The following is a 115,343-nucleotide window of genomic DNA, read 5'->3' on the forward strand; positions in this document are numbered from 1 at the left end:
CTCCCTTCTCCGGGCCGGCGCGGCACCACCCCGGCCGGGAGCAGGGGCCGCTCCCACCGCGCACCCGGCCGGGACTCACCCCACCCGGAACGTCCGCGATGTTCCGGTGAAGGCCGTGATCGCACCGGTCACGGCCTTGGCGGCGCCGTGGTGCACGATGCGGTACTCGCCCGCGACGGCCTCCGGCGGGATCGTCCAGGTGACGGTGGCGGTGGAGGCCGCCACCCCGCGACGTGCCCAGTGGAACCGGGTCGACCAGTCACCGTCGTCGGCCACGGTCACCCAGCCGTCGGCCGAGCGGCGCTGCACCAGCAGGTAGCTGCCGTCGCGGTGCAGGTCGTTGTTGGGGTGTGCCGAGACGAACACCACCCGCGCCGTCCCGTCGCGCCGGTAGTGCCCCTCGGGTTGCTCCAGCACCTCGCCGAACTCCCGGCCCACGGGCGGGGAGTCGAACACCACGCCCGGCTGCAGCCGCACCCTGCCCCCTTCGGGGTTGCCAGCGGGGGAGGGGCCCGGTTCGCTCTCCCGACCGGCCGCCATGTCGGCCGCGATCCTGGCGAACTCCTGCTGGTAGGCGGGCAGCGACCATCTCCCGAACATGGTGTGGCCACCCTCGTACGCCTGCTGGTCGTACTCCTCCGGGGTGGTCAGGTAACCGGCGTAGTCGTTGGCGTAGCCCGCGATCACGACATCGGTCGACTCCACACCGAGTTCGGCGGCCACCGTGCGACGCAGCCGCAGCCCGCCGACGATGCTGACCTCCTGCGGAATCCCGACCAGGTACAGCGTTCCGATCCGCACCAGCTGGATCGGCAGTATTCGCGGTACCCACCCCATCGAGCCCACCGGCAACAGGATCTCTTTCGGTGCCTGCCGGTTTCGCAGTCGCGGTGATGCCCGGTACAGCGCCCGACTGATCGTTCCCAGGAACGGGTTGTTGCCCGCCCCTTCCTCGAAGAAGGACGGTCCCGGCCCGTCCTCGGCACCCGCCGCGAACGACGCCCCCAGCGCGGCCGCGCAGGTCCGGTGCCGTTCTCCGTCGCCGGTGAACTCCGGCCCGACCGTCGTATCCGACATGTCCACGTAGGACATTCGGTGGTCGATGCCGCCGTCCACGGCGGTGGTGGCCTCCCGCAGCAGCCGGGCCGCCGCGTCGTACTGTCGATCGCCGATGATCCGGGTGTTGGTGAACTCGTCGTCCGTGGGACCGGTGCCGGGGCGCAGCTCCAGGTTCGGTGACATGTCGGCGGCGTTGGACTGCGCGAACGCGGCGACGAAGCCGGGATCGTCCGCGCGGTAGTCCACGCCCTCGGCCTCGCGTTCCCACCGGTAGGCGGCGTATCCCTTGTTGTCGCCGCTGATGAGCGTGTTGTCCGGGCTGAGGCTGGTGGCGTGGGTGGCGAACCAGTTGATCGCGCCCACGGCTCGCCCGTCGCGTTCGAAGCGCAGCAGTACCGTGGCCGGGTCCGTGGCCTCGGGGAAGTGCTCCCGGTCCGCCGCCGGGTTGCGCTCGAACGCAGCGCGGGAGCGGTTCACGCTGGCGCCGGTCAGCTCGCCGCGTGCGATGTGGAGCTCGCCGGGGGCGAGGTCGGCGTCGGCGCGTTCGATCGATTCGGTGATGCCCGCCACCAGCGCGTCGAAGGTGCCGGGCTGAAAGCCCAGCGTGGTGACGTTGTAGAGGGCGTGGCAGGAGAAGCCGCCCGGTCCGGCGTGGGTGTGGGTGGCCGTCAGCAGCACGTTGTGCTCGCCGTAGCGCGTGCCGTACTCCCGGGTCAGGCGTTCGAGCACGGCGCGGCGCACGGCGCCGAAGATCATCCCCACGTCCACCGTCACCACCGCCACTCTTCGTTCGGGCGCGGTTCGTTCGGCGACGACGAAGGCGCGGGCGCGTTGCCGTTGGTGGATTCCGGTGGTGCGTTGTTCCAGCCGGGCGTAGCCCATCATGCCGTTCTCGGCGGGCTGGCCGGTCACGTCGCCGATGCCTCGGCCGAGCAGGTAACGCTCCCGTTCGGACTCGGTGGCCGCCGCGACTGGCCCCGCCGCGGCGGCAGTCAGCGCCGCGGCCAGGCCGCCCCGTAGCACCGGGCGTCTGCCGAGCGTGTTTCCGCTCTCCATTGCCTACCTCCGCGCCGGGGATGACGTGCGTCACGTTAGCGCGGCGATCACCAGGAAATGAATCTTTCTCGCTTAATGTCCCCCAAAGGGAGGATGTTAAGAAAATCTTTCTCTGTATTTGGAGTTGCGACGGAAAATATTGCTTATTGTTCGCGATTTGAGGTATGAATTCCTCAAGGTGAGGTAGTCACGGCCCCAGGAGGCTGCACATGACCGCACAGCGACTCGCACCGGTCGAGCACGACGCCGCTCCGGAGATGCCTACTCCGAACGTCGTCGACGAACTCCGCTCGCGGGTGACCGGTGATCTACTCGACGTGGTCGTCGATCTCGACTCCGGCGAGGGATGCCGCCTCAGCGACCTGCGGGACGGCACCCGGTATCTCGACATGACGATGTACTTCAGCTCCGCGCCGCTCGGCCACGGTCACCCGGGTCTGCGCACCCCCGAGTTCGAGGCGGCCCTGGTGCGGGCGGGCAGGGTCAAACCGGCCAACCCGGACTTCGCCACGATGGAGCAGGCCCGGTTCGTCGAGACCCTGCGGCGTGTGTTCGGAGATCCCGAGCTGCCGTGGTTGTTCTTCATCGAGGGCGGCGGGCCCGCGGTGGAGAACGCCCTCAAGGTCGCCTTCGACTGGAAGACCAAGCACAACGCACGGCGCGGCGTGCCGATGCGCGGCAGTCGCGCGATGCACCTGCGGTGGGCCTTCCACGGGCGGACCGGTTACACGATGTCGCTGACCAACACCGACCCCAGGAAGGTACGCGACTACCCCGCCTTCGACTGGCCCAGGATCCCGAGCCCCGCCGTGGAACCGGGACCCCGGTGGGACACGGCCGAACTACTACCCGCCGAACGGGAGGCACTGGACGCGGCGGAGGCCGCGCTGACCCGCTACGGCAACGAGATCGCCTGCTTCGTCTACGAGCCGATCCAGGGGGAGGGCGGCGATCGGCACCTTCGCCCTGCCTTCCTGCGCGAGATGCAGCGGCTGTGCCGGGAGCACCACGTGCTCACCGTCGCGGACGAAGTGCAGAGCGGTGGAGGCATCACCGGCCACCCCTGGGCACACCAGGCCCTGGGCCTCGAACCCGATCTGGTGGCCTTCGGCAAGCGGCTACAGGTGTGCGGCGTCATGGGCGGCAGGCGAGTGAACGACATCGAGGACCACGCCTTCCGCGAGCCCAGCAGGATCAGCTCCACCTGGGGCGGTTCCCTGGTGGACATGGTGCGCGCCACCAGGATCCTCGAAGTGATCGAGTCGGAGAACCTGCTGGATCACGCGGCGCGGATGGGAGAGCTGCTGCTCTCCGAGCTGCGTGAGCTGGCCGCGGAGTACCCGAACCTGGTCACCGCTCCCCGAGGTCGTGGTCTGATGGCCGCACTGGACTTCCCGGACGGCACGGTGCGGGACCGGGCGACGGCCCTGGCCAGGCAACGTCATCACACCGTCTTCCTGCCCTCCGGGCCGCGTTCGTTGCGCTGGCGGCCCGCGTTGTCGGTGCGCCCGGACGAGCTCACCGACGCCGTGGCGGCGCTGCGAGCGACACTGCGGGAGCTCTCCTCGGAGTGAACGTCCACAGCGGAACCCGTTCGTGGCGGAGGCTCAGATCCAACCCTCCTCCCACGCCCGGCGAGCCGCTTCGTGCCTGGTCTCGGCACCCAGCTTGCTCATCGCGGCCGACAGGTAGTTGCGGACCGTTCCAGGGGCCAGGTGCACCCGCTCGGCGATGGTGTTGACCGAGGCACCGTGCTGGGTGTGCCGCAGCAACTCGATCTCGCGCTCACCGAGTGGGCAGTCCCCCTCGGTGAGCGCGCTGGCCGCGATCTCGGAGTCGACGTAGCGCCCGCCGTTGTGGACGTCGCGGAGAATGGCGGCGAGTTTGGTAGCCGGTGTCGTCTTCGGCACGAAGCCGCGCACGCCCGCGCTCAGTGCGCGCTTGAGCACCCCTGGCCTGGCGTGCCTGGTAACCAGCACCACCCGGGTCGTCGTGGCTCGCGTGATCTCGGCCGTTACCTCGACACCGTCCAGTTCGGGCATCTCCAGATCCAGCACGGCCACGTCCGGGCGCTCGCGCGAGACGGCTTCGAGCGCCTCGGTTCCGTTGCTGACCTGCGCGAGGACCTCGATGTCGCTTTCCAGCCCGAGCAGTGCCGCCATGGCGCCACGGATCAGGTCCTCGTCGTCGGCCAGCACGACGCCGATCATGTCTCATTGCCTCCCGGGCTCCGGTGCGTGACCGGCCAGTTCGAACCATTCGCCACGTCGTTCGGCCGTGAGGCTGCCGTGCATCGGATCGAAGCGATCCCGCAGTCCGGCGATACCCGACCCGGCGTCGTGGTTCGTTCCGTCCCCGGCCCCATCGTTGCACAGTGTCACCGATATGCCGTCGGTGTCGTCGATACGCAACTCGCACCGCCGGGCGCCACTGTGCCGGAGGATGTTGGTGGTGCCCTCCCGGACCATGGCGGCGAACAGCGGCTGCAGCGGCGGCGGCACCGAAGCGCTGCTGCCCTCGACGGTCGTCTCGATACTCGCCGCTCGCAGGATCCGCACCGCGTTGTTCAGCTCGGTGGGCAGGTCGCTGCGCCGGTAACCGTGCACCACCTCGCGGGTCTCCCGCAGCGCCCTACGGGCCGTCTCGGCGATCTCGGCCGCCTGATCGCGCGCGGCGGTAGCATCGCTGTCGATCATGCGCTCGGTCAGTTCGCCCTTCAGTGCGATCACCTGCAGGTGATGCCCCTGAACGTCGTGCAGTTCGCTGGCGAACCTGAGCCGTTCCCGCGCCACGGCCAGTTCCGCTTCCGTACCCCGAGCCCGGTCCAGTTCGCACACCACGTCCCAGATCCAGCCCTGCACCAGCAGCATGAACACCGTCATCGCCACCAGGAACGTCGCGTAACCGGCCGCGACCGGGACGAACTCCTCGTTGCCCGTCACGACCACGCTCGCGCTCGCCACCCCGGCCGTCAGCACCGTACAGCCGCAGCCCATCCACCAGCGGCGTTCACGCCGTGAACCCGCCACGATCGCCGCGGCGAACAGGGCCGGCAGCAGCGCGAACACCAGGAAGGCCGGGATCTCCCGCGTGGTCACGTAGCCCAGCACGATCAGCGACGCGGTGAAGTCCAGGGCGATCCGAACGGGCTCCGGAACGCCGGCGCCCATCCCGCGCATGATCATTCCGCACGCCCGGGTTCCCTCCACCGCGATGACCAGCACCACCGCCAACAGCACCGCCAGTTCGACGTTGTTGTAGAGACCCGCCGCCCGGCCGTGCGCCAGATTGACCACCGCGAGCAGACAGTAGATCGGGGCGGTCGGCATCACCATCCACCAGGTGTAGCGGTGCACCCGGCGTACCCGTGCGGCGCTGTTCTCGGAAGCACTGGAGTTCACTCCGGCAGCATCCCCGATCCGGGCCGAGCCACACACACCGCGGGGGCGATTCCATCGCGGTTGTCACTCGCCTCGATGACGGATGTCATCACCTCGGCGACCCCGGTCACGAACACCGGTGATCGCTGTTCCTACCGCTTCCGCACCCGGGGCAGCAGGCTCGTGGACATGTTCGAAGAAGTCGTCAATGTCGACCGGGTGCGCTGCTCCTACGGTTCCTTCGAGGCCGTGCGCGGCGTGCGGTTCGACATCCGCGCCGGTGAGCTGTTCGCGTTGCTCGGCACCAACGGTGCGGGCAAGACCACACTGCTGGAAACCGTCGAAGGGCTCCGCCCGGCCACGGACGGCCGAGTGAGGGTGTTCGGCAAGGATCCGTGGCAGCAACGGTCCGAGGTGCGCCCCCGCACCGGGATCATGCTGCAGCAGAGCGGATTCGCCGGGGAACTCACCGTGCTGGAGACGGTTCGCCTGTGGCGGGCCATGGTTCCGAACGCGAAGGACCCGAGTGCCGCCCTGGAAACGGTCGGGCTGCGGCACCGCGAGCGAGTGCGCGTCAAGCTGCTCTCCGGTGGTGAACGCCGTCGGCTGGATCTGGCGCTGGCCACACTGGCCCGTCCCGAACTGCTGTTCCTCGACGAACCCACCACCGGGCTCGATCCGGAGTCGCGGCGGGCCAGTTGGGAACTGGTCGCAGGGCTGCTGGCCGAGGGAACCACCGTGCTGCTGACCACCCACTACCTGGAGGAGGCCGAACGGCTGGCCCACCGGCTGGCGATCATGCACCGCGGTGGGATCGCCCTGTCCGGAACGCTGTCAGAGGTGCTGGCCGCGGAGAGCGCCCGCATCCGGTTCTCCGTATCCGCACGAGCTCCCGGGCTTCCGGAACTGGCCGGCGAGGTGGAGCGGGACGGCACGGGTCGGGTGGACATCCGCACCGAGTCGTTGCAGCCCGACCTGCACCGGGTGCTCGACTGGTCGCGGGAACACGGGATCCACCTGAGTGGCCTGCGCGCCAGGCAGGCCTCGCTGGAGGACGTCTTCCACGCGGTCCGCGAGAGCGACGGTCGGCCCGGTCGGGGAACACAACAGGAGGTGAAGTTCCGATGAGTACACCACTGCGGACATCCCCGGGGACGCCGCGTACCGCCGTACCGGCGCTGCTGCGTGCCGAACTCAACCTGTTGCTGCGCAACCGCACGGTGGTGGTGACGGCCACGCTGCTGCCCGTGCTGCTGGGGCTGCTGCTGACCAGGACCTCCGGGCCCTCGACGGCGGTGCCCGCGCTGGCGATGCAGGTCCTGACGATCCTCGGGTTCACCGTGTATTTGACCGTGACCACGACGCTGACCAGCAGGCGCCAGGAGCACTACCTCAAGCGACTCTGCTGTGCCGCACCCTCCCCGGCGACCGTGCTCCACTCGCTGGTGCTCGTACCCGCGCTGCTTGCCGTGGCGCAGCTCGCGGTGGTGCTCGCGATCGGACTGCGACTGCTCGCCCCGCTGCGGGTGGAGGTGCTGTTCCTGCTGTTGGCGGTGCTGGCGGGCACGATCTGCTGCGCCCTCGTGGGGGTGGCCACCACCGGTTACACCTCGAGCGCCGAACACGCCCAGATCACGACACTGCCGTTCCTGCTGTTGTTGTTCGGTGGTGGCGCGGGTTCGGCCATGGCGAGCCAGGCCGCGCAGCCGCTGCGCTTCACCCCCGGCGGGGCCGTCACCGATCTGGTGCGGTGTGCCGTGGACCCGGGTGACGGTGTGTTCATCGCGGCGCTGACTGATCTGGGGGTGCTGGCCGCGTGGACAATGCTGGCCCTGCTGGTGGCGCGGCGCACCTTCCGGTGGGAGCCGCGTAGTTGATCGCACTCGCGGCCGGGCCGCTCAACGCCACGAGGGGAGCCAGAGCTCGGCAGCCCAGCGGGCCTCGGTGATCGGGAAACCGTTCAGAATCGGCCACAGCCACACGAAGTTGGCCACCACCAGCCCGACGTAAAGCGCGATCACCAGCAAACCGGTCTTGCGGCGTTCGGCGCTCGCGTTCGAACGCCCCATGATCTCGCCGAGCACCAGCACGATCCCCAACACCAGGAACGGTGCCAGCGGTGTGGCGTAGAAGTAGTACATCTGCCTGTCGAGGTTGACGAACCAGGGCAGGTAACCGGCGCAGTAGCCGACCAGCACCGCGGCGTAGCGCCAGTCCAGCCGCCCGACGGCACGCCACACCGCCCAACCGGCGACCGGCAGCGCCAACCACCACAGCGCCGGGGTCCCCAGCAGCATCGTGGCCTGCACGCAGTTGTCCTGGCCGCAGCCGGGCATCCCGGACTCGTAGTAGTAGAGCATCGGCCGCATGCCCATCGGCCAGGCCCACGGCTTCGACTCCCACGGGTGCGGATCGTCGCCGGTGACCAGGTGAGTGTGGAACTCCAGCACGTTGAAGTGGTAGTACAGCAGCGACCGCGCCATGTCGGGCAGGAAGCCGAAGCCGACGTCCTCGGCGATGGCCGCCGCGTGTCGGTCGGTGGCAGTCTCGCTCGCGTACCAGGCGGCCCAGGTGGCGAAGTAGACCACCAACGGCAGCACGAACAGCGAGGCGAACGCGGGCAGGGCGTCCCGCAGCAACGCGCCGCGCCAGGGGCGGGCCACCCCCGCACTCCGCCGGGCCAGCGCGTCCCAGACCAGGCTGAGCAGGCTCAGGGCCAGCACGAAGTAGATGCCGCTCCACTTCACACCGCACGCCAGCCCCAACAGCACGCCCGCGCCGAACCGCCACCAGCGGAATCCCAGCCTGGGGCCCAGTTCCGAGTCCCCGATCCGCTGTTCGGTGACGACCAGGGCCAGGCGGGCGCGCATTCGGTCGCGATCCACCAGCAGACAGGCGAACGCGGCGAGCACCAGTACGGCGTGGAAGATGTCCAGCATGCCCACGCGCGCCTGCACGTGGCTGAGCCCGTCGCAGATCAGCAGGATTCCCGCCAGCGCGCCCAGCATGGTGGAACGGGTCATGCGGCGTGTGATGCGCACCAGCAGCAGCACCATCAACGTGCCCGCGACCGCGGCGCTGAACCGCCAGCCCAGCGGGGTGTAGCCGAACAGCCACTCGCCGACCGCTATCAGGTGTTTGCCCATCGGCGGATGGGCCACCAGCTCGTAGCCGGGATTGTCCTCGAAACCACCGTTGCGCAGCATCTGCCACGCCTGCGGAACGTAGTGCTTCTCGTCGAAGACGGGGGTGCCCTCGTCGGTCGCCTGCCCCAGTCGCCAGAAACGGATCACACCCGCCAACAGCGTGACCACCAGGGTCACGATCCATCCGCGCAGGCGATCCGTCGGTTCCCTCGGCCACAACAGTTTCGCCCGGTCGTGTTCGCCGGGGTACCGGACCGGCGGTGTTTCGCCGTCGCGAACGGCTTCGTCACGGGCGCTGCTGCCACCGGAGCTCGGCACGAGGACGTTCACACTGAAATCGTATGGTGGTTCTCGTGACTGGCGAATCCGGATCGGGCACATTGTTGCTGGCGGCTACTCCACTCGGCGACGCGCGCGACGCGTCCCCCAGGCTGACCGAGGCGTTGGCCACGGCCGACGTCGTCGCCGCCGAGGACACCAGGCGGGTCCGTGCGCTGGCCGGTTCGCTGCGAGTGGCTCCCACCGGGCGGGTGCTGAGCTATTACGACGCGGTGGAGGAGAGCAGGCAGCCCACGCTGCTGGAGGCGCTGCGCGGTGGTTCCACCGTGTTGTTGGTCACGGACGCGGGGATGCCCAGTGTCTCCGACCCCGGTTACCGCCTGGTGGCGGCGTGTGCCTCCGAGGGCCTGCCCGTGACCTGTCTGCCCGGCCCCAGCGCGGTGACCACCGCCTTGGCGCTGTCCGGGCTTCCCAGCGATCGGTTCTGCTTCGAGGGATTTCCGCCGCGCAAGTCCGGGCCGCGCAGACGCTGGCTGGCCGGACTGGTGGCCGAACAGCGCACCGCCGTGTTCTTCGAGGCGCCGCATCGCATAGCCGACACGCTCGACGACGCGGTGACCGTGCTCGGCTCGCGGCGACGTGCCGCGGTGTGCCGGGAGCTGACCAAGACCTACGAACAGGTTCGTCGTGGTGGACTGGGCGAACTCGCCGAGTGGGCACGGGACGGCGTGCGCGGCGAGATCACCGTGGTGCTGGCCGGGGCCGAAACCGCCGCGCCGGAGGACCCCGCCGAACTCGTGGCCCAGGTCGAGCAGCGTGCGGCCACCGGGATGCGGCTCAAGGACGCGGTCGCCGAGATAGCCGAGATGGGCGGGGTGCGCAAGAAGGACCTCTACGACGCGGTGCTGGCGGCCCGCGGCTGACACTATCCCGTCGAGGGCGAGCAGCGAACTCCGACGGACTTGCCGATACCGTGGCGGTCATGGATGTGCGGGTCATCGATCACCCACTGACACAGGCGCGACTGTCCACCATGCGTGACGCGCGGACCGACAACGCGGCCTTCCGCGCCGCGCTGCAGGAACTCACCCTGATGCTGCTCTACGAGGCGATCAGGGATGCCGAGGTGGCCGAGGAGTCCATCCACACCCCCGTGGCCCGCACCACCGGGTACCGACTGGCGAACCCGCCGCTGCTGGTGCCGGTGCTGCGAGCCGGGCTCGGTATGGCCGACCAGGCCCACCGGCTGATCCCGGAGGCACAGATGGGATTCGTCGGACTGGCCAGGGACGAGGAGACTCTGCGCCCCACGCCCTACATGGAGTCGTTGCCGGACGATCTCTCGCGGCGTCCGGTGATCGTGCTCGATCCGATGCTTGCCACCGGCGGGTCGATGGTCCACACGATCGGACTGCTGCACCAGCGAGGCGCGAGTGACGTCACCGCGATCTGCACGCTGGCGGCCCCGGAAGGGATCGATCGGTTGTCCGAGTCGGGGCTTCCGGTTCGCGTGGTCACGGCGAGTGTGGACGAACGACTCAACGAGTCCGGGTTCATCGTCCCCGGCCTGGGAGATGCCGGAGACCGCGAGTACGGACCTCGATAGCAGGACTTCGCTGCCTCGGTTTTCTTGGCTGGTTCCGTGGTGAAACCTCTCGCACGGCTGTGCCGGCCGCGGGAGCGGTAGGAGTGCGGCTTGTGAGGGTGGTGGGGTTCGGCCTGTGTCGAAGTGGCGCGGCGATTTCGTGGGAAATTGACGCCCACCCGTGCCGCACAGCCCTGTCTTCCCGGCAATTTCTTGGGAAATTGACGCCGAGCAGGGGCACCGCTCCACCGCCACCGGCTGTGGAAGTATCGGTCCAGTGTGGAATCGAGGATCGTTCTCACTGGTGAGGGATATTCGCGGCTTCACGGGGCCAAATTCGGGCCTGCGGCCGAACGGGTGAAAGATTGGTCCATACCTTGACCAATCCTGGTCTAGACCACACGGTGTTGGTCATCCCGTACCGACCCACCGGGAGTGATCGATGTCTCTGAGTTCACATTCGGCGTGGCGATTATCAGCCCTGGCCGCCGGAGCCGCGATGTTCACGGGACTGCTGGCCGCACCGGCCACTGCCACCAGCGCTGACGGTTCCACCGAGCAGGGCGCGGATCGCGCGGCCACGGCCACCGAGACGACCGCCCAAAGTGGATCCCGCAAGGTCGGCTACTTCACACAGTGGTCGATCTACGACCGACAGTTCTACATCAACGATCTGGTCACCTCGGGCACCGCCGAGAAACTGACCCACATCAACTACGCGTTCGGAAACCTGGACTCCTCCGGGCAGTGCTTCACCGGGAACCAGGCAGGTGAGTCCGACGCGTGGGCCGACTACCAGAAGCGATTCTCCGCGGCCAACTCCGTCGACGGCGTCGCCGACACCTGGGACCAGCCGTTGGCGGGCAACCTCAACCAGCTGGCCGAGCTCAAGGAGATGTATCCCCACCTCAAGGTCTACATCTCGCTGGGTGGCTGGTCGTGGTCGGACAACTTCCACACCGCCGCCGCGACACAGCAGTCCCGCGCGCAGCACGTGAAGTCCTGCATCGACATGTGGCTGCGGGGCAACCTACCGAAGCTCGGTGGTTCGCCGCAGGGCGGTGAGGGCGTCGCCGCGGGCATCTTCGACGGCGTCGACATCGACTGGGAGTGGCCCGCCTCCGAGGGCGGCCCCGGCACCGTCGTGGATCCGGCCGACAAACAGAACTACACCGCCCTGCTGCGGGAGTGGCGCAGCCAGCTCGACGGCCTGGAGGCAGAAACCGGCGAGAGCTACGATCTGACCGCGTTCCTGCCCGCCTCGCCGGAGAAGATCGACGCGGGCTTCGAGGTGAACAAGATCTTCGACTCGCTGAGCTTCGCCACCGTGCAGGGCTACGACCTGCACGGCGCCTATGAAGAGACCACCAACCACCAGTCCGCGCTGTACAGCCCGGCCGGTGACCCCTCGGCCGAGAAGTTCAGCGTCGACAAGGCGATCGACACCTACCTGGCCCGAGGGGCTCCGGCGAACGAGCTGGTGCTCGGAGTCCCGTTCTACGGCCGAGGATGGACCGGGGTGCCGAATCAGAACAACGGCCTGTTCCAGACCTCCACCGGCCCCGCACCCGCCACTTACGAAGCGGGCTACGAGGACTACAAGGTGCTCAAGGACAAGGTCGGCCAGTACACGCTCCACCGCGACGAGCAGGCGGGCTTCGCCTGGTTGTACGACGGCAACACGTTCTGGACCTTCGACGATCCCGTGGAGATCGCAAGGAAGATGGACTACGTCAACAGCAACGCCCTGGGCGGCGCCATGATCTGGTCGCTGGACGGCGACACCGCCGACGGTGAGCTGATGACCGCCATCGACGAGAACCTGAACTGATTTCTTCCCAAGCATGGGCCACGTGGCGGGCCCATGGTCCGCCCCGGCGATCCCCGTCGCCGGGGCGGATTTCCGCGGGTTCCTGCCGGAAAATGTGTTGGCTCGATTCGCCTGGCGGTGCGGGTGGCGGAACCTCTCGCACGGCTCTCGCTGCGGATCCGGCGACATCGGGTAGGTACTACCCAACGTCTCCGGCGTCCTCGCGAGAGCCGCACGGGAGAACTCGCGGCGGTGCATGCCGCGAGGGCGGTGGAAGTTCGGCCCGCGTCGAAGCGGGGCGGCGATTTCGTGGGAAGTTGACGCCGGCTTGGGGCCGCACCGCCGTCACTGCCGCCACCGCCGCACTGGAGCGGCGAGCGGCGTTGACTACCGGCTGTGAGCGCGTGTCCGGCCGATCAGGCCGTCCGAACATCGCTAACCCGACGTACGCACGTTGTTGACGTGCGGTTCGCACTGCCGGTGGGGGTCTTTTCCGGGAACGCATGGCAAGCTGTGCGTGTGGTATCACGACATAACGCTGTCCGAGGCGCTCTGCTGGCCGCGACGGTGGGCGGGACCGTGTATCGCAGCCTGCGCACCCTTCGGAAGGCGCGAGCCATTCTCCCGTTGGAGCGGCAACCGGCGAGTACCGTCCTGCCGCCAACCGTGACCGTGGTGGTTCCCGCTCGTAACGAGGAGGACGTGCTGGACAACTGTCTGCGCGGCATCCGCGAGCAGACCTACGGCTCCGCACGGGGCCAGAACGACGAGGCACCGGCCCTTCGGGTTGTGGTGGTCGACGACGGCTCCACCGACGGTACCAGCGAGATCGCCGCCCGCCACGCGGCCGAGGACCCCCGAGTGCGGGTCGTACGCAGCGAGGGACCGCCTGCGGGGTGGACCGGCAAGGTGCACGCGATGCACGTCGGTGTCGAAGCCGCAGGCGAGCCCGAAGCGGGCGAGTGGCTGATGTTCGTCGACGCCGACACCGTGCTCGCCCCCGAACTGCTGGCGAAGCTGTTGTCGACCGCGGAACACGCGGACGCCGATCTGGTTTCCACACCGGGTGGTCCGCCCGAGAATCACTCGGCGAGCTGGCCGATACTCATGCCCGCCGGGCTGCAGATGATCGGCGAGAACGCCGATCCGGTCGGCAAGGGAAGCAAGGCGTTCGCCATCGGCCACTGCATTCTGCTGCGCCGCTCGCACTACGAGAAGATCGGCGGCTGGGCCGCACTGTCCGGACGTCGCAACGAGGACATCGCCATCGCCACCACCGTTCGCGATCACGGCGGGGTCACCAGGGTGGTCGAGGGGCTCTCGTACGCGACCACCAGCGGTATGGATCCCTTCCGGCAGGGGTGGGACTCCTTCCGCAAGAGCTTCGTGGCGGGCACCAACGGTTCGCTTCCGCTGCTGCTCGGCATCGGGCTCGGTCAGATCTCGCTGTCACTGGCCTCCCCTGGGATCCTCGCGGCGGGGGTGCGTGCCCGGAATCCGGCGTTGATAGCCCTCGGCTCGCTCGGCTGGGCCGCGCAGAGCGCGACGCACGCGCGTACCGCGCGGGTCATGCACGCGGGACCCTGGTTGGCACCGGCCGCGCCGTTCACCAACGCCGTCTTCGGCGGCATCATGCTGCACGGGGCCCTCGAGGTGGCGCGGGGAGTGACCAGCTGGAAGGGGCGAGCCGCGAAGTTCTGAGCCGTCGATTTCACGCGAAATCCACAGGGCGCTCGTTCCGTTCCGGAACGGGCGAAAAGGTAACTCAGCCCATCAGGTTCGCCGCCACGGTGGCGCCGAGTTCCCAGCACGCGTCCAAGCCCGTCGAGTCGGGTTGTCCGGTCAGGTCGACCGGTTCGGCGACCTGCTGCCATCCCAGGCCGGTGGTGATCGAACGAGCGGCTCGTAGGGCACCTTCGGTGCCCTCGTTGCCGTGGACGTAGATCCCGAACGGCCTGCCGCCGGTGGAGTCCAGACACGGGTAGTAGATCTGGTCGAAGAAGTGCTTGAGCGCGCCGGACATGTAGCCGAGGTTGGCCGGGGTTCCCAGCAGGTACCCGTCGGCCGCGAGTACGTCGGCGGCCGTGGCGGACAGTGCGGCCCTGCGCACCACCTCGACGTCTTCGATCTCGTCGGTGCTCGCCCCCTCGACGACCTTCTCGAACATCGCCTGCATCCCCGGTGAAGGAGTGTGGTGCACGATCAGCAGTCGGGCCATGCCGTCAGTCTAGGAGTCCGGTGTCTACCCGGGGGCGAGGCGGCTGGGGCGGGGTTCCGCTGAACCGGATACGCCGGTACTCACCGAGCGCCCCGCTCCTCGAATGCTTTTCCTCCGGTCCGTTCGCACGGCGTGGTGGCAGCCCATCCTCGGAGACTGCGAGGCATCACCGGAGACTTCGAGCGGGGAGCTCGCCGGTTTCGCGACCACGGCACCGCTGTCTTTGCCATGATCGGAAACCGTGGCACGTTCCCAGCGAACCCCGGAAGTTCCCCGGGTGCTCAGCAACAGGGCGATCACGATCGGAGCCGTCGTGGTCGTCGGGATCACGCTGCTCTCGACGACCCTGCTGGTGGTGGTGTTGCGGAACGCGCCGCCCAAGGTGATCCTGGAAGCCGTACGCACCTCGGCGAGTATCGGGGTGGGCACGGGCGGAGCCGCGGCTCTCTGGCTGGCGGCTCGTCGGCAGCGCAGCACCGAGGTCAGCATTCTGCGGCGGGACCACGACGCCACCGAGACCCGGGTGACCGAACTCTATGGCAGAGCCGCCGAGCAACTCAGCGCCGACAAAGCACCCGTGCGGCTGGCCGGGATCTTCGCCCTGGAACGGCTGGGGCAGACCTACCCGACGCACCGGCAGACGATCGTCGACCTCATCTGCGCCTACCTCCGTATGCCGCCGGACACATCCGAGGGGCAGCAGCACTCCGATCACGGCGGTCCGCAGGAGTTCGAGGTTCGGCAGGCCGCCCAGCAGGTGCTGGTGACCCATCTGCGTCCGGCGGAGGACCCGACCGAGGACTCCCGGTTCTGGCCGGACATCGCGCTGAACCTCTCCGGTGCCGTGCTGCACACCTTCACCTTCTCCCGGTGCCGCGTGCGTTCCGCCACCTTCGCCGATGCCAGTTTCCACGGTCCGGCCGTGTTCCGGGGGACGTTGTTCGAGCAGCACGCCGATTTCCGGGGAGTGCGATTCAGTGGCCTCGGGGATTTCCGGCGCGTCGGATTCGAGGGGGAGGGGGTCACCTTCCGCGGTGCCTCCTTCGAGGGTGAAGTGGATTTCGGTACCCACACCACGGCCGTGCTCTCCGGCGCGATGACCCGGCTCGACAACGGCACACGGCGCAAATGGCCCGAGGACTGGGCAGAGCGCCCCTCGTCCGAGCGAACCGGCTGGGCCGAGCTGGTGGCACGAAGAGGTTGAGCGACTCCTGTGACGGCGATTCGATTGGTCCGATCGGGGAACCGAACACCTCTCCGCCGCGTCCCATCGGTGATGGCCCCGCAGGGTACGTGGCCATAGGTTCGATACCGCTCGGATCGAAGAGAGTGATCGGCAGGGGAGTGAAGAAGGATGTCCTATCCGGATAGATCCGAACTGATGGTGCGTTTCCCGGAACACGTTCCGGAGCGAGTGGCGTGCGGGCATCCCGGTGCCGTCGCGGTCGGACGGTCGGAAGGCGTGGCTTGGGGGTCACGTGACGCGGCTTGGTGGTCGCGTGGGACCGTCACGGCGGTCGCGGCTAACCACGGCGAGCACGACATTCGCACGGAACCATCCGTTCGCGTGCGTCCTGACCGGTACGTGAGCCTTCCGGCGGACATCCCCGCACGGCTTGGTGGTCGCGCGGCCCCGCCATAGGTGACCCGATCCCGGTTCCCGCGCACGATTCGGGAGAGTTGCCGACTCTTCCTGCCGAGGGGACGAGCCTCGATCCCCGCACGGCGTTTCCCCGGATCTCAGGGTTCGAGCAGCGAACGGACTTCCGAGGTGAGTGTGGCCAGCAGTTCCCGCGCGCCTTCCCGCGCGGCTGTCAGCCCCGCCGTCTCGTCCGCACCGACCACCGGGGCCACCACCTGTAGGTAGCACTTGAGCTTGGGTTCCGTCCCGGAAGGACGGATCACCACCCGCTTGCCGACACCGTCCCGTGTCGAGCCCCGCAGGATCAACACGTCCGATTCGGGTAGCAGGTCCCGTGGCTCCACCCTTGTTCCCGCCAGCTCGCCCGGCGGGTGTTCCCGCAGCCGTCGCATCGTCGCCGCGATCGCGGCGGGCTCCGTCATCCGCACCGACAGTTGCCCGGTTTCGTGTACTCCGTGTTCGATCTCCAGCTCGGCCAGCCGTCCCGGCAGGGTCGTGCCGGCACGTGCCAGCGTGGCCGCGAGATCGCAGGCCACCACCGCCGTGGCTATGCCGTCCTTGTCCCGCACGTGATCCGGGTCGACACAGTGCCCGAGCGCTTCCTCGTAGGCGTATATCAGCCCGCCGCCGCTGCCGTCGCCCGCGCGCATCAGCCACTTGAAGCCGGTCAGCGTCTCGTCGTAACGCGCCCCGTGCGCCTGTGCCACCGACTCCAGCATGGACGAGGAGACGATCGTGGTCGCCACCAGCGGATCCGGGCGGTTTCTCCAGTCGATGGTGGCCAGTATGTGGTCACCGAGCAGCACTCCGGTCTCGTCGCCCCGCAGCATCCGCCACCCGCCCTCCGAGGTGGGAACGCCCAGTGCGCACCTGTCCGCGTCCGGATCCAGCGCCACGGCGAGGTCCGCCTCGATGTCACGGGCCAGTTCGAGTACCGCGTCGGTGGCGCCCGGCTCCTCCGGATTGGGGAACTCCACGGTCGGGAAGTCGGGGTCGGGCTCCCGCTGCGCCACGACGAAGTGCGTGTCGGTGAAACCGGCATCCCGCAACGCCCGTTCCAGCGGTGCGGCCCCCACACCGTGCAGCGCCGTCGCCGCCACCCGCAGTCCCCCGGCGTCCTCCCCGGCTAGCTCGGCCACTCGTTCGAGGTATTCGGGCAGCGCACGCTCGTAGTGATGCCAGCCGCGCTCCCCAGGCACGGTCTCGGCGGCCCCCACCTCCGATATCGCCTGTTCGATCTCGGCGTCGTGCGGTGCGACCAGTGGCTCACCACCAGCCAGGTAGACCTTGTAGCCGTTGTCGGTGGGCGGGTTGTGCGAGGCGGTCAGCTGTACTCCCGCGACGGCTTCCAGCGCCCGGGCCGCCCGGGCCAGCACCGGGGTGGGTAGCGGTTCCGGCAGTACCCGCACGTCGAAACCCGCCGCGCACAGCACGTCGGCCGCGTCCACCGCGAACTGTCGGGAACCGTGCCTGGCGTCGTGGCCGACGACCACGGTGCCGCCTACCTCCCGCTCGGCGAGCCATGCCGCCAGACCGGCGGTCGTGCGGATCACCACGGCGCGGTTCATCCCGTTCGGCCCGGCTCGCAGCGGCGCCCGAATTCCGGCCGTTCCGAAGGTGGGCGGACCCGCCACGCGGTCCGCCAGTTCGGCCGCGGCGTCCGCGTTCCCGGCCTCCGCGCGCCGCGTCAGTTCGGTCAGCTCCGCCCGATCGGCCTCGTCTACCTCGCCCGCCAGCCACTCCCGCGCGGTTTCCCGATCTCGTTGTTCCCGGGACATCACGATCACCTCCGGCGACGTGCGCCGATCGAGCCGGAGAGCACGCTCAAGCGCGCTCGGCCAGCGAGCGCAACAGCTTGCCCATCCTGCCCGCCGCTGCCCTACCGGCCTCCAGCACTTCCTGGTGGTTCAGCGGTTCCCCGGTCATGCCCGCCGCGAGGTTGGTGACCAGCGACAGCCCGAAAACCTCGGCGCCTCCGGCGCGGGCGGCGATCGCTTCCTGCACTGTGGACATACCCACTAGCTCGGCACCCAGGGTGCGCAGCATCCGGATCTCGGCGGGCGTCTCGAAGTGCGGTCCCGGCATGCACGCGTAGACCCCTTCGGCCAGCGAGGGATCGATCGAGGTCGCGATCTCGCGCAGCCGCGTCGCGTACAGGTCGGTGAGGTCGACGAACCTGGCCCCCACCAGTGGGGAACGGGCCGTCATGTTCAGGTGGTCGCTGATGAGCACCGGCTGTCCCACGCTCATGTCCTCGCGCAGACCGCCCGCGGCGTTGGTCAGCACCACCGTGCGGCAGCCCGCCGCCACGGCGGTCCGCACCCCGTGGACGACCTTTTCCACCCCACGGCCCTCGTAGAGATGTGTTCTGCCGAGCAGCACCAGAACCCGTTTGTTCCCGATCCGCACCGAGCGGACCTTGCCGGTGTGTCCTACCGCCGCCGGGGCGTCGAAACCGGGGAGTTCGGACATCTCAAGTTCGCTGTCGGGCGAGCCCAGCTCCTCGGCCGCGGGCTGCCACCCCGAACCGAGTACGACCGCCAGGTCGTGCCCGGCGACTCCGGTCAGCTCGGCAAGGGTGGCCGCCGCGTTGCTCGCCACGGCCGCGGGATCGGGCGACTCCGATGTGGTGGAAGACGTCACAATCGGTCAGCCTAACCAACGAACCCGTCACGAGTCTCCCGCCCGTGCCGGAGGTAGCTCGGGGTGCTCGGCCCACGCGGGCCGAGCGATCAACTTTCGTTGCGGGTGCTGCGAGTCGGGCTGTTCGATGAGGGTTCAGTTCCGGGTCTCGAACCGGTTCGCGGTTCGTTGCAGCAGCTGTTCCGCTTCTCGGATCGATTCGGAAGTGGTCACTCGCACGATCCACAGATCACCGTCGATCCGCATCACCCGAGCCGCCACGTGCCGCAGCAGTGGATCCCGCTCCGCCGAGCTCTCCTGGTACGAGTTGATGATCACGTTGTAGCGTAGCCGCAGCTCTCTCGTTCCGGGTGACGAGTTGCCCGGGGTGTAGCTCCTGGACCGCATCTCGAAGGTGTTGTTCGCGCCGCGCTGTCTCTCCTTGAGGGCGGTTATGTAGCCCTTCGTGGTGTAGCCGCGCTCGTAGTAGCGCCCGAACCGCTGCACCGCCAGCTCCGTCTTTCCGCCGGGGGAGACGAAACGAGCGGTCAGGCTTCGGGTTGGTGTCTCACTGGTGTATTCCTGATAGCGGGTCCAACCTCTGGGTACGGGCATGGAGTAGTAGCCGCCGCCACCGTCGTTGGGATGTCCGAGCGTTCCGCTGTTCGCCGCCAGCTCCACGAGCTCCTTCCCTCGGAGCGTCTGGGGTCCCGGGTCCTCGTAGTGGGGGATCACCTGTTCCCCCGCGAGTATCCGGGTTCCCACGAATGATGCTCCCGCCGCCGGGACGAACAGCAGTATCGCCGCCAGCGTCAACAGCAACACACCCAGTGGTGAGCGACTTCTCCGCTGTGGTGGCGGCTCGCTGGGGGTGAACGGCAGTGGTCCCGGATCAGCGGCCAGCGGAGCCGAGCCCGGCTCGTTCGGTGGGCCGTCCGATGAGGCGAGACCGCCGGAGAGCCCGCTGCCGTGCCGTGGAGCACTGTCGGAGGTTTCCCGTGTGCCCCAGCCGGAGCCCGATACCGGTTCCGCGGGCCACGAGGACTCGGACTGGCCGCCCCCTCCTGAATCGGAACTCTCCGGCAGCGGCGTCCGCACCGTCGCCGACTCCTCGGGGACGAGTCCCGCGAACGGCTCCGTTCCGGGGTCCGGCAACAGCGGTTGCACCAGACCGCGCACCTCGCGCAGCGACATGCGTCGTCGCGGCTCCTTGACCAGCAGGGCGGTGATGACCTCACCGATCGGGCCGGGTCTGGCGGTGCTGGGTACAGGACCGTTGACCACCGAGTTGATGGTGGAGACCGGATTGTCGTCGGTGTCGTACGGCGGCACGCCCTCCGCGGCCGCGAACAGGGCCGCCCCCAGCCCCCAGAGGTCGGCCGCCGCGGTGACGGTCTCACCGGCCGCCACCTCCGGAGCGATGAACGCCGGAGTGCCCAGCATGATCCCGGTGCGGGTGAGCGTGGGTTCGGCCACGTTGCGGGAGATGCCGAAGTCGCTGAGTTTGATCCGCCCGTCCGCGGCCAGCAGGATGTTGCCCGGCTTCACGTCCCGGTGCACCACACCGGCCTGGTGCGCGGTCTCCAACGCGGAGGCGACCGAGTCGATCACGACGGCGAGTTGGCTGTCGTCGAGCGGGCCGTGGTCGGCGATGATGCTCGCCAGGCTGTGCGAGGGCACCAGCTCCATCACCACGAACGGTTCATCGCCCTCGCGGGCGACGTCGTAGAGGGTGACCACGTTGGGATGGACCACCACCGCCGTGGCGCGTGCCTCTCGCAGCGTGCGTTCGCGGATCTCCGCGGCTTCGGCTTCCGGGATGCCCGGTGGTAGCCGCACGGCCTTGATGGCGACCGGCCTGCGCAGCAGTTCGTCCATGCCGGACCAAACCGAGCCCATCGCGCCGCCGCCGATCCTGGCGCGCATTCGGTACCGGTCGGCGATCAGTCGACCGATACTGCTTTCTTCCGGTTCCTCCTTGGGCACGCCCCGATTGTCCAACAGTCCGCCACAACCGCTCCACACGGTGTTGGGGCGAGTTCACCGGCGTGGTCGGGTGAAGCGGTCCGGTGCCGCTGTGCCGGACGACTCGCGGGAGTGAGCGTACAAGGCCGCCGAAATACCCCTGGCCGTGTTCCCGGCGTGTTACGCACAGTGAAGTTTCCCACGTGATCGGCTTTTCCGAAAACCGCTCGCGCGGCCGGTTCGTCGCCGTAACCGGCGGAAACGTTCCGGTGGGACGCGAAACACCCTGGTCCGCGAGCCGGAACGATCGGGTGTTTCGGGCGATCGTGGGCTAAGTTTGACGGTGATCGGGCCATCGTGGCTGGTCCGGACAGCACAGACGCGGTGTCGCTCGGGGTTCGTAACCGGCCCGCCACCACGGCGGCAAGCGGCGGCGGAAGCACCGGTGCACGGCTCGTGTCGCGGTGCCGACGGCCCGTAACGCCACGGTAGATCCGAAACGCCACGGCAGGGGAGGGATTCGTGCTCGCGCTGGTGATCTCGCACCTGCTGGTGGCGCTCCTGCTGCCTCCGGTCGCGATGCGCCGCGCCCGCGCCGCCTACCTCGTGGCCGCGCTGCCGCCGGCCGCGGCGCTGTGCTGGGCGCTGGCGCAGTCGGAGGCGGTGCTGGCCGGTGACCAGCCCGTCGCCCGGGTGACCTGGTCGGCAACGCTGGGGCTGGAGTTCGTGTTCCGGCTGGACACCCTGGCGCTGGTGATGACACTGCTGGTGTCGGGGATCGGCGTGCTCGTCCTGCTGTACTCCAGGTGGTACTTCGAGACTCCGAGCGGCGACGCGAAACGTTCCGCCCCGCTGCTGCTGGCCTTCGCGGGGGCCATGCTCGGACTGGTCCTGGCCGATCACCTGCTCACCCTCTACATCTTCTGGGAACTGACCACGATCTGCTCGTTCCTGCTCGTCGGCCAGTCCGGGGTGAGCAGGGAATCCCGCAGGGCATCACTGCAGGCACTGCTGGTGACGACGCTGGGCGGTCTGGTGATGCTGCTGGGATTCATCGTGCTCGGCGAGGCGAGCGGCACCTACCGGATCTCGGAACTGGCGGCCGAACCACCCACCGGCTCAGCGGCCGCCATCGCCACCGGGCTGATCCTGGTGGGGGCCTTCACCAAGTCGGCACAGGTCCCGTTCCACAACTGGCTGCCCGCCGCGATGGTCGCGCCCACCCCGATCAGCGCCTATCTGCACGCCGCCTCCATGGTCAAAGCGGGAGTCTTCCTGGTCGGAAGGCTCACGCCGGTATTGTCCGAAGTGTCCTATCTGCCCATGGTGACCGCGGTCTTCGGGTTGGTCACCATGTTCGTCGGCGGTTGGCGTGCGCTACGGGAGTACGACCTCAAGCTGCTGCTGGCCTACGGCACGGTCAGCCAGCTGGGCTTCCTGATGGTGCTGGCGGGTTCGGGGAGCTACACCGGAGAGCTGGCACTGGCGGGCATGCTGCTGGCCCACGGCGCCTTCAAGGCCACGCTGTTCCTGGTCATCGGTATCGTCGATCACCAGACCGGCACCAGAGACATCCGCGAACTCTCCGGGGTCGGTCGCCGTCTTCCCTGGCTGGCCACGGTGGCGGTGCTGGCCGCCATGTCCATGGCCGGGGTGCCTCCGATGATCGGCTTCGTGGCCAAGGAAGCCGCGTTCGAGGCCTATCTCGGCGGCGGGCCCGCCCTCGTGGTCGAGGCCGGGCTCGTACTGGGCTCCGTGCTCACGGTTGCCTACACCGCCAGGCTGCTGGTCGGCGGTTTCGCCTCCAAACGCGGCACGATGCCCACCGAGGTTCCCCCCACACCCCTCGGGATGCTGCTCCCACCCGCCATCACCGCGCTGCTGTGCCTGGCGCTCGGAGTCGGCTACCCGCTGACCGACGAACTCGCCGCCACCTACGCCGAACGGGCGGTGGGCAGCTCCGGTGAGTACCACCTGGGGCTCTGGCACGGCTTCAACCTCCCGCTGGTGTTCTCCCTCGTCACACTGCTCGGTGGCCTGGCGCTGGCCGCTCGCAACCCCGAGCTGAACCGGCTGCGTGACCGGTTGCCGAGCCCGTTCGACGCCCAGCGCGGCTACGAACGCGTCATGGGCACGCTGGAACGGCTCGCCGTCGGGGTCACCGGTCGGTTGCAGGTCGGTTCGCTACCCACCTACCTCGGGATCATCCTGCTCACGGTGCTGGTCGTTCCCGGCTCGGTGCTGTTGATCAGGTCCACCCCGATCGAACAACTGCGCTGGTGGGACAACGTGCTGCAACTGCCGCTGGCGCTGGTCATCCTGATCGCCGCGGCGGGCGTGGTCCGCGCGACCCGACGGATCACGGCGGTGCTGCTAGTGGGAGTGATCGGCTACGCCATCGGTGGGATGTTCATCGTCGGCGGTGGCCCGGACCTCGCACTGACCCAGTTCCTGGTGGAGACGCTGACGCTGATCGCGTTCGTGCTGGTGCTGCGCCGGTTGCCCGCCCGGTTCACCCAGACGCCGTCCTCGCGGCGGGTGCGGTTGCCGAAGGTGCTGATCTCGCTGGCGGGCGGGGTGTTCGTCGGCTTCGCCGCGCTGATCTTCAGCTCGGCGCGCGACACACCCTCGGCGGTGAGCAGGGAGTACCTGGAACACGCGGAGGAGGGCGCCTCCGCCACGAATGTGGTCAACGCGATCATCATCGACTTCCGCGCCTTCGACACCGTGGGCGAACTGTCGGTACTCGCGGTCGCAGCCACCGGAGTGGCCAGCTTGGTGCTCAGTGCCCGGTCCGGACGTCGCAGGAAACACGCCAGATCCCACTGGGAATCCCTGTCCACCGCCGGGCGGGCCCCCGGCGAACGCGGCGGAAAGGGGCGAACATGACCGATCCCCGAGCATCCGACGGGCGGGAGGAAACGGCCACGGGTGCCTGGTTCCACTCCGACGCTCCGGCCGAGCGCTGGCTGCTCTCCGGTTACAGCCGGGATCCCCGGGAACGAACCATCCTGCTGGAGCTCGTCGCGCGCGTGGTGTTCCCGACAGTGATCGTCTTCTCGGTGTACCTGCTGTTCGCCGGGCACTACCGTTCCGGTGGCGGATTCAGCGGCGGTCTGGTGGCGGGGCAGGCGTTCGTGCTGCGCTACCTCGCGGGCGGCCGACTGGACGACAGCTCCACGGTGTCCATGCGTCCACCGGTGCTGATCGGGATCGGACTGACGATCGCCGTGATCACCGGTCTGGTGCCGGTGCTGTTCGGTGGTGTGGTGCTGGAGAGCGCGAGCTTCACCTTCGCCGTTCCGCTGCTCGGCAAGATCAAGCTGGTCAGCAGCCTGTTCCTCGACATCGGCGTCTATCTGCTGATCCTCGGAGTGGTGCTCGACCTGCTGCGCACACTCGGATCCGGAATCGAGGCCGACATCGCCGAGCCGGGAGGTGACTCGCGATGAACACCGTGAACCTCACGATGGCGATCGTGCTCGGCGGGCTCTACGCCACCGGCTTCTACCTGCTGCTGCAGCGTTCCCTGATGCGTGTGCTGCTGGGCATCGTGATCCTCGGGCACGGCGCCAACCTGCTGTTGCAACTGGCGGGCGGCAGTCAGGCCGGACGCCCCCCGATGCTGGGCGACGCCCCGATCGAACGGATGGCCGATCCGCTGCCGCAGGCCATGGCTCTTACCGCCATCGTCATCACCTTCGCGCTGACCACGTTCCTGCTCGCCCTCGCCTACCGCGCCTGGCAGTTGCTCGGGCACGACGAGGTGCAGGACGACGTGGAGGACCGCAGGATCCGCAGGTTGGAGGCCGAGTTGGCCGAAGCGGACGAGGAGACCGAGCGGGAACTGGATTCGGAGGCCACCCGGTGAGCGAACTGGTAGCCGTCCCGGTGTTGCTTCCGCTGGCGGCGGCCGGACTGTCCATGGCTTTCGGACGGTTCGCCGACGTGCAACGCTTGCTCGGGCTGTTGGTGCTCGGCGTGATCGTCGTGGACGCGGCGGTACTGCTGTACTTCGCCGACGTGCACGGCCCGCTGGTGTTGCATCTCGGCGGCTGGGCCGCTCCGGTGGGGATCGCCCTCGTGGCCGACCGGCTGGCCGCGCTGCTGCTGCTGATCAGCGTGGTCGTGATGTTCGCGGTGCTGCTGTACTCGATCGGCCAGCGCATCACCGACTACGGGCGCGGAGCCGCCAGCACCACCTTCCACCCCATCTACCTGGTGCTGTGCGCGGGAGTCTCACTGGCCTATTTGACCGGTGACCTGTTCAACCTGTTCGTGGCGTTCGAGATCATGCTCGCCTCCTCCTACGTGCTGATCAACCGGCGCACCACCGCGAGCCGGGTGCGGGCGGGGATGACCTACACGATCGTCAGCCTGTCCTCCTCGGTGCTGTTCCTGACCATGATCGGGCTGGTCTACGCCGCCACCGGCACGGTGAACCTGGCCGACCTCGCCCTGCAGATGGGGCAACTGCCGCCCGCGCCGGTGCGCGCACTCGCACTGCTGATGGTCATCGTGTTCGGGGTCAAGTCGGCCATGGTTCCGCTGCACTTCTGGCTGCCGGACAGCTATCCCAACGCGCCCGCGCCGATCACCGCCATCCTCGCCGCGTTGCTGACCAAGGTCGGCATCTACGCCATGATCCGCACCCAGATCCTGGTCTTCGAACGCGAACCGAGCTGGCCGCTGATGCTCACACTGGCCATGGCGACGATGATCATCGGTGCGCTCGGCGCGCTCGCGCAGAACGACCTAAACCGGATGCTGTCGTTCCTGCTCGTGAGCCACATCGGGTTCATGCTGTTCGGACTCGGCGTCTACGACATCGCCGGACTGACCGGGGTGATCCTCTACATCGTGCACCACATCACGGTGCAGGCGACGCTGTTCCTGGTCAGCGGTCTCATAACCCGCTACACCGGAACGGTCGCGCTGAGCAGGATGGGTGGCCTGGCCAAGATATCCCCACTGGTGGCCGTGCTGTTCGCCGTGCCCGCGTTGAGCCTGGCCGGGGTGCCACCGTTCTCCGGTTTCGTCGCCAAGCTCGCGTTGCTGCGGTCCGGGATCGGGGTCGGCACCGTGTGGGGCTACGTGGCCACCGGTGTCGTGGTACTGACCAGCCTGCTCACGCTCTACGCCGTGGCCAGGGTGTGGAGTCGGGCCTTCTGGGGGCAGGTGCGCGAGCCGGAGGGCGATCCCGACCCCACCGACGAACTCGTGGTCGGTACCGGAGACACCTCCCCGGGGATGGTGCAGGCCACCGGGGTGCTGGTCTTGTCCACAGTGCTCGTCGCGGCACTCGCCGGGCCGCTGGCCGAGGTCAGCCAACGTGCCGCCACCGACCTGATCACCGGGGAGGCTTACCGAACGGCGGTACTGGGAGGTGGTTCCGGTGGCTGATCCCGAACCCCGCCACCGCCACCGGCGTACCAGCAGGGGGGAGCACGTGGTCAGTAGACGGCACCCGATCGGGAGAGCCGTCCGAAGGTTGCCACTGCTGCTCTGGCTGGTGCTGGTCTGGCTGCTGCTCTGGGGCACCTACGATCCCGGCACGGTCTTCTTCGGGATCGTGGTGGGAATGTTCGTCATCGGGTTCTTCCCCGCACCGCCGATCGCCACCGACATTCGGCTGCGTCCGCTACGCGCCGGTCAACTCGTGCTCTTACTGGCGTGGGATCTGGTGGTTTCCACCGGGCGAGTGGCTTTCGAAGCGATCGTGCGGGGACCGCGAGTGCGGGCGTCGATCGTTGCGGTGACGCTGGTCACCGACTCGGACCATCTGATGGCGATGGTGGCCAACGCGGTCTCGCTCGCCCCCGGCAATTTCGTGTTGCAGATCGATCGAGCCAACCGGATCTGTTACGTCTACGCGCTCGGTGCCGGTGAGCACGCCACCGAACGGGTGCGGCGAGAAGTACTCGGCTGGGAACGCCGGGTGGTTCACGCGGTGGGAACCGGCGAGCAGGTACGGATGGTGGATCGGAATCATCGGTCGGAGGTCGGATGATGGGCGTGGTGTTCGCTATCACATTCGGTTTGTTGTGTCTGGCCGGATTGCTTTCTCTGGTGCGTTTGCTGCTCGGACGGGGCACGTTGGATCGCATAGTGGCATTGGACGTGTTCATCACGTTGATCGTCGCGGCCACATGTGTGGGGATGGGTAGGAACGAGGACGGATCGAATGTCGCGCTGGCGGCGGCATTCGCCCTGCTGGCGTTTATCGGTTCGGTCAGTGCCGCGCGTCTCGTCGAGAAGAAGGAGTCACATCGATGAGCTGGCTGGATCTGTTCTCGGCGGTATGTCTGATAGCCGGTGCCGTGTCCTGTCTGTTCGGTGCGATAGGATTGCTGACTTTTCCCGATGTCGCCGCCCGACTGCAGGCGGCGACCAAGCCGCAAACCCTCGGTCTCGTGTTGATACTGCTCGGCAGTGCGGTGCATCTGGAAGTGCGATACGCCTCAGGGCTTATTCTGGTCGGGTTGTTCCAGGCCATCACCGCGCCGGTGTTGGCCCAGCTCGTCGGCCGTGCCGCCTACCGGGCGGGCAGTGTTCGCCGTGAAACCCTCGACACCGACCACCTTGCGCGACGGATCGAGCACGAACGCGGTCGTACTTTGTGACCGGCGACATTTTTCGTGTTTCAACTGCATATCGTTTGGCGCTGGAGTTTCACATTCGGCGGAACAGTCTTTACCGTGGTTCGCTGTGATATGCGGTCCGCGCTGGGGAAGCCACCACAGTGGCCGAACGCGTCCGTTGCGATCTTTGGTTGCTTACGGCGCAGATGGCAATTGTGTCGATATGCGCTGGAAAGGTGACGTACAGTAATGAAACAGCATCTGAAAGAACACACCAATCCCCCGGTGTTCATCACCTCGGGGATCCTGGTGATCGCTTTCGTGCTTTGGGGCGTGCTCGCACCGGCGAATCTGAACACCGTCTCAAGCAATGTGAATAGCTTCATCACCACCAACTTCGAGTGGCTCTACATCCTCTCGGCCACGTTCTTCGTGGTCTTCGTGTTGGCGATCATGGTCAGTCGATTCGGCACGATCCGGATCGGCCCACCGGATTCTCGGCCCGAGTACAGCAATCTCGCGTGGTTCGCGATGCTGTTCACCGCCGGTATGGGGATCGGCCTGGTCTTCTACGCCGTGGCCGAGCCGGTCTGGCACTTCGGGAACCCGCCGGTCGGTGAGCCGGGAACCCAGGCCGCCGCGCAACGTGCGATGAACTTCACGTTCTTCCACTGGGGCCTGCACCCGTGGGCGATCTACATCGTACTCGGCCTCGCGCTGGGCTACTTCGCCTTCCGCAAGGGCCTGCCGCTGCGTCCTGCCGCCGCCTTCTACCCGCTGATCGGCAACTGGATCTACCGCTGGCCGGGCCACATCGTCGACGTGCTCGCGGTGTTCGGCACGCTGTTCGGGCTGGCCACCTCACTGGGGCTTGGCGGTAACCAGGTCGGTGCCGGTCTCAACGCGGTGTTCGGCATCGAGAACACCACGATGCTGCAGGTCATCGTCATCCTGGCGATCACCGCCGTGGCCGTGGTCTCGGTCATGTTCGGCATCGACAAGGGCATCCGGAACCTCTCGCTGATCAACCTGTGGTTGGCGTTCATCCTGATGCTGTTCGTGTTCTTCTTCGGTCCCACGCTGGACCTGCTGAACATGCTGGCCAGCAACGTCGGCTACTACTTCCAGCACCTGCCGGAGCTGAGCTTCCAGACCTTCCCGAACAACGGCAACGGCAACGCCCAGGAATGGCAGGCCGGCTGGACGCTGTTCTACTGGGGCTGGTGGATCGCCTGGTCGCCGTTCGTGGGCATGTTCATCGCCCGGATCTCCTACGGCCGGACGATCCGCAACTTCATCGGCGGCGCCATGTTCGCCCCGGTCGGTGCCTCCTTCGTGTGGCTGAGCATCTTCGGCAACTCCGGTCTGCGCAGTGTGCTCTCCGGTAGCGAGGACGGTCAGGCACTCGTCGACGCCGGGTTCAACAAGGCGATGTTCGTGCTGCTGGACCAGCTTCCGGTCGCCGACATCGTCTCGATCCTCGCCTCCGTGCTCGCGGTGGTCGTGGTCGTGCTGTTCTTCGCCACCTCCTCGGACTCCGGCTCGCTGGTGGTCGACATCCTCACCAACGGCGGCGACCCGAACCCGAAGTGGCAGCAGCGACTGTTCTGGGCGATCGCGGAAGGTGTCATCGCCTGCGTGCTGCTCGCCGCCGGGGCGGCCAGCGGCGCCGACGCCCTGAGTGCGTTGCAGACCGCCTCGATCGTGACCGGGCTGCCGTTCTGCATCGTGCTGCTGCTGATGTGCCTGGGTATCGCCAAGGCGCTCAGCCAGGAGCGGCCCAACCTGGCCGTGCAGCGTGAGCCCAGCCCGATTGAGGGCATCCGGAGCAGTGCTGCCAGGACGCGCGCGGGCGCGACCACCGGTAGCGGTTCCGGCTCGGGCGACTCCGTCAAGAAGGACTCCGACTCCTGAGTCGAGCTCGTTAGCTGAAACAACGGGGCTTCCCGGCACTACACAGCCGGGGAGCCCCTTTTTCATGTTTGGCACGGCTTGCTTTGGTGGGTCGGTTAGCCGTCACGTGAGTCGGCGCCTTGCCGCGTTGGGCCGGCTCTTGAGTAGCGACCTACGCGGCGAGCGGCCCGGCCTCGCAATGCATCCGACTCACGCACCGGGGTCCCTTGCGCTGCTTCGCTCACGGTCGCTTCCCGACGGGTGGTGCGGGGTGAAAATTTCGTGGGAAATCGACGTCGCTCCGAAGTCGGGCGACGGAACCTCTCGCACGGCTCTCGCTGCGGGGCCGGCGACATCGGGTAGCGGCCTACACAACGTCTCCGGCGTCCTCGCGAGAGCCGCACGGGAGAACCCGCGGCGGTGCCGACCGCGAGGGTGGTCGGGGTTCACCCTGCGGGAGTGGTGGGAGTGCGGCTATTCGTCGGGGCTGGTGGCGCGGCGATTTCGCGAGAAATTGACGGCGCTCGGAGTGCGGTGAGCCGAGCGATGTAGCTGGGGAACCGTGTGGCGGTGTTCACAGGGGGTTTCCCGTCCGGTCGGCTTCCGCCTCGGCTGCACGTTCGAAGCTTTACACGTTCGAGTGACTGTTAGTGGTTGCTCTGCTCCGATCTGGGTGATTTTTCGCTGAGAAGTCACTCATGGTGCCCAGTATGGTGCAATAGTCACACTGACGAGTGGCCACGGTTGGAGGTTCGGTTGTCTGTTGCGTGTGCTGTCCGAAGGCGACCCACGGTGGCAGGCGATCGTGTGGCCCGAGGCACGCGGCGTCGCTCGACTTCGGTGCGTCTGTTCCTCTCGTTGTTGTTCGGTTTTGCGCTCCTCCTGGCGGGGAATTCCGGAGTCGCCGTGGCTGCCGAACTCCGGGCCGCTCCGATGGGGGTCGAGTCCAGCGCGTCCGGAACTCCGAGCCGCTCCCCGGTCGAGATCGTGTCGAGTGAGGACAGTCACATTCGGGCGCAGTCCGAGGGGGATTCGCCTTCCGACAACTCCGAGGGTGGGCAGGATCGCAGAACCGTGATCGGTGCGCTCGGTGTCGTTCTCGTCGTCGGGGTGTTGCTGCTCCGCCGCAAGCGCGGCAAGCAGTCGCTCGTGGTTCGGTGGCGCAAACGCAGCTGAACCCCCGCTTAACGGAACTCACGGTCTGTTTTGCGTGAATTTTCCGTCACTTGGACTAGACCTGAGCGAAATCCTGTGGGAGTTTCACAGTCGACGGATCGCGTGGCGAACCGACGACACTGTGACGTTGTCGGAATTCGCCTCTCGACTTCGGGCGTTCGCCCGGAGAAGTGGGTCGGCGCCGGGAAGCCCCCCGACCGGTGCCGATCCACCCGACACCCGTCTCACAGCGCGCATCCCCGGTGGTGCCGCTCGTTCACCGAGGGCCGTCTAACTGTTTCGTCCGGTCTTCGGTCCCACTGAACTCCTTCACCCGTTCGGCGCGTCGAAGTGACCGGTGAGCTATCCGGGGCGCGTCCGAGGCGGCCACGAGTGCTCGTATCCTGCACTATGGGTCGCAAATGAGTACCGAATCCCCGCACAACAGTGGTCACGACACGGTTCGTCCGGCGAGGGACCCGGGTTCCGCCGAGCCGGAACCGTCCACGGGTGACCCGGGCGCCGTTTCGGTGTGGCGTGCGGCGGTGGACGAGTACCGAGCCGAGCTGCTGGACCTGTCACACGGGCTCCACGCCGACCCTGAGGTCAGTTTCGCCGAGTATCGCGCCGCCGAAACCGTCGCCGGGACACTCGCCGCACACGGTTTTCGCGTCCAGCGACCGGTGGCCGGGCTCGACACCGCTTTCACCGCCGATTACGGCTCCGGGGAGTTCGTCGTCGGGCTTTGCGCCGAGTACGACGCGTTGCCCGAGGTCGGCCACGCCTGTGGGCACAACATCATCGCGGCCGCCGCCGTCGGTGCCGCGTTGACACTGGCCGAGCACGCCGAACGACTCGGAATAACCGTGCGCGTGCTCGGTACACCCGCCGAGGAGCTCGGTGGGGGCAAGATCACGATGCTGGAGGCGGGGCTGTTCGATCAGCTGGCGGCCGCTCTGATGATCCACCCCAGTCCGGCGGAGGTGTGTGCGCCGCGCTCGCTGGCCATCACCGATCTGCGGGTCAGCTACACCGGGCGGGCGGCTCACGCGGCCGCGGCCCCGGAACTGGGGCTCAACGCCGCCGACGCGCTCACGGTGACCCAGGTGGCCGTCGGGCTGCTGCGGCAGCACATGGAAGCCGGTCAGATGGTGCACGGCATAGTGACCTCCGGAGGGGCGGCACCGAACATCGTGCCCGAACGGGCCGCGGCCGAGTACAACCTGCGAGCGCCCGATCCGGAATCGTTGGCGCGGCTGGAAGACCGGATACGTGCCTGTTTCGAGGCGGGGGGCACCGCCACCGGCTGTTCGACGGAAGTGGTGCGTGTCTCGCCCGTCTACACCCAGCTGTGCTCCGACGAGTGGCTCGCCGAGGCTTACCGTCGCGCCGTGGTCGAGCTCGGTCGTGATCCGGTCGCCCGTGCGGTGGAACGCGACGGCGTGATCGGCAGTACCGACATGGGCAACGTGAGCCTTCGGGTGCCGACCGTGCATCCGATGCTCGCGCTGGAGTGTGGGGATGCGGTCAATCACCAGGCCGAGTTCGCGGCGGCGTGTGCCTCGCCCTCGGCCGACCGAGCCGTCCTCGACGGTGCCGCCGCACTCGCGCGCACCGCGGCGGCTGCCGCTCTCGACGGAGACCAGCGAGAACGCTTGCTGGCCGCCGTCCGTAATCGAACCGCTTCCGGGTTTCGACGGTTGTCGAACCGATTCTTCGCGTCGGGAGGCGTGACGTGACCGCGTTGAATTCGCTAGGTCCCAACACCCACGGTGGTAACTCCGTGGTCGACCACCCACCCGCGGATCCGCTCGCCGAGGAGGACGCCGCGCGGGCCCCCGGTGGCTCCGGGGACAGCTCCCTCCGGTCGGACTCCACGCCCGCGGTCGTGTCCAGCGGGCCGGAAGTCACCACGAGCGGGACCATCGGTCCCGTGCGATCCGGGGTTGCGGATCCGGGACAAGGGCGCGGACCCGCCTGGCTGGACGAGTGGTTGGCCGACAATTCCGATCTCGTCGTGGCCTGGCGAAGGGAGTTGCACTCCCACCCCGAGCTCTCGCGCGCCGAGCACCGCACCACGAGGTTGCTGGCCGAGCAGCTCGAAGCGCTCGGTCTCCGCCCTCGCAGACTGCCGGTCGGGACGGGACTGATCTGCGACATCGGGCAGGAGACACACGTCGCCCGCACGGTCGCGCTGCGTGCCGACATCGACGCGCTACCGCTCACCGAATCCACCGGTCTGCCGTTCGCCTCCACCACGGAGGGCGCGGCGCACTGCTGCGGCCATGACGCGCACACCGCCGTGCTGCTGGGGACCGCGATGGCACTGGCCTCGGCCCCTGACACGCTGCCCGGTCGGGTGCGGTTGATCTTCCAACCCGCCGAGGAGGTCATGCCCGGTGGTGCGCTGGACGTGCTCGCCGCTGGTGGGCTCGACGGTGTGGACCGGATCTTCGGGTTGCACTGCGACCCGCGGCTGCCCGCGGGCACGGTCGGAACTCGTATCGGAGCCCTCACTTCGGCAAGCGATCCGCTGGAGGTGCGGCTGACCTCGCCGGGCGGTCACACTTCCCGGCCGCATCTGACCGCCGACCTGGTGCACGCACTGGGGACGTTGATAACCGGGCTGCCGACGTTGCTCTCGCGCAGGGTGGATCCGCGCAGCGGGACCGTGCTTGCCTGGGGCGCGGTGCGTTCCGGCGAGGCCCTCAACGCGATCCCGCAGGAGGGAACCCTGCGTGGCACGCTGCGCACCGCCGACCGTGACACCTGGGCCGAGCTCGGGCCGCTGGTGCAGGAGTTGGTCCAAGGGCTGCTGGCGCCGCTCGGGGTCGGTTACGACCTGCAGCACCGTCGCGGTGTACCGCCGGTGGTCAACGATGCGGGGAGCACTCGGCTGATGCGATCGGCCATCGGTGAGGCGCTCGGGGAGCAGGCGCAGAGTGGTACGCCGCAGTCCTCCGGCGGCGAGGACTTCGGGTGGTACCTGGAGCACGTGCCCGGATCGTTCGCGCGCCTGGGGGTGGCAGGCGATGGGATGAGCCCCAACGACCTGCACCAGCCGAATTTCGTGTTGGACGAGCGCGCGCTGCTGGTGGGGGTTAGGACGATGGTCCACACCGCGTTGACCGCGTTGCGGGAATAGCCCTCCCCGGCCCGGTTAGCGGGCCGGGCCGGATTCCCCGGTGCCCGAAGTGCCGCACGCGAGGTAACCGGCGCGAGAGCCCGTCCTATCGCCTGTCGCCGGGAGGAAGCGTGGTCTCACTCGTTCGGGGTGTATCACCGCGCGCCGTTCGCTCCTCTTGTCGGTATGAGCGAACGAATGGAACGAATCCTGTCGCGACAGCAATGCGATTCCGACCTGCTCGGAGCCGTGCGGGCTGCCGGGGCGTTGCCCCGGGGGCGACTACGTGCCCGGTTCGGGCAGCGGCGGCTGAGCGCCGCGTTGGCCCAGGGAGCGGTGGCCGCACAGTGGCCGGGAGTCCTGGTGCCCGCCGAGTCGCTGCATCAGCCGCGCACCCGTGCGCTGGCCGCGCTGTTGTGGGGAGCGCCCGGGGCGGTGCTGTCGGGGCCGACCGCGCTCGCGGTGCACGGCTGTACTCCCGTCCCCATCCCCGCCGCGACACACCTAACCGTTGTCCACGACAGACGGCCGCCGAGGGGAAGCGGGCTCGTGGTCCGGCAGAGCCGGGTTCGCGAGTCCGAGGTGGTGGAGCTGGACGGTCTGCGCACCCAGGTGCTCGACGTCGCGCTGACCGAGGTGCTGTGCACGGCCGGCGACGAGACGTTTGCCACTGCATGCCTGCGGCGGACGTTGTCGGTGGTTACACCCGTCGCGGCTCGCGAGCTCGTCGAGTTGGTGCGGCGGCGTATCGCCACCAGGGACGACCGGCGCGGCACGCGTCGTGCGTTGGCGCTGCTCGCGGCCTGTCACCCCGTCGGCGACCGGACAGCGAGCGAGCGGGCCCGCGGTGAAGAGACCGTCGAGGAGACGGAGCGCTCAGCGAGCCGGGCCGGTGTTGCTGCAGGGCAGGGTGCGCAGTTTGGTCACGTAGTCGTTCGGCGCTCCGGCCCGCTCGGCGGCCTCGGCGATCAGCCCCAGGTAACGCGCGGAGGGCAGGCCGCCCTCGTAGGCGTCGAGCACGTACAGCCAGGCGAGTGTCGGACCGTCCAGGGTGTGGATCCGTAGCCGCAGTTTCTTGTGCAGCCCCAGGTCCGAGCCCTCCCAGCGGTCGAGTTCCTGCTCGTCCTCGGGACTGACGTCGTAGAGCACGGTGAACACCTGCGCGTCCGATTCCTCGACGATCGTCGCGAGTGCCCCTTCCCACCCCACATCCTCACCGCCGAAAGTGAGCCGCCAGTCCATCAACCACCCTGTTCCCGTCATGGGCGAGTGGGGAGCGCGTTGCAGCATCTGGGTCGGATCCATGTTGGATCCGTAAGCGGCGTATAGCGGCACGGCTCACAGGATAACCACGCCTCGATCCGTTGTCCCCTCTTGCTGAACGTACTCGGTTCACTACTTCGTGTGCTCGTGTGACACGCGATTCCCGGCGGGTACCGGTGGGCCGCGCGACCGGGGTGGCGGCGTACCGTTGGACCGGCGGTTACGAGCCCGGGGCGAGGGGTGCGAAATGATCTCTACCAATTCCGGGCGAGGGCGGTTCCCTCCCGTACGGCTCCCGCTCGCACGGCCGCGAGCGCACTCGAGTGCCGTGGCCGTCGCGTGGTGCCGGAAGACGGTTCGAAGCGCGAGCAGCGCGGAACCGAGAACACGATCCTGTGAACGTGCCTACTCGATGTCGATCCTCCCGGAACGAGAACCGGTGGGAGGTTCCGCCAAGCAAGCACCCCGGCCAACCCGGGGTGACAGAGTCCTACGAGGAGGTAGAGCGAAGTGTCCCGCATCGTAATCATGGGAGGCGGGCCCGCGGGTTACGAGGCCGCCCTCGTGGCCGCCCAGAACGGGGCCGACGTGACGCTGGTCGAGGCCGAGGGGCTGGGCGGCGCCTGTGTGCTCTACGACTGCGTGCCGTCGAAGACCTTCATAGCCTCCGGGGGCGCTCGCTCTTCCATTCGTGATGTGCAGGAACTCGGCATCAGGGTCAAGGAGGGTGCCGCGGACGTGGACACGGCCGTGGTGCACGGCAGGGTCAAAGGACTCGCGCTGGCGCAGTCGGCCGACATCCGCTCCCGGGTCCACCGGGAGGGGGTTCGGATTCTGGGAGGCCGTGCGCGGTTCGTCGACGAGACACCGGGACTGGCACAGCACCGTATTCGGGTCGACCTCAGCGACGGCGGGCAGGAGGAACTCGTCGCCGACTCCGTCCTGATCTCCACCGGCGCGACACCGCGCGTGCTGCCGGGGGCCCAGCCCGACGGCGAGCGCATCCTGACCTGGCGACAGCTCTACGACCTGCCCGAACTCCCCGAACACCTCGCGGTGGTCGGTTCCGGCGTCACCGGCGTCGAGTTCGCCTCCGCCTACGCCGAGATGGGCGTGAAGGTGACGCTGGTCTCCAGCCGCGACCGGGTGCTGCCACACGAGGACGCCGATGCCGCCGCTGTGCTGGAGGAGGTGTTCTCCGAGCGGGGAGCCAGCGTGGTCAAGCACGCCCGCGCCGATCGCATCGACCGCACCGAGTCCGGGGTGCTGATCCACCTCAACGATGGTCGTCGGATCGAGGCCAGTCACGCGTTGATGACCGTGGGATCGGTGCCCAACACCGCCGACATCGGGCTGGACCGCATCGGTATCGAACCCGACCGCGCGGGCTACATCCCGGTGGATCGCGTGTCCCGAACCAGTGCGACCGGTGTCTACGCGGCCGGGGACTGCACCGGCGTGCTGCTGTTGGCCTCGGTGGCCGCTATGCAGGGGCGGATCGCGATGTGGCACGCACTGGGAGAGGGGGTCACCCCGATCAAGCTCAAGACGGTGGCCGCCAACGTCTTCACCCATCCCGAGATCGCGACCGTCGGAATCAGTCAGCAGGCGATCGAGTCCGGTGAGGTTCCCGCCCGGAGCGTCGTGCTGCCGCTCTCCGGCAATCCCCGCGCCAAGATGGAGGGGGTCCGGCGCGGCTTCCTCAAGGTCTTCTGCCGTCCGGCGACCGGTGTGGTCGTCGGCGGTGTGGTCGTGGCCCCCAACGCCAGTGAACTGATCCTGCCGTTGGCGCTGTCGGTGCAGAACCAGGTCACCGTGGAGGACCTGGCCAACACCTTCTCGGTGTATCCGGCGCTTTCCGGGTCGTTGACCGAGGCGGGGAGACAGCTCATGCGCCACGACGATCTGGACTAGTGAGAGTCGGTGCCGTGCTCTGCGTAGCTGGTTGCGTGGCGGAACCTCACGGCCGTCTCGCTGCGGGAGCCTCGACATCGGGTAGTTACACACAACGTCGAGGCTGTCCTCACGAGACGACCCGTGAGAACCCGCGGCGGTGCGTGCTACTTGGGAAGTTCGTGGTGGGGTGAGCTGCGTCGGTGGCCGTTCGGCGCTGCGCGCCGAAACGAGGTCGTGGTATCGGGTTCGGGCCAGGAGCGCCGCTGTCGGCTTCCGGGGATCAGCGAGGCTTCCGGGTATCGGTGTGCGGGATGGCGGCGGCTTGCGGGACATTGGTGTCGTGACTGAGCTTCCCGCGCTTATCTACGACGGTGATTGTGGGTTCTGCACCCGCAGCGTGCGCCTGGCCGACCGGCTTCCGGTTCGGGTTAGTTCCGTGCCCTGGCAGGAGGCGAACCTGGAGTGGCTGGGGGTGCCCGAACAGCGGGCGCGGCAGGAGGTCGTGTTCGTCGACGAGTACCACCGACTCCAGGGCGGGGCCGCCGCGGTGGCGGCTCTGCTGCGGCACTGCCGGGGACCGTGGCGGCTGGCCGGATCCGTGCTCGCCGCGCCGGTGATCCGTTCGGTGGCGGATGTGGTTTACCGCCTCGTGGCGGACAACCGGCACCGGTTGCCGGGTGAGACTCCTGCCTGTCAGCTGCCGCCCGAGCGTCGCCCCGGCAACCCGGACCGAAGTTCCGGCAGCTGAAGCCCGCCGCTCGTCGGAGGCGGTTGTTCGCCGGAATCGGTCGATTGCGGATTTTCTTCGCGTAACGGTTCGACATCCACTCCTGATCCCGTCGCGGTGTTCTGAACGATTTCGTGCCCGGTCACCACCGGTTGCAGTGCCGAAACTCCCCGGCTGCGCGCGCCGAAAACCGCCAGTCCGTTGTCACCCTTTCGTGGATAATCATTCGGGATTGTCGCTGCCGAGTGTCCCGCGGGCAGGCGGGTAGGAGAGAGTGAAGGTGTTTCGGAGAAGACATGGCGGCGCGGTCCCCGACCCGGAGGAGGACGAGCGGCAGACGGGCAACTCGCCGTTGGCGATCTTCGGTGTGCTCGGTGTGGTGTTCCTGATCGTGCTGCTGGCCGTGGTGGCCGAGCCGGGAAAGCTGCTGGCCGGTGGTGGTGACGACTCGGAGGCCACCGAGGTTCCCCAGATGCGCGACGGCGTGCCGCAGCCCGGATTCGAGCCCGTAGCCCTGTTGGAGCACAACCCGCTCAACTCGGAAACCGCCTCGTTGCAGCCCGCAGACTGTCGCCTGCCGGAACTCGCCGAGTCCGAGACCCGAATGCGGTCCTACTACGAGGCCGCCGTTCGCTGTCTGAACACTCTCTGGCGTCCCGTTGTCGTCCGGGCGGACCTGAGCTGGGCACCACCCGAGGTGAGCCTGGGGTCCCGAACGAGCGAATGCAGCGAGACCGAGGGCACGAGCCGCCCCACCGCCTTCTACTGCCACGGCACCATCCACATGCCACGCCAGTGGGTGCTCTCCGACATCGGCACCCGGGAGCCCGCCCACCTGATACTGCTGGCGCACGAGTACGGCCACCACGTGCAGCAGCGCGCCGGAATGCTGCGCGCTTCCACCACTCGTCAGGAGGGGGTCGAGGTACGAAGTCCGGAGTGGCTCCGGATCTCGCGCCGTCTCGAACTGCAGGCCGACTGCTATTCCGGAATGTTCATGGCTGCCGCCGCCGAAGGGGGCACGTTGCGGGACCGCGTCGCGGAGCGATTCGTCTCGGCAGCGGGAAGCACCGAGCTCGGCGACACCCACGGTTCCCCGGGCCACCAGCGGGACTGGAAGCTGACGGGTTTTCGGGAACGCACCACCGCGGCCTGCGACACGTGGAACGTCTCCGCCGAGCGGGTGAGCTGATGCCGCCACTCCGTTCCCGCTGGTCTCGGCTGTCCGGCGTTCGTTCCGGAGTTCGGTTACGCTTTGTCCGTCCGTTCGCACGGAGCGTGTGAGCACCGCTTCGGTAGTGACGGAGCTGGGGATCCGGACAGGGGGGATCTCGGGCAGGGGGATTCCGGGCAGACACCACACGGCCCTCCGGGCGAGGAGGATCGATGGCCGAGAACGCTGCGCACGCACGAAAACACTGGCGTTACCGCCGAGGACTCGGGGGCGAGATGCTCGCCGAGGTACTGGGAACCTTCATCCTGTTGCTGCTCGGTTGTGGCGCCGTCGCGGTCGCCGTGGCAGCGTTGCCCGAATCGGGGCGACAGGTGACCGACTTCGGCCCGGCCAACTGGCTGATCATCATCTGGGGCTGGGGCTTCGGCGTGGCCTTCGGCGTCTACGCGGCGGGTGGAGTCAGCGGGGCGCACATCAATCCCGCCGTGACCCTCGCGTTCGCCGTACGCAGGGCCTTTCCCTGGTACAAGGTGGTGCCCTACTGGTTCGCCCAGGTCGTGGGTGCGTTTCTGGCGGCGGCGCTGGTCTACGCGGTCTACGCGCCCGCCATCAACTCCCTCAACGCATCAGAGGGGCTGGCTCGCTCCGAGTCGCTGGACACCTTCGCCATCTTCGCCACCTTCCCCGCCGAGTACTTCGGCGGTAGCTGGTGGGGGCCATTTTTGGACCAAGTGGTCGGCACCGGGATTCTGGTGTGCCTGATCTGCGCGTTGATCGACACGCGCAACATGGCGCCCTCCTCCAACATGGGGCCGTTCCTGATCGGGATGGTCGTCACCGTGATCGGGCTGACCTTCGGGCCTGGCGCGGGCTACGCCATCAACCCGGCGCGTGACTTCGGGCCGCGGCTGTGGACCTTCATCGCGGGCTGGGACGGGATCGCCTTCCCAGGAAGTTACGAGTGGTTCTCGTGGTACTTCTGGATACCGATAGTGGGACCACTCGTCGGCGGCGTGATCGGTGCGGTGGTCTACGACCTGTTCGTCGGCCACGTGCTCACGGAGCGGGCGAAACCCGAGGTGGGCCGCGTCCCCGAGTGACCACCCCGGCCGGGAAACCTACTCGCCCGGCCGTTCCAGCAGCGAGAGCAGCGGTGCCGCCTTCGTCAGGCACTCCTGCCACTCCGCCTCCGCCTCCGAATCGGCGGTGATCCCGCCGCCGACCCCGAAGGCGATCTCACCGGCCGAGTACTCCAGTGTCCGGATAGCCACGTTGAGCTCGGTGCCGCCCACGGGGGAGGACATCCCCACCGCACCGCAGTAGACCTCCCGGGGATCGGACTCCAGCTCGGAGATGATCTCCAGCGCACGCACCTTGGGAGCCCCGGTGACCGAGGCGGGCGGAAAGGCGGCCCGCAGCAGCTCGGCGTCGCCGATTTCCGGGGGCAACTCCGCCCGCACCTCGGAAACCAGGTGCCACACCCCGGGGTGCGCCTCGACACGCAGCAGTTTCGGCGTTGTCACGGTGCCGGTCCGGGCGACCCGCCCCAGATCGTTGCGGGACATGTCCACGATCATCACGTTCTCGGCGATGTCCTTGCGCGAACCGCGCAGCACATCGGCATTGTGATCGTCCTCGGGGCCGCGTCGCGGCGTGGTTCCCTTGATCGGGCTGCTGCGCACCACCCTGTCGTGCCGGGCCAGGAACAGTTCCGGCGACAGCGAGGCCACCGCGCCCCACTCCCCGGCCACGTAGGCGGCTCTGGCCGGGTCGAACCGTGCGCTGCCGGTGGCGAACAGCTCCAGCGGGCTGCCGGTGAACGGGACCGCGAACCGGCTGCAGATGTTCGCCTGGAAGATCTCGCCGTCCGCGATCTCCTCCACGCAGCGCCGCACGGACTTGCGGTGCCGATCGGCATCGGGCACGACGACCGTGCCCGCTCCCGCGGTGTTACCGGCCTTCCGGACCGCTGCTTCCGCGACGAGCGCGGCGAGTTCCTCGGCCCGCGCGTGCGGTTCCCCTTCGGCGATGGTCTCGAACCACCAACGCCCCCACCGGTCGCGCCGCAACACGTCATCCGTCCAGCCCCACGCCGCCACCGGTAGGCGTCGTCTGTCGGAGCGCGCTCCGGACGGATCGGTCAGCTCGTATCCCAGATACCCGATCCAGCCCCCGCCGACGGCGTCCTCCGGGACCCCGGGTTCGCGGGTCACCTCCGGCTGCCGGTCGAGCACGTCGAACGCGGTGTCCGGCTCGACCGGACGTACCCGGACCGAGGGCGCCAGCACGGTGCTCCCGCCGAACCAGTTGCCCGTCAGCGCGGCGGGGGGTGGCAGCCCGCGATCACTGGCACGCTGTTCGAGAGCACGCAGCACGTCGGTGGCTGCCGCAGCACCCTCGAGAGGCCGGACGAGTAATCGCACACCGCCAGTATGCAACCGTGCCGAGCAGTCGTCCCAGCCTCACCCGAATCGGGTAATTTCGGTCACCGCTGTCGGCGAGCCGCTCACCTCGGTCGCAGGTCACCGGTTCGCCAGGGCCACCGCGGCGAACCGCTCGACGGTTTGCGACTACAGTCCTCGGTGTGCGTTTGGTACTGGCTTCCGCGTCGCCCGCCCGCCTGTCCGTGCTCCGCGCCGCGGGGGTGGAGCCGGTGGTGCGGGTCTCCGGGGTGGACGAGCACGCGGTGACCGCCTCGCTGTCCGATCCCTCGCCCGCCGAGGTCGTCACCGCCCTCGCCCGCGCGAAGGCTTCGGCCGTGGTGGATCAGGTGGCGGCCGAGTTCCCGGACGCCGTGATCGTGGGCTGCGACTCGATGCTGTGGACCCCCGGCGAGCACGCGGACGAACTCGTGGGCAAACCCGAGACCCCGGAGCTGGCCGCCGAGCGCTGGGAGCGGATGGCCGGGGGTACCGGCAGTCTGTTGACCGGCCACGCGGTGCTGCGGCTACGGGACGGCACGACGGTGGCCGAACACGGCGATCACCTCGCCACCACTGTCCGGTTCGGTCGGCCCTCCCGGGACGAACTGGACAGCTACATCGCCACCGGTGAGCCCATGAAGGTGGCGGGCGGCTTCACCCTGGACGGATTCGGCGGCTGGTTCGTCACCGGAGTGGACGGTGACCCCGCCAGTGTGCTCGGCATCAGTCTCTCGTTGACCAGGTCGCTGCTGGCCGAGGTCGGAGTCAGTGTGGTTTCACTGTGGAACGCGCCGATCGCCGAGCGTGACGGGGCCGCCGTTCCGGAGTGACGCCGGCTACATCCGGGGTCTTCGCGGAACAAACCACGATCGCCGGACCGTTCACCCCTACCGGCATGACACCGCAACGAGTCCGCCGCGATGCGCGGTACCTCACCAAACGCCTGCACGTCGATCTGCGACGGCAGGCCAGTTGTGTTTGTCGCCCGTGATTCCTCCGGGCGGAGTCCTTTCCCGCCGACGGCGGTGATCGCTGCCTCCGAACGCGCGATCCCGTTCGACTCCTCCCGCGCCGATTCCGTTCTCGTGCCCGTTCCTCGGCCGCCCCGTTCCCGGCGGCCGAATCCGTGAGTCTCCGGGAGACAACAGTGTCCGACGTCGAATCCCCGCGGCCCGCTCGTTTCCGGTTACGTTTCAATCCCAAGCTGTTCGCGCTGGCGGTGCTCGCCTCGCTGGTACTCGGAGCCCTGCTCGGTTGGGTCGCCGACTCGACCGGAGCGGACTGGCTCGTCACGACGCTGGACACCATCGGGTCCACTTTCACCAAGCTGCTGACCTTCACGGTGTTGCCGCTGATCTTCACCGCGATCGTGCTCGGCATCACGAGTCTTCGTTCCGTGGGCGGCGGCCGAACCGCCGCCCGACTCGGCGGCAAGACCGCCGTGTGGTTCGCCGCCACCTCGTTGATCGCGGTGCTGATCGGCATCGGAGTGGCCAATCTGCTGCGTCCCGGACAGGGACTCGACATCTCGCCGGACCAGCAGCGTGTCGAAGAGGTCAACGACATGGCCGGCGGTTCGTGGCTGGATCTCGTGACCGGGCTCGTGCCCGAACACCTGGTCGGTGCCTTCGCCAACGGCGAGACGCTGCAGGTCGTTTTCGTCTCGCTGCTCGTGGGGGCGGCGGCCTACAGCCTGGGGGACAAGGCCGGTCCCTTCGTGGAGTTCAACCGCGCCGTGTTCGAGATCATCCAGCGTGTGCTGGGGTGGATCATCCGGCTCGCCCCACTCGGAACCCTCGGGCTGATCGGCAACGCGGTGGCCAGCTACGGCAACGAGTTCTTCGTTCCGCTGCTCAAGCTAACGGGAGCCACCTACCTGGGTTGCGCGTTGGTGCTGTTCGCCCTCTACCCGTTGTTGCTGTGGTTCGTGGCCAGGGTCAGTCCCACGAAGTTCTTCGGCAAGGCGTGGACGGTGCTCCAGTTCGCCTTCGTCTCCCGCTCCTCCGGTGCGAGCCTGCCGCTGAGCCGGCAGACCGCGATCAACCTCGGTGTGGAACGCTCCTACGCCAGTTTCGCGGTGCCGCTTGCCACCACCACGAAAATGGACGGCTGCGCCGCGGTGTACCCGGCGGTGGGCTCCATCTTCATCGCCAACCTGTTCGGTTTCCAGATGGGGCCGGTCCAGTACCTGACCATCGTGGCCGTCGCGGTGTTCGGCGCGATCGCGACCGCCGGGGTGACCGGTTGGTTCACCATGCTGACGCTGACCGTGGGAGCGCTGGACTTCCCGCCCGCCATGATCGCCACCGGAATCGCCATTGCCTACGCGGTGGACCCGATCATGGACATGATGCGCACGATGACCAATGTGGCCGGTCAGATCACCGTGCCCACGGTGGTCGCGCGTACCGAGGGGCTCCTGGACGACGAGGTGCTGCGTGCACCCAGCGCCCCGCCGCTGCTCAACGGCCCGGAGGAGTCGGAGCCTACCGACTCGCGGGGCTCCGGTGCGGGTGAGCCCGTTCCGGCGAGGGCCTGAGGTGTCCGTCGTGTTCCCGCTCCCCGGCCGAGTGTGTAGCGTAACTCTCCGAGAGCACGCTTGACCGGGAACATCTCGTCGAAGGGTGCCGTGGTCGGCTCGGAACGGTTTCCGAGGTCAGCCGCTCCCGCCGTGCCGTGTGGGAGCGGGCGGCGGAACCCCCTGCCCGGCTCGCCCGGTGGTGTCCGGGCGTGCTTCGACGGGCACCTACCCAGGTGAGGTGTCGAGCTCTTAGACTCTTGAGCGGTCCACGCTGTCGTGACAGGAGGTACGAGGTGCCCGAGCAGGACTCGACCACGCGTAATCGGATACGCAAGGTGCTGGTCGCGAATCGGGGTGAGATCGCGGTCCGCGTGGTGCGGGCGTGTGCAGATGCGGGCATCGGTAGCGTGGCGGTCTACGCGGAGCCCGACTCGGAGGCGCCGTTCGTCCGGCTCGCGGACGAGGCGTTCGCACTGGGGGGAACCACGGCGGCCGAGAGCTACCTCGACATCGCCAAGGTCATCGAAGCCGCCCGGCGCGGCGGCGCCGACGCGGTGCATCCCGGCTACGGTTTCCTGTCGGAGAACGCCGATTTCGCGCAGGCGGTACTGGACGCGGGGCTGACCTGGATCGGCCCCTCGCCGCGCGCGATCCGGGACCTGGGGGACAAGGTCACCGCTCGCCACATCGCCACCAAGGCGGGCGCGCCGCTGGTGCCGGGAACGCAGGACCCGGTCTCCGGCTCCGACGAGGTCGTCGAGTTCGCCAAGGAGAACGGCCTGCCGGTGGCGGTCAAGGCCGCGTTCGGCGGCGGTGGTCGTGGCCTCAAGGTGGCCCGCACCATCGAGGAGATTCCCGAGTTGTACGACTCGGCGGTTCGGGAGGCGGAAGGGGCCTTCGGCCGCGGTGAGTGCTTCGTGGAGCGCTACCTCGATCGGCCGCGCCACGTGGAGGCGCAGGTGGTGGCCGACCAGCACGGCAACGTGATCGTGGTGGGCACGAGGGACTGCTCGCTGCAGCGCAGGCACCAGAAGCTGGTGGAGGAGGCCCCCGCCCCGTTCCTGACCGACGAGCAGCGGGAACGCATCCACTCCGCCGCCAAGGCGATCTGCTCCGAGGCGGGCTACCACGGTGCGGGAACCGTGGAGTTCCTGGTCGGCGAGGACGGCACGATCTCGTTCCTGGAGGTCAATACCAGGCTGCAGGTCGAGCACCCCGTCTCCGAGGAGACCACCGGCATCGACCTGGTGCGACAGCAGTTCCGGATCGCCGAGGGCGAGCCGCTGGAGTTCACCGCGGACCCACCCGCACGGGGCCACTCCATCGAGTTCCGCATCAACGGTGAGGACGCGGGCAGGAACTTCCTGCCCACCCCGGGCACGGTCACCGGGTTCGTGCCGCCGGCGGGCCCGGGGGTTCGCGTGGACGCGGGTGTGGAGACCGACAGCGTCATCGGTGGCCAGTTCGACTCGCTGCTGGCCAAGGTGATCGTCACCGGTGCCGACCGCGCCGAGGCGTTGCAGCGTTCCCGCCGCGCGTTGGACGAGATGGTCGTGGGGGGCATCGCAACGGTGCTGCCGTTCCACCGGGTGGTGCTGCGCGACCCCGCCTTCACCGGTGTCGACGGGTTCACCGTGCACACCCGCTGGATCGAGACGGAGTTCGACAACACCATCGAACCCCACACGAGCGGCACCGACGCGGGGGAGAGCGAGCAGCGGCAGCGCATCACCGTCGAGGTCGGTGGCAGGCGGTTGGAGGTCTCGCTGCCCGCAGGTCTGGGTGCGAGCGTGGGCGGTGCCGAGCCCGCGCCGGCCGCCAAACCCCGTAAACGTCGTTCCGCCGCCGCGGGAGCCGCCCCTTCGGGTGACGCCGTGACCGCCCCCATGCAGGGCACGGTGGTCACCGTCGCCGTCGAGGACGGGCAGCACGTCGAGGCGGGCGATAAGCTGGTGGTGCTGGAGGCCATGAAGATGGAGAATCCGGTCACCGCGCACAAGAGCGGAACGGTCACCGGTCTCAAGGCGCAGCCCGGTGACTCCATCAGCCAGGAGACGACGCTCTGCGAGATCAAGGACTGACCGATGTCTTCCGAACGGGGCGGGAGCGGTAGCGGTCCGCGGGCCGCTCCGCCTATCCTCCCTCCGGGAGGGCCGTCGTCGTGCGGGAGCCGCGCGGGCTCGGTCCTTCCTCGCGAGAGCACGGGGCGGGAGACCCCGCGGCTTCGCCGACCGCGCGGACCACGGGTTGGCACTGCCGTGGCGGGAACACCACTACCCCGGGGTGACAACACGAACGGAAAAGCTGGGTGAGCACCGTTGGCCGAGCGGGGCGATGGGGTTCGTATCGGTGATCAGGACCGCGATCGGGTGATCGCCCTGCTCGGCGAGCACTTTTCAGCCGGAAGGCTGGAGATAGATGAGTTCGACGACCGGTGCACGCGGGCGGCGCGGGCGCGATTCCGAGCCGACGTGGCGGTGCTGTTCGCCGATCTGCCCGCTCCCCATCCGGAGGTGTTGGTTTCCCGCGCCTCCGGTGCCGCGGTCGAACCGGAGCGGGAAGATGCGTCGAACGCGCCGCGCGTCCGGCGCGGCGCGTTGCTCGGGATCTCCGTCGCGGTCGCCCTGCTCGGTCTGTTGGTGGTCACCAGACAGTTCTGGGCGCTGCTGCCGATGGTCGGTTTCGTTTTCGTCTGGTTCGGCGCGCGTAAGTGATCCGGTGGTCCTCTCGAGGCCGAGGCCGGGCCGGGGTTCGCCGACCGGGGCCCCTTGCTGAGCGGACCCATCGCTGAGCGGGTCCATCACCGAGCGGAGATCCGCGGGGGGAGTGCGCGGCGTACACCCCCGGTGGCCGGTGGGTTACGCTGGCCGCATGCGCAGCCGGATGACCGCTGCACGGTGTTTGCTCGCCGGATTGGGCGGTGTGCTGTTCCTGCTCGGTGGATGTGCGGTGCTGCCGACCCGTGAGGCCGTCGACAGCGCGCCCATCCCGCCCGAGCCGATCCCGTTACCCGAGCGCGAGAGCGGTTCGTTGCCGCCGCGCCCCACCGAGATCTCGTTGCGGGGACTGAATCCCTGTGGTCTGCTGACGGCGCGGCAGCGTACCGCGCTCGGCTTCGACCGCGACCCCTTGCCCGGGGTCGAAGAAGGGTTCGACAACGCTTCCACCTGCAGCTACCGCAACAGCCGGGCCAAGGTGGGGGCCCGGTTCGCGTTGGTCACCGGGGAGGACATGAATGTCTGGACCAGCGACACCGCGCAGGTCAGGGCGACCCCGGTGGTGCTCGACGATTTTCCGGCGCTGGTGATTCGTACCCCCGGACTGCGGCTGGCCTGCAACGTGGCCGTGGACGTGGCCGAGGGGCAGCATCTGGACGTGCTGTACCGCGACGACGGTGCCGATCGTCCAGCCACTTTGGACCAGCTGTGCGCGGGAGCGCGTCGGGTGGCCACGGCGGCGGTGCGAACGCTGCGGAACGCGGCAAGCACCGAGTCCCACGTCTCCGGTGACTGAGTTCGTGCCGCCGCGCCGGCCCGTCAATTTCTCGCGAAATCGCCGCCCCAGTACGGTGGTACGGCCCCGTGTGCGTCAATTTCCCGCGAAATCGCCGGTCAGGCAGTGCCGACGAGTAGCCGAACTCCCACCCCCGTGCCGCCAAGCGGGCCAAGGTGACGGCTTCCGAATAACGTTGTGTGTCTGAATCTTGCCGCTATCGGACTACTGCCTATTTCCCGCACGAGCCACTAGAGTGGGCTGGCGGATTTCCGAGAGTGGAGGCGATCGTGCCGAATAGTTCCGAACTGGACGGTGTGACCGATTCGCCCTCCGCCACCGAGGCGGTGGGAACCGGATCCGTACGTGTCGAGCCGTCGGCCATCCCGAACCTGATCAGCTCGTTGCAGTCCTCGTTGGACGCCGTCGGCGTGCAGATCGAGCACGCCATCACCGAACTCCGGATTCATCCCTGGGCAGGGGATCCGGTCAGCACCGGGGCCGCCGCGAAGTTCAACGAGCACTCGGTCGGCGGTGATCGGGCCGCGTTGACCGCACTGTACGGGTACCGCGACCGGTTGCAGTCCGCTTCCGACGCGTTGCGCGCGGTGGAGCGCCGCTACACGGAGACCGAGGACGCCAACACGTCCCGGATGCGGACGGGCTGCTGACCGGTTGAACGAGGTTTTCCGATGGGGTTGTCGGGGGGGGCTCGCCTCGCTGAACGATTCCGATGTTTCCAGCGCGGGAAAGCCCACGTCGATCGGCGACACGACAGGAAAGCAGCAGTCGAGTTCCCTCGGAAGGACGTCGATGAGTGACCACCGTTGGCAGGGGTACACCCATGCCGAGCTCTTCGAGCTGTTGCACCAGGGACCCGGCCCCGCGGCTTCGGGGTCTTCCGCACATCGGTGGCGCGAGTTGGAGACCGCCTTCCGGGAGATCGACGACGGCATGGCCGCCGCGCTGAAGGCAGTGGCCGCCGAGTGGCAGGGAGAGGCCTCCGACAGTGTCCGTCGTGGATTGCTGCCGCTGCACGAGTGGGCCGACGAGGTCACGCTGGCCGCGGCGCGGATGCGGCAGTGCTCCGAGCACCAGGCCGAGCTCGTCGCCAGGGCGCGGGCCGAGATGCCGCCTCCGGTGCGGGTGACGGCCGAGGAACCGAACGCCTTCACCTCGAACCTGGTTCACCTGTTCGGCGGACAGACCGACTACGAGCTGCGTGAACAGCAGCAGCACGCCGCCGAGCAGCGCGCGTTCGACGTCATGCGCCGCTACCAGGCCGCTTCCGAGGCCAACACCACCTCGCTGGCCTTCTTCGAGACACCGCCACAGGTGGTGGTCGACGCTCCCTCCGGGAGCCCCCAGGGCGGCGGTGGCGGCGGCCGTGGCGACATCACGATCTCCTGGGCCAAGTCATACTCGGAGGGCGCGGTCACCGGCGGGAGCGGTGCGGGCACGGGCAGGAGCGGGGCGGGCGGTGGTAATGCCACCCCGAGCTCCGCTCGTCCCGCGGACGGAAGCACCAGGGGCGGTTCGCTCCGCTCCGGTTCGGTCAACGGATCCCCCTCGGGCACCCACGGTGCGGCGTCACCGCGCCCCTCCCGTGCCGAGTGGGAGGAGGAACGCGAGCTCTCGATCGAGGCCACCGAGACCGAAGGGGGAACCGGACCGTTCGACGAACACCGGGTTTCCGCTCGTCCGGTCATCGGCGGTGATCCCTCGTGACCGGAGTACTCGGTGCGAGCGATCCCGGCGAGCCGGTCTCGTTGTCGGACCTGGAGTTCGACGTGCTGCTGGAGCACCTGGGCATCGCCGAGCCGCCGCTGGTGCTCAAGGTGCCCTCACCGGGCAGAACCCACGAGCGGCGCCGCGAGTTGTGTGAAGCGGCCCGGCGCTCGATGGCCGAACGCGGGTTGTGGGCCGGAAACGCCCCGATCGATTCGCTGCGGCGGATGATGAGGGTGCTCGAAGCACCCACCCGCGAGGTGGACGGCCGCTGTTGGTCGGGCCGCAGTGTCCGAATGCTGGCGGCGGCACGCGGGGCGGGCGAGGCCGCCGAGGCGGTGCTGGTGGTCAAGGAGGAACAGCGACTGTGGCTGCGCCCGGCCGCCACCACCGGACTCGCCCGTGAGGCGCTGTCCGCGCTGCCGGAGGTCGAAGCGGGAAGTGGACGTTCGGTCAGCCTGCCGAGCGCGGATCTGGAAACGGCGGCTTCCGAAGCCGGCGATGATCTCCCGGCGTTGCGTGCCGCGCTGTGCGCACGCGGGGTGCGGGCCGAGGAGGCCGAAACGCTGGTGGGCATGTTGGACGGGGTGCACGCCAGCGGCCAGTTCGGCGCCGCGGTCCGGCGGAAGCACGCGGTGCGGCACCGTGCCGAGCACGTGGTCGGTTTCTTCGACTCCCGCGCGGGCCGTTATGTCCAATTGCGGCGCGACACCTCGTCCGGCGAGCCGTGGAGTACCCTCGCGCCCGTGGACCGGCGTGGTCTGGTGAATCGGGTCGCGGAGCTCGCGGCTGAGCCGCTGCCCCACTGATCGGCGCCATTCCGCTGATCAGCAGCAGTCGGTCGATCAGCCCAGTCGCCCGAGCGGTGCTGCCGCCCGAGCGGTGCTGCCGCCCGAGCGGTGCTGCCGCCCGAGCGGTGCTGCCGCCCGAGCGGTGCTGCCGCCCGAGCGGTGCTGTGCACGATGGGCCGCGCTTCCGTGCACATCCCGAACGGGAGACGGCCGGAGGGAATTCGCCCCGGCGGCGGTGGCCCGAACGTCCGGGCGCCGGAACCGCTCAGCGCACGAACCGTCGGGCGACCGCCTGCCCGGTGCTTCAGCCCACCGGTTCCACGATGCCTTCCCGTGCTTCCGGAGCCGCCACTCGAGTGGCGTCTGCGGCTTGGTCGTCCGGCTGGCTCTGCGACTCGCGTTCCGCGGCCACCCGCGCCGAGTAACGTTCGACCTCCCTGGTGAGCCGCTGTTCGTCCCAGCCGAGCTCGGCGCCGATCAACCTGCCCACCTGCTCGGCGCAGTCCACACCGCGATGCGGGTACTCGAAGGAGATACGGGTCCGCCTGGTCAGCACGTCCTCCAGGTGCAGTGCCCCCTCGTAGCGCACCGAGTAGACGACCTCGGCCCGCAGGTAGTTGGGGGCTTCGTCGATCGGCTTCAGCAGCTCGGGGTCGCTGTCGCCGAGCGCGAGCACCTCGTGGATCACCGAGCCGTAGCGGTCCAGCAGGTGCCGCACGCGGTAAGGGTGCAGTCCGTGGGCCGCCGCGAGCTGGTCGGCCTGGTTCACCAGCGCGTGGTAGCCGTCGGCCCCCAGCAGCGGAACCTTGTCGGTGATCGAGGAGGCCATGCGGCCGGAGACGTCGTTGCCGATCGCGTCCACCGCGTCCTTGGCCATCACCCGGTAGGTGGTGTACTTGCCGCCCGCGATCGCCACCAACCCTGGGGCGACCCGGGAGACCTCGTGTTCCCGGGAGAGCTTCGAGGTGTCGTCGTTCTCGCCTGCCAGCAGCGGACGCAGCCCGGCGTAGACACCCTCGATGTCCGCGTGCGTCAGCGGGGTGGCGAGCACGCTGTTGACGTGCTCCAGGACGTAGTCGATGTCGCGCTTGGTGGCGGCGGGGTGTGCCAGGTCCAGGTTCCAGTCCGTGTCCGTGGTGCCGATGATCCAGTGGTTGCCCCACGGGATCACGAACAGCACGGACTTCTCGGTCCGCAGGATCAGCCCGCTGTCCGAGACGATCTTCTCGCGCGGGACCACCACGTGCACGCCCTTGCTCGCGCGTACCCGGAAGTGCCCACGTCCCCCGGACAGGCGCTGCAGTTCGTCGGTCCACACACCTGTCGCGTTGATGACCGCCTGGGCACGGACCTCGGTCTCCCTGCCGTCCTCGACGTCACGCAGCCGCGCGCCCGCGATCCGGTCCGCCTCGTGCAGGAACTCCACCACCTGGGTGGAGGTGCGTACCACCGCGCCGTAGCGGGCCGCGGTGCGCGCCACGGTCATGGTGTGCCTGGCGTCGTCGACCTGCGCGTCGTAGTAGCGGATACCACCGACCATCGCGTCCTGCTTGAGGGCGGGCACCATTCGTCGCGCCCCGGCGCGCGTCAGGTGCTTCTGTCCCGGGACCGACCGTGCGCCGCCCATGCGGTCGTAGAGCAGCAGCCCGGCGGCCGTGTAGGGGCGTTCCCACACCCGGTGGGTCAGCGGGTAGAGGAAGCTGACGGGTTTCACCAGGTGCGGGGCGAGCCGGTTGAGCATCAGCTCCCGCTCGTGCAGCGCCTCCCGCACCAGGGAGAACTCGAGCTGCTCCAGGTAGCGCAGCCCACCGTGGAACAGCTTGCTGGAGCGGCTGGAGGTGCCCGCGGCCAGGTCGCGGGCTTCCACCAGCGCCACCCGCAGACCCCTGGTGGCCGCGTCGAGCGCGACCCCCGCTCCGGTGATGCCGCCACCGATGACGACGACGTCGAACTCCTCGCTGCCGAGGCGCCGCCAGTTCTCCTCGTGCTCCTCGGGGCCGAGCTTGCCCTGTGGCTGCCCGGTGACTTCCGGTTTGTCGCTGGCCACCAGCGTCCTCCTCGCTCGTTTCGCAGCCCACCGCCCCTGGGCGGAACGCCTCATCGCCAGTACGTCCGACAGCGCTCATCATGCCGGATCGACACGCCCCGCGCGTGGTGCGTGACTGGCTGTGGCGGGGTCGAGGTCGGGCCGGGATCATCCGGCTCGCCGCACCGTCGCTCCCCGCTCTCGCAGCACTTCGACCTCGGCTTCCGGCGTTCTCGAATCCACGATCACGGTGTCGAAGTGCTCGGCGGGTGTGACCGCGTGCAGTGCGCGCCTGTTGAACTTGGTGTGGTCGACGTAGAGCACGCGGCGACTCGCCGAGGCGAGCATGGCCTTTTTGAGCTGCACCATTTCCTGTTGCGGATAAAAACAGACACCGTCGGTGACTGCTGAGACGGACATGATCGCGAGATCCACTCGCATACCGCGGAGCGCATCCAGCGCCATGCCCCCTACGAAGGCGTCCGCCCAGGGCAGAAAGTCGCCTCCGACGCAGATCAGATGGATTCCCTGCTGTCCGGCGAGTTCGTCGAACACGCCCCGGTGGTTGGTCACCACGGTCAGCGGAGCTCGTTCCGGCAGCAGCCGTGCCAGGTATACCCCGGTCGTCGAATCGTCGAGCACCAGCGCCTGGCCGGGCTCGACCAGCTCCACCGCCGCCTTGGCGAGCTCGGTCTTCTCCGCCTCGTTCTGCTGCATCCGGTACTCGGACGCGGCCTCGTACAGCAGTGAGGAGGCGGCGGAGACGTACCCCCGGTTGCGGTGCACCAGTCCCTGGGACTCCAGCTCGGCCAGATCCCGGTAGACGGTCATCGCGCTGGCTTCCACCGTCCCGATCAGGTCGTCGATGCGCAGGGTTCCCTCGGCCATGACCAGATCGGTGATCTTGCGTCTGCGGTCCTGTTGCCGTCCGGAAGGTCGCCTGCCCTGCGTGGCCATCGTCATTCCTCTCGCACCACTCCTGTTTCACGGACAGGTGCCATCCTCCACCGCCGCCGGAATCCCTGTCCCTCATCCGGACGGGTACCGCGCGATCGGTGAGTGCTCCCGGACGTCACAAGTAAACCATCTGAACCGATAAAAACATCAAGCTGAGGTTATTGCAATGTTTCTTTTCACAGGTCTAGTGTGACCCAATCTTCCATACCGAGAAACCCGGGATTCAGCCGGAGGTGGTAGCCGATATGCGGTGGTACACGACACACGAACGCTCGACCCGCTCCCGACCGAGTAGCGCACTGCCGAGTGGCGCGCCGGCCGGTCCGATCGAGGTGCAGGCGGGAGGCGCGAGATGAGCGCGGGCGCGATCTTCCTCTTCGAACTGCTGGGAACGGCCACGCTGACCCTGCTCGGCTGCGGTGTGGTCGCCAACGTGACGTTGCGCGACACCCTGGGCAACAGCGGCGGATGGTTGCTGGTCAACTTCGGTTGGGGCTTCGCCGTGTTCGCCGGTGCGAGCATCGCCGCCCCCGCCGGGGCGCACATCAACCCGGCCGTGACCTTCGGGCTGGCGGTCAACGGGCAACTCGACTGGTCGCTGATACCGGTTTACCTGTCCGCCCAGCTCATCGGTGGTGCGTTGGGAGCAGCGGTCTGCTGGGCCGCCTACAAGCTGCAGTTCGACAACCACGACGACCCGGCCAACACCCTGGGCATCTTCTCGACCGGCCCCACGGTGCGCAACGCGCCGTGGAACCTGGTCACCGAGATCATCGGCACCTTCGTGCTGGTGTTCTGGATCCTGCTCAGTCCCGGTGCCAGCTCGGGACCCGACGGCATTCCGGAGTTCGGCAACGCCGCGCTCGGCTACGCGGCCGTGGCCTTCATCGTCATCGGCATCGGCAGCTCGCTCGGCGGGCCGACCGGATACGCCATCAACCCCGCCCGTGACCTCGGTCCCCGTATCGCCTACGCCCTGCTGCCGATCAAGGGCAAGGGCGGCGCGGACTGGGCCTACTCCTGGGTGCCGATCCTCGGCCCGATCATCGGCGGTTCCGCCGCGGGAGCACTCGCGCTCGCCATGCCCACCGGCTGATCGGGCCCTGACTGATCGGGCCCTGAGTGAGTGGGCCCTGCCTGGCTGAGCGCTGGCCGGACGGGGCCTGACCGGCCGCTTCCCGAGTGGCCGGGCGCGGCCCGCCGTCCGACAGTCGGCCCGAACGCCGTTCGCGCCCGGACCGAGCCCTGCCCATCGCTGCCAAAGCGGGCATTCTCGGAGCCGACACCCTCACAACACCAACCACACGCGTCGATCGGAAGGTAGCGACATGGCCTCCTACATCGCAGCCATCGACCAGGGGACGACCTCGACCCGCTGCATCGTCTTCGACCATGCGGGCCAGGTGGTCTCCGTAGACCAGGTGGAACACCAGCAGATCCTGCCCAAGGCGGGCTGGGTCGAACACGACCCGATGGAAGTCTGGACCAACACGCGGCAGGTGTGTGCCGGTGCGCTGGCCAAGGCCGACCTGGTGCTGTCCGAGATAGCCGCCGTCGGCATCACCAACCAGCGTGAGACCACCGTGGTCTGGGACCGCCACACCGGCGAACCCGTCTACAACGCCATCGTCTGGCAGGACACCCGCACCGACGCCATCGTCAACGAACTGGCGCGTGGCGAGGGCGGCCAGAACAGGTACCAGTCCAGGACCGGGCTGCCACTGGCCACCTACTTCGCGGGCCCCAAGATCCGCTGGATCCTGGACAACGTGGACGGGGCGCGGGAACGCGCCGAACGCGGCGAACTGATGTTCGGCACCATGGACACCTGGGTGCTGTGGAACTCCACCGGAGGCACCGAGGGCGGCCTGCACATCACCGACCCCACCAACGCCTCCCGCACCATGCTTATGGACCTGCGGACGCTGAGCTGGGATCCTGACATCTGCGCGGAGTTCGGTGTCCCCATGTCCATGCTCCCGGAGATCCGCTCCTCCTCCGAGATCTACGGCCACTTCCGCGAACGGGGCGTACTCGGCGGGCTGCCGATCGCCGGAATCCTCGGTGACCAGCAGGCGGCCACGTTCGGACAGGCGTGCCTGACCCCCGGCGAGGCCAAGAACACCTACGGCACCGGTAACTTCCTGCTGCTCAACACCGGCACCGAGCCTGTGCTCAGCGAGAACGGGCTGGTCACCACCGTCGGCTACAAGATCGACGACCAGCCCACGGTCTACTGCCTGGAAGGCTCGATCGCCGTGACCGGTTCACTGGTGCAGTGGATGCGCGACAACCTCGGCATGATCGGCAGCGCTCCCGAGATCGAGCAGGTCGCGGCCTCGGTGGAGGACAACGGCGGTGCCTACTTCGTACCCGCTTTCTCCGGGCTGTTCGCACCACACTGGCGTTCCGACGCTCGCGGCGTGATCGCCGGGCTGACCAGGTTCGTCAACCGCGGCCACCTCGCGCGCGCGGTGCTTGAGGCCACCGCCTTCCAGACCCGTGAGGTCGCCGAGGCGATGAACGCGGACTCGGGTGTGGAGCTCAAGGCGCTCAAGGTCGACGGCGGGATGGTCAACAACGAACTGCTGATGCAGTTCCAGGCCGACATCCTCGACGTGCCCGTCATCCGTCCGAAGGTCAACGAGACCACCGCCCTCGGCGCGGCCTACGCCGCCGGACTGGCCGTCGGATTCTGGTCCGGCGAGAAGGACATCCGAGCGAACTGGGCCAAGGACAAGGAATGGGACCCGAAGATGTCCAAGCAGGTTCGGGAGCAGCAGTACGGCGAGTGGCAAAAAGCCGTGACCAAGACCTTCGGCTGGCTCGAGGAGTGAGGCACCAGCGGAAGTGATCGTTCCCGTCGGGTCACCTCGGCGCCCACCGGAGGTGGCCCGACGGGGCGGTCCGCGATGGTGCGGGAGCGTTGTCGGACGAGCTGGATTCCGAGCCGGTGCGGGGCGATGGGTAACGTATCCGACTCGTGAGCCTCGAGGGCGATTCCCGACTGTTGACCGACATCAGCACCGAACTGCGTGCGGCGGGCTGCGTGTTCGCCGAGGACGAGGCCGAGCTGCTGCTCCGGACCGCCGGGACGCGTGCCGAGCTGAGCGACATGACCCGGCGCAGGGTCGAGGGGCTGCCACTGGAGGTGGTGCTCGGCTGGGCGGAATTCCTCGGCACCCGATTCGTGGTGGAACCCGGCGTGTTCGTCCCCCGACGGCGCAGCGAGTTCTTGGCCGAGCAGGCGATCTCGCTGGCGAGTCGCGGTGCCGTGGTGGTCGAACTGTGCTGCGGCTCCGCGGCGATCGCCGCGACCGTGGCGGGCGCCGTGGAACGGATCGAACCGCATGCCTGCGACATCGACCCCAACTGTGTGCGCTGCGCACGCCGTAACCTCGCGGATCTCGGCGGCACGGTTCACCAGGGAGATCTCTACGAGCCGCTGCCGGGGGAGCTACGCGGTCGGGTCGAGCTGCTGCTGGGCAACGCACCCTACGTGCCCACCGGAGAGATCTCGTCGATGCCGCTGGAGGCGCGGGAGCACGAGCCCCCGGTGGCGCTGGACGGTGGGGCGGACGGGCTCGACGTGCATCGCGCGGTCGCCGCCGAGGCCCAAGAGTGGTTGGCACCGGGTGGTCGGTTGCTGCTGGAGACCAGTGAGCGGCAGGCCGAACGCTCGGCGGCCATTTGTGCCGAGCACGGGATGGATGTCCGGGTGGCCCGCCACGAGGAGAGCGACGCCACCGTCATCGTCGCCACCGCCTCCGGGCCCTGACCCGGCGGCCCGGCGATTTCGCGAGAAATTGACGGCGGCGCCGCCGAGTCCAGCAAGGGCGAGAGCCGGCTACGGCATCTCGGAGGCGCGTGGATGGCAGCATTGGGGAAGCGAGCCGATCCGGCCGTCCCGGCGACCGTTCCGGCCGGTTATCCCAGCGAAGCGGCGCACGAACGAGAGGCGCGGGACATGAACGAGCAGTACTCACCGAACTTCAAGCACGGACCGAACACGGTGTGCCCGAACTGCGGCGGGTTCCAGAAGGTCAGCGAGCCCCGCCTCTACATGATCCGGGCCACCGAGGAGACCCACGCCGGGATGACACTGGGGGAGTGGCGGACCTGCCCCCAATGCCAGGGAGACGGGCACACCCCCGGGCTCCGCCCTCCGGTTTAGTGAGAGGTCGTCGGGTCGTTTCTCGTGGGTGGTTTCGTGGCGGAACCTCGCGCACGGCTCTCGCTGCGGGTCTGGCGACCTCGGGTAGCGACCTACACAACGTCTCCGGCGTCCTCGCGAGAGCCGCACGGGAGAACCCGCGGCGGTGCGGGCTGCGAGGGTGGTCGGGGTTCACCCCGCGGGAATGGTTGGGGTTCGGCTCCGTGTCTCCATGCGTTGCTCAGCAGCATGGGCGCTTCCCGAGGGCGGTCTCGGGGGCGACAATTTCGCGGGAAATTGACGCCGCACTATCCGATCAGCCGCACCGGACCGGCGATTTCGCGGGAAATTGACGCCGAGCGGCAGGGTCACATCGGCAGGGCGGAGGCGCGCCAGGCGTTCGGGCCGGGCCGCATCGGCCGCCTGCCACCGGGATAGCGCAGCGCGGCGGCACGGTCGCCCCACATCGACATGCGTTCGGGCCGTTCGGCCCCGCCGCCGGAGCTCGCCGCCGCGATGCCCGCCAGCGCCGCGGTCAGCGCGGCCACCTCCACGTCGTCGGGCCTGCCCCGCTCGACCCGCAGCACGGGCTGCTGGGCACCTTCCGTCTCGGAAGCGGGTGACTCACCGGACTCGGCCACGGGCTCGTCGCTCAAGGTGCACCTTCCATCGGCGGGTGTGCGTGCCGGAGACGCCAGCATAACGACGTCCGGCACGCGGTGGACAGTGCTCGCGGCACGAGCGACGCGCCGCGAGCACCACGACCGGCCCGCGGTCACAGCGGGATGTTGCCGTGTTTCTTGGCGGGCAGCGAGTCCTTCTTGTTCCGCAGCATCCGCAGCGACCGCGCCAGGTAGCCCCGGGTGTGGGAGGGCGGGATCACCGAGTCCACGTAACCGCGCTCGGCCGCCTCGTACGGGTTGCACAGGGTGTCCTCGTACTCCTGCTGCAATTGCGCACGCACCGCCTCCACGTCGTCACCGCGCTCGGCGGCCTCGGAGAGCTGCCTGCGGTAGAGGATGTTCGTCGCGCCCTGCGCACCCATCACCGCGATCTCGGCGGTGGGCCAGGCCAGATTGATATCGGCGCCCAGGTGCTTGGATCCCATCACGTCGTAGGCACCGCCGTAGGCCTTGCGGGTGATGACGGTGGCCAGCGGGACGGTTGCCTCGGCGTAGGCGTAGAGCAGTTTCGCGCCGCGCCTGATGATGCCGTTCCACTCCTGGTCCGTGCCGGGCAGGAAACCGGGCACGTCGACGAAGGTGACCACCGGGATGTTGAACGAGTCGCAGGTGCGGACGAACCGCGCGGCTTTCTCGCTGGCCTCGATGTCCAGTGTCCCCGCCATCTGGGTGGGCTGGTTGGCGACGATTCCGACGCTGTGGCCCTCGATGCGTCCGTACCCGGTCACCATGTTGGGGGCGAACAGCGCGGAGACCTCGCAGAAGTCGCCGTCGTCGAGTACCCGGGTGATGGCCTCGTGGATGTCGTAGGGCTGGTTCGGCGAGTCCGGCACCAGCGTGTCCAGTTCCCGGTCGGACTCGGTGAGGTTGTCGGCGACCGTTCCGCTCTCGGCGGGCGCGTCCGAGACCGGCGGCTCGGCCAGATTGTTCGACGGCATGTAGGACAGCAGCTCCTGCACGTAGGCGATCGCGTCGTCCTCGTCGGAGGCCATGTAGTGCGCGTTGCCCGACTTCGAGTTGTGCGAGTACGCCCCGCCGAGCTCCTCGAAGGTCACGTCCTCACCGGTGACGGTCTTGATCACGTCGGGGCCGGTGATGAACATGTGCGAGGTCTGGTCGACCATCACGGTGAAGTCGGTGATCGCGGGCGAGTACACCGCACCACCAGCGCACGGCCCCATGATCAGCGAGATCTGCGGGATCACCCCGGAGGCGTGGGTGTTGCGCTTGAAGATCTCGGCGTAGAGCCCCAGCGCGGCCACGCCCTCCTGGATGCGGGCACCACCGGAGTCGTTGATCCCGATCAACGGGCAGCCGGTCTTGAGTGCCAGATCCATCACCTTGACGATCTTCTCGCCGAACACCTCGCCCAGCGAACCACCGAACACGGTGAAGTCCTGCGAGAACACGCACACCTGACGGCCGTCCACTGTGCCGTAACCGGTCACCACACCGTCGCCGTACGGCCGGGACTGCTCCATTCCGAAGTTCGTCGAGCGGTGGCGGGCGTGCTCGTCCAACTCGATGAACGAGCCCTCGTCCAGCAGCATGTCGATCCGCTCGCGGGCGGTGTACTTGCCCTTGGCGTGCTGTTTCTCCACCGCACGTTCGGAACCGGCGTGTACCGCCTCGTAATTGCGCCGATACAGATCGGCCAACTTCCCGGCCGTGGTGTGAATGTCCGGCTCACCGACAGACGGCTCACCAATCGGTTCGGTCGCACTGCTCATGCCCGGCAGCCTAGCCAGCCGAGCACGGCCACCACGAAGAGGTCTCGGGTGACGAGTATCACCTTTCCGGTGGACGGCGTGTGCTGGGGCTCCTGCCGAGGGCGGGGGAGTCGCCGTGCCGCTCGCGGCGGTTCACGGGAACATGGCGGGGCGGTAGCGCGCTCCGGCGATGACCGTCGCGCGTGGATCCGTACCGGATGACCGGTAACCACACGCATCACCCACGGCATAGCCTGGGCACATGACCACTCCGCCCCCGCTGGATGCCGAGGTGCTGCGCGCCCGCCTGCTCGACGAGGGCCCGTACCGGGCGCTCGACGTGGTGACCGTGACCGGTTCGACCAACACCGATCTGGTCGCGGCGGCCAACGCCGGTTCCCCCGACCGCACCGTGCTCATCGCGGAGGAGCAGCAGGCGGGCAAGGGAAGGATGCGGCGTTCCTGGGTCTCCCCGCGTTACTACGGGGTGCACGTGAGCGTGCTGCTGCGTCCCGTGGTGGCGGCGCGTACGGCCTTGGCCTGGCTCCCGCTGCTGGCGGGCACCGCGCTGGCCGAGACGGTGCGGGAGACCACCGGGCTGGCCGCCGAGTTGAAGTGGCCCAACGATCTGCTCCTGGGGGGAGACCGCAAGGCGGCGGGCATCCTGGCCGAGGCGGTGAGCACTCTGGACGGTATGGCGGTGGTGCTGGGCATCGGTGTCAACGTGCATCACGACGCGGCGAGCCTGCCCGAGAGCGCGGGTGGGCTGCCGGCGACCTCCATCGCGGCCGAGGGAGTCAAGGTCGACCGAACCGAGCTGCTGGCCGGATTGTTGGAGCGGCTGTCCGCGATCGAGCTGCGCTGGCGCGAGGGGGTCTCGGAGGACGCCTTGGACGGCGGTGTGCTGGAACGCTACCGGCCGCTCTGCGGCACGATCGGCCGCTGGGTACGTGTCGAGCTCGGCGGTGGCCGGATGCTCGAAGGTGAGGCCCGCGAGGTCGACACCCAGGGCAGGCTCGTGGTCCGCGACCGCGACGGGACGCGCACGCCGGTCTCCGCCGGTGACGTGGTGCACCTGCGCCCGGCGCAGCGTTGATTTCCGGCGCGGTGTTGACCTTCGGTACGGCCCTCCCGACGTGCGCGCTCCCCCGCTCGATCCGGCCCCGAGGGGCGTGCTCGGAATCTTCCGGACAGACGCGGGAACCCATCGGGACTCCGGTAAGGTGAGCGTGGCTCGCCGCTGATCCGAAGGGGGAATACAGGTGGCTTATCCCGATGATCAGCTCGGCGAGGGCGAGCAGGTGCTGGTGCACCGACACCCCCATTGGAAACTGCTGGTGGGGCCGGCATTCGCGCTGCTGGTGGTGCTGGTCGGCTTCGGCGCGCTCGTGCTGTTCACCGAGTCGCTCGCCTGGCGCACCCCGATACTCGCCGGAGGCGGGGTCGTCGGCGGTGTGCTGCTGCTCTGGCTGGTGCTGACTCCGCTGCTGCGCTGGCGCACCACCCACTTCGTGGTCACCAACCACCGGCTGATGATCCGCGAGGGGGTCTTCACTCGTTCTGGGGTGCACATCCCGCTCGGTCGGATCAACAGCGTCCGGTCCCGCCGAGGGGTGCTGGACCGGTTGCTCGGCAGCGGAACGCTGATAGTCGAGTCCGCTTCGGACGAACCTCTGGAGTTCGACGACATCCCGGAGGTGAACCGGGTGCAGTCGCTGCTTTACGGCGCCGTCGAGGGTGAGTCCCAGGATCAGTACCCGGACGATCGCTGACGGACCGCCGTCCTCGGCCGGGGCGATGATCCCGGGACTCTCCCGCCGCTGCTCCGTAACGAGTAGCGTCCTACACCCGTTAGGACCAACGAGAAGCGGTGCGATCCGTGAGTTGTGGAAGGAGACTTGTTGATGGGTGTACGTGCGCTGGGTCTGCCGGAGGCCACCCGCTCCCCGAACACGCCGGAACTCCCCGAACGGGTGACCATCTGGGAGGTGGGGCCTCGTGACGGGCTGCAGAACGAGAGCGGGGTGATCCCCTCCGCCGTCAAGCTCGAGTTCCTCAACCGGCTCAACGCCGCCGGACTGCCGGTCATCGAGACCACGAGCTTCGTGCACCCCGACTGGGTTCCGCAGCTGGCCGACGCGGGCGAGGTCATCAACGGGCTCTCCCCCAAACCCGGCGTGCGCTACCCCGTGCTGGTTCCCAACCAGCGCGGCCTCGACCGCGCCAGGGAGGCCGCGGTCGCCGACATCGCGATCTTCGCCTCCGCCACCGAGAGTTTCGCCCAGCGCAACCTCAACCGGAGCTTCGAGGAACAGTTCGAGATGTTCCGCCCGGTCGTGCGCGGCGCGGCGTCCTCCGGCATGCGGGTCCGCGGCTACCTCTCGATGGTCTTCGGCGATCCGTGGCAGGGTGCCGTTCCGGTCGAGCAGGTGGTCGACGCGGGCAAGCGGCTGCTGTGGATGGGCTGCGACCAGCTCTCGCTCGGCGACACCATCGGCGTGGCCACGCCAGGCCAGGTCGAGAGCGTGCTGCGCGGCTTCCAGGAGGCCGACATCAGCCCGGACCGGCTGGCCGTGCACTTCCACGACACCTACGGGCAGGCACTGGCCAACACCTACGCCGCGTTGCGGCTGGGGATCAGCACCGTCGACTCCTCGGCGGGCGGGCTGGGAGGTTGCCCCTACGCGGGCTCGGCCACCGGCAACCTGGCCACCGAGGACCTGGTCTGGATGCTCTCGGGGCTGGGCATCGAGCACGGTGTCGACCTGGAGCTGCTCGTCGACACCAGCACCTGGATGGCCGAGCGACTCGGCAAGCCGAGCCCGTCGCCGGTGGTCAAGGCACTGGCGCGATGACGACCTCGGAAACCGCGTGCTTCCCGGTCACGAGCACGCGCACCCTGCGGGGACAACCGCTGCTGGCCTGGGAGTGCTCCGGCGATTGGCTGGCCGTTTCCTCCGGCTCGTACGGTGGCGGTCTCGGACTCCGCCGCTGGGTGCTCAACGCCACCGTCCCCAGTGGATACGACCGCCCCGATCCGGCAGCGCACATCGCCGAGATGGCCGGGGAACTGCAGCTCCAAGGGCCGGGCACCGGACTGTTGACCGCGGTGGACGTGCGGCACGAGGTGACCGCCACCGAAGCGGGCGTGCGGGCGAGCGTGACCACCGGGGTGGGCTATCCCGTCTGGGCCGCGCACGACGCCGCCGACACCTCGCACCTGGTGCGGGAGCACACGCCGGGAACCATCAACGCGGTGTGCTTCCTTCCGGTGCGGCTGAGCGACTCCGCGCTGGTCAACCTGGTCGCCACCGTGGCCGAGGCGAAGGCGCAGGCCCTGTCGGAGTCCGGAGTGGCCGGTACCGGCACCTGCACCGACGCGACCGTGCTGCTGTGTCCGCCCGATGGTGATCCCGAACCCTACGGCGGGCCGCGTTCCGTGATCGGCGCACCACTGGCCCGCGTGATCCATCGGGCGGTGACCGAGGGACTGCGCGTGACCAACCCGCGAGACCGGTGAGCGCGTGTTCGGGCGAACCACACCGCGAGGGGCTCGCCCGGACGGAACCGGCGCGACGTCCGACGCGTCCCAACAGCGGTGGGGGTGGTGGACCGCAGTGGGAGGAAGGTGAGTGGCGTTGACCGACCATCGGGCGCAGGTCGAGGAGATGATCGCCGACTATCGGCGCAGCAGTCAGCGGCTTTCCGAGGTGGACGACGAACTCGCCACGATCGAGGAAACCGTCGGTGACGACCGCGGGGAAGTCTCGGTCACTGTGGGCTCCGGGGGAGCGCTGCGGCGAGTGTGGCTGGCCGAACAGGTCTACCGCACGCACTCCCCGGACGAACTCGGCAGGCTGATCGTGCGACTGTCCGCGACCGCCACCGCGCGGATCGCCGAACGCACCGACGCGGTGCTCGCGACGGTGCTCCCCTCCGGATCCGATCCCGCCGCCCTGCGTGCCGACTCCGCAGTGTCGTCCGGCGCCGCCTCCTCCGTCACCGGGGTGTCGGTGCCGAACGGAGCCGCTGTTGCGGACAATGGGCCGGAGACTTCGGCAGCGGAGCCAGAGCAGGAGGAGTCGCTCGAACCCCGCAGTTGGCTGCGGGACGTCGGGGCGGCGGAACGGAACCGGTGATGACAGGTTTCCAAAGTGACCTCGGGAAACTCGCCGAGCACGCCGGGGAGTTCACCGAGCACGCGGAGCACGCCAGGCGGATCCGCGACGAGCTGCGCACCGCCCTGGATGCGTCCGGCGAGTGCTGGGGCGCCGACGAGGCGGGAGCCAGGTTCGCCGAGCTGCACCTTCCCGGCGCCGAGCGAGCGCTGCGTCGGCTCGAACGGTTGCCGGACGAGCTCGCGGAGATGGGAACGAACCTGTCGGAGGCGGCCGACACCTATCGCCGTACCGACGAGGCGGCGGCCGAAGGACTTGCCGGGATCGATGCCGGGCCGGAACGGGAGTGATCGGATTGGGGATCGAACTTCCCGTCGAACTGCGCGGGGTGGCCGAACGCACCGGCACGCACTGGCCGGAGGCCGATGAGGACGCCATGCGCCGGGCGGCAGCCGCCTGGCGCCGTGCCGCCGAATCACTGGACAGGTTGGCCGCCGCCTCCGACGCCTCGGCCGGTGGAGCGCTCGCCGCGATCGAGGGTGAGACGGCGCGGGCCGCGAGCGGTCATTGGCAGGAGTTCGTCGAGCCGGACACCGGACGGCTACCGGGCAGCGCACGGGACTGCGCGGCCGCGGCCGATCGGCTGGATCACGCCGCGGACCAGGTGGGAGCCGCCAAGGTGCGCATCGTGCGGGAACTGGTCACGCTGGCCAAGCGGAACGACGCGGCCGAGCGAGCAGCCGCCGCGGGAAATCCCTCCGCCGTGTTGCGGGCCGAGTCCGCTGTGGGTGAAGCGGCTGGCAACATCGCTGAGCTGAACCGGGCCCTGGTCGGTGCGGTGGCCGGTTCGGGCGGAATCACCATCGACTCGAGTGCCTCCCCCGGCTCGGCACCGCCCGGCTCCGTATCGCTCGGGGGTAGCGATACCGGCGGTGAACCGGCCGGTGCGGTCGCGAACCCGGTGCCGGACGTGAGTTCGGTCGGGGACGCGGTTTCGGCGGCGGGCGCCGTGGCGGAGGGCGCTCTCGGAGCCGTGGGCACAGCCGATGCTGCGGGTGTCGACGGTGCCGAGGGTGCCGTCGGTGAGGCGGTGGCCCGCGCGGCATCGCTGCCGGCCTCACCCCCGGCACGGGCGGACGAGCCCGCTGCGCCGGGGCAGGAAACCGGGCAGCACGGGGAGCCGAACACTCCCCGCAGCCGGATATCGGAACTCCTCTCGCCCGACGTGCCGGGCTCGGACGAGCGCGGTCCTGTCGGGGAAGCCGGTCCCGCCGGAGCTCCACCACATGCGAATCCGGCCGGAGAGGCTGCCGAGCGGGAACTGACCGGACCAGTCTCGCCGGAAACGGTTCGGCGTGCCGCCGGACCGGCGGGTGGCCCGGATGCCGGGACCGGACCGATACCCGTCGTGGATCCCGCCGCGCACTCTTCCGGCGAGTCCCCGGCATCGGGTGCTGGTGGCGAGCACACCGACGCGGGCCGGGATCCGATCACCGCGCCGCAGGCCGTGCACCAGGCCTGGGCCTCTCCCGCCGCAGCACCCCCTCCAGCACCACCGGGCGCCGCACCACCGCCTCCCGCCGGTCCCGCCCCACAGCCCGGTGCCGTTTCGCAAGGACCCACCGGACAACCGGGAATGGCGGGACAACCCGGCCCCGCTGGATCGCCGCAGCGACCGGGGGCCCCACCGCCGCCGGCGCCCGGCGTTGGGAGAGGCGTCGGACAGCCCGATCCCGGACAGGCGACCCAGCGTCCGGCTCCTCCACTCCGGGGCGGTTACCAGCCCACCGGGGTGGCCCATCCGGGCGCGGCCCCACCGGTGGGACGTAATCCGTTCGCTCCCGGCGGCGGAATGTCGCAACAGCAACCGTCGCCACCGCACCCCGCACCGCAGCACCCCGCACCGCAGCACCCCGCACCGCAGCACCCCGCACCGCAGCACCCCGCACCGCAGCACCCCGCACAGCCACCGCAGCCCGAGGGACGGCGTCCGATGCGGGAGAACCAACGGGATCCCGCCGTTGTGGCGTTCGTGCTGCACCAGTTCCCGCTGGGGCACATGCCGGTGGCCGAGACCCGACCGAGCAGGCAGTGGTCGCCCTCCGGACAACCGTCCGAACGGGACACCTTCACTGTCCCGCCGCAGCGGCATCCGCGTGCGGACCTCGTCGAGGAGTTCGCACACCCCCCTTCACGCCGAGCGGCGTCGTTCGGGTGGCAGGCGGGCCGCACGATCCCGGCGGAGCTGCTGGTCGGCTACGAACCGCTCGGTCCGGAAGCCGAGGTCGGCGAGTTCGAGTGGGAACGGCGCTACCTGCTTCCCGGGCCGGGTGGGAACCGCACGCACGCCTACGACTGGCCGGTGCGGCACGGTTTCGCGGACAACGGTGTCGAGGAGCCCGATCCCGAGGTGTTGCCGCCGGGCACCCTGCTCGACCGGCTGGGTGACGAGTGGGGGCTCGTGCTGGCTCCCGAGGGAACCGCGTTCGCCGATCGTTCACTGCCCCCGGAGTTCCGGGAGCGGGCGTATCGACGTTATCGCGTGGTGCACCCGTTGCCGGTGTGGCTCACCCGGGCCGTCGCCTGGTTCGAACAGCCCGGTACCGGGCTGCGCTACCGCACGACGCACCCGCTCGCCGAGCTGCTCGCGCTGGGACTGCTGGTAGATCCAGCAGTCGAATCCGAGCAGGACAGCGAACCGGAAAGTGCGATCGCGGCCGAAAAGGACTCCGCATCCCCGGAAATCCCGGCCGAACCCCACGAGGCGGAACAAACCGTGCGTATCCGGAGTAACGACATGAGTTCGGCGGATGATCCCGCCGGAGCGATGCGCTGATGACTTTTTGTCCTCTTGGTGCTGGGACAGTTCTGCTGTGGCTCCCCGCGTGGGACTCCCACCACTCCCGCAGGCCGAGCTCCGGCCACTCTCGCCACCGGCACCGCCGCGGGTTCTCCCGTACGGCGTCAATTTCTCGCGAAATTGTCGTGCCGGTGGGGGCGGTGTGGCCCGTGCGGCGTCAATTTCTCGCGAAATCGCCGCGACGTTGCGCCGGGACTCCGGTGCGTGAGGCGGATGCATTGCAAGGCCGGGTCGCCTCGCCGCGTAGGTCGCTACTCAAGAGCGGCCCAACGCAGCAAGGCGCCGCCTCACGTGCCGGCTACCCGACCACGTACGCAACTACAGCTGTGGACTCCAAGGAGGCCGTGTGAATTCCGAATCCGTGCTGGGATGGCTGGAGGCGATGGGAGTGCCGCCGCAGGTTGTCTCCGTCGCTGCCGAGCGCGACGACGCCTGGTGCCTGCTGCGGGACGACTCCGAGGGGCAGCCGGTCTGGGACGTGTTCTGGCGCGAGCAGGGCAACCGCTACGACTGGGCGCGGTTCTCGGACGAGCGGGTGGCCTGTTTCTACTTGTTCGGGCGGTTGACCTGGACCCAGGCGTTGCGGGGCGCGGTCGGTCCGCTCGACTCCGGCAGCACGCCGCCCAGGGGAGTCCCGATGCCCGGTGGTCCGGTCGATTCCGGCAGTGACTCCTCCGGGCCCGGCAGCGATTCCTCCGATGTGGGCAGCGGCCCGACGACCCCAGCCACCGGCACCGAATCCACCCCCGACCTCGGTGCTTCCGACCGGGAGTCCGCTGAAACCGACCGGAGGACTCTCGGTCCGGAGCAGGAATCCCTCGAAACCGAGCAGGGGGCCCTTGAAACCGAGCAGCGGACCTCCGGAACGGCACGGGATACCTCGGGCGGCTGAGTGCTTCCGGAACCCGCCGCGCGGCGATTTCGCGGGAAATTGACACCCACGTGCGGCCGGCACGCCGCTCGAACCGAGATCCGAAAAAGAGTGTACGATCGTCCGCTCTGGTCGGTAGGCTCCCGAACATGACCGTTGCCGCACCATCCCGGCCCACCCAGGTCGAGCGGCGGGCTCGCGTGGCCGTTGCCGTGCTGTTCTTCACCAACGGAGCGTTGTTCGCCAACCTGCTGCCGAGGTTTCCGCAGCTCAAGGCCGATCTCGGACTCGGCAACGCCGCCTACGGGATGGCCGTCGTGGCGTTCCCGATGGGAGCCGTCGTCGCCGGTCTGGCCGCGGGGGTGGCCGTCCGGCGGCTGAGCTCCGCGCGGGTGGCGGTCGCGAGCACCCTGCTGACCGCGGTGGGAATCCTGGTCGCGGGAACGGCGGGTTCGGTCGCGATGTTCGCGGGAGCACTGCTTCTCACCGGGGCGATGGACTCGTTCACCGATGTCGCGCAGAACGCCCACGGATTGCGGGTGCAGCGCCGCTACGGACGCTCCATCATCAACTCGTTCCACGCCGTCTGGTCAATCGGGGCAGTGACCGGTGGATCCATGGCCGCCGCCGCGATCGCCCTCGACCTCTCCCGGGGACAGCACCTGACGATCTCGGCGGTGGTGTTCACGATCGCGGCCTGCGCCGCCTGGAGGCTCTGCCTGCCCGGCCCCGACGACGAATCCACCCCGGAAACCGATGCCGACCTCGGGGAGGCGGGACGGTCGGAGCGCGTGCTCCCGGGGCGGCGCATCGCGTTCGTGCTGGCCGCCCTCGTCGTCATCGCCATGGCCGGAACACTCGTCGAGGACGCGGGCAACTCCTGGGCCACGCTCTACCTCTCCGAATCGCTGCACGCGCCCGCGACGTTGGCGGCGCAGGGCTACGTGGCGCTGGTTGCGGCCCAGTTCGTCGGCCGCATCCTCGGTGATCGGCTCGTCGGACGGTTCGGGCAGCGCACCGTGGCTCGCGCCGGTGGTCTGATCACCGCCGCCGGTATGGGCCTGGCGCTGGCTGTGCCGACCGTGCTCGGCACGATCCTAGGCTTCGCCGCCGCCGGGTTCGGAGTGGCGACGCTGGTGCCCGCCGCGATGCACGAGGCCGACGAGCTGCCCGGGCTCAAGCGGGGGTCGGGACTGACCGTCGTCTCCTGGCTCATGCGGCTGGGGTTTCTGCTTTCCCCGCCGTTGGTCGGGCTGGTCGCCGACAGCGCCGGTCTCCGGGTGGGGCTGCTGGTGGTGCCGCTGGCCGGGTTGAGCGTGCTGCTGTTCGCCGGGGTGCTGAGCAACCGGCGCGCCTGATTCGAGTTTTCCGGCCGGGTTCTCGGGTCGCTCGCTTGGCGGAACCTCCCGCTGGCTCTCGCTCCGGGAGGCCCGACATCGGGTAGGTACTACACAACGTCGGGCCTTCCTCGCGAGAGAGCGACGCGGGAGAACCCGCGGGTGGTCGGGCTGGTAGGTGATTTCCGACGTTTCCAGCGCCGCGAAGGCCACGCCAATCGGTCAAGACGACAGAAAAACGCACGCCAGGGAAATGTCAGTGAGCTGTGATCGGAGAATGCTCCGATTCGGACTTTCCGGAGTGCGTCAGAGCGTACGATCGTACGCATGTCGAGTGACTACTTCGCGGGCGATCCGCGCACGAATCTCGAACGCATGGCGGCCGGTGACAACTACATTGTCGACGATCCGGAGTTCGGCCGCAGGCAGCAGCGGGCCGTGCGGCTGGCCGCCCGCTATCAGGCCGCCTACGTCGAGGATCCGGACGCGGCGCGGCCGATCCTCGCCGAACTGCTCGACTCGGTGGGGGAGGAGGCGCACCTGCGCCCACCGTTGCATGTGGACTACGGCAGCAACATCACGATCGGGGAGCGCACCTTCGTCAATTACAACCTGACCGCGCTGGACGTCGCCTCGATCACCATCGGCGCGGACTGCCAGATCGGGCCGGGAGTCCAGCTGCTCACCCCGACACACCCGCTGGAACCGCGGCCCCGGCGCGACAAGCTGGAGGCGGCGAGCCCGATCACCATCGGCGACAACGTGTGGCTCGGCGGCGGCTGCATCGTGCTGCCCGGTGTCACCATCGGGGAGAACTCCGTAATCGGTGCGGGCGCTGTGGTGACCAAGGACGTGCCCGCCGACGTCGTCGCCGTCGGCAATCCTGCCCGCGAGGTCCGCGACCTCTAGGATGCTCGGTGTCATGGCTACCGGACACACCGACCCGCAGCGCCGCGAGCGCATCATCGATGCCACCCTCGACCTGATCGCCGAGGATGGGATCGCCAACGCCTCCCACCGCAGGATCGCCACCCGGGCGGGGGTGCCGCTCGGGTCGATGACCTACCACTTCGGCGGTCTGGAGGAGCTGCTCCGGGAGGCGTTCGGTCGGTTCGCCGAGCGGATCGTCGCTCTGTTCGACAGCTACCTCGCCGCGCCGAGTGACCAGGAGCAGGCCAGGGATGCGGTGACCGACCTCATCCACGAGCTGTCCGAGGACGATCAGCGCTACCTGGTGCTCACCCAGGAGCTCTACACCCTGGCCGCCCGACAGCCCGCCTACCGGGAACTGACCAAGGAGTGGATGCGCCGCAGCCGGGTCCACCTGGAGAAGCACTTCGACCCGGACACGGCTCGCCAGCTCGATGCCCTCATCGAGGGAATGACCCTGCACCGCGCCCTGACCCCCGAACCCCACGACCGCGCCCTCACCCGCGAGGCCGTCACCCGCATCACCACGAGAGACCCGACGCAGCGCTGACCCGCGCTGTTCCCGAATCCCTTCCTTCGCCGTCCCGCTCCCGCTGCCCCTGTGTCCCTGCGCCCTTGTATCCCCGCGGCGCGGCGATTTCGTGGGAAATTGACACTCACCGGGGTCTTGCCGCCCCGCTGGCGCGGTGATTTCGTGGGAAATTTACGCCCACCGGTCCCGGACCGGAACTTCGCAGCCGGGGTCCGGGCTCTCGAATACGCCGTCAGCCGCTTTGCTTCGTCCTGGAACCGGTGCGGGATCCGTCGTCCGGCTTCGGGAACCTGCTCCCGTCGTTGTGCTCGGTTTCGAGCCTTTCGACCTCGCTGCGCAGTGCGTTTTCCATGAGTTCGGAGACGCTCCCGGTGTGTGCCACGCGCCCATCGAGCACGCCCACGGCGTTCTTGGCCCGATCGAGGGTGTCCGGCGCTACGTAAGCCTCCATCTTCAGGGCTCTGAAACTTCGCAGCGCCATCTCTCGCGCGACCTCGGCCGCCACCAATATCACGGTCAGCACGCCTATCGTCCACAGTATCCATTTCTCGACATCGAGAAACAGCAGTAACAGGAACATCGCCACCGCGAACCCGGTGGCGACTCCTCTCGGGGGTGTCCGCTTCACTGCGTCCCGACCTCCACGTCGTTGTCGCCCATTCGCATGTCAGGTCGACAACCTACCGGTGGTCCCGTCGTTATTCACCAGTCCGTGTTCCTAGGCCGTGCGAATCGAATGCGCGTTCGGCAGAACACCAGTGGTGATCACTGCGGTAGGTTACCGAACGATCATCGTTCGTGAGGGGGATTCATGGTCAAATTCTGGCGTCGTCAGTCACTGCGAAGCGGTGAGACCCAGATCTTCACCGCGAACGCGCTGGTCGTGGTGGCCGCCTCGCTGATCACCGCTTCGCTGGCGCTGGTGCTGGAGGACCTGTTCCCGAAGGATCCGGGCGACGGCTACGTCGTGCTGACGCGCTGGGCAGTGGGGATCTTGGCGCTGTGCGCGCTGCTGTCCGGACTGGCCTGGCGCGCGTGGCTGCACCGGAGGCTGGGCACGCTGTTCTACGTCCACCTGCTCGACGAGTCGATGCCGAACTGGCACGAGCGCTCGCTGCGCGCCGCGCGAAACAGCCGGATGTCGATGCGCTCGGTGGTTCGCTGGGTGGATCTCAAGCAGCGCACCAGCGACGGCGTGATCGACGTCGTGCAACCGTGTCACGAGATCGGCGCGGTGATCGAGGAGGCGATCAACAACGATCGCGACGACACCGGCTACACCGTGGCGCCGAACATGCTCTGGCCTATGGCGCTGACGGTCGGTGCCTACCTGCCGCACCCCGAGAGCCTGCGGCTGCTCGAACTGCTGCCGAACAACACGGAGCAGCAGTTCGCGCTCACCGCGCGGCCTCGTAGCCGCACCAGTGCGGCGTTGAGCCGACTAGAGGGGCGGTCGCACGATCGGGGCAGGGTTGGGGTCTGGTTGGCTTTCGGGGATGCCAGCAAGCACTTCTCCAAGGAGGGGTTCCGGCGGTTCGGTGTGGACGAGCTGCACCTGATCAGTTATCGGGGTGGAATGCCCGAGTCGGGTGGTCCTCCCGATTACTCGGCCGATGAGCTGGGGCACCTGGGTAGCGAGATCGCCGATCACCTGGCGCGTATCAAGGCGGAGGCCGATGATCGGGAGCTCGTCATGATCGCGATGGCGCCCAAGGCGGTCGTGCTCGCCGTGGGTTGGCACCTCTCGCAGCACGAGTGCCGCTTCTTCCACGGCACGCACCTGATGCACTTCGATCGGGACAGCTACAGCTACATCCCGATGCGGGTCCGGGAGTCGCAGCCCACAAGCCCGCCGTGTCCCTCCGAAGTGGACGATTCTGTACGGGCCGACGAGTCCGATCGGAAGCCCGTGCAGCCGAGCGAGGAGCTCGAAACGCGCCCCGCCGAGTCGGAGGCCGAAACCGTCCACGACGGTTGACCGAGGCCGTGTCTTCGTTGGTCCGAGCCGCCCGGCGCGGCGATTTCGTGGGAAATCTACGCCTTGCCCCGAACGAGGAAGGAGCGCCGAATCAGCCGATGCCGCCTCACCGAGTGGTTCTCAACGCGCACTCGCGCTGCTAACATCCCAGCGCAGTGAGTGTAGGCCCCGCACACGCGGGGATAGACCGAACAGTTCTGGATCCTCCTGGTGGCAGGCCCCGTAGGCCCCGCGCACGCGGGGATAGACCCCGCTCTGCGAGCGCGCCAGCCTCGGACTTCTTGTAGGCCCCGCGCACGCGGGGCAAACCATCGCTTCGCCGCCACTCCGGTGGCGGCGGCGATTTCCCGCGAAACCCAGAGCTGTGGGCCGACGATTACGCCGCACCTGGTCGTTACCGAACTCGCGGTTCGAACATCATGAAGCCCGGTGACTGTGTCCGGCAGTCACCGGGCTTCACTGTTCTTCCCCATCCTTCATTGACCGAGTGCCGAGCAGCCTCGATGAACGTGGCAACAGGCGCCTTACCGCCGCGAACCGCGTGTCACTCCGTGAGGAGGTATTCGAGTGCGTCGCGTGGCCTAGCGTGATGCGGCTGGACCACGGGATACGGGCCCGAGGTCTGGCAAGAACCGAGAGAAGTGAAAGGCGAGCGTGTACAGCTGCTGGTCACAGCATCAGGGACGAGTACGTACTCGGCACCTGGAGCCGGCTGAGTCAGCAGCCTGACCAGCTGTGATGTTCGAACTTCCCCGGCTCTTCCGTAAAACCCTGCTGCAGCAGAATCAACGACTCACGACACTGGACCGCTGTCGACATGGCACGCGGAGTGCTCTCGGGGAGGGTTACCCCATGCTCCGCAGCGCCGCTGTTGTGCCGTGCGAACACCAGCGCGAGAGCTCCTATCGTGAGCGCTCCCAGCGGTATCAACGGCAACAGTAGGGTGCACAACACACTCGACGGAGCGCCACCGAGCAGCATCGATGCCGCCAGGATGAGCATCCCTGTCAGCAGCGCGGCACCGAGGAAAGATTTCTCACGCATTCGATTCATCCCGAAGGCCCTAGGAAAACAGGACAATCCCTGATGACGTTAACGCGGCCAAAGCCGAAACGCAAGCTAGCGAAACGATCGCCTTGCTGTGCCCGTTTTTGTCCCGTAAATACAATACGATTATGGCAGCGAGGCACAAAAGGTTGATGAGGAGTAGCGTGGACACGGTGGGCACGACGATCAGCGGCCTTTCGGAGGGGTGGTTTCGTGTTAAGAATGCTGTATAGATTTACCAGACGTTCCGAGCGGCGAACGCGTAGATCGCTGAAGCAACCGCCCAGGTGCATGTTGAGGCTGGCGTCTGCCCAGTCGGTGCGGTCGAGATATTTCCCTGCATGCCTTCGTCGACGACAAGCGGTTGACCGTTGCTTGTTCCGAGGCTGGGGTGTCGTAAGGGGTGGCCATCCCAGCTCGCGCCATTCCGGGGCCTCAGTGGTTGGTGGTGGCAGCAGTGGCCGCGCCGGTTCCGACGATCGAGAAGGTTGTTGCCCCGTCGATGCGGAAGCAAACAACTTGCCAAACGAATATTACTCCAATTTGGGTAATATCGAAACCCGCTGAATTTTCATTGCAAGATCAATGCTTGCAGTGTCCGTATGGGCGGAGCAAGACGCTGTGTTGATCATCACGATGATTCATTTTCGTTCGACGGCGTCCAAGCGGGAGCAAGATTCAGTCAAATCCCTAGAAACGGGATTCGAGTGGAGTAATTGCGATCCGCTGTTTGCTCGAACAAGTTGATAAATTCCCCTGGAAGGGTGAGTTGTACGTCACCCGTAACTCGGATGTTGAGCCTCAGGTGGATCTTCTCACCGATGGTGGTACTCCTAGCTACTTCCCACGTTCCGCTGCTCTGCCACTGGGCGATATCCGCAAAGCTCTTGTCGAGTTCGTCTCCACCGGCAAACGTCCTGCGGGAGTCGATTGGGCATGGTTCGACAGGCTGTGAGGAACCGACGAGTACTCCCTGGAGCGCATGTTCGGTGCGGCCGGTGAGGTAGGCCCAGCGCACGCGGCAGCGTGGACAGTAAAGCGCCTCCGGAGAGCTGAAGTGGTCCGGATGCGCTGCGTTGCTGGTGGGTTTCAGTCGAAGCGGTCGGCCTTCACCGCGTCGATGAACGCCGCCCACTGCTGGTGGGTGGTGGTGAAGTATCCGGCCGAGCGGTTCTTGGTGTCGCGGACGGCGGCGCCGTCGTTGACGCGGCCGATTTCGAGGCAGGCGGACTGTTGTCCGGAGTAGCTCGATTTGCGCCATCCGTCGGGCGATGCGGTCATCGGGAGTTCCCTTCGGTCTCTCGGGCCGACTGGTTCCATGAGCTACTCCGAGTATGCGGGACTCATGGTCGTGCTGCGGGATGACTTTGTCTCGTCACGGCAGAGATCAGCTCGCGAATCTCGCTGTGGATGGAGAGCCGATCAGCGTTGGTGGGTGTCGATTTCTCGCGAAATGTACGAGTGGGGCGCATCCTGTTCTCGTCCGGGATGCGCTGTTGCCACTCCCAGCTGGACTGGTGAGGATTATCTGAGTGAGAGGCGGAGCAGCTGTAACCATGGAAGCGACGGGGCTGCGGTTAGTTGCTGACTATCCAGTGTCGTGAGCGGTAGAACGCGTGTTCCTGTGCTAGTAGGGGTGTTGCCAAGTGGTTCTCAACGCGCGATCGCGCTGCTAACATCCCAGCGCAGTGAGTGTAGGCCCCGCGCACGCGGGGATAGACCCGGGCAATCCCAGACGATCAGCGACACTGACGGGTAGGCCCCGCGCACGCGGGGATAGACCGCCACCCCGGCCGACCTGGCCCGCATCGTCAATGTAGGCCCCGCGCACGCGGGGATAGACCTGCCAAGGATTTCGCGAGCGAAGTCCTTCTCGTATAGGCCCCGCGCACGCGGGGATAGACCCGGCTGGCTGTCGCCACGGCCGTCGAGCTCACAATAGGCCCCGCGCACGCGGGGATAGACCCGTGACTGGCCCGCTCGGCTCCCGCACGGTCACGTAGACCCCGCGCACGCGGGGGTAGACCATCGCGGGGGCCGGCGTCGAGAAGGTCGATCAGGGTGGGCCCTGCGCGCGGGGATCGTAGACAGCAAAAGCGCCTCCGGGTCGCTCCGGAGGCGCTGGGCTGCTGCTGGTTCAGTCGAAGCGGTTGCTCTTCAGTGCGTCGATGAACGCCGCCCACTGCTGGTGGGTGGTGGTGAAGTGTCCGGCGGCGCGGTTCTTGGTGTCGCGCACGGCGGCGCCGTCATGGGTGCGGGCGACTTCGACGCAGTGTGAGTGTTGGTTCGAGCGGCTCGACTTTTGCCAATTTCGGGGGCGTAACGTCATTTCAGACTGTCCTCCAGCTCGGCTATGACACTGGCGATGAGTTCCGTGGAGTCCTCTGGGCTCATCGCTACGTCACGGAGGTTAGCCACCGCGTTCTGATACGCCTCGATCTCCCCGGAGCTACTCAGGAAAGCGTCGGACTGCAGGTGTTCCACGTGCACTACCGGGGCGGCCTTGGCGAACTCGAACAGGAGGAAATGACCTGCGTGTGCCGGAGTCCAGCCGCCGGTTCTGCTGGGGACGACCCGCAGAGTCACGTTGTCGAGCTCTGCCATCTTGGTAAGGTGCCGTAGCTGGTCAGCCATCACCTCGGCACTACCCATCGGTTCACGGAGCGACCATTCGCCGATGAACAAGTGGAGTCGTGGTGGGTTCCGTCGCGTGAGCACGTCGCGGCGTCCGATCCGCATGGTGACGTGTGCTTCGAGCTCCTCGGCGCGCATCCCGCTCGCCATGACCGCTCGTGCGTAGTCGGCGGTCTGCAATGGTCCCGGAATCATGATCGGTGACACGTCCACGATCGAAGTGGCTGTCCGCTCGAACTCGATCAGTGTGGTCAGGTCGGGATTCACCGATCGGTCCCTTGGCTTGATCCAGTTCGTTTCCTCTGTCGCATCGCGTGCCATCGACGCCAACCTGTCGCGTTCGGATTCCGACGCTCCGTATGTCGCCAACAGTGCGACGACGATTTCCGGTGATTGGGGAGTCTGTCCGGTTTCAAGTCGGGCGTATTTCGAGTGATGCCCGCCAAGGCGCTCTGCTACGTCGCGCACGGTCATTCCGGCTTGCTCGCGAAAATCCCGCAATTCTGCGCCAAGGGCGCGTGCTCTGGGCGAAGTACGTTTGGTGCTTGTCATGCGACAAGAGTATGTCGCAGATCCGAAGTTTTGTAGCAGCATCACTCGATCGAATTATTGTTATTGGTGCGTGCGACAAAATACTGTCGCAATGTCAGGGTGAAAGAGAGCGACGACGCTTCGTCGCTCCTGAACGTATGGAGTGTGCGGAATGCCAACCAGTTACGAGGTGCGTCATCCGGGGGTTCGGGTGTGGTGTGGCAATGAGTCGGGCTGGTCGTCGTCGTTGCGGGTGTGGATCTCGCGGTGGACGCCGGAGGTGATTCGGATCGAGACGCCCACGGTCTATAACCGCACGGTGTGGACGGTGGATCAGGCCACTGAGCTGCGGGATGTGCTGCACGCTGCGGTGCGTGCTGGGAGTGAGGCTCGATGACCAGTTATGCGGGCAGGTTGGGCATGTGGCTGGCTCACGAGCAGTGGAAACTGGAACAGGCCTCCTACGACATTCCGGCCCGGCAGGCCACCCCCAGACAGTGCGCCGAACTGGCCGGAATATTGCAGCGGCTCTCCGACGAACTCCGCGACTACGCCGCCGGACTGGCCTTCGGCGGCGGCCAACCGCCGGAATCCGGTTCGATCGACCCCGACGAGTTCCGCAAGCGGGGTGAGGCGGAATGAGTACCCATCCGGCGATGCTGCTGACCACCACCATTCTGCTGGCCGCAACCGCGATCGTGCTGGGAGGGTGGGGCAACCGGGCGAGCTACCGGCCCCGCCACGCCGGCGGCAGCGGCCCGGCCGCCCGCAGGCTGGCCGCACTCCGGCTGGAGCACTATTTCCGCGACGACCACCCCACCACCGAGCTGATCGGCTGGCCACTCTGCGACCCCGACGAGCATCCGCACCTGTTCGGTTTCAGCCCACCGGCCCCGGTAGCGCCGTCACTGACGCCGACACCGGAGTCGCCACCGGCCGTGCCGCATCCCACCAGCCCGACCACCGTGAATACCGCTCCCGCCGTTTCCGCTGCCTCCCCTGATCCCGCGTCGATGGCAGAGCATCCCGAGCTGGCACTCATGCGCCGCGTTCTCGACGGGCTGCACCGCCTCTAGAGACCGCCCGCCAGCGTCCGTCCCCCACGATCCATCTCTCCAGCCCAGACCGGCCCGGAACCGTGTACTCGGCCAACCCCGACATCCGCCGAGACACACCCCGGGCCTCCGGTGGCGGGGCGTCAATTTCCCACGAAATGTACGCACCACCACCACCAAAACCCGCCCGGCCGGGCCTCCCTCCCCGCTCCCACCCGGCCGGGCGGGGACCCCCACACAGCAGACAACAATGGCGGGAACCGCTACCGAACTCATCGCCAATCCAGCGTCCGGAGTGGCTCGCCCGAAGCTGTGGTGTCCGAAAAGGAGTAACCACGTGGTTCTCACAACGCCTTCACACCGCTAGAATCCCAGCGTAGTGAGTGTAGGCCCCGCGCACGCGGGGATAGACCCCAGTACGGGTACCAGCGCTGCGGAGTGATCACGTAGGCCCCGCGCACGCGGGGATAGACCCCGGTCGGCGACTCGCTCCCGGAGGGCGCGCTGGTAGGCCCCGCGCACGCGGGGATAGACCTCGGTCGATCTCCTGCTGAAGATCGTGGGTGTAGTAGGCCCCGCGCACGCGGGGATGGACTCACTGGTGAGTCGCTCAGCTTGGAGTCGCGTAGACAGGCCCCGCACAAGCGGGGGAGAGCTGCGGGCTCACGCAGCTATCGGCGCGCGGGTAGTGCTCATTCCCATGGAACAGCGAGCGCTACCCGGCGATGTCTCGCCGCTCCGATGCGCTGTGTGCCGCACTTGCCCAGCGTACTGCGCACCCAGCGCGGCGCCGCCGCCGATCAGCTGCCCGTAACCCCGCCCGGCAAGCTGCCCCGGTAACCAACCAGCCCCTCAACCGTCAAGCGCGCGCAGCGCTGCCTGGTGCAGCGCGCCGTTGGAGCTCAGCGCGTTGCCCCCGTCGAAGCGCGGCTCGCCGGCCAGGTCGGTGAAGCCGCCCCCGGCCTCCTCGACGATCACCTGCGCCGCCGCGAGGTCCCAGGGGTTGCCCAGCGGCTCGGCCGCCAGATCTATCACTCCCTCGGCCACCAGGCAGTGGTGCCAGAAGTCCCCGAACGCGCGACTCTCCCAGCAGTTGTCCACCAGTCGCAGATAGTCCGCGCGCCGCCCCAGCTCGGTCCAACTGCCCAGATTCGTGGTGGAGACGTAGGCGTCGCCCAGCTCGGCCACCCCGGACACCGAGATCCGCTCCGCTTCCCCCTCGGCACCGACCCGCCGATACGCCCCCTCGCCAGCGGCGGCCCACCAGCGTCGCCCCAACGCCGGAGCGCTGATCACACCGATCACCGGCGAGCCGTTCTCGACCAGCGCCAGCAGCGTCGCCCACGCGGGCACCCCGCGCAGGAAGTTCTTGGTCCCGTCGATCGGGTCGATGATCCAGCTGCGCCCGGCCGTGGCACTTCCGCCGCGCTCCTCGCCAACCACCACGTCGTCCGGGCGGTGCTCGGCCAGCTCCGCGCGCACCGCGTCCTCCACGGCCACATCCGCGTCGGTCACCGGAGTCCGGTCGGGCTTGCTGGTGGTCCGCAGATCGGCCGCCTGGAACCGGGCGGTGGTGATTTCGTCGGCACGGTCGGCCAGCCGCTGCGCCAGCTCGTGATCGGTAACTGCGCTCACGCCCGCAGCCTATAGACCACCGCCATTGCATCCACTCGGCGGTGCCACCGGTGCCCCGCCACCGCTTGAGTCCCGCAGCGTCCAGCACCGCACCCCAGCCCCTACCCCTCACATCCCCGGCTACCCGACCGGCGGGGCGTCAATTTCCCACGAAATCGCCGCGCCCGTGAGGGGAACACCCCGCGCTCGGTGCGCGCGTAGCGACACACCGGTTCGGGGACTCCGAGTGCAACTAGGCTGGGACCCGTGAGCGTAGTGCTGCTGGCCGAGGATGACCCAGCCATCGCGATGCCACTGTCCAGGGCGCTGCAGCGGGAAGGCTACTCGGTGCGGGTGCTGGAGGACGGCAACGCGACGTTGCGTGAGACCTGCGCGGGAGGTGTCGACCTACTGGTGCTCGACCTCGGGCTTCCCGGGATGGACGGGCTCGAGGTGTGTCGCAGGCTCCGCGCCCGTGGCAGGGGGACGCCGGTGCTCATGCTCACCGCGCGCACCGACGAGGTGGACTTCGTCGTGGGGCTGGACGCCGGTGCGGACGACTACGTGGCCAAGCCGTTCCGGTTGGCCGAGCTGATGGCGCGCATCCGCGCGCTGCTGCGGCGCAACTCGCCCGAGACGCTGGAGGCGGGCGGCGTCCGGCTGGAGCTGACCGCCCGGCGGGTGTTGGTCGACGACGAGGAGGTCCAGCTGGCCAACAAGGAGTTCGAGTTGTTACGCGTGCTCATGTGGCACGCGGGGGAAGTGGTCACGCGGGAGGAGATTCTGGAGCAGGTCTGGCCCGAACCCAGCCGCAAGGGCAGCAAGACGCTGGACATGCACATCTCCTGGCTGCGCCGCAAGCTCGGTGACGGCCATTTCCGGGCCGCCGAGCAGCGGATCGCCACCGTGCGCGGGGTCGGTTTCCGGTTCAACACCGACTGAGCCCGCTCGGCGAACAACCGGAAGCGGACCTCCCGCGCCACCATCCCCGTGACCTGGGGTGGTTCCGGCGCGGAATCGCCCCGACAACCCGATCGGAAAAGCCCACCCCATGCGTAAACGACTGCTGCAGGCGACCCTGCTGGCCGTCGCGGTCACCGCGTTCGTGCTCGGTATCCCGCTCGTGGTCAGCGCGCTGAAGCTGGTCGAGGACATCACACGCGGGGACTTGGCCGGCAGGGCGCAGCAGATCGCCACCCGGCTCGACGAGCAGGTCGCCGCCGGTGAACCGATCGAGCTGTCCAACGTCCGGCTGGTGGTGCCCGATGACGCCAGGCTGACCGTCCGGATCAGCGACCGCACCTACACCTACGGCACGGACCCCGGCGAGGATCCGCTGGTCGAGACGGTCTCGATGGTGCAGAGCGGCACCGTGCGGCTGGCCGTGCCCAGCTCCCCGGTACGCACTCAGCAGATCCAGGTGGCGGGCGGCATCTCGCTGCTGGCGGTGCTCTCGGCCGCCACCGGCGGTTTCGTCGCCATCGTCACCGCGCGCAGGCTCGCCGATCCGCTGCGCCACGTGGCCGACCGGGCCAGCCGGCTCGGCGCGGGGGACTTCCGACCCGACCCCAAGCGGCACGGGGTGCCCGAGCTCGACCGGGTCGCCGACGCGCTCGACGCATCCGGTGCCGCGCTCTCGCAGCTCATGCAGCGAGAACGCGAGCTGGTCGGCGACGTGTCGCACCAGCTGCGCAGCAGGCTCACCGCGCTGCAGCTGCGACTGGAGGCACTGGCAGAGACCGAGGACGAGGAGACCGCCGAGGAGGCGGGTGCCGCGCTGGAGCAGGCCGAGCGGCTGTCCGGGGTGCTGGACGACCTGCTCGCCGCCGCCACCGCCGCCCGGGCGCGGGACGCCGAACCGCTCGACGTCTCCGCCGAACTCTCCGGCGTGGCCGAGGAGTGGCGTGAGCAGTTCCGTTCCCAGAGCCGCACGCTGCGGCAGCGGATTGAGAAGGGGCTACTGGCCAGGGCCACCCCGGCGCGGCTGCGCGAGGCGCTCGGGGTGCTGCTGGACAACGCGCTGCGGCACGGGGAGGGAACCGTCACGTTGTCCGCCAAGTACGGCAGCGGAACCGTGCTGGTGCAGGTGGCCGACAGCGGCAGCGGCGTTCCCGAGGAGCTGGCGCCGCACGTGTTCACCCGTGGTTTCTCCGGTGGCGGTTCCACCGGGGTGGGGCTGGCGCTGGCGCGCGCGCTCGTCGAGGCCGACAGCGGCAGATTGGAGTTGAGCCGCCCGGCAACCTTCGAGATCTACCTGCCGGTGGCCAGGGCCGACGACGTGCTCGGGGTTCCCTGGAAGACCGACTCCACACCGCGTTGAGCCCAGATCGCGTTGATCCGGTAGCCCGACCCGCCCGGAACACCCTCCGACTCACCGATCGATCCGGGGCGGCGGGATGTAATCACCGCCATCGGCTCGCCGTTTTCGGCCTTGTCCGCGAGCCACGGTTGTTACCGTCGCGATGATCTTTCTCGCGGAGGTGGCCCGATGGCGAAGCGGAACCGTGCATGCGGGTGAAGCTGGTTGTCAGCGGCCTGCTGCTGGGGGTGCTGAGCGCGTTCGCGACGTGGGCGACGTACTGGTCGTTCGAGGATTACAGGGAGACCACTTACGAGTTGCCGGGCACGGTGACCACGCTGTCGCTCGGCCGCGGGCCGCAGGAGGTCGAACCGGTGGCCCGGCCCGAGGCGACGGTCGAGCTGCGCGAGTTCCTCGCCGAGCGCTCGCTGGTGCTGGTCGTCGTTCCCGCCGTCGACGGCCCGCCCCGGTTGGTGGTGGCCGATCCCGCGGGTGCGCTGCCCTGGTACGCCCCGCCGAATCCCACGGGTAAGCACGAGCCGGGTCGGGCGCGGCGGGGCTACGCCTTCCAGGGCAGCTACTCGCAACGTCAGTGGCGGCGGGGCAGCTCCCCGACGCTGGTGCCCGATGAGATCGAGATCGTCGGCACGATCTCCCCGCCCGAGGGTGCCGGTGATCTGCAGTACGTGCGGCCGCTCGGCGAGTACCCGCTGCCGTCCGGCCAGTACCTCGTCAACACCGACGATCCCGGCGAGCTGGCCGAACTCCGGGACATCGCTCATCGCGCCGGTCTCGCGGACTTCTCGACCGAGCGTGTGCCGCTGTGGGAACACCTCCGCGACGACCCGTTGGTCGGGACGACCGGCGCGCTGCTGGGGGCCGGGCTGTCGGCCGCGGTGTTGTTCTGGACGTTGGGGTTGCGCGACCGGGCCGGTGAGTTCGTGATCCGGGTCCGTCACGGCGCCACCCGCGCCCGGCTGGTGCGGCAGGTGTGGCCGCGCGGCCTGCCGTTTCAACTGCTGGGGCTCGCGCTGGGGGTGGCGATCACGGGAGTACTGGTGTCACTGGTCGGTCTCCGGCCGCCTGATCGGGCCGACTGGCTGGTCATGGCCGTCGCCGCGACGGGCGGGCTGCTACTTGCGGCACCCGCGTGGCTGCTGGCCACCGTGCTCGGAACCCGAGTGCGAAGCGAGGTGGGCCGTGCCGGGTGAACTTCGGGGTGGTATCCGGATGGCGCTGCGGCGTTGGCCCACCATGCTCTCGCTGGCCGCCATGATCGCGCTGGCCTGCGTGGTGCTGGTCGTGCTGCTCGCCGACGTGCTCGTCCAGTTCAAGGCGCTGCGCGGCGGCCACGAGCTGCGCGAGCGCGGCGCGGTGGTCTTCAAGCCCTACTACGGATCCCCCGGTGTCACCTCGGTGCCCGATCGTGCGGTCGCCGACCTCGTCGAGCTGATCCGCCAGGAGCGTGCCTACACCGCCGTCGTCAAGAACGCGCGCGTCAATGATCCCCAGTTCGCGGGCGGAACCCCGACGGTGCTGTTCATCGGTTCGGAACTGGAGCGGACGGTGCCCGACCTCGATCTCTGCCAACCGGCGCCCTGCGCCATGCGCGGTGCCGAGGTGAGCCCACCGGTCGAGCCGGTCGAGATCGCGGGCCACACCTTCACCGACTTCGAACGGCTGCCCCACTCCGCCACCCACTTCGAGACCCATCTCGGGGCGGTGCCGCTGGACGAGCGGGTGGTGCTGAACCTGCCGCGGGGGAGCCTGCCCCGGCTCAACCGGATGGAGCGTGAGGAGGCGATGTCGCGGGCGGTGCTGCTGGACGTGAGCGAGTCCGAACTCGACAGCTACCTCGCGGGCAACGCGGTGGGCGAGCTCTACCTGGTCCCGCACCGCGTCGCGGTCGACCAGCCGAAACGACTCTCCGGGATCATGGTCGCCTCGACGATGTACGTCGCGGGAACGGCGGCTTTCCTCGCGCTCGTGCTGCTCGCGTTCGCCGCCACCGCGCGGCGGACGTTGCATCGGGAACGGGCGGTCTTCGCGATCCGGCGCACCCACGGCGGGAACAGTGGACACATCGCCGCACGGCTCGCCGGGTTCGTCGGCGTCGTGGTCCTCCTCCCGCCGCTGCCGCCGCTGGTCGGGCTCCTGCTGCTCGGCGGCCAGCTCGGATCGGCGGCGGGATGGATGGCGGCGCTGGTGGTGGCGCTCTTCCTGGGGCTGTGGGCCTGGACGGTGAAACAGCAGCGCGGACACGAGCTGAAGGGCCGGTGAGCCGATCATGGCACTGCTGGAGGCATCCGGACTGTCCAAGTCCTACGGGCAGGGGCGGTTGCGTGTCGAGGCGCTGCACGGGGTGTCGCTCTCGGTCGAGGCGGGCGAGGCGGTGGCCCTGATGGGGCCTTCCGGCTGCGGCAAGTCCACGCTGCTGAACCTGCTCGGGCTGACCCTGCCGGTGACCAGCGGTGAACTCCTCGTGCGCGGTGAGCCCGCACCCACCCGGGAAGGAGAGCGCGCACGGCTGCGCAACGAGTTCTTCGGCTATCTCCATCAGGAGTTCGCCATCGTCGAGTCCGACACCGTAGCCGCCAACGTCACGATCCCGCTGGAGTACGCCCGGCCGCGCGTCGGCAGGCGGCAGCGGCTCGAACGCGCCCGCGCGGCGGTGGAGAGCGTCGGCCTCGGTTGGGCGCTGCGCCGCAGGGCCGCCGAACTCTCCGGCGGTGAGCGGCAGCGGGTCGCGATCGCGCGGGCACTGGTCAACGAGCCCCACCTGGTGATCGCCGACGAACCCACCGCCGCACTCGACCTCGCCACGGCGCGGGAGATCGTGACGCTGCTGCTGTCGATGCGGCAGCGGGGTGCCTCGATCCTGGTGGCCACGCACGATCCCCGTGTAGCGGAGCGGTGCGATCGTGTCGTCGCGATGTCGGACGGCGGACTCACTGCCGACGAGACCGACACGCCCGCTGCCGGCGCACCCGACGACCACGTGTCCACCGAGTTCGGGAGCTACGGCAGCGATTAGCGCTGCACTGCCGGGAAGCGATCCGGCCTGGAAAATACCCGCCCCGGGAACGCGTGTCGGCGGGGAGCACTGTCCAGTTGGGAACGCTGTCCACAGGGAAGCGCTGCCCGCCGGGTGAAAGTTCGCTTCGGAGACGGCTCGCCGGTCTTCGACCACAGGCTCCTCATCCCCGGTGTCGCCGCGCGCCGAGAACTCCGGCTCGGTGGCGGTCCTGGTGTGATCACGCCGTCACATGCTGTTGACCTTCCTTGTGATGGCGGTTACTTTTTCGGAATATCGGACTTAGTTCGGTATATCAGACAACGAGGATCTCGGTCATCCGAAAACGGACTTGGAGCCCGCATGTCCCGATTACACTCGGCGGTCGGCCTGGCCACAGCCGTACTGCTGGGCGGCGCGCTGCTGCCATCGGCTCTCGCGGACACCGCCGAAAGCTCACCGATCGACTACTCGCTGCAGGTGGATGCGGCGGGAGAGACCAAGTCGATCCCCGACACCATGCACGGAGTCTTCTTCGAGGACATCAACGATGCCGCCGACGGCGGCATCTACGCGGAGCTGGTGCGCAACCGCTCCTTCGAGTACGACACCGTGGACAACCCCTCCTACACCCCCATGACCGGCTGGAGCACCACCTCGGTCGGCGGCGCCGAAGGCTCCGCCGAGGTGGTCGACGACGCCCAACGACTCAACAAGAACAACCGCAGCTACCTGAAGCTGCGGCCGAACGCCCGAGGTCGCGCCGCTTACGGGGTAACCAACGCCGGATACCACTCCGGAATGTCGCTGGAGCGCGGCGAGAAGTACGACTTCTCGATCTGGGCCCGCAGCGACCAACCCGGCGGCACCCCGCTGACCGTGACCGCCACCGACGGCTCCGGCTCACCGGTCGGCCGCACCATGCGGCTTCGGGCGAGGGGCGACCAGTGGACCGAGTACACCGGGACCTTCGTGGCGCACAGCGCCACCAACACCGGTGGGCTGCGCGTGCTCGCGCACGGCTCGGGAACCGTTCGGCTCGACATGGTCTCGCTCTTCCCGCGTGACACCTTCAAGAACGAACCCAACGGGCTGCGCGAGGACCTGGCCCGCAAGATCGAAGCGCTCAACCCCGGCTTCCTGCGGTTCCCCGGCGGATGCCTGGTCAACACCGGCAGCCACGAGTCCTACCAGGCCCCGGACTGGGAACGTCGCCGCTCCTACCAGTGGAAGGACACCGTCGGGCCGGTCGAACAACGTCCCACCAACGCCAACTTCTGGGGCTACAACCAGTCCTACGGCCTCGGGTTCTACGAGTACTTCCGGTTCGCCGAGAACATCGGCGCGATGCCGCTGCCGGTGGTGCCCGCCCTGGTCACCGGCTGCGGTGAGGACAAGGCCACCCACGATCCGCAGCTGCTGCGGCGCCACATCCAGGACACCCTCGATCTGATCCAGTTCGCCAACGGGTCGGTCGACACCGAGTGGGGCGGCAAGCGCGCCGCCATGGGCCACCCCGAGCCCTTCGGCCTCACCCACCTGGCCGTCGGCAACGAGGAGAACCTGCCCGAGGACTTCTACGAGCACTTCGAGAAGTTCCGCGACGCCATCGAGCAGCGCTACCCCGAGATCACCGTGGTCGCCAACTCGGGGCCCGACGACAGCGGAGCCACCTTTGACCGCGCCTGGGAACTCGCCCGCGAGCAGAACGTGGCGATGGTCGACGAGCACTACTACAACAACCCGCAGTGGTTCCTGGAGAACAACCGGCGCTACGACTCCTACGACCGCTCCGGGCCCGAGGTCTCACTGACCGAGTACGCCTCCGAGGGCAACACGTTCTACAACGCGCTGGTCGAGTCGGCCTTCATGACCGGGCTGGAACGCAACGCCGACGTGGTGCGGATGAGCTCCTACGCACCGCTGCTGGCCCACGAGGACGATCCGCAGTGGGCACCGGACATGATCTGGTTCGACAACCACAGGTCGTGGGGATCGGCGAGCTACGAGGCGCAGAAGCTGTTCGGCAACAACGTCGGTGACGAGGTGGTGCCCAGCGAGGCGTCCTCGACCCCGGTCGAGGAGAAACCGATCAGTGGTGCGGTGGGACTGTCCACCTGGAACACCAGCGCGGCCTACGACAACGTGCGGGTGACCTCGGCCGACGGCGAGACACTGCTGGCCGACGATTTCTCCGGCGACGCCTCGAAGTGGAGCGGGCTCACCGGCACCGGCGACTGGTCGATCCAGAACGGTGCCTACGTGCAGTCGGACGCCTCCGTCCAGAACACCATGGTCACGGCGGGCGACAAGAGCTGGAGTGACTACGACCTGAACCTGACCGCCACCAAGCGCGCGGGCAGCGAAGGGTTCCTCGTCGCCTTCGGCGTCAAGGGAACCGGCAACTACTACTGGTGGAACCTGGGCGGCTGGAACAACACCCGCTCGGCGGTGCAGCAGACCACCGCGGGCAGCTCGCAAACCGTGCTGTCCAAGGACACCACCATCGAGACCGGCCGGGAATACGACATCAGGGTCGAGGTCCGGGGCAGGCAGGTGACGCTGTTCCTCGACGGCGAGAAGTGGGGCAGCTTCACCGACGAACAGAACGCCGAACCGTTCCGCCAGGTGGTCACCAGGGACGAGAAGACCGGCGAGCTGATCGTCAAGGTCGTCAACGCCCAGAACAGCCGGGCACGCACCCAGCTGGACATCAGCGGTGCCTCGCGGCTGGCGAACACGGCGCGGCTGACCACGCTGCGGGGCGACCCCCAGGCGGTCAACACCGCCGAGTCACGACCGATCAAACCCGAGAAGTCGGTGATCCGGGGCGTGGACGAGAACTTCAGCCACACATTCCCGGCCAACTCGATCACCGTGATGCGGATCAAGACCCAAGGCAACTGACGGGTTTTCCGCTCGGCTCGTCCGTGGGCTCGGGTGGCGGAACCTCCCGCACGGCTCTCGTTCCGGGGAGGCCCGACATCGGGTAGTTACTACACAACGTCGGGCCTTCCTCGCGAGAGCCGCACGGGAGAACCCGCGGCGGTGCCGACTGCGGGAGTGGTGGGAGTTCGGCACCGCCGAGCCGAAGCACCACGTCCGCCGACGACACCACAGAGGACTTCGATTCTGCTTCAGGCAGAGAGGAACACGACATGACGAACAATTTGAATCGCCGTTCGCTGTTGCGCGGCGGTGGAGCGGCAGCGGCCGGAGCGGCGGCCGTGCCGCTGCTCGGCACCTCGGCGAGCGCGGCGACACAGCGGTCCGGCCGGGGACACGGTCACGACCCCGCTCGGGACTCCGGCGTGCTGACCACCCGTGACCCGTTGATCGAGCAGCGCGCCGATCCGCTCATCACCTACCCCCACCGGGGGATGTACTACATGACCGGCTCGGTGCCGGAGTACGACCGCATCGTGGTGCGCGGCGCTCCAACCATCGAGGGGCTGGCCCACACCGGGGAGCGCACCGTCTGGCGCCGCCCGAAGTCCGGGCGGATGGGCGGCCACATCTGGGCGCCGGAGCTGCACCGCATCGACGGCCGCTGGTACATCTACTTCGCCGCCGGTGACTCCGACGACGTGTTCCGCATCCGGATGTACGTGCTCGAATCCCGAGCCGAGGACCCCCGCGAGGACGCGTGGGAGCTGCGCGGGCAGATCACCACGGCCTGGGACACCTTCGCGCTCGACGCGACCACCTTCGAGCACGCGGGCACCCGGTACTACGCGTGGGCGCAGGCCGAACCCGGCATCGACACCAACAGCAACCTCTACATCGCCGAGATGGCCTCCCCGGTGGCGATCAAGGGCGATCCGGTCCGGATCGCGGTGCCCACCGCCGACTGGGAAACCCGCGGTTTCAAGGTCAACGAGGGCGCGTACGTGCTGGTCCGCAACGGGCGGGTCTTCATGACCTTCTCGGCCAGCGCCACCGACGCCAACTACTGCGTGGGGCTGTTGACCGCCGACGCCCGTGCCAACCTGCTCGATCCGGCCTCGTGGACCAAGTCGCCCCAGCCGTTGCTGGAGACGAACGAGGCCCACAGCAGGTACGGACCCGGGCACAACTCCTTCACGGTGGCCGAGGACGGCGAGACCGACGTGCTCGTCTACCACGCACGGTCCTACCAAGGGATCGAGGGCGACCCGCTGTACGACCCGAACCGGCACACCAGGGTGCAGCGGTTGAACTGGTACCCGGACGGCACCCCCGCACTCGGGATACCGATCGCAGGGGGCGAGTCCGTGGTGCGGCTCTCGCCGCTGGACAGCCCCGACTCGTTCGTCAGGCACCGGGAGGACAACCGGCTGGTCGTCGAGCGGGTCACCGACCGCATCGAGCAGAGCCAGTTCCGCATCGTGCCCGGCTTCCTCGACCCCGGCAGGGTGGCACTGCGGTGTGTCGATCTCCCCGACCACCACGTCCGGGTGAGTGACGGCTCGCCCGTGGTGGAGCCCTACGCCGACAGTGACGAGTACGGCCGGGCCAGCGGATTCATCCGGGACGAGGGGCTCGCCGACCGCGACGGTGTGTCCTTCCGGCTCTCGCACGATCCGCACAGCTACCTCGCGCACCGCGAGGGCAGGCTCGTCGTGGAGCGGCCTCGGAGCCGGGCGGACCGGGAGCGGGCGACCTTCCGGCTCCGCTGAGTCGCCCACCACGGTGCCGTGAGCCCTCGTCCGGCACCGTGATCGGGTTCAGGCGATCCACGCGCGAAACCGCCCCCCGCGTGCGTGGATCCCCGGGTGGGATCCGCGGGACCTCACCCGGTTCCGGGGCGGTTTCACCCGGCGGCAGGACGCGAGATGTCGTGCTCCTCGCCCGATCCGTGGGAAGTGCTGTTCGAGCCGTCGCGGTGTTCCCCGCCAGCGGTTCGTTCGGCAGTGGCTCGCTCGATGGGGAAGGGCTCGACGTTGCGGAGCTCTGTGACGTCTTCGGTGGGGCGCTCGGTGGTCTCCGTCTCCCGGGTGGGAAAGACCCAGCGGCGGAAGGCCCACCAGCGGAACGCCATCCCCAGCAGCACGCCCAGTATCTGGCTCGAGGTGAAGTCGGCGATCTCCTCGACCAACGGCGTGGTGTAGGGCGTCTGCAGGTGCAGCAGGTACCGGGAGACCCACAGCGGTGCCGCGTAGAGCGCGACCGCGATGCCGCTGAACAGGAAGTACAGGCTGGCCTCGTGGTGGCGTTCCTTGCCGCCGCGGGTGCGGAACGCCCACTCCCGGTTAAGGACGTAGGACACGATCGTGGCCACCAGCACGGCCACGATCTTGGCCGTGACCGGCTTCGGGGCCAGCACTGTCCACTTGAGCGCGAAGAAGATCACGGTGTCGATGACAAAGGTACTCGCGCCCACCATCGCGAACTTCAACAGCTCGCGATAGCGCAGCGCCAGTTGACGTACCGGGCGGGGGAGTTGGGTGAGCACCTCGTCGACTACCGACACCCGACGAGTCTACGGAGCGACTCCACTGTCACCCTGCCGTACACGCGAGTCCTCTCCGGTCGAGTGTCACACCTCATAACCGCAGTGCCTTCGGATAACCGCAGTGCCTTCGGATAACCGCAGTGCCTTCGGATAACCGCAGCGCCTCCGGGCGTCGATTTCTCGCGAAATCGCCGCGCCGGGCCGGAGCACGGCCACGGTGGGGTCAGTCCGCTGTTCCGACGTAGGGTAACCCGTCGAGGAAGTTCTCCAGGTCGAATCCGGGCGATTCCTCGCTGTCCGCCTCCTCCGGCTCCCGCCCCCCGATGCTCTCGGAGGACCCCGGCGGTTGCGAGTCCGGTTCCTCGGTGGCTTCGGGCGGTTGGGGGCCGCTCGTCCTCTCGTGCTCCGTCGTCGGCGGTGTCGGCGTGTTCGCGTCGGATGCCGGGGGCTCGGGAGCGGGGGAATTCTCGTACGAGGAACCGCCGGACTGCCCCGCACTGTTCCCGTTCGGGGCCTCCGGATCGGCACCGGGTTCCGTGCTCGGGTCGGGCGCTCCGCCGGGACCGGAGTTCGAGTTCGCCGGTTCCCGCCCGTGTTCGGAGTCCCGCGGGCCACCACTGTCCGACCCGCTGCCCTCCGAGTCACTCGGCCGCTGCTCGGCGCTCGTCGGCTCGTCCGACAGATCCCAGTGCCCCGGGAGTTTCCAGTGTTCCGGCAGTCGGGACCACCACGGTTCCAGGGTGACCCGCTCGCTGTCGCCGGCTTCCGCCAGTTCGGCACTGACCGTGAGCCGCGTGGGACGCAACCATTCGGGGGGAGACTCGTCGAACAGCCCCTCCTCGGAGAGTGGGCGTGCGGACAGCCATCGGGAGTCGCACAGCCACACCGTGAAGTCGGCGGTCTCGGCCGGGCGCAGGCGCTCCGAGCAGCGCACCGTCGACCCCGCGCGTTCGCATTCCGAGGGGAGCTTCGCCGCACGAGTGCCCTCCGGCAGTTCGAACATCACCCGGGCCGTTCCGGTGGTTTCTCCGGTGTTGCGGACGTGTGCGCGCACCCGGGAGCCACTCCAGGGGAACGTCCCGCTCCAGTTGTTCGTCGTGAGTGTTATGCCCGGTTCGGGGCGCGGTTGCACTCGGACACGCACCTCTGCCGGTGCGAGCGAGAGCCCGCCCGCGCTCGTGACGCTCACCGCCACCGCGCCGCTGCGCGCGGTGTTGTCCGCGCGAACCCGGAAGTCCAGCCGTAGCTCCTCGCCGGGGCGCAGCCCGCGTTCGGTGGTGCAGGTCACGGAGCGCCCCTGCGAAGCGCAACCGAAGCCGGGGCCGGTTCCGTCCGAGCCGGACCGCGCGGGCTCGCCCGCGAGCGCGCTGCCCGAGAGGCTCGCCGTGTTCCCCGTGCTCGCCGGGCCTTCGGTGCTTGCCGGGACCACCGCGTCGCGCGCGCTCGCCGGAGGCGCTGTCCCCCATGCCGGTTCGGTACTCGTTGCCTCGTTCCCCGGTTGCCCGGCCGCTTCCGAGCCATCGGCGACGCCGGGCACGCGGGCACCGATGCCCTTCGGCAGCGAGAGACGCACCGTGAGCGACTCGGAGTTCGCCGTGCCGTTGTTGCCGATCGTGATGGGCAGCTCGGCGGGATCACCACCCGCGATCAGCCGCACCGGCTGTCCCGGCCCGGACGCCACGAGATTCGGTTCTCCTGGCTCGGGTGCCGGTTGGGGAGACTCCTCGGGAGGTGGGCTCGGTTCGGGGGAGGGGCTTGGCGAAGGTCGTGGCTCGGATGGTTGCCGTGGCTGCCGGGGCGGTTGTTCCGGTACGGGCGGTTCGGGTGCGGATGGTTCGGGAGTGGGCGTGGGTTGTTCCGAGGTGGGAGGCGCCGCGGCCGCCGGATCCGATTGTTGACCACCCGAAGCCAGACCGAGAACCACCGCGACGACCATCGCGGCGGTCGAGGCGGTCGTACCGACGATCTGCCGGGGCAGCGAGCTCGCCGCCCCGGCAGCCCCGGCGCCTCCCGAACCTCCGGCAGCGGTGAATCCGGCCGCGGCGGCCGTTCCCGAGCCGCCCGCCAGATACCCCGCCGCGCTGGTGCCGAGGACGAACGGCGCGACCACCAGTCGCAGACCACCGTTGACGTCGCCCAACTCGCCGGCCAACGAGCGACAGTTCGTGCAGGAGTCCAGGTGCGTGTCCACCTGCGCGGACTCCCGTTTGGACAACCCACCCCTGGTCCACTGGCCCAGCCGTTCGACGGTGGCCCGGCACTGCTGCGACTCCGCTTCGTCGGATTCCAGCTGGCCGAGGTGAACCTGCAGGTATGCCTGGCGTAACCCCTCGCGTGCCCGGTAGGCCAGCGCCGAGACACCGTTGGAGGTCAATCCCAGGAGCGGAGCAACCTCGGACGGTGACTCGCCCTCGATCTCCAGGTGCCACAACACCGTCTGCCAGCGTTCGGGCAGCCTGTGGAACGCCTGCGCGGCCAGCGAGCGTTCCAGACCCGCCACCGCCGTGTCGGTGAACGGCACGCTCACGTCCGCGCCGTCCTCGGCGCCCACGTCGGCCGAATAACGCACCCTGCGCTCCTTGCGGGTGCGGTCGTAGGCCGTGCGGCGGACAGCCGTGAGGAGGTAGGCCCGGAAGGCGGTGTTCGGTCCCTGACCGGAACGAAGTCCGGTGAGTACTTTCGCGAACGCCTCGGAAACGAGGTCGTCCGCCTCCGACGAGTCCTGGGCCACCTGACGAGCCATGCTGTGGGCCGCGGCGCTGTGGCGCTCGTAGAGCACTCCGTACGCCGCGGTGGAACCTCCGCGAACGGCTTCGATCAGCTCGTTGTCACCCGCGTGCTCGAACTCGTTCGGATCCGTGGCCAAACCCTGCGCTCCCCTCGGTACGTGTATGACGAGCCGCGGTGTGCCCGCGACGAGCCGCAGTGTGTTCGCGGTGTGATCGGTACTGTACTCAGCGGTGATCGTGATCGAACTCTCCGGGTGAACGCTATTCGAACCACCGTCACGGAGTACTCCCCGAGGCGTCTCCAGGGTGGGGAGTCACCGGAAGGGGAGGAAGAATGGAACCCACGAGGGAGCAATCACCCGAACAGCCGAGATGCGGTGGGGAAACGAACGACCCCCGAACGTCGCAACCGGACGCTTCCGGTTCGGGGCAGCACGACGCACGGGCGATCCCGCCCGGGCGTGCTAAGAGTGTCGTCGGTCGGGCGGAACGCCGTCGCGCGTTGCGGTCCCGGTGGCGTGGCGCCACGCTGGCCTCCGGCTGGCCGTTCCCCGACGACTGGGCCTGCCCAGCGGTGGATCGGGTGTGCGAGGCAGTGACAAGCGGGGACGATCCGGGAGAAGCGGTCGACGAACTGGCGGCGCAGCGGGCGGACTCCGGAATCGGGCTGGACGAGACGCTGCGGGACCTCGGAGTGCTGCACGCGGTGCTCTCGCGTGCGGACACCGGCAGCGCCCTGGTCGGCGAGGAGTGCGACGACGTCCCGGCTTCGTTGCTGCGCCGTGCCGCGCTGGCATGGGCCGATGTGGTCTCGGGCCGCTCGGCGGCACGGGAGGTCACCGATGCGCTGACCGGGCTGAGCACGCTGTCCTACCTACGGATGCGGCTGTACGAGGTGTACCGCGAGACCCGGGGCGCGGGAGCCGAGGCGGCAACGTCTCCCGGACGGGACATCTACGCGCTGCTCGTCGTCACGCTCCGACTGCCGGGGAGTGACGACCGGTGGGCACGGCTGATGGCGCTGGTGCTGGCCGCCGATGCGCTGCGGGAAGTGTTCGACGCCGGTGAAACCGTGTCATTGCTGCACGAGTCCACCCCCGTGGTGCTCACGCGTGACGAGCCGCGGTTGGTGGAACGCTGTTCCCGCGCCGAAGCCGCGATCGACGAGCGAGTGCTGGCCGATCCGGAGTTGGCGCGAGCTCTGGACGATTCGGGCAGTGCCGTGCGAATTCGCCGGGCGCCGCTGCCTTCCGAGTACTCCCGGGCCTGCGAACTGCTCGACTCGCTCCGTTGAGTGGCTGCTCGGGGGCGGGCCTCACCGGGAGCCCGCGTGGTCGCCCGCTGGGTGAGATCGGGCTCAGCCGTCGCTCGCGGTGCGCGACCACGCGCGCGAGTTTCGTCGTGACTCCGGCCGGGGAGTTGCGGTGGGGAGACCGACGCTCGGCCCGATCCCCCGAACGGGTAGGCTATTCGGGCTGTGGACCACCGCACTGCAACTCCCGTCGTCGGCATGGTCGGTGCCGGTCAACTCGCGCGCATGACACACCAGGCCGCCATCGGCCTCGGTCAGTCGCTGAAGGTGTTGGCGGCCTCCCCGGACGAGTCGGCCGCGCTGGTCGCGCCGAACATCGAGATCGGTTCGCACACCGACCTCGCCGCGCTGCGCACGTTCGCCGAAGGTTGTGACGCCCTCACGTTCGACCACGAACACGTCCCCAACGAACACCTGCGTGCACTCGCCGCCGAAGGTGTGGCGGTACACCCCGGGCCGGACGCGCTGCTGCATGCCCAGGACAAGCTCGTGATGCGGCGCAAGCTGCGTGAGCTCGAACTGCCGGTGCCCCCGTTCGCGGAGGTCGGCAGCGTCACCGACGTGCTGGAGTTCGGCGCCGCACACGGTTGGCCCTGCGTGCTCAAGACCGCGCGCGGCGGGTACGACGGCAAGGGCGTGTGGGTGCTGGACACGCCGGACGGCGCCCGCCGCACCACCGCCGAACTGCTCGATGCCGGGGCGCCGCTGATGGTGGAGCAGCGGGTGGCGCTGCGCAGGGAACTCGCGGTGCTCGTCGCCCGCTCGCCGTTCGGGCAGGGCGGTGCCTGGCCGGTGGTGGAGACCGTGCAGTCCGGGGGCATCTGCGTGCGGGTGCTCGCGCCCGCCCCCGACGCCTCCGAGGAGTTGACGCAGCGGGCGCAGGACATCGCGCTGCGCATCGCCGACGAGCTGGGAATGGTCGGCGTGCTCGCGGTGGAGATGTTCGAGACCGCGGACGGCCTGGTGATCAACGAGCTGGCGATGCGGCCGCACAACTCCGGACACTTCAGCATCGACGGCTCGCGGACCTCGCAGTTCGAACAGCACCTGCGGGCCGTGCTGGACTACCCGCTGGGCACCACCGAGCTGACCGCGCCCGCCGTGGCGATGGGCAACATCCTGGCCGCTCCCACCGAGCCGCGGATGAGCGTGGACGAACGGGTACATCACCTGTTCGCGCGGTTCCCGGGGGCCAAGCTGCACCTTTACGGCAAGACCGAGCGGCCCGGACGCAAGGTCGGGCACGTCAACATGCTCGGCGAGCGGATGGACGAGGTGAGTGAGCGGGCACGGCTGGCCGCGCACTGGCTCGCGCACGCCGAGTGGCCCGATGGTTACTCCATCCACTGAACTTGGCCAGTAGTGGGCCGGTTTTCGTAGTCGATTCCGTGGCGGAACCTCTGGCACGGCTCTCGCTGCGGGTCCGGCGACCTCGGGTAGCGACCTACACAACGTCTCCGGCGTCCTCGCGAGAGCCGCACGGGAGAACCCGCGGCGGTGCCGCTGGCCAGGGTGGTCGGAGCTCTGCCTGCGAGGGTGGTGGGAGTTCGCCCTGCGTCGATGGCGCGGCGATTTCGCGGGAAATTGACGAGGGCGCGCACGGCCATGGCTGCGATCAGTGGTGTGGACTGCTTGATTCCGCAACCGTCCGCCGGTCCGGCGGCTGCTCTGCTCTTTTCGTGGTAACCGGATCCGATGAGATCCACGTCTGAACCGGTCCGATGTGCCGAACGTGGTTTTCCGTGTGATTCGGACTTGTTAGAACCACCCGTGGTTGTCGAGTGTTACGAGTTGTCACTTTGCGTGTCGCTTCTCCCGCGAGCTCGATGATCGCGCCCCTGATCCGGGGCCGGTCCACTCCGGCGAGTCGTACCCGCGCTCGACCCACATCGGTGAAATACCGCGTCTGCTGAGAACTACAGGAGCCGAGGATGTTCGGATCCATCAGGACCGCCCGCGCGACGAAGCGGTTCGCGCTCGTCGCCGTCACCACGTTGGCCACCACCCTGCTGGGTGCCGGACCGGCCGCCGGTCAGGCACAAGCCGCTCCACTACCACCGGATCAGAGTTGGCGTTCCTGTGGCAGTCTGCTTATCAACAAGGCCTCGGTGGACAACAGGGGCGACATGTTCAAGGTCAACATGGTTCCGTCGCACGCCCTGCGCGTCCCCCACCCCTCGGTCGGGGCCGCCTGGGGCGACCTGCGGAACTGCGTGAGCTTCCCGAACTGGGACACCCTGCGCCAGCAGTTCGACTGCCACGCCGCCTTCGGCCGTAAGGAGCCGGAGTGGAACATGGAGTCCGACCGCTTCTCCAACCCGGACTGGAAGAGGGACAACCCGACGCAGCACAAGTGCAACTGGGGCAGCAGTAACGGTGGCGGATCCTCCTGATCGAAGTTCGCCGTGCAGCCGTGCCGTAGTACCCATCCGGTGGAACCTTCCGTGAGTGCTCGAGTTGCGGAGGCGGGGTTTTCCGGCGCGCACGGGACGCTGTTCCGTACCTCAGCGTCCCCCGCAGCGGCGCCCCGGACCGCGAAGGCCGAGGCGCTGCTGCCGGTCCCCGGGCCGTTTGGTGGGTCAGGAGCGCACCCGACGGCCCGCGAACCAGACCGTTCCCACCACCAGCACGCACCCCACCAGTTGCCACCACGTGGGCGACTCGCCGAGCAGCAGCACTCCCCACAGCACGGCCAGTACCGGTTGCAGCAGCAACAGAGTGCTGCCGACACTGCTCGGCACCCGGGGCAGTGCCGAGCCCACCACCAGCAGGCCGGTGACCTGTGACGAGAGTGCCAGCGCGGCCAGCCAGCCCAGGGCGGGCCAGCCTACCGCCAGTTCCACTTCCTGCCACGGTCCGCCGAGCAGCAGCGCCGTGACGGCGGCGGAAGCGGATGCGAGACAGGCAGGCGAGAAGCGATGCCTGGCGTGGTGGGTACCGCTCAGGCGCAGCATGAAGAGGTAGCCGCCGTAGGCCACTCCCGAGGCGGCTCCCACCAGCGCGCCGTAGGCGGGCGCATCACCGAACGCCCGGTTGTCAGCGACGCCGCCGACCAGTGCCACCCCCGCGAGCATCACCGGTGTGGCCAGCAAAAAGCCCGTCGAGAGCCGTTCGCGGGTGATCAGCAGCGCGAGCAGCGGCGCCGCGAGCACCTGCACGTTGTTGAGCACCGTGGCGATGCCGGTGCCGATGTTGACGATGGACTCGCCCCACAACACCAGGTCCAGCCCCAGGAAGAATCCCGCCAGCAGATCCAGTGCCTGCCACCGGAAACCTCGGCCGCCGAGCCTGCGCCGTTCGAGTAACGCCAGCGGCAGCAAAACCGGCAGAGCGAGCAGGCAGCGGTAGAACGCGGCCGTACCGGCGGAGGTGCCGGACAGCTGCATGAACAGTGCGGAGCCCGACAGGATCGTGGCGCCGAGCGTCAGTACCAGTCGCGCGTCGGGAGCGGTAGTGCGTCCGGTAGCGGGCGGTTCGGTCTCGGGGGCGGTCATGACTCCAACGATGCTGGTTGAAAATATTCAGCACAATCGAATGTTTCTGGCCGGAATTCGGTAGCATCGCTTCCGTGTTCAATGTGGAACGACTTCGTGCGTTGCACGCCGTCGCAGCGCACGGCTCCGTGGCGCTGGCAGCCTCGGCGCTGCACGTGACTCCCTCCGGCGTTTCGCAGCAGCTCGCCAAGCTGGAACGTGAGGCAGGACACCAGCTGCTGGAGCAGCACGGTCGCGGCGTACGTCTCACGGCAGGGGGGCACGTGCTCTCCAAACACGCCTCGGAGATCCTCTCCAGGATGTCGGAGGCGCAATCCGATCTCGACGGCCTCAGCGAGGAGATCCTCGGCCCGCTGCGGATCGGCTCGATCTCCACCGTGCTGCGGGCGGTGGTTCCCGGCGCGCTGAGTGCGCTGCACCGCAGGCACCCCCGGCTGGAGGTGACGCTGCGCGAGGGCGAGGCCGAGGAGACCCTGCCCGCCCTGGTGGGGCGCGATCTCGACCTGGCGGTGCTGGAGAGCTGGGACCGGCTGCCCGCGCAGCTGCCCGCCGAGGTCAGCTATCGCAGGTTGTGCACCGACACCGCCGACGTCGCGCTGCCGGAGCAGCACCGGCTCGCCCACCGGACCTCGGTCTCGCTGCACGAACTGGCCGACACACCCTGGGTGAGCTGGGCCACGGGGACCGCCTGCCACGAGTGGTTGGTGCAGACCCTGCGGGCTCAGGAGTTCGAGCCGCGCATCACCTGCAACGTCGCGGGATATCCCACCCAGCTCGAACTGGTGGGCGCCAATCTCGCGGCGGCCCTGGTGCCCAGACTGGCCCGCGATTCGGTGCCCAGCGGAGTCGCGGTGGTGCGAACCAGGCCGGTGCTGCAGCGGCAGGTGCTCGCCGTCTGGCGCACTGACTCCGAGCGCCCGGCGATCCGTGCCTGCGTCGACGCGCTGGCGACCGTCACCGAGCAGCAGACCCTGGTGGCGCCGCAGGAAAACCAGTAGCAGCGCCGACTCGGGTTTCCACCGCTCGACCGAGCTCGCATCCGGGCATCTAGGCTCAGCGGGAAAACGATTTCGAGGACTTCGGGGAGGAAGCGTTGGTGGAGTCCGACGGGCGGACACCGCTGGTGGGCCTGGTGATGGGCAGCGATTCGGACTGGCCGGTGATGCGCGAAGCGGGCGAGGCGTTGCGCGAGTTCGACGTCCCCTACGAGGTGGGCGTGTACTCGGCGCACCGCACTCCGCAGCGGATGCTGGACTACGCGGGCGGCGCGGCCGAGCGCGGGGTCCGGGTCGTCATCGCCGGTGCGGGCGGCGCGGCACACCTTCCCGGCATGGTCGCCTCGGCCACCGTGCTGCCGGTGATCGGTGTACCCGTGCCGTTGAAGTACCTGGACGGTATGGACTCGCTGCTGTCCATCGTGCAGATGCCCGCCGGTATCCCGGTGGCGACCGTGTCCGTCGGTGGTGCCCGCAACGCGGGGCTGCTCGCCGTGCGCACGCTGGCCGCCGACTCGGGAGAGCTCGGCGCGCGGCTGCGCGACCGCATGAGCCGGTTCCAGGACGAATTGGAGAGCAAGGTGCTGGACAAGGACGCCGCGCTGCGCGAGCGGCTCGATGGGGAAAACTGAACGAATCGGACCGTACGAATCGGTTCCCCGATCCGGTGTTATGGGCACCGCTCGTTCGGCGTGCGTGCGAACATCGGTTGTCGTGAATCCGTTCGAAACAGAGCTGACGAACTGCGACGGTGCATGGTGGATGCGATGAACTCACCCGTTTCCGGTCACCAGACCGCGTGGGGCGATCTCGATGACGAACTCCGACTCGACTCCGGGGGTTACAGCCAGGAACTGGACCTGGAACTGGAGAGCACTGAGGACCGGATTCAGGAGCCCTTCGACCCCGAGCGGATCGACGTGCGCACGCGGAGCATGACGATCGATCTCCTGCTGGCGAGGCTCAGAAGGGGTGTCCTTGACCTGACTCCCGATTTCCAGCGGCGGGCCGGCATCTGGAAACCGGAGAACCAGAGCAGGCTTGTCGAATCGTTACTGCTACGCATCCCGCTGCCGAGTTTCTACGCGGCCGAGAACGAGGACGAAACCTGGGCGATGGTGGACGGTGTGCAGCGGATGGCCGCCATAGCTCGTTTCATCCAGCCGGAAAGCCTCGGCAAGGAACCGCTGAGGCTGCAGGGGCTGGAGTACCTGAAGTACAATGGATACACCTACGAAGACCTTCCGGGGCGGCTGCAGACCCGCTTGGTTGAGACCGAAGTATTGATTCATCTCATCGGAAAGACGACCCCGGAAGAGGTTAAGTTCAACATATTCGGGCGGATCAACACTGGTGGGATGCCACTGAGTCTGCAGGAGCTCAGACATGCCTTGATCCCGGGAAGAGCGCGCGACCTGTTGGCTGAACTTTCCGAATCCGAGAGTTTTCAGCGTGCCACCCTGGGCAGTGTCAACGATGCCAGGATGTCCGACCGCGAGATGGTTCTCAGGTTCCTCGCTTTCAGTATCACGGATCTGAGTGAGTACACCTCCAACAACCTCGACGTCTTCCTGCAGGATGCGATGAAAAAGCTCAACCACTGGAGCGAAGAGCGGATCGAGGGATTGAAAGAGGACTTCGAGGTATCCATGAATTCGGCCATGGAGATATTCGGAGAACATGCGTTCCGCAAGGTTCTTCCTGGTCAACACGGCAGAAATCCGATCAACAAGGCCCTGTTCGAGACGATCTCGGTGAGCCTGGCGAGGCTTTCCGAGTCGGAGCGTCGTGCGCTCGTCGAGCGCAGGAAGAGGGTTGTGTCCGGTCTCGGTGAGCTGCTGAGCGAGAAGGAGTTCAACGAGTCCGTTTCGGTGGCGACGGGGTACCCGAAGAGGGTTCGTACGCGTTTCAGGGGAATCATGGACCTTTTCGTCGAGGTGATCGATGGTTGACCGGGTCGAACTAACCAACTTCAAGGCTTTCCGACAGTCTGTTGTTCCGCTGGGTGATCTGACTCTGCTTACCGGGCTGAACTCGGCTGGTAAGAGCACTGTGATGCAGGCGCTGGCTCTGCTGCGCCAGTCCTACGTGTCCGGAACTCTCGTGGACGATGACCAGACCGGGTTGCTACTCAACGGCGACCTGGTCGGTTTGGGGACGGGTAGGGACGTGCGCCACGAGAACTACGTCCAGGCGGGTCCCGGTGGCGAGGGAATCGTGCTCGGCCTCGGCGAGGGTGGTGCCGAGTACAGGTGGCACGCTTTCTACGAGCGGGAAAGCGACCTGCTGGAGCTCGAATCCGCCGACGTGGGCCACGCCGAACTGTCCGCGCTGTCCCTGTTCGGTAAGGGCTTCCAGTATCTCAGGGCGGATCGGATTTTTCCCTCGGTGAGATACCCCAGGTCGCACGACGTGGCGATTCGGCGCGGCTTTCTGGGTGCGCAGGGGGAGCACACGGTCAACTACCTGCGCTATCACCGGGACGACACCGTCGAGAACGAATCATTGCGCCATCCGCAGGCGACCTCGACAAATCTGCTCGCGCAGACCGAGGCCTGGATGCGGGAGTTCTGTCCCGGTGTCAACCTGGAAGCCGAAGAAATCACCGACACCGATTCGGTACGACTGGGGTACCGTTTCGGGACAGCCGGATTCTCCTCGTCCAATCGTTACCGGCCGACGAACGTGGGATTCGGGCTCACCTACACTCTTCCGATCGTGGTGGCTTGTCTGACCGCCGGTTCCAACGGGCTCCTGCTGCTGGAGAACCCCGAGGCGCACCTGCATCCACGTGGCCAGACCAGGATCGCTTTCCTGGCCTGCCGTGCTGCCGCCGCTGGAAGTCAACTGATCGTGGAAACGCACAGTGACCATGTGCTCAACGGAGTCCGCATCGCCGTGAAGCGTGGTGAGATACCCGCTTCATCGGTCCGGTTGCACTATTTCCGCCGGGACGGCGGCGACGTTGACTTCGTCAGCCCCGTGGTGAGTGAGGACGGGATGCTTTCGCAGTGGCCCGAGGGTTTCTTCGACGAGTGGGACGAGTCGCTGGACGCTTTGTTGGACTGAAGAGGTACTGGGGATCTTGCGCGTATTGTTGTTCTTGAACGAGCTGTCCTGCGCCAGCGAGTCGAGTGAATCGACGATGGACGAGTGCATGGCCGAATTCGTCGAACTCGTCAGGAGGGCGCGTAAGAAGCGCAGGGACACCGCTCTCGTGACACCTTCTCCGCTCAAGGAGATGGAGTTGGGAGCCGGGTATCACGTGCGTCAGTGGATCGACAAGAGAGGTAACCGGGAGAGATGGCGTCTGCTGCAGAGCGCCCGCAACATGTCCCCGGTTTCCGCGGTCCTGCCGGAATCGGCCTCGGGTGAGGTGGAGTACACCCATCAGGGACGTTCCGCCGAAGCTCTCGGTGGTGCCCACCTGACGGATGGTCTGGCTGTGAGCCTGGGGACGGAGTCCGGCTGGCGAACTCCCTGGGTAGTGGTGGATCGGACCCAGGCGGTGGAGGACGCCGATGGTTCGCTGGACCTGGAGAAGGGGACCGTCGATGTCCGGCACGCGGTTACCACAGCCGAGCTCGATGACCATGACGAGTGGTTGATCTCGTCCGGACTGTCCGGGATGACCACCGGAAGGCAGCTTTGGGATGCGAGGGGGGACTTCTTCCCCAACCTGAGGTTTCTGGATCGCACGAAGAACGATCTGGAACAGCTCGAAGGCCACAGACTTCGTCCCGTTCGCGACCGGTTGCTCGAGTTGGAGCGCGCCACCGCCGAATGGCTTCCGGAAGCCACCCACCAACCCGCCTGGAAGTCTCACGTGACGCCGGAGAGTTCCAGCCGGAAATCCCGCTGTGGGTTTCAGGATGCGGACGGCGTCACACGGACTTTCGACATGCACGCCCGGTTCACGCCGGGCGCGGGAAGGGTGCACTTTCGGCTCGTCCCCGAAGAGCGCGTGTTGGAGATCGCCTACATCGGGTCCAAGCTCTGAGCTTCAGTGGTGCTCGATACGGGCCGGCTCAGCCGAGCTCGTTGACGAGCACCGCTTCCTGGGCCGTGCCGATCGGGCCGTAGGTGTCATACAGCCGCGCTCGCGCCACCCCGATGCCGCTGGTCTCGACATCCCGTCGGATCTCCATGCCGAGCCATTCGCCGGCCAGCTCGCGATGCAGGTAGCAGGTGATGTCGGTGTTGATCCAGGGGCCGAACAGCTCACCGATCGGGCTGGCCGCGCTGATGCAGTCCACCAGGGTGGCGGTGTGCACTAGCGGGGTCATCGGCTCGGTCGGCAACAGCGGCACCGGCATCCGCATCCACACCCTGCTGGCGTCCGGACTGCTCTGGTCGTCGAGCCACCGCACGTCGACCACGTCGTGCACTCCCCAGCGCAGCCCGAGTTCGGGAGGGATCAGCGACCCGTCGGCGATACCGTCCGGGCCGGTGAACGGCGGAACCGACGTGGAGTTCGGCCCGTCCAGCTCGCTGCGCCGCAGCAGCTGGGCGGTCGCCCGGGTGAGTGTCTCCTCACCCCTGGTCAATTCCGCCTCGATCACCTGGAGGCGTTTGCCCGACCGCAGTGTGCGGGTCGACACCGCCACGTGTTCGCGGGGAACCGGCCGCATCAGGTCGAAGGTCATCCGGGCCACGAACATTTCGGGATCCGCTGCCGCGCGCTCGATGGCTCGTGCCAGCAGTCCCGCCACCGGGCCGCCCCCGGTCAGTTCGCCCCAGGGGTTTCCCGCGGCCTCGGTCGGGACGAATCCGGTTCCGTCGGTCTCGAACAGCGTTCGCGTCGCATCTGACACACCCTGATGCTACTTGCGAGTAATGTAAATTGCGAGACGTGTCGGATCCGGTTTTGTTGTCCCGTCAGCCTTCGGCCCCCAGCTCCACCGTGATCTTCTCGTCGGAGCGCCGCTTGTCCAGCAGCTCGGTGTTCCCGCCTTCGGACAGTCCGGTCAGTTGCACCAGCGAGGCCCGCGCGGCCAGTACCGCCAACAGGCTGTCCACCGCACCTTCCGGAAGCGTCCACTCCAGTGTGGAAAGCACCCGGTCCTGCTCGCCGATACCCGAGTTCGCGGCACTCCGCCGCGCCGCATCGATCACCTCGTCCACGGTGGAGTCGAACAACGCGGGGGTGTCCCCGGGAACCGGCAGCAGCGGGCTGAACTCGTCACCGCGTATCCGCACCTCGGAGGCGTAGTCCAGCACCTTGTCGTCGAGTCCCGCCACGGAGCCCCCGAGCGCGTCCAGCCCCACCGCGACGACGGTGTGTGCTCCGCTGCCCTCGGAAACCCGGTCTCCCGGAACGAACGCCGCCTCGGCTCCCGCCGGGGAGTCGGTCACGCGGGCACCGCACCACCAGGCACCGAGCAGGATCCCAGCGGTCTGCCAGTGGGCGGGCAGCCGAACGGCCACCGACATACCCGGTTCGAGGTCGAGCTCCTCGGTCAGCCAGTTGGCCGTTTTCGCTGCCCAGTTGCCCACCGTGGCCCGGGAGAGTTCGATCCTGCCTCCCGCCGCCTCGTCGTAGTGCGTGATCAGCGGGCGCGCGGATCCGTTGGTAAGCAGGGGTGACAGCAGGGTCGCGGTGACGCTCATGGTGGCAGGCTAACCCACGGGGACGGTGCCTACTCGATGTCACCGCTGCCCGGTAAGAAAGATGTCCTACAAGAGAGCTGTCCGGTAAGACAACCGCGCGCTGTCCGCCACCCCGGTTCGGAAAGCCGTGGTCAGTAAACGCAGGGAATACCTTCCGCGGTGATCTCCCGCTGCGGCGATTCCACCGGAGCACTCGGCGCTGCCCGCACGCCGTCCAGCCGTACCAGCGGGTCCCCGGTCATCCGGTGCGTCGGTTCGGTCGAGCCGGGGCCGGAGCGGGGTGAATCGGAGGATGACTGTGGCGGACCGGAGGATGGCCGGGTCGAGCCGGGCCGGGAGCCGGTCGAGCTCGGCTGGGAGGACGCACCGGGCGAACCGCTGTTCGAGTCCGAAGTGGTACCGGCGACGTCGTGACCGAAGCCCGCCACGAACTCGTGCACCCGTTCCTCGTCGACACTGACCACACTGCGACCCGCGGAGTTGCGTGCCGTGGTGTCCTCGACCGGAATGGTCACGAAGCCGATGTCGCCCGAGGCCAGTGACTGCATCCGGCGCACGAAGTCCAGCACTCGCCAGTCGCTGTCCAGCACCACCGATTTACGGGCCGCGGCCATCAGGTCGCGGAGCTTGCCGGTGTCCGTGAGGGTTCCGCTGGAAAGCACCTTGTCCGCGACGGCGGCCATGAACACCTGCTGACGCACGATCCGATCCAAGTCACCGTTGGGCAGGCCGTGTCGCTGCCGGACGAACGCCAGCGCGTCCCCACCCGAGATCGTCTGCTCGCCCGCGGGAAACTCGGCGCCGGAGTTCTCGTCGCTGGTCGCGCGTTTCAAGCAGACCCGCACCCCGCCGAGAGCCTTGGTGACCTCGTAGAACCCCAGCAGGTTCACCTCGGCGTAGTGATCCACCCCCACGCCCGTCAACGACTCCACGGCGCTGGTCAACGCGCGGATTCCCGCCCGCTTGGACAGCTTCTCGATCTCGGCCCGGGTACGGCCACCGGCGGCGCGTAGCTCGTCCTCCTTGGTGGTCTTGGTCCGCCCGTAAATCCCGTTGATCTTCCTGGACTTCCCGGAACGCTGTACCGCGGTGTCGCGGGGTATCGAGATGGCGGTCGTGGCCGTCCCGTCGTCGGGCACCCGCAGCAGGATGATCGTGTCCGTGTTCAGCCCACTGGCCGACTCGGTGCGCAGCATGTCCAACACCTCGTCCGGCAGTGGGTTGCCCTGGGCGTCGGTGCGACTGTCGCTGCCCACGAGCAGGATGTCGGTGGCGGTGTCCTCCGGCATCCGCCGGGTCGAGTCGCCGGACCGCAGATCGACCTTGTTGGACTGGTTCTCCATCATCCCCAGCACGGTCCAGCCCAACCCGGTCCCCGCCAGCGTTACCACCGAGGCGAGTACAAGTAGGGACCGCATCGTGATCCGGGCCGTGCCGCGCAGCACACGGCTGCCGCGACCACCGGCGGTTGTCGTTCTCCCGCCGGAGGTGACTGCCTCGGAAGCATCCGAACCAGGCGTCTCCTCGCCGGTGTCCGAAATGTTTTCCGTCTCGTTCCCAGGGAGTGTCGAGTCCGACTCCGCGTTACCGGATGCCGCGTTCCCCTCGCGCGGTTCTTCCGACGACGTCGCGTGCGTGTCGGGCTCGTCCACTTGGGTCCTCCTGGAAAGCGGCCGTTCTCCCTTCGGTGGTCACGTCGGGACCGCGACACGCCACATCGCGCTCGGGGAAGTGGCACACACCGAACTCCGGACCAACGTGTGGATCCGGGAGTTCAAGGTTAACGTGCGGAAGCCGAGCTCATGTGAGGATATTTCGATTATCGGTGCCGTGTCGCCGCTGCTCGACCCTTCGCAGTCGGCGACGGTGTCCACGCGAAACCGTTCGGTCAGTTCACGCAGCGAACTCCTCCCGCCGTGATCGGCTGCTTGCCGGTGGTCGGCTCGGTTTCCGAACCCTGCGCCCGCGCCGTGCCGTCCAGCCGCACCGCACCTTCGCCGGTGAACTCGCGGGTGCCGGGCCCGGCGTAGTCGTCCCCCAGATACACCGAGATGCTGCCGGGTGCCACATCCTCGCCCGCCTTGATCGGCACGCCCCCCAGGTCGGAGGCGGCCAGCTTCGCGGCCTGCTCGGTACCCGAGGCGTAGCGCACCACCGAGTCCGACATCATGCTCTCCGCGTTGGCCGCGACTCCGCTGTCGAACCCCTGATCGGCGAGGTCGTCCAGTACACGTCCGGCCAGTCCGGACACTCCCGAGGCGTTGTAGACGTTGACCTCGGTCTCGGCGCGCAGCTCTTCGGCCTGTTCGGCATCCCGCTGCGCCTGTTCGCGTTTCCGCTGCGACAGCAGCAGGTTGTCGACGTACCGCTTCACCTCATCGGGATCGGCGCGCAGCCCCGAGCTGGGGCCGTTCATCTCCACGGGGATGGTGTAGAACTTGATGTCCCCGGCGGCCATTCCCTGCATCTGCTTCGCGAAGGAGAGCACGTCCCAGTTCTTGTCCAGTGTGATCGAGTCCTGCAACGCTTTGATCAGCTCGTTCAGCTTGCCGGGATTGCTGAGCATGCCCGCCGAGAGCATCTTCTTGGCCAACCCGGACATGAAAACCTGCTGTCGCACTATTCGATCGAGATCGCCCCTGGGCAGGCCGTGTCGCTGCCGGACGAACGCCAGCGCGTCCCCCTTGGAGAGGGTGTGCACCCCGGCGGAGAAGTCGGCACCGGAGTACGGGTCGTCCACCGGGTTCTTCAGACACACCTTGACGCCACCCACCACTTCGGTGAGCTTGTAGAAACCGAGCAGGTTCACTTCCGCGTAGTGTTCGATCGTCACACCGGCGAAGTCCTCGATGGTTTCCATCAGGAACTCCTTGCCCGCCTTCTCGGACAACCTGTTCAGCTTCTTCTCGTCGGTGATCCCCTGCGCCTCCAGCTCCTCCCGTTTCGCCACACGCTTCCGGTTCAACGCGGAGTTGAGCTTGTTCTCGCCGAACTCGCCCATGTCGACCATGGTGTCGCGCGGGAAGGAGACCGCGCGGGCGCGTTTACCGTTGTCGGGAATCCGCAGCAGGATCATCGTGTCGGTCAGGTGCCCGCCTTCCTGACTGGCGCGGAGTTCGCGCAGCACCTCGTCCGGAAGTGGGTTGCCCTGGGCGTCGGTGCGGCTGTCGTTGCCGATCAGCAGGATGTCGGTGGCGCCGTCCGGTGAGTCGCGTTCGTTGTTGATGTCGATGTTGCCCCGCAGGCCGGAATCGAGCTGACTCACCTTGCCCCAGCCGTATCCGGTGGTGCTCAGCACGATGAGCGAGAGGAGCAGCACCAGAATCCGGGGAGCGATCCGGGCACGGCCCCCGCGCCCACCTCCCCGGCCGCCTCGCCGGTCCCACACGTCGGTCGGCGGCGGGGGCTGTCGGGGGTCACGCGGTTGGCCCTGTCGCTGTTCTCGTCGGCTACCGTGCGTACTTCTCGTTTCGTGCGGTCGTCCCGGTCGCGCGGCAGTGCGCCCGTCGGGCTCGGGCCGCCCGCCTGCGGTGCGGTCCCCGGTGTCGTGGAGGCGTCGGGAGTCGGGCCTTCCGGCGTGCCCGTGCGGGCCACCCTCTCGTCGTGGCCGGTTGTTCACGCCGAATCCCCCTTGAGCTCCTGAGCGGGGCGGTGGCGTCGATGGAACTCCGCCGCCCTTGCTGCTGTTCGTAGGTTAACGCTGATCACGGCAGTACGTGGTTCGTAGCGGGAAAAAGTGGCTTAAACCCTTCCGGGTGACGCATAGCGTTCACGTTGGGTTGCGTATCAGTTGAGTTCGCCCGCCGAACCGCATGGCAGACTCGAATGGCCGCCGCGGCCCCCGGGCTCGTGCCGCGGACGTAACACCGTGATGGGAAAGGTGCCATGAAAGTCCTGGTTACCGGCGGAGCCGGTTTCATCGGTTCGCACTACGTGCGGCAGCTGCTCACGGGCGGATATCCGGCTTTCGACGGTGCCGAGGTGGTCGTGCTGGACAAGCTCACCTACGCGGGCAACCTCGCGAACCTGGCCGAAGTGGCCGACCACCCCCGGCTGCGGTTCGTGCGGGGCGATGTCCGCGATCCGGAGCTGCTCGCGGAGTGGATGCCCGGGACCGATGTGGTGGTGCACTTCGCCGCCGAATCCCACGTGGATCGTTCCATCACGGCGGGTGGCGACTTCGTGCTGACCAACGTCGTCGGAACCGAGAACCTGCTGCGCGCGGCGCTCTCGGCCGAAGTCACCAGGTTCGTGCACGTCTCCACCGACGAGGTCTACGGCTCCATAGCCGAGGGGTCCTGGTCCGAGGACTATCCGTTGGAGCCGAACTCGCCGTACTCCGCCTCCAAAGCCGGGGCGGACCTGCTGGCCCGGGCCTACCATCGAACTCACGAACTGCCGGTCTGCGTCACGCGGTGCTCCAACAACTACGGTCCCTACCAGTACCCCGAGAAAATGATCCCACTGTTCGTGACCAACCTGCTGGACGGCAAGGAGGTCCCGCTCTACGGCGACGGTGGCAACGTCCGCGACTGGTTGCACGTCGCCGACCACTGCCGTGGGATACAGCTGGTAGCCGAATCCGGTGAGCCGGGCGAGGTCTACAACATCGGCGGCGGTACCGAGCTGAGCAATTCGGAGCTGACTTCCATGCTGCTCGAAGCAGTGGGTGTGGACTGGTCGATGGTGCGGCCGGTTACCGACCGGAAGGGGCACGACCGTCGTTACTCGTTGCGCCACGACAAGATCAGCGCGGAGCTCGGTTACGGTCCCACGATTTCGCTGCGGGAGGGGCTCGCCGAGACCGTGGAGTGGTATCGACGCAATCGTGCCTGGTGGGAACCGCTCAAGCACGCCTGACGGCCGAGCACACCCCGCCGTGCCGACCCGACCGGCCCACCGCCGAAGTCCCTCCTCGGTCCTGACAGCATTTGTCGAGTCCGGATGCCTCCGGTTTCGCCGGTGCCTTTCGGCGCGGCAGCGCCGCAACGACCACGCGCGTCGACCGGCCACCCGCGGGTTCTCTCGTGTGTGCTCTCGCGAGTACGGCCCGACGTGGCGTAGCTACTACTCGATGTCGGGCCGCACGGAGCGAGAGCCCGCGAGAGGTTCCGCCACCCGAGTTCCGCTGAAACCGAGTTGCCAAAATCCCTCCGAAAGTCGAGGAGAAGGTCGATGCCGCCACCCGCACTGTTGATCCCGGGAGGGCGTGGCCAGCTAGGCGCCGATCTGGCGGCAGGCCGAGGCCCGGGGCTGCTGCACGCCCCCGGTTCCGCGGAGCTCGACATCACCGACTCCGGGATGCTCGCCGACGCCGTCGACTCGTTCGCCGACGCCGCGAGCGACGCGGGACTGCGTCCGGTGGTCATCAATTTGGCCGCCTACACCGCGGTCGACGACGCCGAGTCCGACCGCGCGACGGCGGAGCGGGTCAACACGCGCGGTCCCGCCGAGCTCGCCAGGCTGTGCCGTGATCGCGGGATGCCGCTGCTGCACGTGTCCACCGACTACGTCTTCGCCGGTGATGCCGTCGAGCCCTACGAGCCCACCGACGAGACCGGGCCGCGCAGCGTGTACGGCAGCACCAAGTTGGCTGGGGAACAGGCCGTGCTGGCAGCTCATCCCCGCGCGTGGGTGGTGCGCACCGCGTGGCTCTACGGCGCGCGGGGAGCGAACTTCGTCAGCGCGATGGCCCGGTTGTGCGCCGAACGTGAGACCGTCTCGGTTGCTGAGGACCAGATCGGTTCGCCGACCTGGACCGCCGACCTGGCCCGTGGGCTGCTGGAACTGGCCGACTCGGTCGCGCGCCGGGACGAGCCCGCGGCACGGGTGCTGCACTGCACCAACACCGGCAGCGTGAGCCGCTACGAGTTCGCCAGGGCGGTCTTCGAGGAGCTGGGAGCCGATCCCGATCGAGTGCGTCCGGTCGCCACGGCCGACGTTCCCCGACCGGCCCCCAGGCCCGCGTACTCGGTGCTGTCCGACCGGCAGTGGGCAGCGGGCGGTCTCACTCCGCTGCGGCACTGGCGGGACGCGCTGCGCGCGGCTTTCGAGCAGCACGGTGCGGTCTGGGGCGCGAGCTGAGTTCCCGGCACGCTCCCCATGGCTGGGTCGTGCTCGCACGTCCGAGCGCGATCAGCAGAGCGGAGCACCCGCCAGGGGAGTGCCGAACCGCAGCAGTTCCGGAAGTGCCGCCAGCAGACAGAATCGTGCCATCCGGCCGGTGGCGGCGCTGGGTAGCCACACCGGCCACGGAACTCGCAGCATCCCGGCCGCGAGAACGACGGCGGCGAACGGTGGCACGCCGACCAGGCCGCTGAGCAGCACCGTGCTCGCCCCTGCCACGGGGTGTCGCTCGCACAACGCGCCGAGCCGGTGCGGCCATCGCCACTCCGCATGGTGACCTTCGCGGTTCAGTAGCCTCGGCAGCCGCACGGCGCCCCGGGCGGCGAGGTAGTGCACCGCCTTGCCCAGCAGCTGTCCGACCGCCGCCAGTGGTCCCAGCACCCACCACGGCGGGCCGTGCTGGCTCAGCACCACCGAAACCAGGTACACCTCGGCACTGAACACCGGTACCACCGCGGTGCCCGCGCTCATCGCGAACACGCTCAGCGCCCAGAGCACCTTCCCTCCGCGAAGCGAATCTCCCCGGCGTCCCGCTTATCACGCGAACACCCGGGGTTCACCACTGATCACCTTCGGTGATCCTATCCGCTCCGAAGTCGCGGCGGGGCCGAGTGACGTGAGAACCGTGCACGACTGTCCTTCCCGGACCTGCCGCGAGCGAGGAGTGGGAGGTTCCGCCGGTCCGGATACCGGTTCCGAGCCCTCGGGAGCCGGAGTCGGCGGCGCCTCGTCAGAACTGTGCCAGCTGATAGGCCCGCATCGTGGCTTCGGCACATCCCTGCCAGGTGAACCCGGCCGCGTGCTCCCGTGCCGCTTCCCGGGACTCGTGGTCCCCGGCCGAGGCCACCGCCTGCCGCAGGGCGGCGCGCAGTGCCGTGGCACGGCCGTACGGAAACAGGTGGGCGTGCCCCGCCGTCACTTCGCGCAGCGCGGCGATGTCGCTGCACACCACGGGAACCCCGGCGGCCATCGCCTCCAGGACCGGCAGTCCGAATCCCTCGTCACGTGAGGGAAGTACCAGCGCACTGGCACCTGCCACCACGCCGCGCAGCACCTCGTCCGGCAGGTACCCGGTGCGCATCACCCGCTCGGGCGAGCGCGCTTCTCCCGTCCCCGTACCGCTCGGACCCGCCATGACGAGCGGCGGCAGCGTGGGATCCAGCGCTTCCAGCAGTGTGGGCAGTCCCTTGCGCGGGCCGTCGTCGCCAACGAAGAGCAGATAGTCCGCCGGCAGGCCGTACTGTCGCCGCAGTGCCGGGGCCGGCGGTCGCGCCTCGAACCACTCCGGATCCACTCCCAGCGGGGTCACCACCGTTCGACGTGCGCTGATCCCGAAGCGCGCCACGACACGTTCGGCGACCGCCGAGGTCGGGGTGCACACCACTCTCGCTCGCCGCACGGAGCGGGCCACCGGTTTTTCCCGCCCGGCGCCGCTCGCGCCGTTCGCGGGTGTGTCCAGGAAGTCGAGATCGTGAATCGTGACGACTCCCGGCGTGCGTGCCGCCGCCGGCTGCGCGAAGTTCGTACCGTGCACCACGTCGCCGCGCACACCGAGCAGTTCGATCGGTGGGAACTCCGAACGCGACCAACACGCCGCCAACATCCTCGCGGGAAGCGGTGGGCCACACGCCCGGGTTCCGGCCGGGGCCGCACCGCGCAGTGCGGACCACCCACGGGCGGTCAGCCCCAGCAGCCGCACCCGTGCCCCGGGGAGTTCGGCCAGCGCCTCGCACAGCCTGGCGGTGTAGCGCCCGATTCCGGTGCGCGTTCCCAACAGCGGGGTTCCGTCCAGCACTATCCGCATGTCAGGAGGTTCCCCCGCCACGCAGCCGTTGCCCGGCGACCCGGCGCAGCCTGCCCGCGGCGCGTTTGGTGACCTCGCGCACCCCGCCCTGGTCCAGGTACTCCCGCAGCAGTCCGACATCGTCGCGCAGCGCCGCCGTCCGCGACTTTCGGGGTGTTCGCGTCAGTGGCGCGCTCGCCGGTAGGCGGTCCGGAGCGGGACGCGGATCGCGGCAGAACTCCGTCAGCGGTCGCAGTGCCGTTTCCCAGGTGAATCGCTCGCGCACCTCGGCGATCCGCTCCTCGCAGCCCTGGATGAACGGCTCGTCGTAGAGCACTCGTTCCAGGGCGTTCGCCAGGGCTCGCGGGTCCTCCGCCGGGACGACCACGCCGAGCCCCTCGTCCCGCACCAGGTCGGCGAACGAGTCGCCGTCGGTGGTGACCACCGGCAACCCCGCCCACAGGTAGTCCAGCATCCTGGTGCGGAACGCGAAGGTGGTCTCGACGTGTTCGAAGTGCGTGGTGACTCCGCAGTCGGCGTCCAGCAGATAATTCTGACGTTGGCCGTACGGAACCCAGGTCTCGTTGAAGAAGACGTGCTTGTCGGTGAGTCCCAACCGTTCGGAGAGTTGTCTGGTCCGGTCCGCCATGCCCATTTCCGGGACGTCGGGATTGGGATGCCGCATCCCGAGGAAGAACAACCGCAGCTCTGGGTGATGCTCCGACAGCCGGTGCACCGCGTGCAGCAGGGTGAGCGGGTCGAACCAGCTGTACACCCCACCCGCCCACAGCACGATCTTGTCCTCGGTCCCGATGCCCTGCCGGCCGCGGATGCCCGGGCCGGTGCGACTCGGCGGCCTGTTCGGCAGTCCGAACGGCACCACCGAGATCATCGAGCGCATGGTCGGATCGTTGTCGTAGACCGACGGTGTGATTCGGCCCAGTGCGGCGAGATGACCCAGCCAGAAGTGTCGTTGTCGTTGCGAGGCGCAGAGGAAGAAGTCGCCGCGCCGCAGCTGCTTGTTGAGCACCTCGGTGGTGCCGCGCAGGTCGGCCTCCCTGCGCTGCTCGTCGGTGTCCCTGCCCTGTTCCAGCAGTTCCAGGTGCATCGGATCGTAGATGTCGCAGACCACGATCGTGCCGGAGTCCTGCCGCCGCAGCGCGGGCACCATCTCCAGTACGTGCCCCTGCACCACCACGATGTCGGCCCAGTCCACATGCGACGGCAGGTCGCGGGGTGCGGCGCGCAGCACCGCGAAGTCCGCATCGGCGGGGGCGACCTCGGCGTTGACGCTGATCAGTCGCACCTCGTGCTCCACGGCGAGCGCTTCCGCCGTGTGCCACGCCCGGATGGCGGGGCCTGCCATCCGTTCGGTGATCGCGTCGCCGGTCAGTACCGCGATCCGGCGCGAACCCCCGAAGACCTTTTCCAGCTCGAAGGCTTCCACCAGCGCGTCGTGCGCCGCCAGATAACGGGGCAGTGGATAGGCGGGCTCCATCGCTTTGCGCAGCAACGGAACCAGGTCGGCGTCCGAGCGGACCCGTTCGCGCTGTTCGACCTCGCGGGCGCGTGCGAACTCGGGCAACAGGTCGACGAACCGGTCGATGGCGAGCACCCCCGCCAGGGCCTGCCGGTCGACGGGGACGGGTGCTTCGTCCTCGCGCGGATCGGCGGGCCTGCGGTCCAGCTCCAGCTGGTGCGGGTCCAGCTCGCCGCGCGCGGTCGACCTGCGCACGCTCAACGCGAGCGCGGCGGGCAGCGCACGCGCCAGCGTCGCCTCGGAGACGTTCTTGTACAGCGCGGCCAGGGCGTTGCGTTCCAGCAGGTAGTGCTCGCGCGCCGAACTCACCGCGGCCATCGACTCGTGGTGCCGGTGGTAGGCAACCGAGGTCGGCTCGTAGCGCACCCGCCAGCCGCGCAGGTTCAGCCGCCATCCCAGGTCCACGTCCTCGTAGAACATGAAGAACCGCTCGTCGAACCCGCCGAGCGCTCGGAAGAGTTCGGCGCGCACGAACAGCGAGGAACCGGTGCCGAACAACACGTCGCGGGCGCCGTCGTGCCTGCCGTCGTCGAGCTCGCCCGCGTGGCGTTTGTAGCCCATCCCGAACCAGGTGAGCCCGCCGTCGACGAAGTCGATCCGGCTGCCCTGCCAATCCAGCACCTTGCCCGCCACGGCCCCCACCGTCGGTGCGGCACGCAGCACGCCGACGGCCGCGCGCAACCACCCCGGGTCCGGCACCGCGTCATTGTTCAGAAACGCCAGCACGGTGCCGTTCGCTTCCCCGGCTCCGAGGTTGCAGCCGCCCGCGAATCCCAGGTTCTCCCCGGAAGTCAGCAGTTTCACCCCGTCGAGAGCACCGAGCCGTTCCGCGTTCTCGGCCGAACTCTCGTTGTCCACGCAGATGAGTTCGAGCCTGTCGGGCGGGTAGTCCAGCTCCCGCGCCGCGTTCAGGCAGGTGATGGTGCTGTCGGTGCCGTGGTAGTTGACGGTGATCACCGAGACCATCGGCAGCTCGGCACTGTTCCCGGGGTCAGCCACGCCCACCAGCCTGCCCTATCGGGTGAGTACCGCTTCGCGCAGGCACCCGGTGCCGGGTATCCGCTGTCCGGAATGATTCGTTCTGCCCAACATGGCGTCACTCGTCTGGTGTCATGTCGCTGTGAACCGCTCCGTAGTATCCGAACGACTTCGGAGCACGATCGGGTGAAAGGACGGCGGGAAGAGTGAGCACACCTTCCGATCCGGACGAGATGTTGGCCGGTTTCCGGCAGCAGATCCAGGACAAGATGCAACAGGCGCAGCGCATCCAGGACGCGGCCTCGACAGTGTCGGGCGAGGCGACCAGCGGGGACGGTTCGGTGCGGGTGACCGTCGACCAGAACGGCAACATGTCCGACCTGCGGCTGGAGGACGGTGCGCTGCGACAGCGCCCCGAACAACTGTCCGAGACGATCCTGACCACGGTGCGTTCGGCGCAGGCGCAGCTCACGGACCGGATGCGGGAAGCGATGGAACCCGTGCTGGGGCAGGACAGCGAGACGATGGATTCGGTGTTGTCCGGGATGCGCGACCGGTTCCCCGTGGAACCGGAGCAGGGGGACGCCGCGTCCACTCGTGGCGGCCAGGACTCCGACGACGAGCAGTTCGACGAGTACGACTGGCTGAACCAGCGCAGGAGGTGAACCTTGGGAGAACAGCGTTTCGACGTCAACACCGACGAGATGCGCGCGCACGCGCAGCACCTGCAGCAGGTGACCGACCGGATCGGCACGGCGCAGGGCGCCGCGGGTGAGGTCTCGCTGAACGGCACGGACGCGTACGGGCTGCTGTGCAGCCCCATCCTCACACCGTTGATCGGTGCGATCGAGGTGCAGGGCATGGCGACCATCGCGACCGCCAACGCGGCGGTGGAGGCCACGGCCGCCGGGATCGAGGGAGCGGCGGAGACCTACGACGCCGTGGACCAGCACGTCTCCGAACTGCTGGAGTCGGTGCGCAACGAATTGGGGGAGATCTGACGTGAGCCAGGACAATCCGCTGGTCGAGGCGGAGCCGGATTCCCAGATGTGGGAGGACGGCCTCATGGTCGTCGATTTCGCCGTCGATTCCTGGCGCGCGGTAAAGAATGAGGACTGGGGCGAAGCCGCCATCACCGGCGGCGCCGCCGCTGTGGACGCTCTCGCTACCGTGGCCAATCCGTTCGACGCGCTGTTGACCTCCACCTTCGCCTGGATGATGGAACACGTCTGGCCGCTACCGGACATGCTGGACTCGCTGGCGGGCAACCACGACCAGGTGCAGGCCAACGCCCACACCTGGGCCAACATCTCGGACGAGTTGCAGCAAGCCGCGACGGAGATGCAACAGGCGGTCGACACCGACACGGCAGGCTGGCGGGGACCGGCCGCCGAGTCGTACCGGATGTTCGGCTCCGGCGAGGCCAAGCTTATCGAGGGAGCCGCGGAATCGGCCAGGGCGGTTG

General features: G+C 68.3%; 101 protein-coding genes, 2 pseudogenes and 1 CRISPR repeat array (1 of these 104 running past the window's edge). Of the genes and pseudogenes, 72 read left to right on the forward strand and 31 right to left on the reverse strand.

Features of this window, described 5'->3' with window-relative positions:
- Positions 1–75: 75 nt before the first annotated feature.
- Positions 76–2,115, reverse strand: a complete 2,040-nt coding sequence (locus ACOQFL_RS19990) for a neutral/alkaline non-lysosomal ceramidase N-terminal domain-containing protein (protein ID WP_435545728.1) — start codon at positions 2,113–2,115, stop codon at positions 76–78.
- 209 nt (positions 2,116–2,324) lie between these two features.
- On the opposite strand from ACOQFL_RS19990, the gene lat reads away from it, so the two are divergent.
- Positions 2,325–3,689 (forward strand): L-lysine 6-transaminase, encoded by a 1,365-nt coding sequence (lat, locus tag ACOQFL_RS19995; protein WP_435545729.1) that lies wholly within the window; start codon positions 2,325–2,327, stop codon positions 3,687–3,689.
- A gap of 33 nt (positions 3,690–3,722) precedes the next feature.
- Here lat and ACOQFL_RS20000 read toward each other — a convergent pair whose 3' ends face one another.
- Positions 3,723–4,325 (reverse strand): response regulator transcription factor, encoded by a 603-nt coding sequence (locus ACOQFL_RS20000; protein ID WP_435545730.1) that lies wholly within the window; start codon positions 4,323–4,325, stop codon positions 3,723–3,725.
- Positions 4,326–4,328: 3 nt separating this feature from the next.
- A complete protein-coding gene (locus ACOQFL_RS20005; protein WP_435545731.1) occupies positions 4,329–5,516 on the reverse strand; it encodes a sensor histidine kinase in 1,188 nt (395 codons plus the stop codon).
- A gap of 168 nt (positions 5,517–5,684) precedes the next feature.
- On the opposite strand from ACOQFL_RS20005, the gene ACOQFL_RS20010 reads away from it, so the two are divergent.
- Positions 5,685–6,623 carry an ABC transporter ATP-binding protein gene (locus ACOQFL_RS20010; RefSeq protein ID WP_435545860.1) on the forward strand — a complete coding sequence of 313 codons (939 nt, stop codon included), beginning with the start codon at positions 5,685–5,687 and terminating at the stop codon, positions 6,621–6,623.
- Positions 6,620–7,372, forward strand: coding sequence for an ABC transporter permease (locus ACOQFL_RS20015; RefSeq protein WP_435545732.1), 753 nt, complete (start codon positions 6,620–6,622; stop codon positions 7,370–7,372). Before ACOQFL_RS20010 ends, ACOQFL_RS20015 begins: the two co-directional genes overlap by 4 nt.
- Before the next feature lie 21 nt (positions 7,373–7,393).
- Here ACOQFL_RS20015 and ACOQFL_RS20020 read toward each other — a convergent pair whose 3' ends face one another.
- Positions 7,394–8,971, reverse strand: coding sequence for a dolichyl-phosphate-mannose--protein mannosyltransferase (locus tag ACOQFL_RS20020; RefSeq protein WP_435545733.1), 1,578 nt, complete (start codon positions 8,969–8,971; stop codon positions 7,394–7,396).
- An 11-nt stretch (positions 8,972–8,982) separates the two neighbouring features.
- Between ACOQFL_RS20020 and rsmI the strand changes: the two genes are divergently transcribed.
- The 4 genes from rsmI to ACOQFL_RS20040 all read left to right on the forward strand — a co-directional run bounded on the left by rsmI (position 8,983) and on the right by ACOQFL_RS20040 (position 14,016).
- Positions 8,983–9,843, forward strand: a complete 861-nt coding sequence (gene rsmI, locus ACOQFL_RS20025) for a 16S rRNA (cytidine(1402)-2'-O)-methyltransferase (protein ID WP_435545734.1) — start codon at positions 8,983–8,985, stop codon at positions 9,841–9,843.
- A gap of 59 nt (positions 9,844–9,902) precedes the next feature.
- The gene (upp, locus tag ACOQFL_RS20030; protein WP_435545735.1) at positions 9,903–10,526 is read left to right on the forward strand and encodes a uracil phosphoribosyltransferase; all 624 of its coding nucleotides are present in this window, start codon (positions 9,903–9,905) and stop codon (positions 10,524–10,526) included.
- A gap of 421 nt (positions 10,527–10,947) precedes the next feature.
- On the forward strand, positions 10,948–12,336 hold the full coding sequence (locus ACOQFL_RS20035) for a glycoside hydrolase family 18 protein (RefSeq protein WP_435545736.1): 1,389 nt from the start codon (positions 10,948–10,950) through the stop codon (positions 12,334–12,336).
- 498 nt (positions 12,337–12,834) lie between these two features.
- On the forward strand, positions 12,835–14,016 hold the full coding sequence (locus ACOQFL_RS20040) for a glycosyltransferase family 2 protein (RefSeq protein ID WP_435545737.1): 1,182 nt from the start codon (positions 12,835–12,837) through the stop codon (positions 14,014–14,016).
- A 64-nt stretch (positions 14,017–14,080) separates the two neighbouring features.
- Here ACOQFL_RS20040 and ACOQFL_RS20045 read toward each other — a convergent pair whose 3' ends face one another.
- On the reverse strand, positions 14,081–14,533 hold the full coding sequence (locus ACOQFL_RS20045; protein WP_435545738.1) for a flavodoxin family protein: 453 nt from the start codon (positions 14,531–14,533) through the stop codon (positions 14,081–14,083).
- 241 nt (positions 14,534–14,774) lie between these two features.
- On the opposite strand from ACOQFL_RS20045, the gene ACOQFL_RS20050 reads away from it, so the two are divergent.
- Positions 14,775–15,737 (forward strand): pentapeptide repeat-containing protein, encoded by a 963-nt coding sequence (locus ACOQFL_RS20050; protein ID WP_435545739.1) that lies wholly within the window; start codon positions 14,775–14,777, stop codon positions 15,735–15,737.
- A gap of 536 nt (positions 15,738–16,273) precedes the next feature.
- On the opposite strand, the gene ACOQFL_RS20055 is transcribed toward ACOQFL_RS20050, so the two are convergent.
- The 3 genes from ACOQFL_RS20055 to ACOQFL_RS20065 form a co-directional block, all read right to left on the reverse strand.
- Entirely contained in the window at positions 16,274–17,953 is a 1,680-nt protein-coding gene (locus tag ACOQFL_RS20055) for a phospho-sugar mutase (protein ID WP_435545740.1), read from the reverse strand.
- Positions 17,954–17,999: 46 nt separating this feature from the next.
- Complete coding sequence (locus ACOQFL_RS20060; protein WP_435545741.1) at positions 18,000–18,818, reverse strand: purine-nucleoside phosphorylase; 819 nt, start codon at positions 18,816–18,818, stop codon at positions 18,000–18,002.
- Positions 18,819–18,953: 135 nt separating this feature from the next.
- Positions 18,954–20,723 (reverse strand): serine/threonine-protein kinase, encoded by a 1,770-nt coding sequence (locus tag ACOQFL_RS20065; RefSeq protein WP_435545861.1) that lies wholly within the window; start codon positions 20,721–20,723, stop codon positions 18,954–18,956.
- 561 nt (positions 20,724–21,284) lie between these two features.
- Between ACOQFL_RS20065 and mbhE the strand changes: the two genes are divergently transcribed.
- From mbhE to ACOQFL_RS20120, 11 genes are all read left to right on the forward strand, one after another.
- Positions 21,285–23,651 carry a hydrogen gas-evolving membrane-bound hydrogenase subunit E gene (gene mbhE / locus ACOQFL_RS20070; RefSeq protein ID WP_435545742.1) on the forward strand — a complete coding sequence of 789 codons (2,367 nt, stop codon included), beginning with the start codon at positions 21,285–21,287 and terminating at the stop codon, positions 23,649–23,651.
- Complete coding sequence (locus tag ACOQFL_RS20075) at positions 23,648–24,214, forward strand: MnhB domain-containing protein (RefSeq protein ID WP_435545743.1); 567 nt, start codon at positions 23,648–23,650, stop codon at positions 24,212–24,214. The genes mbhE and ACOQFL_RS20075 overlap by 4 nt, the downstream gene beginning before the upstream one ends.
- Positions 24,211–24,633 (forward strand): Na(+)/H(+) antiporter subunit C, encoded by a 423-nt coding sequence (locus ACOQFL_RS20080; protein ID WP_092928176.1) that lies wholly within the window; start codon positions 24,211–24,213, stop codon positions 24,631–24,633. Before ACOQFL_RS20075 ends, ACOQFL_RS20080 begins: the two co-directional genes overlap by 4 nt.
- Positions 24,630–26,165 (forward strand): Na+/H+ antiporter subunit D, encoded by a 1,536-nt coding sequence (locus ACOQFL_RS20085; protein WP_435545744.1) that lies wholly within the window; start codon positions 24,630–24,632, stop codon positions 26,163–26,165. Before ACOQFL_RS20080 ends, ACOQFL_RS20085 begins: the two co-directional genes overlap by 4 nt.
- Positions 26,158–26,772, forward strand: coding sequence for a Na+/H+ antiporter subunit E (locus tag ACOQFL_RS20090; RefSeq protein WP_435545745.1), 615 nt, complete (start codon positions 26,158–26,160; stop codon positions 26,770–26,772). The genes ACOQFL_RS20085 and ACOQFL_RS20090 overlap by 8 nt, the downstream gene beginning before the upstream one ends.
- A complete protein-coding gene (locus tag ACOQFL_RS20095) occupies positions 26,772–27,038 on the forward strand; it encodes a monovalent cation/H+ antiporter complex subunit F (protein WP_092629433.1) in 267 nt (88 codons plus the stop codon). The genes ACOQFL_RS20090 and ACOQFL_RS20095 overlap by 1 nt, the downstream gene beginning before the upstream one ends.
- Positions 27,035–27,385, forward strand: a complete 351-nt coding sequence (mnhG, locus tag ACOQFL_RS20100; protein ID WP_092928173.1) for a monovalent cation/H(+) antiporter subunit G — start codon at positions 27,035–27,037, stop codon at positions 27,383–27,385. The genes ACOQFL_RS20095 and mnhG overlap by 4 nt, the downstream gene beginning before the upstream one ends.
- A gap of 207 nt (positions 27,386–27,592) precedes the next feature.
- A complete protein-coding gene (locus ACOQFL_RS20105) occupies positions 27,593–29,257 on the forward strand; it encodes a BCCT family transporter (RefSeq protein ID WP_435545746.1) in 1,665 nt (554 codons plus the stop codon).
- 885 nt (positions 29,258–30,142) lie between these two features.
- Entirely contained in the window at positions 30,143–30,412 is a 270-nt protein-coding gene (locus ACOQFL_RS20110) for a hypothetical protein (protein WP_435545747.1), read from the forward strand.
- A gap of 401 nt (positions 30,413–30,813) precedes the next feature.
- Positions 30,814–32,130 carry an amidohydrolase gene (locus tag ACOQFL_RS20115; RefSeq protein ID WP_435545748.1) on the forward strand — a complete coding sequence of 439 codons (1,317 nt, stop codon included), beginning with the start codon at positions 30,814–30,816 and terminating at the stop codon, positions 32,128–32,130.
- A gap of 149 nt (positions 32,131–32,279) precedes the next feature.
- Positions 32,280–33,536: a M20 family metallopeptidase gene (locus ACOQFL_RS20120; RefSeq protein WP_435545862.1), complete on the forward strand. Its 1,257-nt coding sequence runs from the start codon at positions 32,280–32,282 to the stop codon at positions 33,534–33,536.
- A gap of 855 nt (positions 33,537–34,391) precedes the next feature.
- Here the strand turns inward: ACOQFL_RS20120 and ACOQFL_RS20125 are convergent.
- Complete coding sequence (locus ACOQFL_RS20125; RefSeq protein WP_435545749.1) at positions 34,392–34,850, reverse strand: gamma-glutamylcyclotransferase family protein; 459 nt, start codon at positions 34,848–34,850, stop codon at positions 34,392–34,394.
- Between the two features lie 438 nt (positions 34,851–35,288).
- Here ACOQFL_RS20125 and ACOQFL_RS20130 point away from each other — a divergent pair, with 438 nt between their 5' ends.
- The 4 genes from ACOQFL_RS20130 (at position 35,289) to ACOQFL_RS20145 (ending at position 39,675) form a co-directional block, all read left to right on the forward strand.
- The gene (locus tag ACOQFL_RS20130; RefSeq protein WP_435545750.1) at positions 35,289–36,692 is read left to right on the forward strand and encodes an NAD(P)H-quinone dehydrogenase; all 1,404 of its coding nucleotides are present in this window, start codon (positions 35,289–35,291) and stop codon (positions 36,690–36,692) included.
- A gap of 322 nt (positions 36,693–37,014) precedes the next feature.
- Entirely contained in the window at positions 37,015–37,422 is a 408-nt protein-coding gene (locus ACOQFL_RS20135) for a thiol-disulfide oxidoreductase DCC family protein (protein WP_435545751.1), read from the forward strand.
- Positions 37,423–37,675: 253 nt separating this feature from the next.
- On the forward strand, positions 37,676–38,593 hold the full coding sequence (locus tag ACOQFL_RS20140; RefSeq protein ID WP_435545752.1) for a neutral zinc metallopeptidase: 918 nt from the start codon (positions 37,676–37,678) through the stop codon (positions 38,591–38,593).
- Positions 38,594–38,787: 194 nt separating this feature from the next.
- The gene (locus tag ACOQFL_RS20145) at positions 38,788–39,675 is read left to right on the forward strand and encodes an MIP/aquaporin family protein (protein WP_435545753.1); all 888 of its coding nucleotides are present in this window, start codon (positions 38,788–38,790) and stop codon (positions 39,673–39,675) included.
- An 18-nt stretch (positions 39,676–39,693) separates the two neighbouring features.
- Here the strand turns inward: ACOQFL_RS20145 and ACOQFL_RS20150 are convergent, their stop codons facing one another.
- A complete protein-coding gene (locus ACOQFL_RS20150) occupies positions 39,694–40,998 on the reverse strand; it encodes an aminodeoxychorismate synthase component I (RefSeq protein WP_435545754.1) in 1,305 nt (434 codons plus the stop codon).
- Between the two features lie 161 nt (positions 40,999–41,159).
- On the opposite strand from ACOQFL_RS20150, the gene ACOQFL_RS20155 reads away from it, so the two are divergent.
- The 9 genes from ACOQFL_RS20155 to ACOQFL_RS20195 all read left to right on the forward strand — a co-directional run bounded on the left by ACOQFL_RS20155 (position 41,160) and on the right by ACOQFL_RS20195 (position 49,548).
- A complete protein-coding gene (locus tag ACOQFL_RS20155) occupies positions 41,160–41,828 on the forward strand; it encodes a Maf family protein (RefSeq protein WP_435545755.1) in 669 nt (222 codons plus the stop codon).
- Between the two features lie 65 nt (positions 41,829–41,893).
- Positions 41,894–41,989 carry a putative leader peptide gene (locus ACOQFL_RS20160; protein ID WP_435545756.1) on the forward strand — a complete coding sequence of 32 codons (96 nt, stop codon included), beginning with the start codon at positions 41,894–41,896 and terminating at the stop codon, positions 41,987–41,989.
- A gap of 213 nt (positions 41,990–42,202) precedes the next feature.
- Positions 42,203–43,537: a dicarboxylate/amino acid:cation symporter gene (locus ACOQFL_RS20165; protein ID WP_435545863.1), complete on the forward strand. Its 1,335-nt coding sequence runs from the start codon at positions 42,203–42,205 to the stop codon at positions 43,535–43,537.
- Positions 43,538–43,812: 275 nt separating this feature from the next.
- On the forward strand, positions 43,813–45,600 hold the full coding sequence (locus ACOQFL_RS20170; RefSeq protein WP_435545757.1) for an acetyl/propionyl/methylcrotonyl-CoA carboxylase subunit alpha: 1,788 nt from the start codon (positions 43,813–43,815) through the stop codon (positions 45,598–45,600).
- Positions 45,601–45,837: 237 nt separating this feature from the next.
- A complete protein-coding gene (locus tag ACOQFL_RS20175; protein WP_435545758.1) occupies positions 45,838–46,233 on the forward strand; it encodes a DUF1707 SHOCT-like domain-containing protein in 396 nt (131 codons plus the stop codon).
- Between the two features lie 157 nt (positions 46,234–46,390).
- Entirely contained in the window at positions 46,391–47,032 is a 642-nt protein-coding gene (locus tag ACOQFL_RS20180) for a DUF3558 domain-containing protein (RefSeq protein WP_435545759.1), read from the forward strand.
- Positions 47,033–47,301: 269 nt separating this feature from the next.
- Positions 47,302–47,682, forward strand: a complete 381-nt coding sequence (locus ACOQFL_RS20185) for a hypothetical protein (RefSeq protein WP_435545760.1) — start codon at positions 47,302–47,304, stop codon at positions 47,680–47,682.
- 142 nt (positions 47,683–47,824) lie between these two features.
- Positions 47,825–48,739: a PPE domain-containing protein gene (locus ACOQFL_RS20190; RefSeq protein ID WP_435545761.1), complete on the forward strand. Its 915-nt coding sequence runs from the start codon at positions 47,825–47,827 to the stop codon at positions 48,737–48,739.
- On the forward strand, positions 48,736–49,548 hold the full coding sequence (locus ACOQFL_RS20195) for an ESX secretion-associated protein EspG (protein ID WP_435545762.1): 813 nt from the start codon (positions 48,736–48,738) through the stop codon (positions 49,546–49,548). The genes ACOQFL_RS20190 and ACOQFL_RS20195 overlap by 4 nt, the downstream gene beginning before the upstream one ends.
- Before the next feature lie 286 nt (positions 49,549–49,834).
- On the opposite strand, the gene glpD is transcribed toward ACOQFL_RS20195, so the two are convergent.
- Together glpD and ACOQFL_RS20205 are read right to left on the reverse strand one after the other, a co-directional pair.
- Positions 49,835–51,577, reverse strand: coding sequence for a glycerol-3-phosphate dehydrogenase (gene glpD / locus ACOQFL_RS20200; protein WP_435545763.1), 1,743 nt, complete (start codon positions 51,575–51,577; stop codon positions 49,835–49,837).
- 147 nt (positions 51,578–51,724) lie between these two features.
- Entirely contained in the window at positions 51,725–52,519 is a 795-nt protein-coding gene (locus ACOQFL_RS20205) for a DeoR/GlpR family DNA-binding transcription regulator (protein ID WP_435545764.1), read from the reverse strand.
- Positions 52,520–52,865: 346 nt separating this feature from the next.
- On the opposite strand from ACOQFL_RS20205, the gene ACOQFL_RS20210 reads away from it, so the two are divergent.
- From ACOQFL_RS20210 to ACOQFL_RS20225, 4 genes are all read left to right on the forward strand, one after another.
- Positions 52,866–53,609: an MIP/aquaporin family protein gene (locus tag ACOQFL_RS20210; protein ID WP_435545765.1), complete on the forward strand. Its 744-nt coding sequence runs from the start codon at positions 52,866–52,868 to the stop codon at positions 53,607–53,609.
- 232 nt (positions 53,610–53,841) lie between these two features.
- Positions 53,842–55,350, forward strand: coding sequence for a glycerol kinase GlpK (gene glpK, locus ACOQFL_RS20215; protein ID WP_435545766.1), 1,509 nt, complete (start codon positions 53,842–53,844; stop codon positions 55,348–55,350).
- A 146-nt stretch (positions 55,351–55,496) separates the two neighbouring features.
- Positions 55,497–56,291: a putative protein N(5)-glutamine methyltransferase gene (locus tag ACOQFL_RS20220; protein ID WP_435545767.1), complete on the forward strand. Its 795-nt coding sequence runs from the start codon at positions 55,497–55,499 to the stop codon at positions 56,289–56,291.
- A gap of 93 nt (positions 56,292–56,384) precedes the next feature.
- Positions 56,385–56,687 carry a hypothetical protein gene (locus ACOQFL_RS20225; protein ID WP_435545768.1) on the forward strand — a complete coding sequence of 101 codons (303 nt, stop codon included), beginning with the start codon at positions 56,385–56,387 and terminating at the stop codon, positions 56,685–56,687.
- Positions 56,688–57,034: 347 nt separating this feature from the next.
- On the opposite strand, the gene ACOQFL_RS20230 is transcribed toward ACOQFL_RS20225, so the two are convergent.
- A complete protein-coding gene (locus ACOQFL_RS20230) occupies positions 57,035–57,322 on the reverse strand; it encodes an acyl-CoA carboxylase subunit epsilon (RefSeq protein ID WP_435545769.1) in 288 nt (95 codons plus the stop codon).
- 119 nt (positions 57,323–57,441) lie between these two features.
- Complete coding sequence (locus ACOQFL_RS20235) at positions 57,442–59,079, reverse strand: acyl-CoA carboxylase subunit beta (protein WP_435545770.1); 1,638 nt, start codon at positions 59,077–59,079, stop codon at positions 57,442–57,444.
- 241 nt (positions 59,080–59,320) lie between these two features.
- Between ACOQFL_RS20235 and ACOQFL_RS20240 the strand changes: the two genes are divergently transcribed.
- The 11 genes and pseudogenes from ACOQFL_RS20240 (at position 59,321) to ACOQFL_RS20290 (ending at position 69,724) form a co-directional block, all read left to right on the forward strand.
- Positions 59,321–60,154, forward strand: a complete 834-nt coding sequence (locus ACOQFL_RS20240) for a biotin--[acetyl-CoA-carboxylase] ligase (protein ID WP_435545771.1) — start codon at positions 59,321–59,323, stop codon at positions 60,152–60,154.
- Between the two features lie 166 nt (positions 60,155–60,320).
- A complete protein-coding gene (locus ACOQFL_RS20245; protein WP_435545772.1) occupies positions 60,321–60,830 on the forward strand; it encodes a PH domain-containing protein in 510 nt (169 codons plus the stop codon).
- 132 nt (positions 60,831–60,962) lie between these two features.
- The gene (locus tag ACOQFL_RS20250; protein WP_435545864.1) at positions 60,963–61,913 is read left to right on the forward strand and encodes a hydroxymethylglutaryl-CoA lyase; all 951 of its coding nucleotides are present in this window, start codon (positions 60,963–60,965) and stop codon (positions 61,911–61,913) included.
- On the forward strand, positions 61,910–62,578 hold the full coding sequence (locus tag ACOQFL_RS20255) for an adenosylcobinamide amidohydrolase (RefSeq protein WP_435545773.1): 669 nt from the start codon (positions 61,910–61,912) through the stop codon (positions 62,576–62,578). Before ACOQFL_RS20250 ends, ACOQFL_RS20255 begins: the two co-directional genes overlap by 4 nt.
- 118 nt (positions 62,579–62,696) lie before the next feature.
- Positions 62,697–63,197, forward strand: coding sequence for a YbaB/EbfC family nucleoid-associated protein (locus tag ACOQFL_RS20260; protein WP_435545774.1), 501 nt, complete (start codon positions 62,697–62,699; stop codon positions 63,195–63,197).
- On the forward strand, positions 63,197–63,526 hold the full coding sequence (locus ACOQFL_RS20265) for a WXG100 family type VII secretion target (protein ID WP_435545775.1): 330 nt from the start codon (positions 63,197–63,199) through the stop codon (positions 63,524–63,526). The genes ACOQFL_RS20260 and ACOQFL_RS20265 overlap by 1 nt, the downstream gene beginning before the upstream one ends.
- A 5-nt stretch (positions 63,527–63,531) precedes the next feature.
- Positions 63,532–66,012, forward strand: a complete 2,481-nt coding sequence (locus ACOQFL_RS20270; protein ID WP_435545776.1) for a glycohydrolase toxin TNT-related protein — start codon at positions 63,532–63,534, stop codon at positions 66,010–66,012.
- Positions 66,013–66,382: 370 nt separating this feature from the next.
- Positions 66,383–66,652 (forward strand): annotated as a pseudogene (locus ACOQFL_RS20275) (hypothetical protein); the annotation flags it as partial.
- 404 nt (positions 66,653–67,056) lie between these two features.
- Positions 67,057–68,265, forward strand: a complete 1,209-nt coding sequence (locus tag ACOQFL_RS20280; RefSeq protein WP_435545777.1) for an MFS transporter — start codon at positions 67,057–67,059, stop codon at positions 68,263–68,265.
- 306 nt (positions 68,266–68,571) lie between these two features.
- Positions 68,572–69,153: a sugar O-acetyltransferase gene (locus ACOQFL_RS20285; protein WP_435545778.1), complete on the forward strand. Its 582-nt coding sequence runs from the start codon at positions 68,572–68,574 to the stop codon at positions 69,151–69,153.
- Between the two features lie 13 nt (positions 69,154–69,166).
- Positions 69,167–69,724: a TetR/AcrR family transcriptional regulator gene (locus tag ACOQFL_RS20290; RefSeq protein ID WP_435545779.1), complete on the forward strand. Its 558-nt coding sequence runs from the start codon at positions 69,167–69,169 to the stop codon at positions 69,722–69,724.
- Positions 69,725–69,938: 214 nt separating this feature from the next.
- Here ACOQFL_RS20290 and ACOQFL_RS20295 read toward each other — a convergent pair whose 3' ends face one another.
- Positions 69,939–70,334, reverse strand: a complete 396-nt coding sequence (locus ACOQFL_RS20295; protein WP_435545780.1) for a ParB family protein — start codon at positions 70,332–70,334, stop codon at positions 69,939–69,941.
- Between the two features lie 183 nt (positions 70,335–70,517).
- Here ACOQFL_RS20295 and ACOQFL_RS20300 point away from each other — a divergent pair, with 183 nt between their 5' ends.
- Positions 70,518–71,684 (forward strand): hypothetical protein, encoded by a 1,167-nt coding sequence (locus tag ACOQFL_RS20300; protein ID WP_435545781.1) that lies wholly within the window; start codon positions 70,518–70,520, stop codon positions 71,682–71,684.
- A gap of 717 nt (positions 71,685–72,401) precedes the next feature.
- Here the strand turns inward: ACOQFL_RS20300 and ACOQFL_RS20305 are convergent.
- The gene (locus ACOQFL_RS20305; RefSeq protein ID WP_435545782.1) at positions 72,402–72,728 is read right to left on the reverse strand and encodes a hypothetical protein; all 327 of its coding nucleotides are present in this window, start codon (positions 72,726–72,728) and stop codon (positions 72,402–72,404) included.
- A gap of 733 nt (positions 72,729–73,461) precedes the next feature.
- Here ACOQFL_RS20305 and ACOQFL_RS20310 point away from each other — a divergent pair.
- The gene (locus tag ACOQFL_RS20310; protein ID WP_435545783.1) at positions 73,462–73,686 is read left to right on the forward strand and encodes an Imm1 family immunity protein; all 225 of its coding nucleotides are present in this window, start codon (positions 73,462–73,464) and stop codon (positions 73,684–73,686) included.
- A gap of 134 nt (positions 73,687–73,820) precedes the next feature.
- On the opposite strand, the gene ACOQFL_RS20315 is transcribed toward ACOQFL_RS20310, so the two are convergent.
- The 4 genes and pseudogenes from ACOQFL_RS20315 to ACOQFL_RS20330 form a co-directional block, all read right to left on the reverse strand.
- Entirely contained in the window at positions 73,821–74,012 is a 192-nt protein-coding gene (locus ACOQFL_RS20315) for a DUF397 domain-containing protein (protein ID WP_435545784.1), read from the reverse strand.
- 413 nt (positions 74,013–74,425) lie between these two features.
- Positions 74,426–74,758: direct repeats of the CRISPR family, unit length 28 nt; unit sequence GTAGGCCCCGCGCACGCGGGGATAGACC.
- A gap of 110 nt (positions 74,759–74,868) precedes the next feature.
- Positions 74,869–75,060, reverse strand: a complete 192-nt coding sequence (locus ACOQFL_RS20320) for a DUF397 domain-containing protein (protein ID WP_435545785.1) — start codon at positions 75,058–75,060, stop codon at positions 74,869–74,871.
- Complete coding sequence (locus ACOQFL_RS20325) at positions 75,057–75,632, reverse strand: DUF5753 domain-containing protein (RefSeq protein WP_435545865.1); 576 nt, start codon at positions 75,630–75,632, stop codon at positions 75,057–75,059. The genes ACOQFL_RS20320 and ACOQFL_RS20325 overlap by 4 nt, the downstream gene beginning before the upstream one ends.
- 72 nt (positions 75,633–75,704) lie before the next feature.
- A pseudogene (locus tag ACOQFL_RS20330) lies at positions 75,705–75,959 on the reverse strand (helix-turn-helix domain-containing protein); the annotation flags it as partial.
- Between the two features lie 109 nt (positions 75,960–76,068).
- Here ACOQFL_RS20330 and ACOQFL_RS20335 point away from each other — a divergent pair.
- Genes ACOQFL_RS20335 through ACOQFL_RS20345 form a run of 3 tightly spaced genes read left to right on the forward strand, consistent with a single transcriptional unit; the run spans position 76,069 to position 76,972 of the window.
- On the forward strand, positions 76,069–76,293 hold the full coding sequence (locus tag ACOQFL_RS20335) for a hypothetical protein (protein ID WP_435545786.1): 225 nt from the start codon (positions 76,069–76,071) through the stop codon (positions 76,291–76,293).
- On the forward strand, positions 76,290–76,538 hold the full coding sequence (locus ACOQFL_RS20340; RefSeq protein ID WP_435545787.1) for a hypothetical protein: 249 nt from the start codon (positions 76,290–76,292) through the stop codon (positions 76,536–76,538). The genes ACOQFL_RS20335 and ACOQFL_RS20340 overlap by 4 nt, the downstream gene beginning before the upstream one ends.
- A complete protein-coding gene (locus ACOQFL_RS20345; protein WP_435545788.1) occupies positions 76,535–76,972 on the forward strand; it encodes a hypothetical protein in 438 nt (145 codons plus the stop codon). Before ACOQFL_RS20340 ends, ACOQFL_RS20345 begins: the two co-directional genes overlap by 4 nt.
- A gap of 831 nt (positions 76,973–77,803) precedes the next feature.
- On the opposite strand, the gene hisN is transcribed toward ACOQFL_RS20345, so the two are convergent.
- Positions 77,804–78,586, reverse strand: a complete 783-nt coding sequence (gene hisN, locus ACOQFL_RS20350; RefSeq protein WP_435545789.1) for a histidinol-phosphatase — start codon at positions 78,584–78,586, stop codon at positions 77,804–77,806.
- Positions 78,587–78,832: 246 nt separating this feature from the next.
- Here hisN and ACOQFL_RS20355 point away from each other — a divergent pair, with 246 nt between their 5' ends.
- The 7 genes from ACOQFL_RS20355 to ACOQFL_RS20385 all read left to right on the forward strand — a co-directional run bounded on the left by ACOQFL_RS20355 (position 78,833) and on the right by ACOQFL_RS20385 (position 88,535).
- Positions 78,833–79,507 (forward strand): response regulator transcription factor, encoded by a 675-nt coding sequence (locus tag ACOQFL_RS20355; RefSeq protein ID WP_435545790.1) that lies wholly within the window; start codon positions 78,833–78,835, stop codon positions 79,505–79,507.
- A 109-nt stretch (positions 79,508–79,616) separates the two neighbouring features.
- Positions 79,617–80,885, forward strand: coding sequence for a sensor histidine kinase (locus tag ACOQFL_RS20360; RefSeq protein ID WP_435545791.1), 1,269 nt, complete (start codon positions 79,617–79,619; stop codon positions 80,883–80,885).
- Positions 80,886–81,073: 188 nt separating this feature from the next.
- A complete protein-coding gene (locus ACOQFL_RS20365; protein WP_435545792.1) occupies positions 81,074–82,075 on the forward strand; it encodes a hypothetical protein in 1,002 nt (333 codons plus the stop codon).
- Positions 82,065–83,144 (forward strand): hypothetical protein, encoded by a 1,080-nt coding sequence (locus ACOQFL_RS20370; protein WP_435545793.1) that lies wholly within the window; start codon positions 82,065–82,067, stop codon positions 83,142–83,144. Before ACOQFL_RS20365 ends, ACOQFL_RS20370 begins: the two co-directional genes overlap by 11 nt.
- 7 nt (positions 83,145–83,151) lie before the next feature.
- Positions 83,152–83,898 (forward strand): ABC transporter ATP-binding protein, encoded by a 747-nt coding sequence (locus ACOQFL_RS20375; RefSeq protein ID WP_435545794.1) that lies wholly within the window; start codon positions 83,152–83,154, stop codon positions 83,896–83,898.
- Between the two features lie 342 nt (positions 83,899–84,240).
- A complete protein-coding gene (locus ACOQFL_RS20380; RefSeq protein WP_435545795.1) occupies positions 84,241–86,784 on the forward strand; it encodes an alpha-L-arabinofuranosidase family protein in 2,544 nt (847 codons plus the stop codon).
- 251 nt (positions 86,785–87,035) lie between these two features.
- The gene (locus ACOQFL_RS20385) at positions 87,036–88,535 is read left to right on the forward strand and encodes a family 43 glycosylhydrolase (RefSeq protein ID WP_435545796.1); all 1,500 of its coding nucleotides are present in this window, start codon (positions 87,036–87,038) and stop codon (positions 88,533–88,535) included.
- Between the two features lie 134 nt (positions 88,536–88,669).
- Here ACOQFL_RS20385 and ACOQFL_RS20390 read toward each other — a convergent pair whose 3' ends face one another.
- Together ACOQFL_RS20390 and ACOQFL_RS20395 are read right to left on the reverse strand one after the other, a co-directional pair.
- Complete coding sequence (locus ACOQFL_RS20390) at positions 88,670–89,329, reverse strand: GtrA family protein (RefSeq protein ID WP_435545797.1); 660 nt, start codon at positions 89,327–89,329, stop codon at positions 88,670–88,672.
- Between the two features lie 205 nt (positions 89,330–89,534).
- Positions 89,535–92,177: a sigma-70 family RNA polymerase sigma factor gene (locus ACOQFL_RS20395; RefSeq protein ID WP_435545798.1), complete on the reverse strand. Its 2,643-nt coding sequence runs from the start codon at positions 92,175–92,177 to the stop codon at positions 89,535–89,537.
- A gap of 365 nt (positions 92,178–92,542) precedes the next feature.
- Here ACOQFL_RS20395 and ACOQFL_RS20400 point away from each other — a divergent pair, with 365 nt between their 5' ends.
- The 3 genes from ACOQFL_RS20400 (at position 92,543) to ACOQFL_RS20410 (ending at position 95,745) form a co-directional block, all read left to right on the forward strand.
- Positions 92,543–93,334 (forward strand): hypothetical protein, encoded by a 792-nt coding sequence (locus tag ACOQFL_RS20400; protein ID WP_435545799.1) that lies wholly within the window; start codon positions 92,543–92,545, stop codon positions 93,332–93,334.
- Positions 93,335–93,517: 183 nt separating this feature from the next.
- Entirely contained in the window at positions 93,518–94,702 is a 1,185-nt protein-coding gene (locus ACOQFL_RS20405; RefSeq protein WP_435545800.1) for a 5-(carboxyamino)imidazole ribonucleotide synthase, read from the forward strand.
- Positions 94,703–95,283: 581 nt separating this feature from the next.
- Positions 95,284–95,745: a DUF2599 domain-containing protein gene (locus ACOQFL_RS20410; RefSeq protein WP_435545801.1), complete on the forward strand. Its 462-nt coding sequence runs from the start codon at positions 95,284–95,286 to the stop codon at positions 95,743–95,745.
- A 186-nt stretch (positions 95,746–95,931) separates the two neighbouring features.
- Here ACOQFL_RS20410 and ACOQFL_RS20415 read toward each other — a convergent pair whose 3' ends face one another.
- Positions 95,932–96,846, reverse strand: coding sequence for a DMT family transporter (locus ACOQFL_RS20415; protein WP_435545802.1), 915 nt, complete (start codon positions 96,844–96,846; stop codon positions 95,932–95,934).
- A 74-nt stretch (positions 96,847–96,920) separates the two neighbouring features.
- Here ACOQFL_RS20415 and ACOQFL_RS20420 point away from each other — a divergent pair, with 74 nt between their 5' ends.
- The 5 genes from ACOQFL_RS20420 (at position 96,921) to ACOQFL_RS20440 (ending at position 101,841) form a co-directional block, all read left to right on the forward strand.
- The gene (locus ACOQFL_RS20420) at positions 96,921–97,844 is read left to right on the forward strand and encodes a LysR family transcriptional regulator (protein WP_435545803.1); all 924 of its coding nucleotides are present in this window, start codon (positions 96,921–96,923) and stop codon (positions 97,842–97,844) included.
- Positions 97,845–97,981: 137 nt separating this feature from the next.
- A complete protein-coding gene (purE, locus tag ACOQFL_RS20425) occupies positions 97,982–98,473 on the forward strand; it encodes a 5-(carboxyamino)imidazole ribonucleotide mutase (RefSeq protein ID WP_435545866.1) in 492 nt (163 codons plus the stop codon).
- Between the two features lie 135 nt (positions 98,474–98,608).
- The gene (locus ACOQFL_RS20430) at positions 98,609–99,793 is read left to right on the forward strand and encodes a DUF262 domain-containing protein (protein WP_435545804.1); all 1,185 of its coding nucleotides are present in this window, start codon (positions 98,609–98,611) and stop codon (positions 99,791–99,793) included.
- Positions 99,786–100,910, forward strand: coding sequence for an AAA family ATPase (locus ACOQFL_RS20435; RefSeq protein ID WP_435545805.1), 1,125 nt, complete (start codon positions 99,786–99,788; stop codon positions 100,908–100,910). The genes ACOQFL_RS20430 and ACOQFL_RS20435 overlap by 8 nt, the downstream gene beginning before the upstream one ends.
- Positions 100,911–100,935: 25 nt before the next feature.
- Positions 100,936–101,841 (forward strand): hypothetical protein, encoded by a 906-nt coding sequence (locus ACOQFL_RS20440; protein WP_435545806.1) that lies wholly within the window; start codon positions 100,936–100,938, stop codon positions 101,839–101,841.
- Positions 101,842–101,869: 28 nt separating this feature from the next.
- Here the strand turns inward: ACOQFL_RS20440 and ACOQFL_RS20445 are convergent, their stop codons facing one another.
- From ACOQFL_RS20445 to ACOQFL_RS20460, 4 genes are all read right to left on the reverse strand, one after another.
- A complete protein-coding gene (locus ACOQFL_RS20445; protein WP_435545807.1) occupies positions 101,870–102,655 on the reverse strand; it encodes a thioesterase family protein in 786 nt (261 codons plus the stop codon).
- A 64-nt stretch (positions 102,656–102,719) separates the two neighbouring features.
- Positions 102,720–103,451, reverse strand: coding sequence for a TIGR03089 family protein (locus tag ACOQFL_RS20450; protein ID WP_435545808.1), 732 nt, complete (start codon positions 103,449–103,451; stop codon positions 102,720–102,722).
- 131 nt (positions 103,452–103,582) lie between these two features.
- Entirely contained in the window at positions 103,583–105,103 is a 1,521-nt protein-coding gene (locus ACOQFL_RS20455) for an LCP family protein (RefSeq protein WP_435545809.1), read from the reverse strand.
- 236 nt (positions 105,104–105,339) lie between these two features.
- A complete protein-coding gene (locus ACOQFL_RS20460) occupies positions 105,340–106,770 on the reverse strand; it encodes an LCP family protein (protein WP_435545810.1) in 1,431 nt (476 codons plus the stop codon).
- Between the two features lie 566 nt (positions 106,771–107,336).
- On the opposite strand from ACOQFL_RS20460, the gene rfbB reads away from it, so the two are divergent.
- On the forward strand, positions 107,337–108,311 hold the full coding sequence (rfbB, locus tag ACOQFL_RS20465) for a dTDP-glucose 4,6-dehydratase (protein WP_435545811.1): 975 nt from the start codon (positions 107,337–107,339) through the stop codon (positions 108,309–108,311).
- 315 nt (positions 108,312–108,626) lie between these two features.
- Positions 108,627–109,535, forward strand: coding sequence for a dTDP-4-dehydrorhamnose reductase (rfbD, locus tag ACOQFL_RS20470; protein WP_435545812.1), 909 nt, complete (start codon positions 108,627–108,629; stop codon positions 109,533–109,535).
- 51 nt (positions 109,536–109,586) lie between these two features.
- Here rfbD and ACOQFL_RS20475 read toward each other — a convergent pair whose 3' ends face one another.
- From ACOQFL_RS20475 to ACOQFL_RS20485, 3 genes are all read right to left on the reverse strand, one after another.
- Positions 109,587–110,075, reverse strand: a complete 489-nt coding sequence (locus ACOQFL_RS20475) for a VTT domain-containing protein (RefSeq protein WP_435545813.1) — start codon at positions 110,073–110,075, stop codon at positions 109,587–109,589.
- Positions 110,076–110,307: 232 nt separating this feature from the next.
- On the reverse strand, positions 110,308–111,381 hold the full coding sequence (locus tag ACOQFL_RS20480) for a glycosyltransferase family 4 protein (protein WP_435545814.1): 1,074 nt from the start codon (positions 111,379–111,381) through the stop codon (positions 110,308–110,310).
- A gap of 1 nt (position 111,382) precedes the next feature.
- Complete coding sequence (locus ACOQFL_RS20485) at positions 111,383–113,866, reverse strand: glycosyltransferase (protein ID WP_435545867.1); 2,484 nt, start codon at positions 113,864–113,866, stop codon at positions 111,383–111,385.
- Positions 113,867–114,084: 218 nt separating this feature from the next.
- Between ACOQFL_RS20485 and ACOQFL_RS20490 the strand changes: the two genes are divergently transcribed.
- The 3 genes in view from ACOQFL_RS20490 to ACOQFL_RS20500 are tightly spaced (at most 3 nt apart) and all read left to right on the forward strand, a layout consistent with a single transcriptional unit that may run on beyond the window.
- Positions 114,085–114,543 carry a YbaB/EbfC family nucleoid-associated protein gene (locus ACOQFL_RS20490; RefSeq protein ID WP_435545815.1) on the forward strand — a complete coding sequence of 153 codons (459 nt, stop codon included), beginning with the start codon at positions 114,085–114,087 and terminating at the stop codon, positions 114,541–114,543.
- Between the two features lie 3 nt (positions 114,544–114,546).
- Positions 114,547–114,879, forward strand: a complete 333-nt coding sequence (locus ACOQFL_RS20495) for a type VII secretion target (RefSeq protein ID WP_435545816.1) — start codon at positions 114,547–114,549, stop codon at positions 114,877–114,879.
- A gap of 1 nt (position 114,880) precedes the next feature.
- Positions 114,881–115,343 carry the beginning of a WXG100 family type VII secretion target gene (locus tag ACOQFL_RS20500; protein WP_435545817.1) on the forward strand. 470 nt of this gene lie beyond the right edge of the window, so the window shows 463 of its 933 coding nt (coding positions 1–463); its start codon is at positions 114,881–114,883; the stop codon falls past the right edge of the window.

The organism is Actinopolyspora sabaoui (assembly GCF_051225635.1).
Lineage (GTDB): Bacteria > Actinomycetota > Actinomycetes > Mycobacteriales > Pseudonocardiaceae > Actinopolyspora.

Excerpts from the sequence above, each read along its gene's own strand:
- ACOQFL_RS20385 (WP_435545796.1), top strand. The coding sequence starts at position 87,036 with ATGACGAACAATTTGAATCGCCGTTCGCTGTTGCGCGGCGGTGGAGCG.
- ACOQFL_RS20065 (WP_435545861.1), bottom strand. The coding sequence starts at position 20,723 with ATGCGCGCCAGGATCGGCGGCGGCGCGATGGGCTCGGTTTGGTCCGGC.
- ACOQFL_RS20480 (WP_435545814.1), bottom strand. The coding sequence starts at position 111,381 with ATGCGGATAGTGCTGGACGGAACCCCGCTGTTGGGAACGCGCACCGGA.
- ACOQFL_RS20285 (WP_435545778.1), top strand. The coding sequence starts at position 68,572 with ATGTCGAGTGACTACTTCGCGGGCGATCCGCGCACGAATCTCGAACGC.
- ACOQFL_RS20435 (WP_435545805.1), top strand. The coding sequence starts at position 99,786 with ATGGTTGACCGGGTCGAACTAACCAACTTCAAGGCTTTCCGACAGTCT.
- ACOQFL_RS20180 (WP_435545759.1), top strand. The coding sequence starts at position 46,391 with ATGCGCAGCCGGATGACCGCTGCACGGTGTTTGCTCGCCGGATTGGGC.
- ACOQFL_RS20320 (WP_435545785.1), bottom strand. The coding sequence starts at position 75,060 with ATGACGTTACGCCCCCGAAATTGGCAAAAGTCGAGCCGCTCGAACCAA.
- ACOQFL_RS20205 (WP_435545764.1), bottom strand. The coding sequence starts at position 52,519 with ATGACGATGGCCACGCAGGGCAGGCGACCTTCCGGACGGCAACAGGAC.
- ACOQFL_RS20250 (WP_435545864.1), top strand. The coding sequence starts at position 60,963 with ATGGGTGTACGTGCGCTGGGTCTGCCGGAGGCCACCCGCTCCCCGAAC.
- ACOQFL_RS20000 (WP_435545730.1), bottom strand. The coding sequence starts at position 4,325 with ATGATCGGCGTCGTGCTGGCCGACGACGAGGACCTGATCCGTGGCGCC.
- ACOQFL_RS20450 (WP_435545808.1), bottom strand. The coding sequence starts at position 103,451 with ATGAGCGTCACCGCGACCCTGCTGTCACCCCTGCTTACCAACGGATCC.
- ACOQFL_RS20225 (WP_435545768.1), top strand. The coding sequence starts at position 56,385 with ATGGCAGCATTGGGGAAGCGAGCCGATCCGGCCGTCCCGGCGACCGTT.
- lat (WP_435545729.1), top strand. The coding sequence starts at position 2,325 with ATGACCGCACAGCGACTCGCACCGGTCGAGCACGACGCCGCTCCGGAG.
- ACOQFL_RS20280 (WP_435545777.1), top strand. The coding sequence starts at position 67,057 with ATGACCGTTGCCGCACCATCCCGGCCCACCCAGGTCGAGCGGCGGGCT.
- ACOQFL_RS20410 (WP_435545801.1), top strand. The coding sequence starts at position 95,284 with ATGTTCGGATCCATCAGGACCGCCCGCGCGACGAAGCGGTTCGCGCTC.
- glpK (WP_435545766.1), top strand. The coding sequence starts at position 53,842 with ATGGCCTCCTACATCGCAGCCATCGACCAGGGGACGACCTCGACCCGC.
- ACOQFL_RS20015 (WP_435545732.1), top strand. The coding sequence starts at position 6,620 with ATGAGTACACCACTGCGGACATCCCCGGGGACGCCGCGTACCGCCGTA.
- ACOQFL_RS20340 (WP_435545787.1), top strand. The coding sequence starts at position 76,290 with ATGACCAGTTATGCGGGCAGGTTGGGCATGTGGCTGGCTCACGAGCAG.
- ACOQFL_RS20335 (WP_435545786.1), top strand. The coding sequence starts at position 76,069 with ATGCCAACCAGTTACGAGGTGCGTCATCCGGGGGTTCGGGTGTGGTGT.
- ACOQFL_RS19990 (WP_435545728.1), bottom strand. The coding sequence starts at position 2,115 with ATGGAGAGCGGAAACACGCTCGGCAGACGCCCGGTGCTACGGGGCGGC.
- ACOQFL_RS20485 (WP_435545867.1), bottom strand. The coding sequence starts at position 113,866 with ATGGTCTCGGTGATCACCGTCAACTACCACGGCACCGACAGCACCATC.
- ACOQFL_RS20315 (WP_435545784.1), bottom strand. The coding sequence starts at position 74,012 with ATGACCGCATCGCCCGACGGATGGCGCAAATCGAGCTACTCCGGACAA.
- ACOQFL_RS20045 (WP_435545738.1), bottom strand. The coding sequence starts at position 14,533 with ATGGCCCGACTGCTGATCGTGCACCACACTCCTTCACCGGGGATGCAG.
- ACOQFL_RS20365 (WP_435545792.1), top strand. The coding sequence starts at position 81,074 with ATGCGGGTGAAGCTGGTTGTCAGCGGCCTGCTGCTGGGGGTGCTGAGC.
- ACOQFL_RS20095 (WP_092629433.1), top strand. The coding sequence starts at position 26,772 with ATGGGCGTGGTGTTCGCTATCACATTCGGTTTGTTGTGTCTGGCCGGA.
- ACOQFL_RS20300 (WP_435545781.1), top strand. The coding sequence starts at position 70,518 with ATGGTCAAATTCTGGCGTCGTCAGTCACTGCGAAGCGGTGAGACCCAG.
- ACOQFL_RS20380 (WP_435545795.1), top strand. The coding sequence starts at position 84,241 with ATGTCCCGATTACACTCGGCGGTCGGCCTGGCCACAGCCGTACTGCTG.
- ACOQFL_RS20360 (WP_435545791.1), top strand. The coding sequence starts at position 79,617 with ATGCGTAAACGACTGCTGCAGGCGACCCTGCTGGCCGTCGCGGTCACC.
- ACOQFL_RS20240 (WP_435545771.1), top strand. The coding sequence starts at position 59,321 with ATGACCACTCCGCCCCCGCTGGATGCCGAGGTGCTGCGCGCCCGCCTG.
- ACOQFL_RS20160 (WP_435545756.1), top strand. The coding sequence starts at position 41,894 with ATGACACCGCAACGAGTCCGCCGCGATGCGCGGTACCTCACCAAACGC.
- ACOQFL_RS20145 (WP_435545753.1), top strand. The coding sequence starts at position 38,788 with ATGGCCGAGAACGCTGCGCACGCACGAAAACACTGGCGTTACCGCCGA.
- ACOQFL_RS20345 (WP_435545788.1), top strand. The coding sequence starts at position 76,535 with ATGAGTACCCATCCGGCGATGCTGCTGACCACCACCATTCTGCTGGCC.
- ACOQFL_RS20075 (WP_435545743.1), top strand. The coding sequence starts at position 23,648 with ATGACCGATCCCCGAGCATCCGACGGGCGGGAGGAAACGGCCACGGGT.
- ACOQFL_RS20115 (WP_435545748.1), top strand. The coding sequence starts at position 30,814 with ATGAGTACCGAATCCCCGCACAACAGTGGTCACGACACGGTTCGTCCG.
- upp (WP_435545735.1), top strand. The coding sequence starts at position 9,903 with ATGGATGTGCGGGTCATCGATCACCCACTGACACAGGCGCGACTGTCC.
- ACOQFL_RS20235 (WP_435545770.1), bottom strand. The coding sequence starts at position 59,079 with ATGAGCAGTGCGACCGAACCGATTGGTGAGCCGTCTGTCGGTGAGCCG.
- rfbD (WP_435545812.1), top strand. The coding sequence starts at position 108,627 with ATGCCGCCACCCGCACTGTTGATCCCGGGAGGGCGTGGCCAGCTAGGC.
- ACOQFL_RS20290 (WP_435545779.1), top strand. The coding sequence starts at position 69,167 with ATGGCTACCGGACACACCGACCCGCAGCGCCGCGAGCGCATCATCGAT.
- ACOQFL_RS20055 (WP_435545740.1), bottom strand. The coding sequence starts at position 17,953 with ATGTCCCGGGAACAACGAGATCGGGAAACCGCGCGGGAGTGGCTGGCG.
- ACOQFL_RS20035 (WP_435545736.1), top strand. The coding sequence starts at position 10,948 with ATGTCTCTGAGTTCACATTCGGCGTGGCGATTATCAGCCCTGGCCGCC.
- ACOQFL_RS20305 (WP_435545782.1), bottom strand. The coding sequence starts at position 72,728 with ATGCGTGAGAAATCTTTCCTCGGTGCCGCGCTGCTGACAGGGATGCTC.
- ACOQFL_RS20105 (WP_435545746.1), top strand. The coding sequence starts at position 27,593 with ATGAAACAGCATCTGAAAGAACACACCAATCCCCCGGTGTTCATCACC.
- ACOQFL_RS20255 (WP_435545773.1), top strand. The coding sequence starts at position 61,910 with ATGACGACCTCGGAAACCGCGTGCTTCCCGGTCACGAGCACGCGCACC.
- ACOQFL_RS20080 (WP_092928176.1), top strand. The coding sequence starts at position 24,211 with ATGAACACCGTGAACCTCACGATGGCGATCGTGCTCGGCGGGCTCTAC.
- rsmI (WP_435545734.1), top strand. The coding sequence starts at position 8,983 with ATGGTGGTTCTCGTGACTGGCGAATCCGGATCGGGCACATTGTTGCTG.
- ACOQFL_RS20210 (WP_435545765.1), top strand. The coding sequence starts at position 52,866 with ATGAGCGCGGGCGCGATCTTCCTCTTCGAACTGCTGGGAACGGCCACG.
- ACOQFL_RS20010 (WP_435545860.1), top strand. The coding sequence starts at position 5,685 with ATGTTCGAAGAAGTCGTCAATGTCGACCGGGTGCGCTGCTCCTACGGT.
- rfbB (WP_435545811.1), top strand. The coding sequence starts at position 107,337 with ATGAAAGTCCTGGTTACCGGCGGAGCCGGTTTCATCGGTTCGCACTAC.
- mnhG (WP_092928173.1), top strand. The coding sequence starts at position 27,035 with ATGAGCTGGCTGGATCTGTTCTCGGCGGTATGTCTGATAGCCGGTGCC.
- purE (WP_435545866.1), top strand. The coding sequence starts at position 97,982 with ATGGGCAGCGATTCGGACTGGCCGGTGATGCGCGAAGCGGGCGAGGCG.
- ACOQFL_RS20375 (WP_435545794.1), top strand. The coding sequence starts at position 83,152 with ATGGCACTGCTGGAGGCATCCGGACTGTCCAAGTCCTACGGGCAGGGG.
- ACOQFL_RS20415 (WP_435545802.1), bottom strand. The coding sequence starts at position 96,846 with ATGACCGCCCCCGAGACCGAACCGCCCGCTACCGGACGCACTACCGCT.
- ACOQFL_RS20430 (WP_435545804.1), top strand. The coding sequence starts at position 98,609 with ATGAACTCACCCGTTTCCGGTCACCAGACCGCGTGGGGCGATCTCGAT.
- ACOQFL_RS20190 (WP_435545761.1), top strand. The coding sequence starts at position 47,825 with ATGAGTGACCACCGTTGGCAGGGGTACACCCATGCCGAGCTCTTCGAG.
- ACOQFL_RS20265 (WP_435545775.1), top strand. The coding sequence starts at position 63,197 with ATGACAGGTTTCCAAAGTGACCTCGGGAAACTCGCCGAGCACGCCGGG.